A 112,943-nucleotide genomic window follows, 5' to 3' on the forward strand; every position below is an offset into this window, starting at 1 on the left:
ACCCAGTCCATCGACTGGGCCATCGCGGAGAACTCCCGGCAGGGCAGCAAATACTTCAACAAGATCGACACGACGAAGGTCGCGGTCGCGGGCTTCTCCTGCGGCGGGCTGGAGGCGTACGCCGTCTCCAACGACCCGCGCGTCACCACCACCGGGATCTTCAGCAGCGGCCTGCTCAACGACGCCGACGACTACCAGCTCAGGAGACTGACCAAGCCGATCGCCTACATCATCGGCGGGCCCAGCGACATCGCCTACCCGAACGCCATCGACGACTGGGGCAAGCTGCCGTCCACGCTGCCCGCCTTCATGGGCAACCTCAACGTCGGGCACGGCGGCACGTACGACCAGACCAACGGCGGCGAGTTCGGCCGCGTCGCGGTGCTCTACCTCAAGTGGCGGCTCAAGGGCGACACCACCGCCGGCGCGAACTTCGTCGGGCCCAACTGCGGCCTGTGCCGTACCCAGTGGACGGTCCAGCAGAAGAACCTGACGCTGGACGGCGACACGCCGCCGACCACGCCGCCGCCCACAACTCCCCCGCCCACGACTCCGCCGCCGACCACGCCGCCGCCCACGACTCCCCCGCCGACCACGCCGCCGCCGACCACGCCGCCGCCGACGGGCGCCGCCTGCACCGCGACCTACGCCGTGCAGGACCAGTGGAACGGCGGCTTCGTCGCCAACGTCACCGTCACCGCCGGAAGCACCGCCCTCAGCGGCTGGCGGGTCACCCTCAACCTGCCCAGTGGCGCCTCAATCACCTCGCTGTGGAACGGTGTCGCGACCGGTAGCAGCGGGACCGTCACCGTCGCGAACCAGAGCTACAATGGACGACTCGCCGCAGGCCAGAGCACCAGTTTTGGTTTCCAGGGCACCGGAAACGGCAGCGGCACCACCGCCACCTGCACCGGCAGCTGAGATCGGCGCAACCCGGCGGCCGGCGCGTCACGCGCCGGCCGTCGGCGCTTCCCACCGAACCGAGGAGACCACGATCGCCGGCAGCACCCTGGCCGACATCCTGCGAGCGGCAGCGAACGGGCTGTTCCCGCCGGCCGACGGCGGGACCACCGTCGTACCGCAGCCGTGCCACCGCGACGCCGGCGTCATCGCGTTCACCGCGCACTCCGTGGTGTTCACCAACGAAGACCCCGAATGGGTACGCCACACGCTGGCGGCCATCGACTGCGACGGCCTGGCGGCCACGATGAATCCGCGTTTCCTCGTCGCGCTGCTCGACCGCACCGGGCGCCGCACCGACACCATCGACCTGCTGACCGTCGCGAGTCCGCTAACCGGCCCGCCCCCGCTGCGGCTGACCGAAGTCCCGGACGCCGGTCACGCCCGCGCGGGCCGGGCTCGTCGCCGTCGTGACGACGTCCGGGTCTGGGCCGCCGACGGCGGGGTGGTCGTGCTGGGCCGAGGCGTGGCGGGCCGCTGGGAGACGGCGATCGAGGTCGACGAGGACTGCCGCCACCGGGGCCTGGGGCGGGCGCTGGCCACGGCCGCCCGACATCTCGTACCCGATGGGCAACCGCTCTGGGCACAGCAGGCGGCCGGCAACGCCCGCAGCGTGCGCGCCTTCCAGGCGGCCGGGTTCCGCCCGGTCGGCGCGGAGGCGCTGCTGTTGGCGACGGCTGGGGCGTAGCTCAGGCCCAGAATGTGCTGGCGAGTTCAGGACGACCTCCACACCTGAAACGTCTGCTGGAGTCGCCACTCCCCGTCGGGCTGTCGCGCCTCGTTGCGCCAGCGGAACTCGTCGGCACCGATGTCGGAGAAGGTCCACCGCAGGTCACCGCCGTCGAGCACGATCTCGTCGCCGACCCGGGACGCCAGGAAGGTGTGTGTCCGCCGGCGGGCCGGGCCCACCCACGTCGAACGCCACACCCCCGCACCCGCCGACGGGTCGGGGAACCGCACGCTGACGCCGTGTTCGACGCCCGGCAGGATCCAGACGTCGGTGGTCGCCCGCCCGCCGAGCGCGTACCCGAAGTGCCACTCGCCACGACGGACGGTCGACGACCCGTCGGGTTCGTACTCGGTGCAGTCCAGCGTCCAGGAGCCCGCGAACTGCCCGAACAGGCTGAGGTCGACACCATCGGCCGGGCCGTCCGCGAGGAAGGCCGCGCCGACGACGCCGGAGAGATCGATCGCCATGCCGGAGACGATAGCCAAACGTCCGAGCTTCGCGTTCGCTTGGCGGTAGGTGGTGGTCACGCACGTGAGAAGGCATCGTGTTAGCCTCTTGATGCGCCCCAGATGGGCCTACCCCCGGAGGTTCTGGCTACTTCAGCCGCCATGCCGAGATCGACGCGTACGCGTCTCCCGCATGGGTCCGGGGCGTTCTCGCCTCCGGGGTCTGTCAAATCAGTACGGCTGCTGGACGCCGTGTGCTTCCGGTCGGGTCTTCGGATCGACCGAAAGACGGGTACTCGTGACGGTCACGTTCAACCACACCATCATCGCCTCGACGGACAAGCACGCGTCGGCGGCCTTCTACCGGGAACTGTTCGGACTCCCGGAGGCGCCCTCGTGGGGGCCGTTCGTCAATGTACTGCTGGACGAGGGGGTGCTGCTCCAGTTCGCCGAGCCGCCGGTGGACATCCAGATGCAGCACTACGCGTTCCTCGTCGACGACGAGCTCTTCGCGCGTGGCCTGGCGTACATCCAGGAACGAGGCGTCACGTACTGGGCCGACCCGCAGATGAAGCGGCCAGGTGAAACGAACACCGAGCACGGCGGCCGAGGGGTCTACTTCAAGGACCCGGCAGGACACGCGATCGAACTCATCACGCGCCCGTACCTCTAGCAGCCCCCCTGGTCGGACGCTGTGGCTCAGCGTCCGACCAGGGCGGGTGGGCGAGCCGCCCTACCGCGGCCGGACAGCGAGGTGGATGTGCACGACGTCGTCGAGGGCAATGCCCTCCTTGTTGCGCACCGAGTCCCGCAGCGGAAGGACGTAGCCCCCGTCCCTCGGGAACAGCGAGGTGCGCCACCGGCTTCGCCCAAGCCGGACCTCGACCGGGATCATGCCCCAGCCGTAGGTGACGGCGGATGCCACCTGACGCACCATGTCGACGCACTCGGGTGGAATCGTTACGAAGTGGTACGGCGATGGCCCGCGCCACTCCCACACGGCATCCTCGAACTCGTACTCCACCACGGCATCAGATCACGCCGAACCCGTTGCCGTAGGGGCACGGCAAGACGGCGTGCCTTTACTCCTCGCCAACGACGGACCGCCCTGTGCCGTCTTCCTGCTCTGGACCTTCCGCCTGGTCCAGTAGTGCGATCAGCGTCCGCACCGATTGTTCGTCGAGGGCAGCGATGACGGCGCCGCGAAAATCGTGCTCGCCGAGCATCCTGCGGAGCTCACGGAGCCGGGCGAAATTGAAGCCGGCTTGGGGAACGCCGATCCCGAGCCGTATCGCGAGGGCCTGGCAGTGGAAGGTCACCGCCTCGCCAAATTCCCCCATTTCGGTACGCAGAGTCCCGAGCTGGCTGATTGAGGTGGCCATATCGGCCTGGTTGCTCAGCCCTTCGTTGATCGCCCGAGACTGCTGGTAACGGCGTTCGGCCTCACGGTAGTCACCCCGAAGCTGAGCGAGTACGCCCATCTGGTGATAACTGGCAGCCATACCAGACTGATTCCCCAGCTCCTCTTTGATCGCCAGGGACTGCTGGTAACGGTGTTCAGCCTCGCCGTAGTCACCCCGCTCCTGCGCGAGGATGCCCAGATGGTGGTAGTTGATAGCCATGCCGGACTGGTTGCCCAGCCCTTCGTTGATCGCCAGAGACTGCTGGTGACGGCGTTCGGCCTCACCGTAGTCACCCCGAAGCTGGGCGAGGGTTCCGAGCTGACCGTAGCTGGCGGCCATGCCGGCCTGGTTTCCCAGCTCCTCCTCGATGGTCAGGGACTGCTGGTAACGACGCTCCGCCTCGGCATAGTCACCCCGATACTGAGCGAGGATGCCGAGCTGGTGGTAACCGGTAGCCATGCCAGACCGATTCCCCAGCTCCTCCTTGATCGCCAGGGACTGCTGGTAACGACGCTCCGCCTCGCCGTAGTCACCCCGCCCCTGCGCGAGGATACCCAGCTGGTGGTAATTGGCAGCCATGCCGGACCGGTTGCCCAGCCCCTCGCTGATCGCCAGAGACTGCTGGTAACGGCGTTCGGCCTCACCGTAGTCACCCCGAAGCTGGGCGAGGGTTCCGAGCTGACCGTAGCTGGCGGCCACGCCGGACTGGTTTCCCAGCTCCTCCTCGATGGCCAGGGACTGCTGGTAACGACGCTCCGCCTCGGCATAGTCACCCCGATACTGAGCGAGGATGCCCATCTGGTGATAGCTGCTGGCCATGCCGGCCTGGTTCCCCAGCGCCTCCTCAATGGCCAGGGACTGCTGGTAACGACGCTCCGCCTCGGCGTAGTCGCCGCGAAGCTGGGCGAGGATGCCGAGCTGCTGGTACCAGGCCGGCCGACGGGGTGAATTTTCAGGAAGCCAGCGCAGGGTGTCGTGGATGAGGCTGGCCTCTCGGTCCCAGGCCCCCCACTCGTCGAGTTGGCTGCAGATGTGCTCGGTGATGGTGCCGGCGGTTTCCAGATCGCCGGCGGCCAGCAGGTGGTGCCGGCTCTCGCCGAGATCGTGGAGGTCGTCGAGCCGATCTTGCGGCCATCTCCCCACGCGCCACTGCCAGTATGTCGCGGCGGCCCGGTGGGCGGCGGTGACCAGCCCGGGGCGGTGGTGCGGACCTTGGTCGCTGTTCCAGTGGCGATGCAGCTCGGCGGCGGTCCAGCGGTGCATCACGATCCGGCCGTCATCGACGATCGCTATCAGACTGGTAGTGGCGAGTTTCTGGGCCAGCCCGGCCATCCCCGGTGGTGCGGTGAACGGGGGCTGAGGCGGTCGGCGTGCCTGCTCAAGAAGCCGGACGAGACGTTCGGTGTCTACCGGGGTCAGCGGGCTGTCCTGCCCGATTGCCTCCGCCAGCCCGTTGAGATCGAGTGCATAACGCGACAGCAGGTCCGTGATCTCCGCGGCCGCCTCCGCCATGTCGCCGGGCTGCTGTTCGGCATCCGGCTTCGCGACGCCGACCTGGAAGAGCAGCCCGTTGACGTCGACGGGTTCGCGGTAGACGCTGATCCCGGCCAGCAGCCGGACCGCGCCCTCGATGGCGCCGAGGCGGGTCAGGTGCTCGGTCAGCAGGACATCGTCGGCGGCCAGCGTGACCGTGTCAGCCAGCGCTGCGTCCAAAGTGCGCTGTTGGGCCAGCCAGGCGGCCGTGCCGGCAGTACCGAGCCGTGTTTCGACGGCGTGGTGGAGGCGTCGGGTGATGTCGGCGAAGCGGCCCCGTCCGGCCGGGTCGCCGCCATTGCCGGGCAGCAGCGCGTCGAGGTACTCCAAGGCCCGAGGATGCCCACCGACGGTCTGCCAGATGCGCTGCACCGCGTCGATATCGGCGGCGTGCCGGTCCAGTCGGGGCAGCGACCACAGCAGCTTTCGGGTCTCGGCCAGGCTCAACGGCGGCACCTGGTAGTGATGCAGCCGTTCGGCGGCCGGAACGGGTAGCCCGAACCGGTAACGGCTGGTGATCAGCAGCCGGCTCCGGCCGGGGCTGGTCAGCCATGCGGCCAGCAGTCCCGCCAGCCCGGAATCCCCGACTGACCAGCCGCCGTCGATGCCGCTGTCACGGATCAGGTTGTCCTCGAAGTTGTCCAACACCACCAGGATCCTCACCCCGGCCAGAACCTGGTCGCGCAGCAGCGCGAACCGGTCCGACCAGGGCAGGTCGACCCGACCGGCCGTCTGCACCGCGACCATCGGCGGGCCGCTGAACTGTGTCCGCAGCACCAGTTCCCGGCGAGCCGCGTCGGCGAGCGCGGTCAACAGTCCGTCGACGGTGACCGGCCCGGTCACGGTGACCAGACGCCAGTCCGGCGAGGTGTCAAGCAGGCGGCGCACCACCTCGGCGGCCAGGGTGGTCTTCCCGACCCCACCGATGCCGTGCAGCAGCACAGCCGTACCGGTGCCGTCACTGAGGAGGCCGGGCAGAACGCGCTGGGCGGGTCGGCGACCGACGAACTGCCCGACGGGCCGGGCGAGGAGGCCGCCCAGGTCCGGCACGATCTCCGCGCGAGATTCGGCTGGTGCGGTGCCGTCCGCGACGGCCACCGAGGGTGTGGCGGCCAGCACGCTGACCACGCTCCACTCGTCCATGCCCCCGACCGCCTGGGTCAACGGGTCCGGACCGGTGGCCAGGTCTCGTTGCACGCGCCGACGGGCCTGCGCCACCGCCGCGACCACATCCGGCCGCGCCGATGCCGCCAGCTCGGCGTACACGGCGGCGAACAGCCTCGTGGCGTACACGTCGGTGACCGAGGTCTGCGTCGCGATCACCGCGCCCGCGCCCCGCCGGGCCAGCCTGGCGGCGAACGACCCCGCGCCGTCCTCGCCGTCGACATCGGTGTAGCAGGCCGCCAGTGAGATCACCCGCGGCATCCGGCCCTCCGGGATCGCCTCCGCTATCAGGGTTTCCGGGTCCACCGACCGCGGACGCCCCTGCTCGTCCTCCAGGTGCAGGACGCCCGGCGCACCGTGCGCGGACAGATGCAGCACATGCGTGGTGTCCTCGGCGAGGACCGCACGGATGGCCGCCGTCGTGGCGAACGGCACGATCCGCACCACCGCCCGGCTGCGGTGCGCACCGTGCACCGCGTCCAGGACACTGCCCAACTCCCGCTCGTAATCCAGCAGCGGACCACTGCCGGCCTCCGGCGAGGCGATCGCCACCACGATCCGCAACGGCCCCGGCGCCGCAGCCGATCGGGAGCCGGCCGCATCCACCCTCCGATACACCGACACCAGCTCGTGCAGCACCACCGGACGGCCGGTCACCGGCTCCGGCAATGCCTCCCACGGCAGCCACCACCAGTCCGGCGCCTGCACCCCCACCCGCACCGGCACGTGCTCCCGCTGGGCACGGCGGATCACCCGGGCAAGCGCCTGCGCCACCGCGACCGGCAGAAATGATTCCGCCATCAGCTCGCCGGCGCGCCGCAACGACACCACGCCGGCGGCCTGGCCACCGGTCGCAAGGTCACGTACCACCGCACGTAGCCGAGCGCGTTCCCGGCGTACGTCGTGCAAGGCGTTGGCCAGGCCAGCTGAGACACCACGATGCTCCGCGGTCACGTCCTGGCCACACCCCGACAGGCGCACCTCTGACTGCGACACCGTCAGCACCAGGTCCAGCAGACCATTGGCCGGCGTCGTCTCCTCGACGACGACCGACGCCACCCCTTCCAGCAGCGCGGACAGGTCTTCCACCCGCGACACCCACACGGCACCGGCCAGCCAGCCGTCCTGCGAGTTGTAGCGGCCGGAAACCACGCCGACCACCGCCCGGTCGGACGCCCGCAGCACCGGCGCACCACTCATGCCGGGCATCACCGCGTCCGCCTGTAGACGTGACCACAACACGCCGTCCCGCAGCGCCGGCCCGCGCCAGTGGCCTCCCGCGGTCAGCAGCTCGTACTCGTGCCCGTCGTCCTCGACCGTCGGGTAGCCGGCCGTCGTCACCGCCTCGTTGTCCCGCACCCCGTCCGAGACAACGAGGTGCGACGCCGACCCCGGAAGCGGCCGCTCGGCGCGCAGGACCGCCAGGTCGTGCACCTCGTCGAAGCGATCGACCGTCGCGTCCCATCCCGCACCGACGCCGACGGGCCCGACCCGCACCATGGATCCCACCGCCGCCGCACCGATATCCACGAGAACGTGGTGGGCTGTGACCAGCACACCCCCCTCGACCTGGAAACAGGTGCCGGCAGGCGACGCGCCATCAGCAGCAACCCAGCCGAGAAAGTCGTAGCCGGCCACCCGCACCGTCATTACGCGCCGTCCTGCGGCGCCTCAGTTTCGGTGTCCGCGTCGTCCGGGGCCGCTTCGCCCGGCCCGCGATGCACAGGGTCGGCACTCGCGCCATAGGTGATCTTCACCTTCAGCGATGCCTCACCCGCGGCGCCCGCAACGATCACGTCACCCTTGGCCGACACCTTCAGCCCGAACTCGACCTCGACCGACTCCGGGCTACCGACCCGGCGCGTAACCCGGCCGACCGTGCGCGCCGTCGACACGGCGATCTCCTCCACCGCCGACTGCGCCCGCTCGAACGCGCCTGCCGCGTAGTCCACCGCCCGATCGACGCGTCCCGGTGTCGACGTCTGCTGAGAACCAGCCGCAGGCACGACCTCGACCAGCACCTCGACCGCACCCACCCGCACAGGAACCGTCTGCGCCACGGAAGACTCCTTCGCCGAGAAATGGTAGAAACCGTCCGACCATCAAGTGGAGACACCAGACAAGATCGAGCAAGGCCCGGCAGGGGTCAAAATAAAGCACAAACGAAGTGCCACCCGCCAGGGCCACAGCACCGAAATGCCCCAAACGAACGGGCGAAGTCAGGGATCCGACAACAGTTTCGGTACGCAACAAGATGGGCTGACATCAGTTCCGAAGAATTGGACAGATCACGCTCAGGAGAAGGCCTTACGCGCTCTCATCGCAATCCGCAGGAGGCCACAGTGGCATCGTCCGGAACCACGGCGTCGGGGTCGCCGCTCACCCGCGCCTCGAACGCACGGATACGCCGGATGACGCCGGACGGCCCGTCGGCGGCAAGTAGTTCCCGCACCCCCGGCCAGTCGGTCAGACCGTACGGGGTGACGATCCGGCTGGCACCGTTGCTGAGCACCGCGATGCCGTGCAACTCGTCGAGGGCGACGCTCCCGGTCGCCGCCTCCCAGGCCGCCTGCGGATCGTCCTTGGCGATCCAGTAACCGCCCGGCCGGTTCCGACGAGCGCGCAGTGCCAGGGCGCAGGAGGCGCGGATGTGGTCGTACTCCGGGGTTCCGGGTGTGATGCCGGCCAGGGGCGCCGAGCATTCCCGCCGGGCGGCCACCTCGCGCTCGTCGGTGACCACCCGCACGCCGCCGCCGACCTCATCGAGCACGAGGTACGAGTCCGCGAGCAGAAGGTGCTCCAGCCGTCCCCGGTGGACGCGGGCCATCAGAACGGTCGCCTGCGGGCTGCTGGGATCGGTGATGTCGCAGGTGGCGCGATGCGCGGCGGCCGTCTCAGCGATGGCGTCGGCGAGGATGGCCGCGAGGCCCCGCCCGTCGGCCCGCGACAGACCGCCGAGCAGCGTGCCGCCGAGACGATGGGTGTACCAGGCGACCCCGTGCGCGCAGAACGCCTCGGCCCCTGGAATGCCGGCGCCGTCCAGCAGGACGAGAGCGCCGGGCACCGCCCCCACGAAGTCCTCGTTCGGCCGGCCGGCCCTACCGGCGCTCGTCGCGAGACTGACGTGCATGGGCCGCTCCTTGCCACGAGAGATCAGCGTGCCGCGTTCAGATAGCGCAGTACGGCGAGAACTCGCCGGTGGTCGGTTCGCGCCTGGGGTAGGTCGAGTTTGGTGAAGATGGCCGTCACGTGCTTCTCCACGCTGCGCGGGGCGAGGTGGAGCGACTCGCAGATGGCGAGGTTGGACCGGCCCTCGGCCAGCATCCCCAGGACCTCGCGCTCCCGCTCGCTGAGCCGGGCGACGCCCGCGTCCACCGACGGCGCCGCCAACAACTGGCGCACCACCTCCGGATCCAGTGCCGTCCCGCCGGCGGCCACCCGGCGCAGCGCGTCGACGAAGTCCTCGGTGCTGACGATCCGGTCCTTCAGCAGGTAACCGACCCGACCCGGGTGCTCGGCGATCAGTTGCCGCGCGTACCGGGTCTCCACCCACTGCGAGAAGACCAGCACGCCGGTGTCCGGGTGGGCCGCCCGGATGGCCAACGCCACCCGCAGGCCTTCGTCGGTGAAGGTCGGTGGCATCCGTACGTCGACCACCGCCGCGTCCGGTCGGTGTTCGTCGACCGCCGCGCGCAGGTCGTCACCGTTGTCCACCGCCGACACGACGATGATCCCGTGATCGGTCAGCAGCAACGTGATCCCGTCGCGCAGCAACGGGTTGTCCTCGGCGATCACTACGCGCACGGCAGCTCCACGGTGATGGTCGTCGGTCCCCCGGGCGGACTGTCCAGCCAGAGCGCGCCGTCCAGCGATTCAGCTCGTCGGATCAGCCCCGACAGACCCGTACCCCTGCCCCCGGATCGCGCCCCGCCGCGCCCATCGTCGCTGACGGTCAGGCGCAGGACGCCATTCTGCGCGCGAAGGTCCAGCCGGATCCGGCTGGCCCCGGCGTGCTTCGCCACGTTGGTGAGGAGTTCGGCGGCGCTGAAGTACAGCGCCGATTCCAGGTCGGGTGTCGGGCGCTCAGGCAGGTCCACGTGTACCTCGACGGGCACCGCGCTGCGCGCGGCCAGGGTCTCGATCGCGGTGCTCAGGCCGGTGTCGAGCGCGGGCGGGTGGATGCCCCGCACGATGTCCCGCAGCTCGGTCAGGGTCTCCACCACCGCGCCCCGGGCCTGGGCCACCATCGCCTTCAGCTCCGGCTCACCGGCTCGCCCCTCGATACGCGACAGACCCACGCCGAGCGCGACCAGCCGGGCCTGCGTACCGTCGTGCAGATCCCGTTCCACCCGCCGCAGCAGCGCGGCCGCGTCCGCCCGCAGCGCGGCCCGGCTGGCCTCCAGAGCCGCTATCCGGACCCGCTCGGGTCCCGGCTCCAGCAGTGCCCGCACCAGCCACCGGTCCAGCGACACGATGAGTCGGAAGTACCACGGGAACACCAGCAGCGCGGCCAACCCCTGCGCGGCCAGTGCCCAGGAGCCGCCCCACGGCGGGTCTTGCGGAAAGCGGTGCACCCACACGGGGTAGGTGACGCCCACCAGACCTCCGACGACAAGGGCCCCGCCGAGGTACGCCCCCGCGGCCATCAGCGGCAGCCGGGCGAAGCAGTACGCGAGGGCCTTCCAGCCGCTGGCGTCCGTCAACACCGCGCGTGCCCAGCGCACCGGGCCCGTCCCCCGGCGGCCCACGGGCGGCGGGTTCGGCCAGCTCCAGCCGAGGAACAGCCGGGCCGGCCCCCGGAAGTACCGAACGGTCAGCCGCGCGAGCAGCAGCACACCGGTCAGCAGTGGTAGCCCGATCGTCAGCAGCGACAGCGCGGAGAACACCAGCCCCAGCAGCGCTATCGCGAACGTCGGCACGGCCAGCACGGTGCCGGTGACCGTGTATCCGACCTCACGCCAGGTACGGGCGGTCGTCGGAGCACGCAGGACCACGCCGACGACGGACCTCACGGGTCCACCGCCAGCGACTCCACCGCCGGGCGGCGCATCGCGACCAGCGCCGGCACGACGGTGCCCAGCAGCACCAGGCCGAGCACCACGGCCAGGCCGCCGGCCAGTTGCCCGGGTGGCAGGTAGGGCATCCACGTGCCCAGCATGCCGTGCAGCATCGGCACCATGGTGACCATCGCGACCACGGTACTGACCGCCAGGGCGGTCACCGTCACCAGCAGGGCTTCGCAGACGACCACGGCCAGCGCGTGCATCCTGCTCGCGCCGACCAGCCGGGTCACCGCAAGCTCCCGACGTCGGGACAGGAGTACGGTCACCAGCGTGTTCACCGCGGCGACGGCGGCGAAGGCGACGTAGACGGCGGTGCCGGAATACTCCGTCCACACCTGCGCCGCCGGGTCGGGAGCGCCGTGCACGTGCGCGGACGTGGTGTGCGTGACCACCTTCACCGTGGCGAACGCGATCGCCAGGACCAGTGGCACCAGCGCGCCGGACAGCGCCGTGGCGCGCACCGCGAGGTTGTCCGCCGCCAGCGCCCCGGTACCCCCGAACAGTCGCGTCAGCGGAGCGGCCAACCGCAGCAGGACCGGGCCGAGGAAGCCGGCTCCCACGCACATCGCCAGCATGGTGAAGAGACTCGACTCACCGGCCTTGGCCGGGTCACCCTTCGCGATCAGGATCGACAGCACGACGCCGCCGGTCAGGAGGACCACCCCGATCGCGGTACGCAGCAGGCTGATCCGACGCCGCGGGACGGCCGTCTCGGTCAGCGCGGCGGCGGGGCGTACCCGTGCTGGTCGCATCGCGGCGGTCAGCGCGCCAACCACCGACGCCCCGACGGTGATGCCCAGCGCCGCGGGCAGTGCCGCGGGCGACGGGTGGAACGTCACACCGGGCGGGATCGCCTGGTGTCCGGTGAGCCCCGCCAGCCAGGCGTGGGCGAGCAGGGCACCGAGCGGTACGCCGAGCGCGGTCGCCGGCACCGCCACCACGGCGGCCTGGGCCGCCACCGCGCGGCGCACCCGGCCGGGAGTGGCACCCACCGCTCGCGCCAGCGCGATGTCCCGCGCCTGGCGGGCGATCGACGACGTCATGGTCAGTCCGACGATCAACGCGGTCAGGTACACGGACACCACCACGAACAGCGTGGCCATCTCGGGGATCGAGCTCTCGGTCAGCACCTGCCGGGCGGCCGGGTCCAACCGCGCGCCGGACATCGAGGAGCTGGCGCCCAGCGCTCCGGACACCAGCGCGGCGGCCAGGCACTGCGTGACGAACGGACCGGCGAAGGCCCACGGCTGCTTGCGCAGCGCCTGCCGGGTCAGTCCCGCGCTCACCGGGCCACCGCCGGGTCACCCGTGGTGGCACGCAGCCGCTCCCCGATGTGTGCCGCATCGGGTGTCGGGCCGTCCGCCACCACCTCGCCGTCGCGCAGCAGGACGAGTCGGTCGCTCCAGGCCGCCGCCATCGGATCGTGGGTGACCATCACCACCGTCACACCGGCCCGGTCCACCCCGTCACGCAGCAAGCGCAGCATCTGCTCACCGGTCGCCGGATCCAGCGCCCCGGTCGGCTCGTCCGCGAACACGACGGCGGGACGACTGGCCAGCGCGCGGGCGATGGCGACCCGTTGGCGTTGGCCGCCGGACAACTCGCCGACCGGCCGACCGGCCAACCCGGACAGACCCACCTCGGCCAGCACCTCGTCGAGTGGGTGCGGACGCGGTCCACCCAGCCGCCGGGGCAGCAGCACGTTCTGCCGCACCGTCAGCTCCGACAGCAGGTTGTACGACTGGAAGACGAAACCTACCCGATCGCGACGCAACCGGGTCAGCGCGCCTTCGCGCATTCGGGTGACGTCCCGGCCGACCAGGCGGACCCGCCCCGACGTCGGCCGGTCCAACCCCGCCGCGCACTGCAGCAGGGTGCTCTTGCCCGAGCCGGTGGCTCCCATCACCGCCACGAACGTGCCGGCCGGCACCACGAGCGAGATGCCGCGAAGGGCGGCGAGCGGCCGTCTGCGCGAGCCGTAGGTGCGGGTCACGCCGTCGAGTTCCACCACGTTGTCCATGTGTTCCACCCTCGACGCCGACGGCGATCCGGACATCCGGGCGACCCGAACGATCCTGGTGCGGTTATCCGTACCCGCGTCGCGCTGCGGCAGCCCGCCAGGAAACCGCTTACCTCGTGTCTATTGACGCTCATAACTGGCTGTCAGTACCGTGATGCGGGCATCGAGAAAGCGCTTTCCGACCCTCACCGTCCGACAGGGAGCGCCCCCATGCCCAAACACCTGCGCGCGATCTGCCTCGCCCTGCTCACCGTCGCCACCGTCCTGAGCACCACCACCGCCCTGCCCGCCGAGGCCGCCCCGCGCTTCCGGGTGCTGGTCTTCTCGAAGATCACCAACTTCTACCACGACTCGATCCCGGCCGGCGTGGCCGCGATCCAGCAGCTCGGCGCCACCCACAACTTCGAGGTCGTCGCCACCACCGACGCGGGCGCCTTCACCGACGCCAACCTCGCCACCTTCGACGCCCTGGTCTTCAACAACACCAACTCCACCCCCGCCTCGGGCGACCTGCTCAACGGCAGCCAGCGCGCGGCGTTGCAGACGTTCATCCGCAACGGCGGCGGCTGGGCCGGCCTGCACGCCGCGTCGGCCAGCGAACGCGACTGGTCCTGGTACGAGGGTCTGGTCGGCACCATCTTCGACTACCACCCGGACTTCTCGGCCACCGGCGGCACGTACCCCGGGCGGGTGAAGGTCCTCGACCGCGCCCACCCCTCCACCCGCAACCTGCCGGAGCTGTGGGAGCAGAGCGAGGAGTGGTACAACTGGCGGACCAACCCGACCGGCAACGTGCACACCCTCGCGCAGATCAAGGTGCGTGACGGGATCAGCGGCCTGGACGAGGGCGTCGACCACGCGTACTCCTGGTGTCAGCGCTACGACGGCGGCCGGTCCTGGTTCACCGCCGGTGGGCACGCCAGCTCCCAGTTCAGCAGCGCCACGTTCCTGGAGCACCTGCGCTACGGCATCGAGTGGGCCGCGGGCGCGGTCGCCGGCGACTGCTCGGCCAGCAGGACCGGCACGTTCGAACGCGTCGGGCTGGTCACCGAGAACCTGGCCGACCCGTTCGAGCTGGCCGTCGCTCCCGACCGCAGGGTCTACTACATCCAGCGCACCGGCGCGCTCAAGGTGGTCGACTCGGACACGCTCCAGGTCACCACGCTGCTCGACCTCGCGTACACCTCGGCGATGACCGACCAGTCCGACGGCCTGCTCGGGATGACCCTGGACCGCGACTTCGCCAGCAACGGCTGGGTCTACCTGCTCTGGTCGGACAAGACCCTCAAACAGCTCAACCTGTCCCGGTTCACGGTGGCGAACAACAGCGTCGCGCTCTCCTCGGAGAAGCGGCTGCTGACCGTCCCGACGTACCGGGGCGTGGGTCGGGCCAACTCGCACATGGGCGGATCGCTGGCCATGGACGCGGCCGGTCGCCTGTACGCCGCGATCGGCGACAACACCGACCCCTTCGCGTCCAGCGGTTACACCCCGATCGACGAGCAGTCCGGGCGAGCCGCCTGGGACGCCCAGGGCACCGCCGGCAACACCAACGACCTGCGCGGCAAGATCCTGCGGATCACCCCGCAGGCCGACGGTACGTACACCGTGCCCAGCGGCAACCTCTTCCCCGCCGGCACCGCGCGGACCCGACCGGAGATTTACGCGATGGGCATGCGCAACCCGTTCCGGATCACCATCGAGCCGGGAACGAACGCGGTGCTGGTCGGTGACTACGGCCCGGACGCCCGCGCCGCGGACGCGAACCGTGGACCGGAGGGGACCGTCGAGTTCAACCGCATCACCGCCGCCGGCAACTTCGGCTGGCCGTACTGCGTGGGCAACAACATCCCGTTCAACGACTACAACTTCGCCACCAGCACCTCCGGGGCGAAGTTCACCTGCGCCGCGCCGGTGAACAACTCCCCCAACAACACCGGCCTGACCACCCTGCCGGCGGCGAAGCCGGCGCTGGTCTGGTACGCGTACTCCGCCTCCGCCCAGTTCCCCGAGGTGGGCACCGGCGGTGGCGGCCCGATGAGCGGGCCGGTCTACGACTTCGACCCGGCGAACACCCGTACCACCAAGTTCCCGGAGTACTTCGACGGCAAGTGGATGACGTACGAGTTCACCCGCAGGTGGTTCAAGACGCTCTCGATCCACCGGGCGGCGCAGACCTTCAGCAACTCACGTTTCGCCCCCACGGCCGTCGGTGACCTCCAGTCGATCAACGGGATCTTCGAGAACATGAGCTGGATCCAGCCCTTCGAGGCGGAGTTCGGCCCGGACGGCTCGCTCTACGTCATCGACTTCGGCGAGGGCACCGGCAGCGGTCGCGGCGGCAGCAACGCCGGCGCGGGCATCTACCGGATCGACTACGTGGCGAACGGCCGACCACCGACCGCGAAGATCACCGCCAGTCCGGACACCGGGCGTACGCCGCTGACGGTCAGCTTCTCCTCGGCCGGCGCGACGGCCGGCGACGGCACCGCCCTCAGCTACGCCTGGGACTTCACCAACGACGGCACCACCGACTCCACCGCCGCCAACCCGAGCTTCACCTACTCGGCTGCCGGGAAATTCACCGCCCGGCTGACCGTCCGCAACAGCGGCAACGGTCTGACCGCCACCGCCGTCACCGACGTGGTGGTCGGCAACACCCGGCCGACGGTCACCATCACCGTGCCCGACGGCGGCTTCTTCGACTTCGGCGACAAGATCCCGTACACGGTGACGGTCACCGACCCGGAGGACACCACCATCGACTGCGCGAAGGTGACCGTCCAGACGCAGCTCGGGCACGACACGCACGCCCACCCACTGGACGTCTACACCGGCTGCTCCGGGCTGCTGGCCACCGAGGCGGACGCCGGTGACGGGCACGGGCCGGGACAGAACCTCTACACCCTGATCACCGCGCAGTACACCGACGGTGGCGCGGCCGGCGTGCCGGCGCTGACCGGCTCGACCCGGATCCAGTTGCAGCCCAAGAGCAGGGAGGCCGAGCACTTCAGCGCCCAGTCCGGCCTGATCGTCAACGACCGGACCACCGCCCGCGCCGGCAAGCGGCTCGGCGACGTCGACCACAACGACTGGGCGGCGTACGGGCCGGTGGACCTGCGCAACATCGGCTCGGTCACGCTCGGGGTCACCAACGGCGGACTCGGCGGCACCATCGAGCTGCGAACCGGTTCACCCACCGGCACGCTGATCGGTACGGCCACCATCGGCTCCACCGGCGGATGGGACAACCTGGTGTCCCCCACGGTCACGCTCACCAACAAACCGACCGGCACCACCACCCTGTACGCGAAGTTCGTCAACACCGCGCAGGTCGGCGGCACGCCGGACCTGATGTCGCTGGACTGGATGCGGTTCAACGGCGCCGGCGTCAAGCAGGAGCCGGGCGGAAGCCTGACGATCGCGGCCAACCCGACCGGCGGCGCCGCGCCGTTGACCACCACGTTGACCGCCACCGCGACCGCGCCGTCCGGGCAGAGCATCACCGACTACGCGTGGGACTTCGGCGACAACGGCGCGGTGGCGCACGGCGCGACGCTGCGGTCGACAAGTCACAGCTATCCGCGAAAGGGCACCTTCACCGCCCGCGTGACGATCACCTACACCGGCGGGGAGACCCGCTCACTCAACCTGACCGTCACGGTCACCTGATGGGAATCGGTGGCGGGCGGGTCAACCCGCCCGCCACCGGCCACGTCCCGGACCGCCAGAGACCGCACGTCTAGCGGTCCTGCCTGACCTTGGCGATGTCGAGATCCAGCAAGGGGCCGAAGAACCTGGCGAAGTCGTCCAGGGAGTCCGACCGGAAGATCTCCCGCGCACCATCCAGGATGGCGACCGCACCCGAGGGAAGGTCGAAGAGGTAGCCGACAACCTTCTCATCCCTGATGAGAACGAAGACCTGCGGCACTTCCGCCACGACAACCGTCGGGCTTTCCAGCATCGGTGGACTGCTCGCGGGCGACGCTTCTGGATCGCCACAATTTCTCGTCATGGACATCCTCCTCCTGAGGGCTCCCCGCGCGCCGGTCGCGACGGCCGACCCAACCTCGGCCTCATCGAGACCAATTGTCTTGGGACAATCCCTGGGGATAGTCTGGGGACAATCTGACCCAGAGTCAAGGCTTGTCTATGGACAACCGGGAAGGGCGTTGACGTGCCGGTGCACTCGCGCTACCTGAACATCGCGTCCACGATCCGCGAACGGATCGAAGCCGGAGAATGGGCACCGGGTGCCCGGCTTCCGACCCTCAACGATCTCGCGGCCGAGTACGACGCCAACCGCGACACAGTCGGGAGGGCCATCGCCCTGCTGGAGACCGAAGGCTACGTGTGGGCCGTCCAGGGGCGGGGCATCGCCGTTCGATACGGCACGATACGTCCACGTCGACCCCGCGGCGATCTGGTCAAGCGCAACGAGCAGGCAACCGGATACTCATTCCCTTCGGCAAGCAGCCAGGAGGTGTGGGTCAGCCACGGCAAGGCCGTCAACCTGCCGGCCCGACTGGACGACCCCCGCGTCGCCAAGCTTCTGGGAGTGGAGCCCGGCACCGAAGTGCTGCGCCGGTTCCGGGTTACCGGGCCAGCGTCCGAGGCCCCGTTCCAAATCAACATCTCGTGGATTCACCCACGCGTCGCCGACATCGTGGCCAACCTGGACGCGAGCCCGGCGGCGGGCGAGTGGCTGCACCACATCGAAAAGGCCGGCCACTGGCCGATCAGTTGGATGGAGATTCACCGCGCCCGGATGCCCAGCAGAGACGAGGCAGCTCTTCTGGAGATCCCCACCAACCTGCCCGTACTGGAGATCGTGCGGGTCGGCACCTCCGGGGGCGACCAGAAGCCGGTCGAGGTGACCGAGTACGTCGTGGCGAGCGACCGAGTCGAGACGGTCCACGTCCTGCACCGCGACGCGAACGCAAAGGAGCCGTGGCCTGACGGCGAGCCGAGGAGCGGGTCATGACCGTGGCCCTCACTCTCGCGGCGGCCAGCCGGACGCACCAGGGCCTCGTCCGCAGACGAAACGAGGACTCCCACAGCCAAGGACAGTGGCTGTACGTGGTTGCAGACGGCCTCGGCGGCCATGTCGCCGGTGACATCGCGAGTAGCACAGTCGTCGCTGCCGTGAAGGCGTACGACCGCCTGGTGGATCCTGAGGATCTTGCTCACTCCTTGGGACGGGCCATCAACGACGCGAGCGACGAGTTACGAAGGAAGGTCCGCGAGAACCCGAATCTGGCCGGGATGGGCACCACGTTCGTCGCTCTGCTGCATGCCGGCAGTGATGCGGTCGTGGCAAACGTTGGGGACTCTCGTGCCTACCTGATCCGACGCAAGCGCCCCCGCGACAACGCCCTGGTGCAGATCAGCGAGGATCACACCTACGAACACCTCGTCGCCGACGCCGAGGAGGTGCCCAACCTCCCCGGGAGGCTAGCCCGCTTCCTCGACGGACGGGCCGACGGCCGGTCGGCCGACCTGAGGCCTCTCCAGCTTCAGCCCGGCGACCGAGTCCTGTTGTGCTCTGATGGACTGAGTTCGTACGTGCCGTACGAACGGATACGGGCCGCGCTCGACTCCGACGCCGACCCCGGGGACATCGCCGAACAACTCGTGGCCCTGGCGATCGACGAGGGTGGACACGACAACATCACCGTGATCGTCATCGAAGCGATCCGGCCTGACGAACCCGCGCGCTAGTTCGACAGGGACGCTGGCACGGGTAGCTCGAGATGTGCCAGGAGGGCGGCGACCTCGCGGTCGAGCTGCAGGCCGACCTCGTGGATCGCCTCCACGCCGAACGACCCGAACGTGCGACTGGGCTGCTCGATCACGAACCGCACCCCGCCGTCGGGCCCATCGCCGATCATCGTGCGCAACGGCGCGTACAGCATGGCGGTCGGGTCGTGCCGGTACATCTTCTCGGCGATGGTGTGGTTGCCCATCAGGTACTCGACAGCGTTGCCGGCGTCACCCGCGAGGCTCATCATCGGCCGCAGCTCGCCACTGCTCCAGTAGATGAGGAAGTCGTGGGGCGCACGCTCGCGCATCAGGGCGAGCACGTCGTCCCAGGAGGCGTCGCGGGCAACCAGGGCGTCGAACGCCGCGTCGTCGTAGCGCGGGACTGCCTGCTCGTACTGCCGCCGGAACTCCTCGAACGGTCGATCGACACCGACGTCCAGGCGTCGGGCCTGGTAGGTGCGTTCGGTGTAGCCCGGCTTCATCCCGCGTTCCCCGATCCCCGATCCCCGTCGAGCTATTTCACGAGCGTCACCACTTTAGTCCGAAATGCACCCTTAGGATCGGATCATTGTTGGTTCAGCCGTCGGTGAGGTGGTGGGTGTGAACGGCGCGGAAGCACTGCTGCGGACGCTGGCCGACGCCGGGGTGGAGGTGCTCTTCACGAACCCCGGCACCACCGAGCTGCACCTGGTCGGGGCGCTGGAGTCGGTTCCCGAACTGCGCGGAGTGCTCGCACTCTTCGAGGGCGTCGTCACCGGCGCGGCGGACGGCTACGCCCGTATCGCGGGCAAGCCGGCGGCGACCCTGCTGCATCTCGGGCCCGGACTCGCGTACGGGCTCACGAATCTGCACAACAGCCGACGCGCCAACTCGCCGGTGGTCAACATCGTCGGCGACCACGCGACGTTCCACACCGCCTTCGATCCTCCGTTGAACTCGGACATCGCCGCCCTGGGCGGATGGCTGCAAGGGCCGGTTCGCCGACCCGAGGACGCGGCCGGGGCCGGCCCCGACGGCGCGGCCACGCTCGCCGCCGTCCTGGAGCCACCCGGTCAGATCGCCACCGTCATCATGCCGGCGGACGTGTCGTGGTCGGACGGAGGCACGGCCGCACCGCCGATGCCGCCCCGCGCGACGCCGGCCGTCAGCCAGGACGTGCTCACGCGGATCGCGGAGGTCCTTCGCGCCGGGGAGTCCACCGCCCTGATCATCGGCGGGACCGTGCTGCGGGAGTCGGGTCTGTTGGCCGCCGGCCGTATCGCGGCGTCGACGGGCGCGCGGGTGTTCCAAGAGTTGTACTCCAACCGGGTCGAGCGTGGGGCCGGCCTGCCCATGTTTCCCCGGCTCGGCTTCTATCCGGATCAGGTGCTCGACCAACTGCACGGGATACGGCACGTCATCGTCGCGGGCACCAAGGCACCCGTCTCCTTCTTCGCCTACTCCGATCAACCGAGCCTGCTCGTACCCGAGGGAGCGCAGACGCACGTCCTGGCCGAGGTTGGCCAGGACGCCGTCGGCGCGCTCGACCGACTCGCCGACCTGGTGGCCCCGGACGCAACCACCCCGGTGACCGAACCGCGTCGACCGGCGCTGCCGACCGGGAACCTCACCCTGCGGAACTGGACGGACGTCGTCGCGGCGTTGCTGCCGGAACGCGCCATCGTCATCGACGAGAGTGTCAGCTCCGGCACCGCCCTGGCTGCCGCCACCGCTGGCGCTCCCCGCCACGACGTGCTGATGCAGACCGGCGGAGCGATGGGTGACGGCCTGCCCCTCGCCGTCGGCGCCGCGGTCGCGGCACCCGACCGGCCGGTACTGGCGCTGGTGGCGGACGGCTGCGTCATGTACACCGTCACCGCGCTGTGGACGCAGGTACGCGAGGGGTTGAACATCACCAACGTCGTCCTCAACAACCGCGCGTACGCGATTCTGCGCCAGGAGTGGGAGTACTTCAGCAATCGTCCGGGTCACACCAACCCGGACGGAAATCCGCTGTTCGACCTGGCCAACCCACAGATCGACTTCGTGGGTCTGGCGAACGCCTTCGGCATGCCGGCCAGTCGTGTCACCACCGCCGAGCAACTCGCGGAACAGCTTTCCCGAGCGCTGGCCGACGACGGACCGCACCTCATCGAGGCCGTCATCCCGGCCGCCGCGTAGACGCATCCGGTCCCGCGACGCGGCCGCTCGACCCCGGTCGCCACGGCGGCATTGATCGTTTCCGGTCGCCGCTGGCGGGGAACTGCTCAGGTCGAGGTGAGGGGGGAACCATGAGCCGATCCGCACTGCCGCCGACCGTCCGAGCGCCCCGGATGCTCGGGCTGATCCTGCCGTTGGTGGGCACCGTCGCGCTGAGCACCGCCTGCACGGCTGCCGAGGAGGGATCCGACGCGACACCGTCGAGCGCGTCGACGACGTCGGCCCCGGCGAGTCCGACCGACCCGCCGTCCGGGAGCGCCAGCGCGCCGACGACCATCCCGACGTCGGCCTTCGTGGAGCTACCGTCTGAGCTACGGAAGTCACCCCGACGTTCGACGCCGGTCGCCGAGGCGCTGCCCAAGCTGTGCGGCAACGAGTTCGGCACCGGGGGCCGGCAGGTCACCGCGAGCGCGGCCATGACGGTGACGTACAAGAAGGCCGGCGAGCCCGACAGCAACACGCCGCAGGGCATGATCCACCAGACCATCTTCACCTTCGCGGGCGACGGCGCCACGGACTACCTGCGCCGTCTGAGCGATGCGGTGAAGGCCTGCCCATCCTTCGACCAGGGCGACGACCCGGTCACGGTCGAGAGCAGGGCAGTGCCCGGTGTCGGGGACGAGGCGTTGCTCGTGACCCGCGCCTGGGCCGCCACGAACCTGAACGGCGAGCGCACCGGCGGCGAGGGGTCCAGCCAGATCGCCGTGGCCCGGGTCGACGGGGTCGTGACGGTCTTCGACGACCAGGGCTGGGAGGGCAGCAGCGGCAATCCCGCCATCCTGGACCAGACCATGCGCAAGGGCGTGCGCACGATCGACGCCTGGCAGCGCTAGCGAGAACAGTGGGGCGGCGCACGACAGCGCCGCCCCACGATTCCGGTACGGCTACTCCTCCCAGGCGCTCTGCTGGGTGTAGACGAGGTTGCCGGGGACGACCGTGCCGTTGGTGCGGTACTCGGTGTACGCCCAGAAGTCGCCCTCGGGCAGCGGCCGGTTGGGCTTCAACGTGAAGTTGAGGCTCATGCCGCGCTCGGTCGTCGACGGCAACGTCAGCGTGGCCGGCGCGTAGATGGCGTTGCGACCGATGATGGCGTGGCTCAACTGGAAGTCCACGACCGGGCCACCGGGCACCTGCGCGAACACGTAGGCCGTGTAGCGCCCCGGCTCCGGCAGGAACTTGTACGCCTGCTCCGCGCTGGTCCAGTACCTGTCACTGCTGTAGACGAGCTTGTCGCCCTTGTACAGGTACAGGTCGAGGTTCGTGTTCGGATCCTCGGTGTTGGCCTCGACGATGATGCCGGCGGTGTTCGCCGGCACCGTGAAGTCGACCTTCTTCACGCCGGACGCGCTCGGGTCGAACACGCCGCCGTACACACCGGCCGGCATCGAGTACGAGTCCCGGCGCATCGGCGTGTAGCCGGTGCTGCGACCGGTGAGCGGGCCGGTGAAGCCCGGCTGGGCGTAGCCGAACGAGCCGCTGGTCATCCGGCCGAACTCCTCGCCGTCGTCAGCGTACGGCCGGGGGGTGATGCCCCACGGGCGGGCGGCGACGGGGATGCGGGCACTGTGGACCTTGCCGCGCCAGGTGATCGACCCGGTGACGTACCGGTCCCAGGGGGCGCTGCCCCGGCGCAGCGTGATGGACACCGTCGCGGACTTGCCGGGCGCGAGCGTCACCGACGCGGGCGACACCGTTACCGTCATGCCGGGCAGGCCGGACACCGACGACCGGTAGGTCTCCCGCGTCGTACCCACGTTGGTCAGGGTGCGCTTGATGGTCACCGGGTGGGTGCCGTCGTACTCGCGCAGCGAGATGGCCGGCAGGTTGAGTTCCTTGCCGTCGGGCTGGGCCGTCTCGCTGAACTCGACCAGGTCGGCCGCGGTCGGCTCGATGACCAGGCCCGGGTCCTTGGCTCCGGTCAGGTTGATGAAACCGCTGCCCTGGTCCAGCGGGTTGCTGGTGCCCCGGGTGTCGGTGGCGGTGGTCCGCAGGGCCGAGGCGACGGTCCCCGGCGACCAGGTCGGGTGCGTGGCGCGCAGGATCGCCGCCGCGCCGGCCACGTACGGCGAGGCCATCGAGGTTCCGGAGTACGCGTCGTAGTCCCGACCGAAGTTACCCGCCGGTGAGACCGCGGCGATGATGTCCGTCCCCGGCGCGACCAGGTCCGGCTTGAAGACGCCGAGGGTCACCTTGTCCGGGCCGGTGGAGGAGAAGTCCGCCACGCTCGGGATCCCCGGGACGCTGGAGCCGTCGCCACCGTTGCGCAGCGACACCCTGGCGTCGGTGGGGTGGCGCATCAGGTAGTTGAACAGCGTGCCGGCCTGCTTCTCGGTGTTCAGGTAGACCACCGGGAAGTTGTAGACGGAGTTGACCCGGTAGTTGCCTTCCGGGACGAACACGACCATCCCGGCCCCGCCCTTCTCCTTCACCTCCAGCGCGGAGTAGAAGGGGGACGACAGCGCGCAGGCGACCACCTTGCCCTTGATCTTGGCCGCGTCCAGGCTGCCGGGTTCGCAGTACGCCGAACCCTGCTCCAGTGAGCCGGCCTGGTCGCCGAAGACCATCGGCCGCGAGGCGTCGCCGGGCAGGGCGTCCAGTGAGCCGCCGACCAGCTTGGTGCCGTCGCCCAGCTTGACCGTCGCCTCGTTGGCGTTGGTCACCGCCGCGCCCACCGTGGTGACCCAGGGCGCCGCGTTGCTGATGGCCCCGCTCACGATGCCGGTGTTGCCCGCCGACGCCGCCACGAAGACGCCGGACAGCGTGGCGTTGAGGAAGGCGACACCGATGGGGGTGTTGGCCTCCCAGTCGCCGAGGTCGCTGCCGATGGAGAAGTTCAGGACCTGCACACCGTCGGAGACGGCCGCGTCGATGCCGGCGATGATGTCGGCGTCGTAGCCCATCCCGCCCCAGAGCACCTTGTAGACAGCGATCTGGGCGTCCGGCGCGACACCGGAGACGGCACCGAAGGAGCGGCCGTCGATGGTGACGTCCCGCACCGGCAGACCGGCGGCCGTGGACGCGGTGTGGGTGCCGTGCCCGGCCGCGTCGCGGGGCGACAGGAACTCACCCTCGGGTACGGAGCCACCGCCGGCGAGCCAGGTGTCGGCGAAGTACCGGGCACCGACGATCTTGCCGTTGCAGTGCTCGGCCACGAAGGCCACGCCGGTCTGGCAGGTGCCGTGCCAGGTCTTGGGCGCCGGCATCTTCTTGGCGAACGACGCGCTCTCCGGCCAGATGCCGGTGTCCAGGACGCCGACGACCATGCCCGCTCCGGTGGCCGGGCCGGGCTTGACCGGCTTGGCCGGCTTGACCGGCTTCGCGGCGGCGTCCGTCGTGGACGCGGCGGCCGCGGAGGAGGTCGGCGTACCGGCGGCGGGGGCGCTCGGGGCGGCCGCGAGCGGCATCGCCGATCGGGTGCCCAGCGCCCGCGCGGCGGTGACGGCGCGGACGCGCTTGTCGGCCCGCAGCGCGGTCGCCTGCTTGGCGGTCAGCGTCGCCGAGAACCCGTTGAAGGCGGCGGTGTAGGCGGCCTTGACCTGGACGCCGGCCGCGCCCGCGACGGCGGATCGCTGCGCGTCGAGGTGCCGGCGGTACGCCTGCGACGGCGCCGACGTCACGTCCAGTCGGGCGCCCGGCGTGGGGCGGGTCCGCGCGAGCCCGGACGTCCCACCGACGTACGTGGTCAGCGGCGCCTCGGCCAGCTCGACGACGTAGACGCCCGAGCCGTTGGCGTCCACGGCGGTCTTCGGGCTGGTCCCGTCGGCGTCGGCGCGACGATCGGCGCCGTCGGTCAGCGTGGTGCGCCGGTCCGATCCCTTGGTGAAGTAGCCGGCGCCGCCGCTGGCCGACCGGTCGCCCGGCGCTGCCGACGCTGATCCCGCGACGCCGGTTGTGCCGGCGAGCATCGCTGCGACCAGCGTCGGTATCGCCAGTCTTCGCAGATTTTTCCCGCTCGTGCGTGTGGACACGAGACTCCCTTCGATTGCTCCTGTGTGGAGCTTCTTCAGTGACCGCGACCCGCATGGGAGCGCTCCCCCACCTAAGCCCTCGACGGTTAATCGAGGATTCGAGCGGTGTTACGGATCATGATGCAGATAAGATCATGATGTTTCACCCGTGCCTAGATCATGTTTTTTCGGCGCGGCTGAGGGACAATCACCGGCTACGGCCAGAGCCACACCACGGCGGCGACGACGGTGATGACGATCGCGGGAAGCACCACGTAGATCACCAGGAGCACCCAGGGCAGCAACCGGAACGCCCTGCCCAGAGTGCTCTCCGGCGGGGTGTAGCGGACCGGCGACCCCAGACCCGTTCGCTGCCAGACCAGCCCGGCCGCGTCGGTGAAGCGGATCCTCGCCTGCCCCAGGTACGCGGCAGTGCCGGTCAACTCGAAGCGCACCGCCTCGGACTTCTCCACCACGGCGAAGCGTCTGCCCCCGTTCGCGATCACGGTGCCCTGCATCTCTCGGCGACGTCCCGGCCAGCGGAACGACTCCTGCCAGGCGACGTCGACATGGACATCGAAGATGGGCGCGGCGCTGTGGTTGACGAGGGTCACCGTCGCCTCGGTCGGGTCGCGCCGGACCACGACGCCGTCGCTCTCGTCGTCATCGCGGGTCAGTACCGGGATGACCAGGCGCGCCTGCGCCGCCTCGCGGCTCTCCTGCTCCTCCCGACGGACCCGGGTCTCGTGACGGAACAGCAGACCGGTGAAGACGACGGCGAAGGTCGACATGACCAACCCGGCCAGGCTCCCCCACGCCTGCATCCAGTCCGTGATCTTCGGGGCTTCGGCGGCTAGCACCGGATCAGGGTAGGTACGGCCGATGCGTCGCGTCGATCGGGAAGCGGCCCTGACGCCACTGCCAGTGCCGGCCAGCCGACAGGTGGTCGACGATCGCCCGTTGCAGGGCGGTGCGGCGCGGCAACTCGTCCAGCGGTGTGGTCAGCGTCCGGAAGACGAATCGCAGCACCTCGACGTCCGCGTCCAGGCCCTCCGGCTCCTCGTAGGACTCCAGCTCGAACCGTCGCTGGAACCGGATGATGTTCGAGTCGTCGGGCAGGTACTCCCGCAACTGGGGGTCGAGCAGCCACGAGCCGCAGGAGAACGCCGTGTAGTGCTCGTCGGGGAAGTGACGCGGGAAGAAGACCCGGGCCTCGTCGAGCGACGCCGAGACCGCCTCCGGGGTCAGCGGCCCCGCGTCGGGGATGTGCAGGCCGATAGCGCCGTCGCCGCGATGGTGCTGCAACCGGCCCAACTCGTAGACGGCGCCGCGCACGTGCAGCGTCAACCAGCTCTGCATGACCGGCCAGCCCTCGCCGCGCATCCGCCGGTCGACGGCGAGGTTACGACCCAGGTCGGCGAGCGTCGCCCAGGAGACGGCGTCGGGAACGCCGTGGTCGCGGTGGTAGCCCCGCACGATCTCGACCAGCGCGAGGTACGCGTACACGTAGAGATGCCGCCAGGCGGGGCCACGGTCGAGCGGCAGCTCCGGCCCGGGTGGCAGCCAGCCGTACCCGCCGAGATCCGCGCGGACCAGCGCGATCGAACGGTCGAGCAGCCAGCGCAGCTCCGGCGTCCACAGTGGTGAGTCGCGGTCCGGCCACCCCGCCATGATCTCGACGGCGTCGTCCGGCGGCACCGCGAGCCGGTCGAGGATCGCCGGCGCGTCGGCCTTGGCGGGCAGCGGGGCCGAGGGCCGGTCGCCGGCCAGCCGGTGCACCCGCTCGACAGCCTCGACGGGCACCCCGAGCAGGGCTGCGGTCTTCTCCAGATCCACGCCGACGACCCTACCGCCGGTCGGCGTACCCCTGCGCCCCGCGCCGGTCAGACGACGTGGCGCAGATAGCCGGCGATCGCCGCGTCCAGCACCTGCGCGCCCGGCCGCGCCCACACCTCGGCGGAGAAGACCTCCACCTCGATCGGACCCCGGTAGCCGGCCGCGTCCACCGCCTCGCGCAGCCGCCGCAGCTCGATGCACCCGTCGCCGGGCAACGCCCGGCCGAGCAGCGCCCCCTCCGGCAGCGGTGTCACCCAGTCGCAGACCTGGAACGCGGCGATCCGCGCGCCGGCCCGGACGATCTGCGCGTACACGGTGTCGTCCCACCACACGTGGTACGCGTCGATCACCACCCCGACCACCTCCGCATCGAACCGCTCGGCGATGTCGAGCGCCTGACCGAGGGTGGCGATCACGCAGCGGTCGGCGGCGAACATCGGGTGCAGCGGTTCGATCGCCAGCCGGACGCCGGCCGCCGCCGCGTGCGGCGCCAGCTCGCCGATCGCGTCGGCGACCCGGCGGCGGGCACCGTCGACGTCGCGACTGCCCGCCGGCAGTCCGCCGGAGACGAGCACCAGCTCGGGTGCGCCCAGCGCGGCGGCCTCCTCGATGGCCCGCAGGTTCTGCGCACGCCAGTCGTCGGCGGTGAAGAATCCGCCCCGGCACAGCGACGTGACGGTGAGGCCCGCGTCGCGGACCAGCTTCGCCGCGCGGGCCAACCCGTACTCGGCCACCGGCTCCCGCCACAGTCCGATGCCCGGCACACCGGCCGCCACACAGCCGGCGACCACGTCGGGCAGCGCCCAGCGCTGCGCGGTGGCCTGGTTGAACGAGAACCGCGCGAGACTCACTGGACAACCCCCGCGACGGTGAAGAACGCCCGCGCGCGGGCGGCGGCCAGCTCCGCGTCGGGCAGCAGCCCGGCGGCGTCGGCGAGGGTGAGCAGGGTCGCCAGGTGCGCCGGGGACCGGCCGGACTGCGCGCCGCCGACCATCGTGAAGTGGTCCTGGTGCCCGGCCAGCCACGCCAGGAACACGATGCCCGTCTTGTAGTGCCAGGTCGGCGCCGCGAACAGGTGCCGGGCCAGCGGCACGGTCGGAGCGAAGATCTCGTCGTACGACGTCAGGTCGCCCCGGTCGAGAGCATCCAGCGCGGCGGCGGCGGCCGGCGCGATGGCCGCGAACACGCCGAGCAGCGCGTCGGAGTGGCCCACCTCGTCGCCCCGGATCAGCTCCGGGTAGTGGAAGTCGTCGCCGGTGTAGAGGCGTACCCCGGCCGGCAGTCGACGCCGTAACGCCACCTCCCGGTCGGCGTCGAGCAGCGACACCTTGATGCCGTCCACCGTCGACTGGTGGGCCTTGACCAGCTCGACCACCGTGTCGGCGGCCAGGTCCAGGTCGGCGGACCCCCAGTAGCCGGTCAGCGCCGGGTCGAACATCGGGCCCAGCCAGTGCAGCACGACCGGCTCGCCGGCGGCGGTCAGCAGCTCGTCGTACACCCGTAGGTAGTCCTCGGCGTCGCGGGCGGTGGCGGCCAGGTGCCGGCTGCACATCAGCACCGGCCGCGCGCCGGCGGCGCGGACGTCGTCGAGCTGCTCGCGGTACGCGGCGGTGACCCCGGCCAGGCTGGCCGGGCCGGCCGGGAGCTGGTCGGTGCCGACACCGGCGACGATCCGCCCGCCCACGGCACGGGCCTCGGCGGCACTGCGTCGGACCAGCTCCCGGGTCGCCGGATAGTCCAGCCCCATTCCCCGCTGGGCGGTGTCCATCGCCTCGGCGACACCCAGCCCGTACGACCACAGGTGCCGCCGGAACACGAGGGTGGCGTCCCAGTCCACCGTCGCCGGGGCGCCCGGTACGTTCTCCGCGCCCGGATCGGCGACCACGTGCGCGGCGGCGTACGCGATCCGGCTGGTCGCCGGTGCGGCCGGGCGGGTGAATCCGTCGGCCCCGGTGAGCCGGTGTCGCCGCCCGCCCGGCAGCGCCACTTCGACGGCGCTCACGGGTGCAGCTCCGGAACCTCGACGCGGACGCCCTCGCGGGCCGCGCGGAGCCCCAGCTCGGCAAGCTGCACGCCGCGCGCGCCGGCCAGGAAGTCCCACGGGAACGGCTCGCCGGCCACGACGTGCCGCAGGAATGCCTCCCACTGCATCTTGAAGCCGTTGTCGAACTCCTCGTTGTCGGGCACCTCGGTCCACTGCGCGCGGAAGTCCTCGGTGACCGGCAGGTCCGGGTTCCACACCGGTTTCGGGGTGACCGCCCGGTGCTGTGCCCGGCAGCGGCGCAGCCCGGCGACGGCGCTGCCCTCGGTGCCGTCGACCTGGAACTCCACCAGCTCGTCGCGGTACACCCGCACACCCCACGACGAGTTGATCTGCGCGATCACGCCGCCGTCGAGTTCGAAGATGGCGTACGCGGCGTCGTCAGCGGTGGCGGCGTAGGCGCGGCCGTCCTCGTCGAACCGCTCGGGCACGTGGGTGGCGGTCACACAGGTGACCGCGGTGACCCGGCCGAACAGCTCCTGGAGCACGTAGTGCCAGTGCGGGAACATGTCCGAGGTGATGCCGCCGCCGGCCTCGGCGCGGTAGTTCCACGAGGGACGCTGGGCCGGCTGCCAGTCGCCCTCGAAGACCCAGTAGCCGAACTCGCCGCGCACCGAGAGGATCCGACCGAAGAAGCCGCCGTCGACGAGCCGCTTGAGTTTGCGCAGGCCGGGCAGGAACAGCTTGTCCTGCACGACGCCGGTGCGGACACCGGCCGCGTCGGCGGCGCGGGCCAGGTCGAGCGCGGCGGCGGTGTCCTCGGCGAGCGGCTTCTCCGTGTAGATGTGCTTGCCGGCCTCGATCGCCTGGCGGATCGCCTTCTCCCGCTGCTGGGTGACCAGGGCGTCGAAGTAGATCTCGACGTCGTCGCGGGCCAGCGCGGCGGTCAGGTCGGTGGTCCAGTCGGTGAGGCCGTGCCGCCCGGCGAGCTCGCGGAGCTTGGTCTCGTTGCGCCCCACCAGGACCGGTTCTGGCCAGATGGTCGTGCCGTCGGCCAACGTCACGCCGCCGGACTCGCGGATGGCCAGCAGGGACCGGACGAGGTGCTGGCGGTAGCCCATCCGTCCGGTCACGCCGTTGACGATGATGCCGATCGACCTGCGGGTCATGGTGGTCCCCTTCGTCGTGCTGGTCGTTCAGTGGTTGGCGGCCGCGCTGCCGAGCAGTCCGCGCAGTTCGGTGGCGAGCCGGTCGAAGCGGGAGTCCGACATCACCTGCGCGTAGTCGCGGTGCGCGGGCAGCTCGACGTCGAAGGCGCGGATGATCCGGCCGGGCCGGGCGCTCATCACCACGACCCGGGTGCCGAGGAAGACCGCCTCGGCGATGGAGTGGGTGACCAGCACCACCGTGGTGCCGGTCTCCCGCCAGATGCGGTGCAGCTCGGCGTTCATCTGCTCGCGGGTCAGCGCGTCCAGGGCGCCGAACGGCTCGTCCATGAGCAGCACCGGTGGGGCGTGCAGCAGCGCGCGGCAGAGCGCCACCCGCTGCTGCATACCGCCGGACAGCTCGTGCGGCAGCGCCTTCTCGAAGCCGGTCAGCCCGGTCATCTCGATCAGCTCGTCCGCCCGACGGGCCGCCCGCGCCCGGTCCATCCCGCGCATCTCGGCCTGCAGCAGGATGTTGGCCCGCGCGCCACGCCACTGGAGCAGCGCGGCCTTCTGGAAGACGAAGCCGATCTCCTGCTGCGGGCCGCGCACCGGCTGTCGCAGCAGCGAGACCTCGCCGCTGGTGGGCTTCACCAGTCCGGCGACGATCTTCAGCAGGGTGGACTTGCCGCAGCCGGACGGGCCGACGATGGTGACGAACTCGCCCGGCTCGATGTGCAGGGACACGTCGTCGAGGGCGGTGGTCCGCGAACGTCGGGTGGTGAACCGGACGGTCACCCCGGACATCCCGATGGCGGTGCCGGTGGTCGCCGGCGCGGCGCTCACCTCGTCAGCCCTTGGCCGCGTACGACGAGTCCCAGTACGCGTCCGGCGCGCCCGGATCCTTCAGCTCCGCGTAGCGGGCCATCAGGTCGATGGTCTCGGACCACTGGGCTTCGGTGTTCACCCCGGCCGGACCGTCGCCGCCGAGCAGCGGCAGGTTGAGGGTGAGCTGCTTGGTGAGCACCTCGGGGGCCGGCTCGTTCTCGGCGAGCGCGACCATGGCGCTCACCGCGCCGGCCGGGTCGCGCGCCGCGTCGGCCCAGGACTTCTGGGTGGCCCGGACGAACCTGCGGGCCAGCTCCGGGTCCTTCTGCAGGGTCTGGGTGTTGGCGATCAGTCCGGTGCCGAGCAGGTTCATCCCGTAGTCGGCGAAGAGCAGCACGTCGACCTTCTTGCCGGTCTTGCTCTCGATGGTGGGCGCCTGGTCGTGGAAGAAGCCCATGATGGCGTCGACCCTGCCCTCGGCCAGGGCGGCGATCTTGCCGGCGGCGTCCACGTTGACGACCTTGACGTCGTCCTTCTTCAGGCCGTTCTTCTCCAACCAGGCCGGGAAGGTCGCGTAGAGGGCGTCGCCGGGTGTGCCGCCGACGGTCTTGCCCTTGAGATCGGCCGGTGTCCTGATGTTCTTCTCGGTGAAGAACTCCACCGAGGACGGGCCCTTCTCCAGGTATGCGCCGAGGCTGCGCACCGGCATCCCGCTGGCCACCGACTTGAGCAGGACGGGACTGTCGGCCCAGCCGAAGTCGGTCTGTTTCTGGGCGACCTGCTTGACGGTGTTGCCGGAGCCGTTGCCGGGCAGGACCTTCAGGTCGATGCCCTCGGCGGAGTAGTAGCCCTGCTGCAGACCGTAGTAGAAGGGCGCGTGCTCGCCGTACGGCACCCAGTTGAGGGTGAGGGTGACCTGTTTCCTGCCGTCGGCGCCGGTCCTGCCGGCGGAGTCCGAGCCGCCGCAGCCGGCGGCGGCGAGCAACAGGGCGGCGGTGGCCAGGATGGTGGTGGCGGTGCGCTTCATCGGTGCCTCCGTGATGGGGTCGGTCAGGAGGTGGTGAGGGACACGCCGGCGCGACGGCTGGCGTGCCACGGGATGAGCAACGCCTCGGCGATCTCGACCAGAACGAACAGGACGATGCCGATGGCGGACATCAGGATCAGGTCGGCGAACAGCAGCGGGGCGTCGAGGTTGCCGTTGGCCAGCAACAGGACGTAGCCGAGCCCCTCGCTGGCGCCGACGAACTCGCCGACCACGGCGCCGACCACCGCGAGGGTGACCGCCACCTTCAGGCCGGCCATGAGGTGCGGCAACGCGTTCGGGAAGCGGATCTTGCGGAAGGTCCGCCAGGGCCCGGCGCCCATCGTGGCGGAGAGGTCGAGCAGTTCCGGGTCGGTCGAGCGCAGGCCGGCGACGCCGGAGATGACCACCGGGAAGAACGCGATGAGCACCGCCAGGATGATCTTCGGAGTGAGGCCGAGACCGAACCAGACGACCAGCAGCGGCGCGATGGCGATCTTCGGGATGACCTGTGCGAACAGGACGATCGGATAGAGCGCCTTGTCCAGGGTGCGCGAGTAGGCGATGGCGACCGCGGTGGCCAGCCCCAGCGCGGCGGCCAGGACGAAGCCGAGCACGGTCTCGTAGAGGGTGACCAGGGTGTGCCGGGCCAACTCGGACCACTGGTCGGTCATCGTGGTCCAGACCTGACCGGGGGTGGGCACGAGGTAGTTCGGCACGTACTCCCGGGCGGCGACGAACCACCAGGCGAGGACAAAGGCCGCCAGCCCGAGCGCCGGCCGCCAGAGCGAGTCGGCGACCGCCGCCGCGCGACGGCCGAGCGTGCGTCGGGGTGACCGGTCATCATCGTCCGGCGACGGACCGGCCGCTCCGGATCCGAGCCCGCTCCCGACGCGAGCGTCGGCCGATCCGGGCGAGGAGTCCGCCGGGGCGGCTGAATCCGTTTCCCGCCCACCAGTCGCCTGGTCGGCGGCGGCGCGCCGGCCTGCCGTGTCCAAAGAGTTCTCGGTCACGCGAACCTCCTCGGGGCCCGGCGCGGCACCCGGGGGCCGGGTCGGTCGGCGGGTCAGGCAAACGCTTTCCTGGGAGCGTAGGCGGCGTCCAGACCGCAGGCAAGGCCTTTCCTCGATCTATTCGACGCCCGTCGGGCCGCCCGGTGAAGGCGTCGCCCACGGTCGACTCGGCTTGCTGGAAACCGGGCCTTCCCTCCCTCTCGGACACCGCGACTGCCCTGAAACCGAGTGGATCATCGCCCTCGCGGTCCGAACTGGACCGCGCGGCACCGGCGGCGTCAGCCGGCAGCCGGATAGGTGTCGAGCAGGCCGCACATCCCCAACCGGCCACGCTCGACGGGCGCGTCCACCGCGTACACGCCGGCCCCGCCCAGATAACGCCACTCGCCCCGCTCCAGGGCGTCCAACTGGGCGCCGGTACCGGCGGCGGCCGCACCCGCGCCGTCCGCCCACCGCTGCCGCCAGGCCGCCAGCAGCGGCCGGCGCAGCACCGCCGCCGCCGCGTAAAAGGCGGCCAGCGCCGTCGGCCCACCGGACCGCAGCGCCGCGAAGCCGGCCACCGCCAGATCCCGCCGACGGTACGCGCCCCGCACGTCCGCCCCCGGCGCTCCCCCGTCCGGCAGCGCCGCGGCCTCGGCGTACGCCTCGGGGTCGGCCAGCACCTCGGGCGGGAAGGTCAGGACCGCGTCGCCGGCCTCGGGCAGGCCGCTGTTCTGCATGAGCACCACGATGGACAGATTGCCGCCGTTCACCAGGCGGTGCACGGTGCCCGGTTCGAACCACACCACCGTGCCCGCCCGCAGCGGGGTCTCCCGGAAGCCCTCGCCGCCGAGGGTCTGCACCGCGCCCTCGCCGCCGGTCACCACGTACCCCTCGGTGCAGCACAGGTGCACGTGCGGGGTGCCGCCGACCACGCCGTCCGGCGCCGCCGTGTCGTAGACGCGCAGCCGGGACACTCCGACGCCGCCGGGCAGTGCCGCGAAGCGTTCCGACATGGCCGGGCCTCCCTGCGGGAAAGGGCTTTCTCTGCGGTACGGTGACGCTAGCCGGCGCGGCGAAACGCCGTCAACAGACCGAGGGGGCGGGCCATGGCGACCTTGTCCGACGTGGCGCGGCGCGCGGGCGTCTCACCCGCCACGGCCTCGCGCGTCATCAACGGCAGCAGCAAACCGGTCACCGACGAGCTGCGCGAACGGGTGCTCGCGGCCGTCGCCGAGTTGCAGTACGTGCCGAACGCGCACGCCCAACTGCTGGCCCGCTCGCACCGCAGCGCGGTCGGCGTGATCGTGCACGACGTCTCCGACCCGTACTTCGCCGAGATCACCCGCGGCCTGCAACGCGTCGCCACCGACCAGGGCCGGCTGCTGATGATCTGCAACAGCTACCGCGACCCGGACCGCGAGCTGGAGTACGTGGAGCTGCTGCGCGGCCACCAGGTGGCTGCGCTGATCCTGGCCGGGTCCGGCTACCACGACGAGGCCTTCACCCGACAGCTCAACGAGAAGCTCGCCGCGTACGAGGCGACCGGCGGGCGGGTCGCGGTCATCGGCCGCCACGAGCACTCCGGCGACGCCGTCATGCCGGACAACCAGGCCGGCGGTCACCTCGCCGGCCGCGAACTCTGCGCGCTGGGCCACCGGGCGATCGGCGTGGTCGCCGGCCCGCGCATCCTCACCACCACCACCGACCGGCTGGCCGGGCTCCGGCAGGCCCTGGCCGAGCACGGCCTCGACCTGCCCGAGCGGCGCATCCGGTACGCCGAGTTCGACCGGGACGGCGGCGCGGAGGCCACCGCCCGGCTGCTCGACTCCGATCCGGAGCTGACCGCCATCGTGGCGCTCAACGACTCGATGGCCATCGGCGCCCTCGCCACCCTGCGGGCCCGCTCGCTCGCCGTACCGGGACGGATCTCCGTCGTCGGCTTCGACGACATGCCGATCGCCCGCGACGTCACACCCGCGTTGACCACGGTGCGGCTCCCCCTCGTCGACATGGGGGTCCGGGCCATGTCGCTGGTGCTCGGCGCGGCGGCGCCGACCCCCCGGGTCGAGGTGCTGCCCGCCGAACTGGTCCGCCGGGACACCGCCGGGCCGACGCCGGGTCGAGCACGCGCCACGACGATGCCGCGCGCCCGGCGCGCCGACGCCGCCTCCTGACGGGCCCGCAAAACCCGTTGTCCCCGCCGGCGCGTCCTGCGTAGCCTGCGCCCGTGTTGATCCGTACGTTCACCGACCAGGACTGGTCGCAGGTGTGGCCGATCATCGAGGACGTGATCCGGGCACAGGAGACCTTCGCCTACGACCCGGGGATGACCGCGCAGGAGGCGTACGCCCTCTGGGTGGAGGCCGCGCCCGGACGGACCGTCGTCGCGACCGACGGTGATCGGGTGCTGGGCAGCGCGAAGATGGGGGCCAACCGTCCCGGACCGGGCGCGCACGTCAGCACCGCCAGCTTCCTGGTGGCCGCCGACGCCCGGGGCCGGGGCGTCGGCACCGCGCTGTGCCGCGACGCTCTGACCTGGGCCCGCCTCGCGGGGTACGCCGGGATGCAGTTCAACGCCGTGGTGGAGACGAACCGGACGGCGGTCGAGCTGTACCGGCGGGAGGGCTTCGAGGTGGTCGGCACGGTGCCGGGCGCGTTCCGCCACCGAACCCTCGGGCGGGTCGGCCTGCACGTCATGTACCGGGAGTTCTGAGTCCCCCGCCGTGCGGTGCCTCAGCCGCCGGTCGTGCCGACGGCCGGCGCCGGCCCGAGTCCCGGTGCGGTGGACGCCGGTTCGGCGCCCGCGCGGCGGACCGGGGTGAACAGCCCGCCGACCGCCACCAGCAGGCAACCCGCTCCGGCGACGAGCGCCACCGCCGGTACGCCGTACCGGCTGGCCGTCCACGTCAGAATCACCGCGCCGGCCGGGCCGAGGGCGTAGTGCGTGCTCCAGAACGCCGAGGTGACCCGACCGAGCAGATGGTCGGGAGTGATCTCCTGGCGCAGTGACATCGAGCAGATTCCGCCGACGCTGAGACAGCACAGGTACACGGCGGTCAGGGCGGTGACCGTCGGCACGGTCGTCGCGACGCCGACGCCCGCCACCGCGAACCCGCAGATCGCGTGCGCGCCGATCCAGGTGGCGCCGAATCCGCGTCGCCGGCGCAGCGGAGCCACCAGCAGCGCCCCGGCGACCGTGCCCAGGGCCGCCAGGCCGAGTACGGTGCCGACCGTCCCCTCGGTGCCGCCGAGGTCGTGGGTCACGTGGTAGATCAGCACGTCGGTGAAGCCGTAGGTGAGGAAGATGAACACCGACAGCAGGACGGTCAGCGCGCGGAGCACGGGCTGGCGCCACAGGAACCGCGCGCCGGCCAGGAACTCGACCAGCGGGCGTTCCCGGGCCATCGGCGCGGTGTCGGCGGGCTGGGCGGTGCGCAACCGGATCAGCCGCAGGCCAACGGCCGAGAGGGCGAAGCTGGCGGCGTTGACGGCGATGGCGACCGCCGGGCCGAAGCGGGCCGACACCACACCGGCGAGCAGCGGCCCGAGGACGGCGGTCGCCGCGAACGTCGCCTGGAGCCGGCCGTTGGCCTCGGTGATCCGGTCGGCGTCGACGAGGTTGCGGACGGCGGTCACCGCGGCGACCTGGAACAGCATGCCGGCCGCCTCGCAGACCGGCAGCACGACGAAGAGCAGCCAGACGCGCGGGCCAGCGAGCCAGACCAGCGGCACGAGACCGTAGAGGACCAGCCGGACCAGGTCCGCGACGATCATCAGCCGACGCCGGTCGTACCTGTCGACCAGCACCCCGCCGAAGATGCCGGCGGCCACGGACGCCGCGCCCGCGACGGCGGTGAGCAGGCCCATCTGGGCCACCGATCCGGTCGCCTGCAACACCAGCAGCGGTACCGCGAGGTAGGCGAACGCGTCGCCGGCCGCGGAGAGCGACTGCGCGATCCAGTACGTGCCGAAGGCACGGTCCCGCCACAGCGGAGCCCGCGCGGGGCTGGCGGCTCGGCTCATCACGCCGAGGGTAGCGGCCCGCCTCGCGCCGCGCCGACCGTCACACCGGGCCGATGTTCACGAACCCGCCGGGACACCCATGCACCGAGACGGCCGTGGGAGGGACTCCCACGGCCGTCTCGAGGCGTACCGATAAAGGTCAGCCCTGGCGCAGCGGCGCGAGCGCGGTGCTCCAGGCCACGACCTGGTCGAGGGTGGTGGTCAGCGCCGGCAGGTGCTGGTCGCCGGGCTTGAAGGTGCTGAAGTTCTCGAAGTCGGTGTAGAGCGAGAGCGCGACCTGCGAGCGCACGTCGGCCATCTGCAGCTCACCGGCGATCAGGCGCAGGTGCTCCACGGCCCGGGCGCCACCGAGGGAGCCGTAGCTGACGAACCCGACGGCCTTGTTGTTCCACTCGTTGTAGAGGAAGTCGATGGCGTTCTTCAGCGCGCCGGAGGTCGAGTGGTTGTACTCGGGCGTCACCATCACGAAGCCGTCGAACGACGCGATGGTCTCGGCCCAGCGCAGCGTGTGGGGCTGGCTGTACTGGCCCATCGCCGGCGGCATCGCCTCGTCGAGGTGCGGCAGCTTGTAGTCGAGCAGGTCGATCAGCTCGAACTGCGCGTCGGTGCGCTGCTGGGCGATCTCGTGGACCCAGCGGGCGACGGCTTCGCCGTTGCGCCCCGGGCGGGTGCTTCCGAGGATGATCCCGATCCTGGTCATGGCTGCGCCTTTCAGTAGTCCGAACCTGACCGCCGGAACGCTAGCCGCTCCTTGCTTCGTCAAGCAAATGACCGTGGTATGAGCACCCTCACACCCACAGTAAGCAATTGCTCAATCAAGCAACTATGCTTGCGGGATGGCCGATCCCCACCCCGAGGCGCCGCGACCCCTCGAACCCGACGAGGAGGCGCTGGTTCGCGCCCTGGGCCAGGTGATGTACGTGGTGCCACGCGCGATCGACGCCGACATGGTGGGCGACCGGCAGCTACCGCTGACCGAGTACACCGCCCTGATGAACCTCTCCGAGGCGCCGGAGCGGCGAATGCGGATGCACGAACTCGCTACGGCCTGTTACCTCTCGTTGAGCGGCATGACCCGGACGATCATCCGACTGGAGAGCCAGGGACTGGTCAAGCGGGAACGGTGCGAGGAGGACGCCCGCGGCTGGAACGCGGTGCTCACCGACGCGGGCTTCGCCCGCCTCCAGGAGTCCTGGCCCAGCCATCTCGCTGCCGTACGGCAGCGGTTCCTGCGCCACTTCGAAGGGCTCGACCTGGCCGAGCTGGCCCGCGCGTTCCGGCGCGCGGGAACGGCCGACTGAGGTTCAGGTCACCGGGTCACCGGTCGGCGGCGGCCCGGTCTGCTCGACCTGCTGGATGAGTTGCTTGAGGTGGGCGATCTCGTCGCGCAGGGCGGCCTGACCGGCAGCGGTGAGAGTCACCCAGGTACGCGGGCGCTTGCCCTCGTAGCCCTTCTCGATCTGGATCAGCTCGGCCTTCTCCAGGACGGTCAGGTGCTGCCCGAGATTGCCCGCGGTCAGCTGCAGGGTGGTGCGCAGGAAGCCGAACTCGACCTGGCGAGCCTGGTGCGCGATGGCCAGGATGCCCAGTCGGACGCGCTGGTGGACCACGTCGTCAAGGCCGTTGGTGGGATGGTCGGTCATCGCCTCGGAACCTCGGTGCTCGGCCGGAACAGGGCGAAGGCCGCGCTGCCGAGCAGCAGTAGCGCCGCAGCGAGGAGCAGGTGCGGCAGGAAGAACCACGACGAGGTCGAGTGGATGACCTGGCCGCCCTGCACCATCACGATCACCAGGTAGACGAGGCTGTACGCAAGCAGCGCCCAGTTGCGTTCGACCCACGCGAGCACCATCAGCGCCAGCGCGATGACCGCGACGGGACTGGCCAGTCCGTTGACGAGCCACGTCGCCGGCCCGACCTCGATCTTGACCGGGTCGGTGGAGAAGGGGTCGGCGGGGACGGGGAGGAGCGGGTGGAACGTCAGCCAGATCGACACGGCGGCCATCAGCACGGCCAACGCGACGCCGACGACGACGTAGGGGCGGATCGGGGTGCCCACGCCACGGCGTCGGGACTGCCGTACGTAGAAGCCGGCGATCGCCACGTACGCGAGCACCAGCGCGACGGTCCAGTACCCGAGCTCCGCCGGATTGGGCGCCATGCAGACCGTGTGCCCCGGGCGGGATCGGCAGGTGTCGAACACATCGAGGTAGGGGGCGTACCGGTAGACGGGGATCGCGGCCAGGGTGACCACCGCGAGGACCAGCAGCGGAAACCAGGTGCCGCGCTGGGCGACCTGGACCTGGCGGGTCAGGTCGCGCACAGCGGCCAACAGCTCCCGAGGGCCGTCCGCCTGCGGAGCGGATTCGTGTGTCATGAAGTTAGCTTTGCATTACAGACCTATCCGCGCAAGAGAGTTCGGCAAGATCTCGCGGGCCGGGCCGAGACAGCACGAGGGGCGTGTGTCGAAGCCCCCGATTCGGGGTTTCGACACACGCCCCGGCCAGGCCGAGCCTCGACGGTCTAGGCGTTGGCCACCAGCCGCCAGCGGTTGTCCGCGCTGCCGTTGTCCGAATCCTGCACCGCCTGCGCGCCCCGGGCGGTGGAGTTGTTCAGGATGCCGAGCAGCTTGCCGCTGTTGACGTTGCGGATCTTGTAGGTGCCGTCGCCGTTGTCGACGAGCGTCCACCGGTGGTCGGCGGTGCCGTTGTCCGACCACTGCAGGACGCGGGCGTTGTCGGCGGTGGACATGTTCTCCACACCGAGGACCTTGCCGCTGTTGACGTTGCGGAACCGGACGGCGTTGCCATCGGTGATCATGACCCAGTTGTGGTCGGCCGTGCCGCTGTCGTCCCACTGCAGGGCCAGCCCGCCGTCGGCGGTGGACATGTTCTGGATGCCGAGGACCATCCCGCTGCCCACGTTGACCAGCCGGTAACTGCCTCCGCCGCTGCTGCCGCTGGTGTTCCAGTACACCGTGTAGTTGAACCCGTGGGCGTCCTGGAACGGCCCGAGGTTGACGGTGGACCCGTTCGCGGTGGCCGTGAACGCGAGCGAGCTGGTGCTGGTCCGGGCGACCGACGAGACCACGAGCGACGGCAGCGAGTTGAGCGTGGTGTTGCCGTAGTTGCCGCAGAGCACGCTCGGGCCGTACGTGACGGCGGCGACGCTGGGATTGTCGTTGGCCGCCCGCATGACGACCCGCATGGGCAGTCGTACGGTGATGGTGTCGCCGGCGGCCCAGGTGCGGGTGACGGTGGCGTAGCTGCCCGGCGTCGTGGTGACCGACTCAGCCACCCCGTTGACGCTGATGGTCGCGCCGCTCGTCCACGCCGGGATGCGCACCCGGATGCTCCACGAGCCACTCATCGTGCCGGAGAGCGTGAGCGTGCTGGTGTCGCTCACCGGGTACGTGGTGCTCTGGGTGACCGTGATCCCCCGCTGCGACCAGTTCAGCTCGGACGGCACGAAGAGGTTCACCGTGAGCGTCGTGCCGCTGTAGAAGTAGACGGAGTCCATCAACTTCGTGTTGATCTCCAGGCCGGTGCCCTGGCAGCACCAGAACGAGTTGTAGTCGGTGCTCCAGGTGCCGCCACCCCACGCCGGGCCGACGCCCCGCCGCCCACCGGGCTTGAGCGGGGTGAAGTAGGTGATGTGGCCACGGCTGTCGGCCGGGTTCTGCGCGCCGAGCAGGTGGTTGATCATCGCGCGCTCGTAGAAGTCGAAGTAGTCGGTCCGGTTCGGATCGAGCAGCCACAGCTCCCGCGTCAGCTTGAGCATGTTGTAGGTGTTGCACTGCTCGCAGGTGTCGTTGCTCAGGTAACCGGCGATGGCGTTCGGCGCGCGGAAGTGCTCGGCCTGGCTGTTGCCGCCGATGACGTAGGAGTGCGCGCCCACGGTGATGTTCCACGCGTTGCTGGCGATGTCCCGGTAGCGGGTGGTCCCGGTGGCCTTGAACTCGCGGGCCGCGCCGATCCACTTGGGCACCTGCGTGTTGGCGTGCAGACCGTTGAGCTGGTCCTGGTTGCTGGCCAGGGGGTTGAACACCGAGGCGTGGTCGAACCGCTGGGCCGTGGTGAGCCACCGGCTGTCACCGGTCATCTGGTAGATGTCCGTCAGCACGTCGTTCATGCCACCGAACTCGGTGCCGAGCATCGACTGCATCTGGCTGGAGCTGAGCCGGGACGTGCGGGTGTCGACCCAGCCGGCGAGGGCCAGCAGCACCGTACGGGCCTGGGTGTTGCCGGTGTAGCGCCAGACGTCGAGCAGGCCGGCGAGCGTCTTGTGGATGCAGTAGTACGGGACGTTTCCGTTGGACAGGGTCCGCGCCTCGAGCGCGGAGAAGTCCGACTCCGGGAAGCCGGAGAGGTAGCCCGCGCCGAACCCGGCCGCGCCGTTGTTCGCCTGGCACTTGGCCATCTCGGCGACCATGTAGTTCGCCTTGTCCCGGCAGGTGGTGTCGCCCAGCACCGCGTAGGCATAGGACCACGCGGTCAGGAAGTGCCCCTGCATGTGCGTACGGAACGGGAAGTTCGGCGCGTCCCACCCACCGTTGGTGGCGGCGCCGTTGGTGGACAGCCGGTGGTTGGCGCGGAAATTGTAGAGCATCCGGTCAACGTCGACGAAGCGCAGATAGTTCAGGGTGCGGTTCTGGTTGTCCAGCCAACGGCCGCTGGTCAGTCGTACCTGACCGGGGTCGAAGGCGTAGGCCGCGACGCCGATGTCCGCGCGCGCTGGCGGGACCACCGCGGCGGCGGCGGGGCCGGCGCCCAGCGTCGCGGCGCCGGTCGCGGAGACCACGGCGGTGGCGCCGGCGGCCTGCAGAACGCGGCGTCGGCTGAGGGGCAGGGACGACATGGGACCTCCAAATGAGCGCTACCGGCGATGGGACGGCAACCGGGCGGGACGGGCTCGGCGGGATGCAGGGGTCCGAACGTTAGCGTTCACATCCGTGTTCGGCATGTTACGGCCGGACTACGCACAAATTCAAGGTTCTAACTATTACGGCTCCCTGTGCACCACGCCTGAGCTGGCAGATCAGGAGCGGCGACACGGGTGCGGTAGGGGTCTTCACCTCGTGTTATCGATAACACCGGTGGATCTCTGCTCGGTGCGGCCACCGTCGGCGCGCACCGAAACGGGGTGCGCGGCGACCGGTGCCGCTGGTGGAATCTCGGAATGAAGCACGATCTTGTACGTCCACCGAAGGCACGCCCGGGTGACCGGATCGCGGTCCTGTCGCCGTCCTTCGCCGCCGCGGGCGCCTTTCCCGAGATCCACGAGCAGGCCATGCGCCGGCTCGCCGACGTGACCGGCCTCGTCCCGGTCGAGTACCCCACCACCCGCACGGTCGGCGCGAGCGCACAGGCCCGCGCGGCGGACGTCAACGCCGCCTTCGCCGATCCTCGGGTACGCGCGATCCTGGCCGTCGTCGGCGGCGACGACCAGATCACCGTCGTCCCCCACCTGGACGCCGACCTGGCCCGCGCCGACCCGAAGCCGTTCCTGGGCACCAGCGACAACACCAACCTGCACCAGTGGCTCTGGGGGCTCGGCATCGCGAGCTTCTACGGCGGGTCGTCCCAGGTGCACCTCGGCCCCGGTCCCGCCGTGGACGACATCCACGCCCGCTCGCTGCGCGCCGCGCTGCTCACCGGCGAGCAGTTGGAGATCACCGACCCGGGCGAGTCCGAGGATGTCGGGGTTCCCTGGGACGATCCGCGGGCGTTGCAGTCGTTCGGGGAACGCGAGCCGGCCGAGCCGTGGACCTGGCACGGGCCGCGCCGCACCGTCACCGGCCCCACCTGGGGTGGCTGCCTGGAGGTCCTGCAGTGGCTCCTCACGGCGGGGCGTTTCCCGTTCGGACCGGAGGTGCTGCGCGGCGGCGTGCTGATCATCGAGACGTCGGAGGAGCTGCTCCCCGCGCGCGAGGTCGGTTGGATCGTCCGCTCGCTGGGGGAACGCGGTCTCCTGGCCGCCGCCGACGCGGTCCTGGTCGCCCGTCCCCCGGTCTCCGACCTGGACCGCCGGCCCGACGCGCAGGAGCGGGCACGGCTACGCGAGCAGCAGCGCGACACGGTCGTGGACCAGATACACCGCTACAACCCCGAGGCGGTGGTCTGCGTCGGCGTGCCGTTCGGCCACACCAGACCGCAGTGGATCCTCCCGCACGGCGGCCCGGTGACCGTCGACGGTGCGCAACGCCGGATCTACGCCGACTACCGGTAGGCGAAGGGTCAGCCGATCCGGAGACCGTCACGTACGGGTACGACGCGTGGTTGCCGTGCCCGGCGGGGAATGATCACTTGATGCTGACCAGTTCCAGGAGGGGCCGGACAACTGGTCAGCATCAAGTGATCGCGATGAAGACGGAGTGGCGTCAGCGGGCCGGGGCGTGGGCGGCCAGTGGATTGGTGAGGGTGCCGACGAACTGCAGGGCGGCCGACGGATCGGCCAGGTCGATCATCTGCTGGTTGTCGCGCAGCTGAAGGCGGTTGAGGCAGGACAGCGCGAACTCGGGAGCGAACAGGTCGTAGTGGCGGACCCGCTCGGCCAGGTGCGGCACCCGCGCGAAGTAGTCGGCGGCGCAGGCCGCGACCGTGCCCCAGAAGGCGTCCTCGGTGAGCACCCCGGCCTCGACGAGGACGGCGTTGAGGTGACGCAGGAAGCAGTCGACCACGTCGGTGAAGATGGTCAGCAACTTGGTGTCGTCGGGCACCTCGACCCGGATGCGCTCCACCTCGGCCGGCAGCTCGACGTCGGCGCTCAACACCGCGATCTCCTCGGCGATGTCCTTGAAGATCACCCGCTGGACGGTGTGCCGCTCGTCGAGGACCAGGATCACGTTCTCGCCGTGCGGCATGAAGGCCAGGTCGTGGGCGTAGAAGCTGTGCAGCAGCGGGGTCAGGTAGGCGTCCAGGTAGCGGCGTAGCCACACCTCGGGCGCGAGGCCGGACCGGTCGATCAGCGCCGCCGCCAGCGAGCCGCCGCCGTCGTCGACGTGCAGCAGCGCGGCCATCGTGGACAGTCGCTCCCCCGGGGCCAGACCCGGCACCGGGCTCTCCCGCCACAGGGCGGCGAGCATCTTGCGGTACGGGGAGGTCCGTTCGGTGGCCGCCTCGTACTGCCGGTGGCGGTAGCCGACCGCCGCCCGCTCCCGGATGACCGTCAGGCCCGTGCCGGCCAACACCTCGTCGGCGGCGATCAGATCGGCCAGCCAGTCGTTGATGGCCGGCGTGGCGGCCATGTACGCGGCCGACAGCCCGCGCATGAAGCCCATGTTCAGCACCGACAGCGCCGTCTTGACGTAGTGCCGGCCCGGATCGGTGACGTTGAAGAAGGTACGGATGGACTGCTGCGCGAGGTACGAGTCGGGGCCGGGGCCGAGGTGCACGAGCCGGCGTTCGGCCAACTCCCCCGCGAACGTCACCGCCAGCTTGTTCCACCACTGCCAGGGGTGCGCCGGGATGAGGTGGTAGTCGGCGAGGTCGAGCCCGAGGTCAGCCATCGTGGCGGCGAACCGCGCCCGGGTCGCAGCGTCCAACTCGCCGGAGATGAGCGCGTCGTAGTCGAGGTCGGCGGCGCTGCTGAACGTCGAGTGGTCCCGGTGCGCGGCCAGCCACTCCAGGCTTACCGGCGTGCTGGCTTCCGGGGCGTAGCGGTGGTACTCGTCGACGCCGAAGCCGAGCCGGCCGTTGTTGGCCACGAAGCAGGGGTGACCCTCGGTCATGGACGTCTCGATGGTCTGGAAGTCCGCGCCGGCCAGCTCGGCGGCGCTCGGCGCACCCTGGGCCAGCTTGTACGCCGTACCGGCCAGGGTGGAGGTGATCTCTTCCAGGTAGACGGGCAGCACCCGAGCGGAGAGCCCGAGAGTGCCGCGCAGCTCGACGATCAGGTCCACCGCGTCGGGTGGCAGCGACGTGCCGTCGCGGTGCCGGGTGATGCTGTCCGCGTCGATCTGCCAGTGGGCCAGGGCGAGCACCCGGGCGGCGAACCGGTAGGTGATGAGGTCGTCGTCGCTGCGGACCTCGTACCACTGCCGGTCGTCGGGGCCCGGCACGGGCGTCGGGGTGAGCAGCCGCTCGTGGGTGAACTCGGCGAGCGCCTTGCGGACCAGCATCCGGTTGGCCCGCGCCCAGCGCTGCGGGGTGAGGTGCGCGACCGGGTCGCCCGGGGTGGCCGAGCCGGTGACGGTCGGCGAGGTGGGGACGGCGGTGGTGGTCACGCCGGGGCTCCTTCTGCTGGGGTGGCGGTAGCCCGCTCGGTGGCGGCCTGGAACTGGGCGCGGGTGCAGACGCTGAGCAGCGCCTCTTTCTCCGGCTTGGTGATCGGGCCGACGACCTCGAACCCGACGGCGGCGTTCAGCGCGTGCACGGCCGTGTTGCGCACGTCCGGCTCGACCACCACGCGCACGGTCGTCGGGTCGGCGAAGAGCCAGGCCAGGACGGTACGGATCACCGCGCGGGTGAAGCCGTGCACCGGCGTGCCGGCGGGTGCGCACAGGAAGTGCATGCCCACGTCGCCGGGTTGGTGGTCGTACCGGCCGACCAGCTCCACGTGCGCCGGGTCGTAGCGTTCGGCCAGGAACGCCGGGCTCCCCCGCCACAGGCCCAGGTACGCGTCGTGGTGCGGGTGGGCGGCGATGCGCCGGTACTCCTCGACGACCTGGGCCTCGTCGGTGTCCTGCATCAACCAGAACGCCGACTTCGGGTGGGTCACCCAGCCGTGCAGGACCCCGGCGTCGCCCTCTGGGTCGAGGCGACGCAGGGCGAAGTTCCCGAGCCGCTCGTCGGCGCGGCTGAAGACCACGCTCACGACACCACCCCGAACTCCTGGAAGGTGATGCTCTTCTCGATCGGGTAGTGCTCGCGGCCGAGCAGCTCGCGGATGATCCAGGAGTTGCGGTACGCGCCCATGCCCAGGTCGGGTGAGGTGATGCTGTGCGTGTGGGTGCCCGCGTTCTGCAGGAAGATGCCCCGCCCGTCGTGGTCGATGCTGTAGTTGCGGGCCACGTCGAAGCGGCCGTGCGCGTCCCAGCGGATGCGCTCGCGCACCGGTTCGAGGAACGTCGGCACCCGGTAGTGGTAGCCGGTGGCCAGGACCAGACCCTCGGTCCGCAGGGTGAAGTCCCGCTCCTGCTCCACGTGCCGCAATCCGAGCGTGTACTCCCCGTCGTGGTGGGTGGCGTCGACCAGCTCGGTGTTGGTGATCAGCCGGGTGTTCACCGGACCGGCGACGCTGTGCGCGTAGAGCAGGTCGAAGATGTCGTTGATCAGGTCGGCGTTGATTCCCTTGAACAGCCCCTTCTGCGCCGATTCCAGCCGGTAGCGGGTCTCCTCGGGCAGCGCGTGGAAGTAGTCCACGTAGTCCGGTGAGGTCATCTCCAACGTCAGCTTGGTGTATTCGAGGGGGAAGAACCGCGGCGAGCGGGTGACCCAGTTGAGCTGGTAGCCGTACCGGCCGATGTCGCCGAGGAGGTCGTGGTAGATCTCGGCGGCGCTCTGCCCGCTGCCCACCACGGTGATGCTGCGCCTGGTCCGCAGCGCGTCCCGATGCTCCAGGTAGCGCGAGTTGTGCGCGGCGTCCCCGGGCAGCCCGGCGACGGCGGCCGGCAGGTGCGGCGGCGTGCCGGTGCCGAGCACCAGGTGCCGCGCCCGGTACTCGACGCTCTCGGACCCGCCGGTGGTGGCCCGCACCACGTACCGCCCGTCGGCGCTGTCGTACTCCACGGTGGTCACCGTCTGACCGAAGCGCAGGTTCGGCAGTTTCGCCGCCGCCCACCGGCAGTACGCGTCGTACTCGCTGCGCAGCGGGTAGAAGCTCTCCCGGATGTAGAACGGGTAGAGCCGGCCGATCTCCTTGAGGTAGTTGAGGAACGAGTACGGGGAGGTCGGATCGGCGAGGCTGACCAGGTCGGCGATGAACGGGGTCTGCAACCGGGCCGACTCCAGCAGCATGCCGGGGTGCCAGGCGAGGCTGGGTCGAGCCTCCAGGAACACCCCGTCCAGCTCGTCGATCGGCGCGGTGAGACAGGCCAGGCCCAGGTTGTACGGGCCCAGCCCGATGGCGACGAAGTCGTGGGTGGACATCTTCTTCTCCAGGCGGGGTTCGGGGTCAGCCGACGGGGCAGGTCAGGTCGGCGGCGACGGTGTCGCGCACGTACCGCCCGGCGTGGCCGGCGATCAGTTCGAGCACGTGGCCGACGTCGTCGACGGTCGTGGCCGGGTTCAGCAGCGTGAACTTGAGAAAGTGCCGGCCGTCCACCCGGGTGCCGGCGACCACGGCGAGGCCGGAGGCGGCCAGCGCCTCCCGGGCGTACAGGTTGGCGGCGTCGGCCAGCTCCCGGCCCGGACCGGTGGGCAGGTAACGGAAGACCACGGTGCTCAACTGCGAGCGGGTCACCACCTCGAAGCGGGGGTCCTCGCTGACGAGCTGCCAGGCGTCGGCCGCCGCGTCGACCACCTCGTCGAAGAGTTCGCCGAGCGCGTCCGGGCCCATCACCCGCAGGGTCAGCCACAGCTTCAGCGCGTCGAAGCGGCGGGTGGTCTGCAGGCTCTTGTCGACCTGGTTCGGAATCCGCTGCTCCACCATGCGCGCCGGGTTGAGGTAGTCGGCGTGGTAGGTGGCGTGCCCCAGCGCCCGCCGGTCCCGGACCAGCAGCGCGCTGGAGCTGACCGGCTGGAAGAACGACTTGTGGTAGTCGACGGTCACCGAGTCGGCGCGTTCGATGCCGTCGAGCAGGTGCCGGCGCGTCGGCGAGACGAGCAGACCGCAGCCGTACGCGGCGTCGACGTGCAGCCAGACGCCGGTCTCCGCGCAGACCTCCGCCAGGTCCGCGAGCGGGTCGATGGAGCCGAAGTCGGTGGTGCCGGCGGTCCCGACGACGGCCATCGGGACCAGTCCGGCCGCCCGACACCGGGCGATCTCCTCGCGGACGGCGGCGGGCCGGACGCGTCGCCGCGCGTCGGTGGGCACCGCGATCACCGCGTCCGGGGCGAGGCCGAGGAGCTTGGCGGACTTCTGGACGCTGAAGTGCCCGGCGACCGAGGTGAGCACGCGCAGGCGGGGCAGCAGGTCCAGGCGTGCCGCCGGGGTGGTCGCGGCGAGGCACGCCTCCTCCCGGGCCAGCAGCAGCGCCTGGAGGTTCGACTGGCTGCCTCCGCTGGTGAACACTCCGTCGGCGTCCGGACCGAGACCGATCCGGGCGGCGGTCCAGTCGATCAACCGTCGCTCGATGAGCGTCGCGCCGGCGCTCTGGTCCCAGGTGTCCAGGGAGGAGTTGACGGCGCTGAGCACCGCCTCGCCGAGCAGCGCCGGGATGACCACCGGGCAGTTGAGGTGGGCCAGGTAGCGCGGGTGGTGGAACCAGACGGCGTCGCGCAGGTAGACGTCCTCCAGCTCGTCCAGCGCCGCGCCGGCGTCGCCCAGGGGCCGGTCCAGGTCGACGCTGTCGACGAGGGGCGCCAGCTCGCCCGGAGCGATTCCGGTGGTGGGCCGGTCCACCGTGGCGACCCGCCGGGCGACCCGGTCGACGCCGTCGGCGATCGCGCGCCGGTACTGCTCGACCGACCCGTCGTGCAACAGGTGGGCGCGGGCCCCGGCGGGCGCTGTGGCCGGTGGTAGAGCGGCCGGTGCGCTGCGCGGGTCGGTCTCGCCGGGGTACGTCGGCACGGTCACGGGATGTCCTTCCACGTTCTGACGATGGGCAGCCGGAACCCTCCCCCGGCGCGTGCGCGCGCCGGGGGCCGTGCTGCGTTCTGGTGGGATCGCCGGTCAGGCGGTGGCGCCGGCCAGCGCCTCGGCGCGCAGGTCCTCCTCGGAGAGGCCGCGCCGCCAGTAGCCGGCGAAGGTCACCCGTCGACGGTCGAAACCGCGCTCGCCGACCAGGTGCCGCCGCAGCGCCCGTACCACGCCGGACTCGCCGGCGATCCAGGCGTACGGCGCGACGGCCGGAAGTCGGGTGACGCGCAGCGCGCTGACCAGCAGATCGCTGCCGGGTGCGGTGCTGCCGCGCACGATCCAGCGGATCTCGGCGTCGGCGTCGGTGGGCAGCTCGGTGATGTCCGCCGCGTCCGGGACCTCGATCCAGGCGCGGACCCGGGTGCCGGCGGGCAGCCACGCCAGGATCCCGGCGGTGGCCGGCAGCGCGGTCTCGTCGGCGGCCAGCACCACGAGGTCGGTGTCGTCCGGTGGCCGGAAGCAGACGCTGCGGTTGTCGTACACCGCGGGGCCGAGCAGCAGCACCCGGTCACCGGCCACCGCCAGGCTGGCCCACCGCGAGGCGGGACCGGTGCCGCCGTGACCGACGAAGTCGATGTCCACCTCGCCGACCGCCGGGCGGTGCTCCCGGATGGTGTACGAACGCATGACCGCGCGGACGTCCGGCGGGAGGGCCCGCCAGGCGCCGAACCAGTCCTCGCCGCGCTCGACCGGGACGACCGGGGCGTCCTGACCCGGGTGCGGCAGGAACAGCGAGACGCTCTGGTCCCGGCCGCCGCCGGCGAAGTCGACCAGCTCCGCGCCGCCGAAGGTGACCCGGATCAGCGAGGCCCCCACCTGACGGGCCCGCACGACGTGCGCGGCGAAGAAGCGGTACTGCAGGGCGACGGGTGCGACGGTGCTCGTACTCATGGCGTCAGCCGACCTTCTTCGCGTTCCGGATGGCGGTGGCGAGGTTCTCCAGCAGCGGCGCTGCGCCGGCGTACGAGAAGCGGGGAACCGCGTCCCACGGCGTCACCTGGTTGGCCCGCACGGCGGGCAGCTGTGTCCAGGTCGGCTTGGCGGCGAGGTCCTTGGGCTGCAACGCGGTGCTGCGGTTGTCGAGCAGAATCAGGTCGGCGGGGAACTTGCCGGCGTTCTCCCAGCTCAGCGCCTCGAAGTAGTCGCCGGCTTCGAGCTTGGTCGGCACCACGATGTCGACGCCCAGCTCGGCGAAGTACATGAGGTCGGTGCTGACCTTGGGGTTGGAGACGTAGAACAGGTCGGGGCTGCCCGAGCAGGCCATTACCCGGATGCCCGGGTTGGCCTTGACCGCCTGGCGGACGGCGTCGGCGGCGGCGTCGAAGCGGGCCTTCGCGTCGGTGACCTTCTTGGCGGACAGGTCGGCGCCGAGCGACTCTGCCAACGCGGCATACCGCTCGATCGGCTTGGTCATCGGCACCCGCGCGGTGGTGATCGCCACGCTCGGCGCGAGCGGGAGGATCTTGTCCTTGCTCTCGTCCGGCACGTACCAGAGGGCGTCGGGGTCGTACATGTGCGTGACCAGCAGCTCGGGGCGCAGGGCCGCGTACTTCTCCAGGCTGAACTCGCCCCAGGTGTTGCCCAGGATCTCCACGGCCTCGACGTTCAGGTCACCGGCCTGGGGGTCCTTCGTGCCGTCGGCGCGCTTGGTCTCGCCGAACACGCCGACGACCTGCTTGTCGAGACCGAAATCGACCAGGGCCGCCGCCACTCCGGTGAAGGCCACCACGCGCGCCGGACGGGCCGCCGCCTCGACCTTCTTGGTGCGGTCGTCGGTGAACGACCAAGGGCCGGCGGTGTTGTCGCTGCCCGCAGGCTTGGCGGAATCGTCCTTGCCGCAGCCGGCGAGCAGCGCGGCCAGCGTGGCGGCGCCGCCAGCGGCCAGCAGGCCACGACGGGAGAGGCGACGGGCGGACAGTGCATCGGGCATGGTGTCGTCTTTCGATCAAAGGATGGCCGGGGTCGACCGGGACAGCGGGGTTAGGTTAGCCTAACCTCGCTTGTTGTCAACAGCGGTTCGCCGTGTCGCCACACCCCGGAGCCCACACTGGACGCCACACCCACCATCACCAGCCCGACACCATCAGTGCCGGACGTGTCGACGGCCCCCGCACCGAAGCGACGCCGGGCGACCCGCGCCGCCGGCCTGCTCGCCGCCGTGGCACTGCTCGGCGTGATCCTGGTGCTCAGCATCGCGGTCGGCGCGAAGTCGCTGCCGCTCGCCGACGTCTGGTCCGGGCTGCTGCACCGCGACGCCACCGAGTACGCCGTGGTGCACCGGATGCGCCTGCCCCGCACCCTGCTCGGGCTGCTCGCCGGCACGGCGCTCGGCGTGGCCGGCGCCGTGATGCAGGCGCTCACCCGCAACCCCCTCGCCGACCCAGGGCTGCTCGGCATCAACGCCGGAGCGTCCGCCGCCGTGGCCACCGCCGCCGCTTTCCTGGGCGTCACGGCGATCGGCGGGTACGTCTGGTTCGCGCTGCTCGGCGCGGCCCTGGTCACCGCGCTGGTCTACGCCGTCGGCGGCGGACGGGGCGCCACCCCGGCCCGGCTCGCGCTGGCCGGCGCGGCGCTCAACGCCACCCTCTACTCGTTCGTGAGCGCGGTCATGCTGCTGGACACCGCCTCGCTGGACCGGCTGCGGTTCTGGACGGTCGGCTCGCTGGCCAGCGCCGATGCCGCGACGGTGGCCCGGGTGACGCCGTTCATCCTGGTCGGCCTGCTGGTCGCCCTCGGGGCTGCCCGTCCGCTGAACGCCCTCGCGCTCGGCGACGACGCGGCCCGGGCGCTGGGCGCCCGACCGGCCGTGATCCGGGCCGCCGTGATCGTCGCGGTCACCCTGCTCTGCGGCGCGGCGACCGCCGCCTGCGGTCCCATCGTCTTCGTCGGCCTGCTCGTGCCGCACCTGGTACGCGCGCTGACCGGGCCCGACCTGCGCTGGCTGCTGCCGTACTGCGCGGTGCTCGCGCCGGTCCTGCTGCTCGGCGCCGACGTGCTGGGCCGGGTGCTCGGCCGCCCCGGTGAACTCCAGGTCGGCATGGTCACCGCCGTGCTGGGCGGCCCGCTGTTCCTCTGGCTGGTCAGCCGCTCACGGTTGGTGGCCCCGTGAGCGCGGTCATTCGTACCCCCGGTGGGTTGTCGGTGCGGTTCCGCCCCCGCGCCCTGGCGGTCGGTCTCGGCGCGACGCTGCTCGCCGCCGGGCTCTCGCTGGTCGCGATGGGCAGCGGCGACTACCCGATGGGCCCGACCGACGTGCTGCGCGCCCTGACCGGCGGCGGCAGCGTGGCGGAGCAGTTCATCGTGACCGAGCTGCGCCTGCCCCGGCTGGTCACGGCCCTGCTGGTCGGCGCCGCGCTGGCGCTGGGCGGCACGCTGTTCCAGTCGCTGGTCCGCAACCCGCTGGGCAGCCCGGACATCCTGGGCTTCACCCAGGGCGCGTCGACCGGCGCGCTGGTGGTGGTCGTCCTGGGCGGCGGCAGCCTGGCCCTGGCCGGGGCGGCGGTCGGCGGCGGGCTCGCCACCGGCCTGCTGATCTACGCGCTCGCGTGGCGGCGGGGCGTGCACGGCTACCGCCTCGTCCTGGTCGGCATCGGCGTCGCGGCGATCCTCACCGGCGTCAACGGGTACCTGCTGACCCGCGCTCCGCTGATGGACGCCGCCCGCGCGGTGCTGTGGCTCACCGGCAGCCTGGACGGGCGGGGTTGGGCCAACGCCGGGCCGCTGTTGGCCGTCACCGCCGTGCTCACGCCGCTGGTGCTCGTCGGCTGCGCGCCGGCGCTGCGGATGATGGAACTCGGCGACGACACGGCCAGCGCGCTCGGCGTGCCGGTACGGCGGACGCGCCTGATGCTGCTCACCGCGGCGGTGCTGCTCGTCTCGTTCGCGGCGGCGGCGGCCGGCCCGGTGTCGTTCGTAGCGCTCGTCGCGCCGCACGTCGCCAAGCGGCTGACCCGCGCGCCCGGGCCGAACCTGGTGCCCTCGATGGCGGTCGGCGCGGCCCTGCTGGTCGGCGCCGATCTGGTGGCCCAGCGGGCGTTCGCCGGGCATCAGCTTCCGGTCGGCGTGGTGACCGGTGTGCTCGGCGGCGGCTACCTGGTCTGGCTGCTGGCCGTCGAACGCCGGGCGGGCCGGCTGTAACCAACTGTGAACAAGGAGCACCCATGACCTCCCGCCTTGGCGGCAGCGCGCTGACCCTCGCCTACGACCGGCGCACCATCTCCGAGAACCTCACCGTGGCGGTGCCCGACGGGTCGTTCACGGTGATCATCGGGCCGAACGCGTGCGGCAAGTCGACGCTGCTGCGCGCGCTGTCGCGGATGCTGCGCCCGAGCGCGGGCACGGTGCTGCTGGACGGTCGGAACATCCACGACCAGCCCGCCCGCAAGGTCGCCCGGACCCTCGGCCTGCTGCCACAGACGTCGATCGCGCCGGACGGGATCGGCGTCGCCGAACTGGTCGCCCGGGGGCGCTACCCGCACCAGGGGCTGCTGCGGCAGTGGTCGCGTGAGGACGAGCGGATCGTTGACGAGTCGATGGCCGCGACCGGGGTCGCCGACCTCGCCGACCGGCCGGTGGACGAGCTGTCCGGCGGCCAACGGCAGCGCGTCTGGATCGCGATGGCGCTGGCGCAGCAGACGCCGCTGCTGCTGCTCGACGAGCCGACGACCTACCTCGACATCGCCCACCAGATCGACATCCTGGACCTGTGCGCCCGGCTGCATGAGGAGCAGGGCCGTACGCTGGTCGCGGTGCTACACGACCTCAACCACGCCGCCCGGTACGCCACCCACCTCATCGCCATGCGCGACGGTCGGGTGGTGGCCGCCGGAGACCCGCGCGAGGTGGTGACCGCCGACCTGGTGGCCGAGGTGTTCGGGCTGCCCTGCCGGGTGATCGACGACCCGGAGACCGGCACCCCGCTGGTCGTACCGGCCGCCCGCCGACGCACGGCCGAACCGGCATGACGGCACGACGGTTCCGCGACCCGTGGGGCGTGCCGCACGTCCGCGCCGACGACCCGCTCGCTCTCGCGGCGGCGCAGGGTCGGGTGACCGCGTACGACCGGGCGTGGCAGATCGAGGTCGAGCGGCACCGGTCGCAGGGCACCAGCGCCGCCTTCCTCGGCGTCGACGCGCTCGGTTGGGACCGGTTCGCCCGGCAGGTCCGGCTGGACGACACCGCCCGCCGCTGTCACGCCAACCTGGACGCGGCGACCGCCGAGTGGGTGGGCGCGTACGTGGCCGGGGTGAACGTCGGCCTCGCCGCCGGGGCGGCCCGCGCGCCGGAGTTCGCCGCCGTCGGGCTCGCCCCGGGCCGGTGGGAGCCGTGGACGCCGCTCGCGGTGTGGCTGGGGCATCACATCCTGTTCGCGGGGTTCCCGGGCAAGCTCTGGCGCGAGCACGTCGCGCGGTGTCTCGGCCCGGCGGCGGCCGAGGCGTTCAACACCGACGGGCCGGCGATCGCGGGCAGCAACGGGTGGTTGCTCGCCGGTTCCCGCACGGCCAGCGGCGCGGCGCTGCTGGCCGGCGACCCGCACCGGATCCTCGAGGACCCGGGCGTCTACCAGCAGATCCGGCTGGCCTGCCCGGAGTACGACGTGGTCGGCCTGGCCGTGCCCGGCGTGCCGGGCATCGCACACTTCGGCCACGCCGGCCCGGTGGCCTGGGCCATCACCAACGCGATGGCCGACTACCAGGACGTCTACGTCGAACGGCTGCGCCGGCACGACACTGGTGTACGGGCGCTCGGCCCGGACGGCTGGCGGGAGGCGTCCGTCCACGTCGAGACGATCGAGGTGGCCGGAGCGGACCCGGTCGACGTGGAGGTGGTGGAGACCGACCGGGGCCCGGTGATCGCCGGCGGACCGGACGACGACACGGCGCTGAGCCTGCGCTATCCGCCCCGGGTCAGCGGCGAGCTGGGCTTCGCGGCGATACCGGAGCTGCTGCGGGCCCGTAGCGTGTCCGACGTGGACACCGCCCTGCGGCACTGGGTGGAGCCGGTCAACGTGGTGCAGGCGGCCGACACCGCCGGTGGCCTGCTGCACCGGGTCGCCGGTGCGGTGCCCGTGCGGCACCCGGACAACGGCCGCCGGCCGGTCCCGGCGTGGGAGGCGGCGTACGCCTGGCAGGGCTGGTACACGCCGATGCCCCGGGCCGAGGTGGCCGACCGGGCGGTGATGGCCAACGAACGCGGGCTGTCCGCGCCGCTCGGCGTCGAGTTCGCCGCACCGCACCGCGCGCGCCGGATCGCCGACCTGCTCGACGCCGGCCGAGACGTCACCGCCGCAGACATGACGGCGATCCACACCGACACGTACCTCGGTTCCGCCGGGGCGCTGCTGGGGGTGCTCGACGCTCTGACCGGGCTCGGTCCGGCCGCCGCCGCCCTGCGCGATCGGCTGCTGCGCTGGGACCGGCGGATGCACGCCGACAGCGTCGACGCGGCCGACTTCGCTCTCCTGCGCGCCGCCGTCGTACGCCGGATCGCCGACCACCCGGCGCTGGCCGCGCTGGCCGAGCCGCCCGCGTACCCCGAGGTGTTCGCGCCCTGGTTGACGCTGAGGGCGCGGGTCGGTTACGCGCTGGAGCATTTGCTCGACGCGGCCCCGCTGCCCGGCGTGGACGTCGCGGCGGTGGTGCGCGCGGCGGCTGAGGAGGTCGCGGCCGCGACGGACGGCACGGTGCGCTGGGGTGACCTGCACCGGCTGACGGCCTGGCGGGCGCTGCCCGACCCGGACGCCGCGCCCGGCCCCCGCCTCGACGGCGACCACGACTGCGTGCTGGCCACGTCGAGCGTGCCCGGGGTCACCCACGGATGCTTCCGGGGGCCGGCCGCGCGGTACGTCTGGGACCTGGCCCGGCGCCAGGACAGCCGGTGGGTGGTCCCGTCCGGCGTCAGCGGAGTGCCGGGCGACGAGCACCACCACGACCAGCGGTCCGCGTGGCTGGCCGGTGAGCTGCTGCCGGTGACGACCGACTGGGACCGCCTCACCGAGGAGCCGGATGAGCACTGACCGACAGCACCACCGACGCGACGTCCCCGGATTCGGTGTGGTCACCATCCGGCCGGTACGCCCCGACGACGACGCCGACCTGCTGCACGGTTGGGTCACGATGGACCGGGCCCGGTTCTGGGGGATGCGCGACGCCAGCCGCGAGCGGGTGCGGGAGATCTACGCGTACCTGGATTCGCTGACCACCCACCACGCGTACCTGGTGCACCGCGACGGCGTGCCGGCGGCGCTGGCGCAGACGTACGAGCCCGGGGCCGACCCGGTCGGCGACTGCTACGAGGTACGTCCCGGCGACGTGGGCGTCCACCTGCTCATCGGGCCCCCGGTGCGCGCCGAGCCCGGTTTCACCGGCGCGCTGTTCGGGACGATCCTGAACTTCGTCTTCGCCGACCCGGGGCGGCTGCGGGTCGTCATGGAGCCGGACGTGCGCAACGACCGGATGCTCCGGCGGCTGCGGCGCAGCGGGTTCCGCGCCGGCCCGGTGATCGAGCTGCCGGAGAAGCAGGCGCGGCTGCACTTCCTCGACCGGCCCGAGCGCGTCGGCCTCGCTGACGGCCGAGCCCACGACGACGCCGGCTGAGCCCACCACGGCGACGGCCGCCGGTCGGGATGCGCGCGCACCCCGACCGGCGGCCGGTCCGGCACTACCGCAGGCCGAACGCCCTCGTGATGCTCTGGCTCACGGTGTTGCCGGCCGTGTCCCGTGCGGTCGTCCGCAGGCTCACGAAAGTGGCCTTCGCCGGCGCGTCCAGCGCGGCGCTCCAGCCGTCACCGTGCCGGGTGAGGCGCGGCTTCTGCCACGTCCTGCCGTCGTCGTAGGACACCTCGACGGTGACCGGACCCACCGTCGCCGAGACGCCGGCCAGGTGGGAAGCGACCACGGTGAGCGGCGCCCGCCGGGACGCCGTGCCGTCGCGGTCGATGGCCACCTGGTAGTCGAGCTGGATCATCGGCAACACCTCGGCCGACTCCGCGCCGGTGGCCGCCGAGCTGAAGCCCCACTCGGTGCGGGTCTGCCGGGAGTACGGGTTGGTCCAGGCCGCCCGGTCGTTCTCCACCACCAGGCGGTACGGCAGCCGCTGCGCGGACAGGCCGCCCACCTGGAGGTACTCGGCGTTACCCCAGTTCAGCTCCTTGTCCCCCTGGTAGAGGGTGGTCCGGTTGACCATGTCGAAGTTGGCGTACGCCTCACCGACGTGCCCGCCGCCGTCGCCCCACCCGGGCGCGGGCAGGTAGACGGTGTCCAGGTAGCGCACGGGAACGTAGCTCCCACCCATGCGGGGGCGCTGGATGGGCCCGAACCAGGTGACCGTGCTCGGCTTGTTCGCCGCGTAGGTGGCCACCGCCATCGGGTGCTGCCCGGTCTCCCCGGGGATGAACGCGTCGTCGAGCCAGCGCTGGTCGGCGCTCACCCAGTCGGTGCGTCGGCCCTGCGCCGGTGCGATCTCCTGGTTGCCGGACGCGAAGCCCTTCCAGATGTCGTTGCGGAACTCCAGCGCCCGGCCCTGCCGGTAGTTGCGGAACTCCACGTCCACCCGGGCCAGTTGCCGCTTCGTGAACCGGTAGGTCGGGTCGACCGGCACCGCGCCGCTCCAGTGGTGGACCACGTCGTACAGGTAGGTCGTCTCCGGGTGCGACTCGACGGTCAGCCGCACCGGGCCGCGCTCCAACGCCGCGACGAGTTGGTCACCCTCGTCGGCGGTGAGGGTCGCCACGGTCAGCGGGGCCGGGATCTCCGGGCTCCACAACGACTCGTCCCACGGCTGGAGCCGGCCGACGCCGTCGTTGACCACCAGCAGCAACTTCGCCCCGGCCGCCGCGGCGGCCTGCGCCTGGGTGGCGACGTCCACGGTGTCACTGCGCCGGACCACCACCGCCCGGTCCCGGACCGGCCGCTTCGCCAGCCCGGCCGCCGACGCGTCGGCGACGTAGACCGCGTCGAGCTGGCGCCGACCCGCCGGCAACGCCGGGGTCGAGCGCTTCACCAGCAGATCGTCGTACGACCGGCCGCCGGCCGCCACGGTCAGCGCCGGCTGTTCCAGCCGCCACCGCGCGCCGAACTCGAACTCGCCGTCGGTGACCGCCCGGCCCGTCGGCAACGCCCACATGCTGTCGTACGAGTCGTCGGGCAGCACCTGACTCTCGGTGAGGCTGTTGCCGGTGGACCGGTGGATGTCCATCCGCAGCGAGGTGGCGGTGGCCTCCTGCGGCACCTCGGCCCGCACCTGCCGGGCCTTGCGCGCGTCGAGGACGACGGTGCGGTCGGCGCTCAGGTCGACGTCGACGAAGCTGAGCATCGCCATGCCCTTGGAGCGCGGCCCGTGCACACCGCGCACGTCGGCGGTGATCCAACCGGACCAGCTCGCCACCGGCAGCCGCAGCGTCGCGGTGCCGCTCTCGGGCAGGTCGACGGCGGTGAACAGGCCATCGGTGGTGAGCAGGACCTTGCCGGCGAGCGGCTTGCCGTCCCGGCCCTTCGCGACCAGCGTCAGGTTCTGCCGCTGACCCTCCCGGCTCGCCCCGATCAGGGTGCGACCGCGGACCGTACCGGCGGCGTCGGTGGCGATGATCATGCCGCTGACCTGCTTCTCGACCGGAAGCTTGTCGTACGCGGCGGTGAGGGTGACGGTGGCGGTGCCGTTCGCGGGCACGGTCACCGTGTCGGCGGCGAGGGCGAAGAGACCGGCCGGGGCGCTCGGCGCGTCGAGGGCGAGCTTCAGGGTGACCGGCGCGGCGCCGACGTTGGTGTAGGTGACCGTCCGGTCGACCGTCGCACCCGGCTGCTGCGGCCAGGCCTGGAAGCCGGAGTAGGCGCTCGGGGTGGCGAAGACGGTGGCGTGTACGGCGGCGACCGCGTCCACCCGCCCGGCACCGGCCTGGTACGGGGTGTAGTCCGGGGTGGCCTTGACGGTGCTGACCAGCGCCTCCTTGATGCGCTGCCCGGTCCAGTCGGGGTGCGCGGCGGCGACCAGCGCGGCCGTGCCGGCCACGTGCGGAGTCGCCATCGAGGTGCCGCTCATCAGCGTGTAGTCCCCGGAGCCGCCGCGCACCAGGTGCGAGCGCGCGGCCAGGATGTCCACGCCGGGTGCGGTGATCTCGGGTTTGAGGCCACCGTCGCCGGCGCGCGGGCCCTGGCTGGAGAAGTCGGCGAGGTGGTCGGTCGAGTCGACGGCGCCCACGGTGAGCGCGGAGTTCGCCGCGCCGGGGCTGCCGATGCTCGCCGGGCCGCTGTTGCCGGCGGCGACCACGAAGAGCGCGCCGGTCTCGGCGCTGAGCCGGTCGACGGCCTGGCTCAGCGGGTCGCTGCCGTCGGTGGACTCACCACCCAGGCTCATGCTGATGATCCGGGCCTTCTGCTCCCGGGCCGCCCACTCCATGCCGGCGATGATCCACGAGTCCTGCCCGCCGCCCTCGCTGTTGAGCACCTTGCCGACGTGCAGCCGCGCGCCGGGGGCGACACCCCGCTCGACGCCCCCGGACGCGGCGCCGGTGCCGGCGATCGTCGAGGCGGTGTGCGTGCCGTGTCCCTGGTAGTCGAGGATGTCGGGCTCGTCCGGCACGAAACTGCTGGACGCGGCGATCTGGCCGGCGAGGTCCGGGTGCTCGGCGTCCGCCCCCGTGTCGAGGACGGCGACGTCCACACCGGCGGCGGTGTTGCCCTCGGCCCACAGCTTCGGCGCGCCGATCTGCGCGGTCGACTCGGCGAGGTCTCCCCGGACCCGGCCGTCCAGCCAGACCTTGGCGATGCCGCTCGCGAGCGTCGGGGTTCCGCCGGTCCGGCGGGCCGGGTCGGCGGTCAGCGCGCCCCAGAACTTCTCGGCGCTCTCGCGCGGGCGGGTCAGCGCCGCGCCCCGCACGCTGTCCAGGGGCCGCACCAGCTCGGAGCCGTCCACAGTGGGGCGGGTACGGGCGCGGGCCGCGGCGTCGGTCAGGGTGACGATCAGCGGCAGCGCGTTCGTGTGCGCGTCGTCGTACCCGTCGGCGATCAGATCCGTGACGTTGAACAGCCGCTTGTCGACCAGGCCGCTCGTGACGTACGGCAGCGCGGCGTCCGGGTAGACGTAGGTGTCGCCGTCCAGCACGGTGCGGTGGAAGGTCGGCGTGCTGCCGTCGGGCCGGCGAACGGCCGTGACGGTGCTGCCGTCGGCCGCCGTGGTGACCGTGACGAGGTCCCCGGTGATCAGGGTGACGGTGGACGCCCGACCCGGGGCCGCGGGCGGTTGGCCGGTCGGGCGGGTGGGATTGCCGGGCGGGGCGGCGGACGCCCCCGTGCCGGGTGGGGTGAACCCGGCGGTCAGAGCGAGGGCGGTACCGAGGGCGATCAGCCCGGATCGGCGACGCCTGGGAGACAGAGCCACGATGACCTCTTTGTGTCGAGGAGCGGTACGCAGCACAGCATCAAGGCAACGCCCCGCTGTCCCACCCCGCCGACCCCCGGCGCGTTCACGCCATGGCACAAACCCGCCACCCCCCCACCCCACCCGCCCCCCGCCCCCGCTCCCGCCCCGCTCCCGCCCCGCTCCCGCCCCCGCTCCCGTCGATCAAGGAGTTGTGGTGCCCGATGTCGAGTGAAAGGCGGCTTTCGCGCCCCCACCACAAGTCCATGATCGACGGCGCAGACCGGCGGGCGGGGCGGGGGCGGGGCGGGTCAGGCTTGGGTGGTTAGTTTGGCTAGGTGGTCTAGCTGGGTGGGGTCGGTTAGGGCTGAGCCGACTGCTACCACGCGTACGCCGGCGTCCAGGAACGCGGCGGCGTTTGTGGCGTCCAGGCCGCCTGTCGCGACGAAGCGGAGCTGCGGGAAGGGGCCGGCGATGGCCTTGAACCAGGCTGGGCCGAGGGAGATGGCGGGGAACGCCTTGAGCCAGGTGAGGCCGTGCCGCAGCGCCGCCTGCGCCTCGGTGGGGGTGGCCACGCCGGGCAGGTGCGGCAGACCGCGCGCGGCGGCGGCGTCGGCCACCGCGAGGTCCAGGCCGGGCGCGACGGTGAACGCGGCGCCCGCGTCGGCGGCGGCCGCGACCGTCTCGTCGTCGAGCACCGTGCCGGCCCCGACGATCCGGCCCCGCGCCGCGCCCGCCTTGATGGCGGCGCGCAGGGCGGGCACCGCGTCGGCGGTGGCGACCGGCACCTCCACCACCTCGATGCCGAGGTCCCAGGCGCGCTCGGCGAGCCGGACCGTCTCGGCGACCGGCAGGCCGCGCAGGATCGCCATCACCCGGGCGCCGCCGAAGAGGTGCGCGAAGTCCGTTGTGGTCATGGTCCACTCCATCCGAGGTCGCGGGAGATCTGCTGGGTGGTGGCCAGCAGTCGGGGTAGTAGGGCGCGCAGGTCGGCGAGGGTGGCCACCACCGTCGGCGCGGTCACCGACACCGCGGCCGTGACCGCGCCGTCGGCCTGTCGGACCGGTGCCGCCACACAGTTGATCAGCGGCTCGAACTCGCCGTCGTCGGCGGCCCAGCCCTGCGCGGCGACGGCCGCCAGCTCCGTGCGCAGCTCCGCCGGGTCGCAGATGGTGCCCGGGGTGTACGCCGGCAGCGTGCCGCCGTCGACCAGCTGGGACACCCGGGACGTCGGACCGTACGCGAGCACCACCTTGCCCACCCCGCTGGCGTGCAGCGGCGCGGTGCGGCCGATCCGGGAGTACATGCGGACCTGACCCCGGGCCTCGATCTTGTCGACGTAGACGAGGTCGTCGTCGACCACCTGCGCGAGGTGGATGGTGTGCCCGCAGTCGCGGCCCAGCGCCGCCAGGTGGGGGCGGGCCACCGCGCGGACGTCCAGCGAGTCCAGGGCCTGCTGGGCGAGGTCGATCAGCCGCAGACCCACCGTCCAGCCGCCGTCGGCGCGGCGCGCGAAGCCACCCGCCTCGAGCGACTGCAGCAGGCGCAGCGCGGTGGACTTGTGCACGCCCAGGTGGGTGGCCACGCCGCCGAGCTGCGCCGGCTCGCGGGCCAGGAGTTCGAGCGCGCGCATCGCCCGGTCGACGCCCTCGGACACCCCTCAGCCCTCTGCTCGGGCGGCGGTCAGGTCGGGTGGCGACCAGGGACCGTCGATCAGCCGTTCGAACCACGACCAGGGCGGCAGCGGCGCGTCGTCACCGGTGCTGCCCAGCGCCTGCGCGGCGACGAGGTGACCGAGGCGCAGCCGTCGCGTCGGGTCGAGGTCGCGCAGCAGTCCGGCCAGGTAGCCGGCGGCGAAGGCGTCACCCGCGCCCACCGGTTCCACCACCGACACGCGGGGGGCCGGGACGACGACCGGCTCGGCGTCGCGGAACAGGACGGTGGCACAGACCGCACCGTCCTTGACGACCACCGCCTGGGGGCCGGGCAGCAGTCGGCGTACGGCGGCCGGATCGCTCGTGCCCCAGAGGGCGTACGCCTCGTCCTGCCCGACGAAGACCAGGTCGCTGCGGTCGGCGAGGTCGCGCAGCACGGGCGCGGCCCGTTCGGCGGGCCAGAGCCGGGCCCGGTGGTTGACGTCGAAGCTGACCAGCGCGCCCGGTAGTGGCCGGTCGGTCACCGCGCGCTCGACCAGCGCCCGGCAGGAGGCCGAGAGCGCCGGGGTGATCCCGGACAGGTGCAGCACCCGTGCGCCGGCCAGCCGTGGGTCGGCCAGCGCGTCGCCGTCCATTCGGGACGCGGCCGAGCCGGCCCGGTAGTAGTGCACGGCGGTGGCCGTGGGGCCGGGGTCCTTGGCGTAGAGGCCGGTGGGTGCGGCCGGGTCCACCGCCACCAGGTCGACGTCGACACCGGTGTCGGCGACGTGCCGCACGACGAGCCGGCCGAAGGGGTCGTCGCCGACCCGGCCCACCCAGGTCGCCCGGTGGCCGAGCCGGGCCAGGTAGCCGGCCACGTTGGACTCCGCGCCGCCGACCGAGACGGTGACGCGTTCGGCGCGCTCCAGCGGCTCGCCCGCGGGCGGGCACAGCATCACCATGGTCTCGCCCACCGTGACCACCTCGGCCGGCGGCGGGCCGGTCGAGGTGGCCGTGCGGTCGGGTCGGGGCTCGCTCGGCATCGCGGCGCACGTCCTCGGGGAGGGGTCCGGGGTCCCGCCGAGCCTAGGCGCATTGTGCCACGTGAGCAACCCGTTGCGCTGAGCGCAACAGCGATCAGGGCAGGGTCAGTCCGTACGCCGCCAGCACCTCCGCGATGGGCTGGTAGTAGGTCGTTCCACCGGACGTGCAGTTGCCGCTGCCCCCGGACAGGATGCCGATGATGGTGCCGGTGGACGCCACGTACAGCGGCCCGCCGCTGTCCCCCGGCTCGGCGCAGATGTTGGTGCGGATCAGGCCGTAGACCACGCCGGTGGCGTAGTTGACGGTCTGGTTGAGCCCGGTGACCGTGCCGCAGCGCACGCCGGTGGTAACGCCGCTGCGGCACACCGCCTGACCCACGTACGCGGTGCCGGGTCCGTTGATGGTCAGCAGCCCGGGATAGGTGTAGACGGCGCTCGGATGCGCGATCCGGCCCGTGTAGCGGATCAGCCCGTAGTCGTTGCCCGGGTAGCTGGTGCCGGTGCGGGTGCCCAGGACGGTGGTCTGCGCGCTGTCGGCGTACCAGGTGCTGACGGTCCCGGTGCAGTGCCCGGCGGTAACCACGTAGTAGGTACTGCCACTGCGCACGTTCGCGCCCAGCGAGCAACGACTACCGCCACCGTAGATGCCCTGGCCGGCGGCGATCAGGGTGCGCAGCGTGCCGGGCTCCCGGCGCAGCAGCGCGCCGGCGCGATCGGCCACCGCCCGCAGCCTCGCCAGGTCGGCGGGCGTCACCGTGTCGTCGACGGTGACGGTCATCCGGCCGGTGGCCGGGTCGGCGCCCCAGGCGACGCCCGGCGTGCGTACCCCGGACAGGGCGCCGGCCGCGTCGGGCGCGGCATGAGCGGGGAGGGCGGCCTGTGCCGCGCCCGGCGCGACGAGCAGCAGGGCGGTCAGGACGAGGGCGACGAGCGGCGAACGACGCATCCGAACCTCCGACGGAGATCGAGATCTATGGATGCCGACAAGCGTCACCCGGGGGGCCCGCCGTGGCAACCTCCGGTCGCCCTCTTCCCCGCTCAGCGGGAATCGCCGAACCGGGGACGCGCCGCGCCCCCGCCGCCGATAATCCTCGAAGACACGGCGGGAGGCCGGGCATGACCACCGGAGGCACCGCGGCGCTGGTACGCCGGCCGGACGGGTCGACCCGGGCGACGCTGCTCGAACTGCTCTTCGACGTGGTCTTCGTGGCCGCGCTCGCGCAGACCTCGACGCTGCTCGCCGACGAGCATTCCTGGCGCCGCAGCACGGCGGTGGCGCTGATGCTGACCGCGATCTGGTGGACGTGGTCGGTCACCACGACCACCACCGAGTTCTACGATCCGCAGCAGCGCCCGATCCAGCTCATCCTCATGGTGGCCATGGTCGGGTCGGTCGGGATGGCGGCGGCGCTGCCGATGATCACCAGAGGGCAGGCCACGGTATTCGCGCTCGCCTACGTCGGCACCCACGTGGTGCGCGGCATTGTCCTGGTCAGCACGTTGTACCGGCAGCGGCACCGAGCGGCCATGGCGCGAGCCACCCGGTTCCTGTTCTGGTTCCTGGTCTCCGGTGTCCTCTGGATCATCGGCGTGCTGGTCGACTCGGGGCGGTTGTGGATCTGGACCACCGCGATCGCGATCGACGTGCTCGCCGCGGCGGCGCGCTACCCCACCCCGTGGCTCGGCCGGGTGCCTCTCGACCAGTACGACCGGACCACCGCGCACCTGGGCGAGCGGTACCAGCAGTTCGTCATCCTGGCCCTCGGCGACATCATCCTGATACCCACCCTGGAGCTCAGCCGCAGCGAATTCGACCGCCTCCGGATCGCTGCCCTGCTCTGCGCGTTCGCCATCATGCTGCTGCTCTGGCAGATCTACGTGTTTCGCGCCGGCGAGTTGCTCGAGACCGCGGCGGCCTCCGCGCCCGGCCGGTCCACCCGGATCGCCCCGTACACCCACCTGGTGCTGCTGGGCGGCGTGACCATCACGGCGGCCTCCGTCGACCTGGTCGTCAACCGTCCGAGCGGCACGACCCCGGCCTGGTGGCTGATGCTGATCATCGGCGGGCCGCTGGTGTTCGTGCTCGGCCGGGCGCTGTTCACCTACCTGCTGTCCACCCGCGTGCCGTGGCGGCGGGTGGCGACGCAACTGCTCCCGTTACTGGTGCTGCCCTGGGCCGGCGGTTGGCCACCGGTGCTGGTCACCGCGATCGTGGCGCTCGCACTGGCCGGGCACGTCCTGATCCCCGGCTCCGGCGACCGGGAGACCACGCGCGGACTCCGACCGCGCGGGCCCGCCGGGTGACCCAGCGCGGTCAGCCGAGGTGGCGCCCGACCCACTCGGCGAGATCGCGGGCGCAGGCGTCCACCGACTCCCGCCAGGTCCGGGCCGCGCCCTCCCCCGCCTCGTCACTGACCTGCTTGACCAGCCGACACGGCACCCCGGCCTGCGCGGCGGCCCAGGCCACCGCGTACCCCTCCATGTCCACCAGGTCGGCGCGCTGCGCCAGCCGGTCCCGCGCGTCGTCGTCGGCCACGAAGGTGTCACCGGTGGCCAGCACCGCGCCCTCGGCGGCCAGCGCGAGCGGCGCGCCGTAGGTCTGACCGGTGAGGGTACGCAGCAGAGCCGTGTCCAGGTCGTGCTGGAGCACGGTGGCGACCTCGTGGATACCCGTCCACCCGGGGCGCAGCGCGCCGGCCGTACCCAGGTTGAGCAGCAGGCTGGGACGCGGGCCGGCCGCCAGCACCGCCGCGACCGCGCTGGCGGCGTTGACCTTGCCCATGCCGGTGAGCAGCACCGGCAGCTCGGCCGGCAGGTAGCGGGCCTCCTCCCCCACGGCGAGCACCACCAGCGGACGATCGGCGCGGACCGTACCCCGAAGATTCACCGGAGCATCCTACGGGCCGCCCGCCACGGATCCGTCGCGCACTCCACCGGCATCTGTCCGGCCGGCGGTCAGTCTTCGGCGAACCGGTACAGCACGAAGTCCTTGTCTGCGCCGCACGCGATCGCCCGCGTGTTCCACGAGCAGGACGCGCTGCGCACGTCGACGAGCTGGCCCAACTCGTCGACGTCGCCCGACTCGGCCCACACGCCGGCCACGCTCCGGTTGTCCGCCACCGTGCTGGTCGGCTCGGCGAAGACGAGCAGGTTGCCGGCGTCCAGTCGGGCCGCCACGCCGGGGCGGTCGGCCAGCAACGCCTTGCCGGCCGTGTCGAAGAGGGTGACCGTCGCCTTCGGGTACTCCCGTTGGGTGAGCACCTGCTCGCCGACCGGCACCAGGCCGGTCGCGCCCGGCGCCGACCAGGAGATCGCCGACTTCCCCTCGGTCGCCGCCACCACCTCGGTGTGCTCGACGTCGCTGTTGCGTACCTGCACCAGACAGGCCCGCCGCTCGCCGCAGGCCACCAGCGCCTTCGGCCGGTACTCCGCGTTCTCGGCCCGGTAGACGACCACCGGCGCCGCGTCGGAACCCAGGTCGTACGCCAGCACCTGGTACCCGCCGTCGGTGGGGGCCACGAAGAGGCGGTCCTCGTGCGCCACCACCAGGTCGTCGAGGTCGGCCACGTTGCCCCACTCGCGCAGCACCGAGCCGGAGGACATGTCGACTAGCCGCGCCGAGCGGTCCGCCCCGATCTGCACGAGTCGTCGCCCCTTGCCGGTCCACGGGTCGCGGGCAGCGCCGCCGAGGAAGGCCGGCCCGCCCGCCGCCGCGTCGGTGCCCACCGGCTCGACGACGGTACGCGCCCCGCCGTACTGGTCACGCGGGTTGGGCCTGCTCCACTTGTCGGTGCCGTCGCCCAGCTTCAGGCCGACCAGCCGCCCGGCGGCCCGGTCCACCAGCACGGCGGTGTCGTCGGAGAAGTAGACGTCGTCGTCGCCGCGGACCGCCCGGTGCCAGCGCTGGGCGCCGGACCGGGCGTCCAGGACGGCCAGTTCGCGCGGAGTGCTGTCGCCCGGCGCGTCCGCGAGGACGGCAACCGCCCCCGGCACGGCGACGAGGCCGGTCCAGTCGTCGGCGGTGACGCCGGTCTGCCTGCGCCACAGCTCGTCGCCGGTGCCGGTGTCGACGGCGACCACCTCCAGCCGGTCGTCCGGCAGCGGGTACCCGAGATAGGCCCGGTCGCCGAGCACCGCGGTCCACATGCCGCTGGGCCGCTCGGCGCCGGCCGATGGCCTCGACAGCTCGCGCAGCGGCCCGAACTCCAGGTCCGGATAGCGGTCCCGCAGCAGGTAGAGCGTCGCCGCGGTGGCCACCCCGGCCAGGGCGAGCACGGCCCCGAGCACCACCCACCGGGCCCGCCGCCAAGTCGTACCGCCGCTCGGGATGGGCGGGGTGGGCGTCGGGGTGGCTCCCGCCCCGCCGACCAGGGTGCCCGCGACGCCCGGCGGCGCCGGCTGCCAACCCGAGCCGCCCGCCCCGGCTGATCCGCTCGGCCTGGCCGACGCCGGCCCGGGTTGCGACGGCACGGTCGGCGCGTTCTCCGCCGCAGCCGGCACGCCCGGCGGACCGGCCGGGGCCGGCACGGTCGACGCCGCAGCCGGCGCGGGCGGCCCGGCCGGCGAAGCCTGCGGGACGGCCTGCGGTCCCGCGTGCGCCGGCAGGGCTCGGCGCAGCGGAAGGTCCGTCAGCGCGCCCTCGGCCACCGGCAGCTCCGGCTGGTCCAGCACCGTCGGGGCCACGCCCAGCTCGGCGTGCAGCATTCGTGCCACCAGCGGAATCCGCGAGGAGCCGCCCACCAGGAACAGCCCGGCGAGCTGGTCGGGGCGCAGGCCGGCCGCGGCGATCACCTCCCGGGCGCGCTCCACGGCACGACGCAACAGCGGCGCCGCCACCCGCTCGACGTCGTCGCGCGTCAACCGCACCGCCTCGGCCACCCCGGGCACCGCGACCGGCGCCACAGCGGAACGGGACAGCGTCTCCTTCGCGCCGCGTACCTCGTCCCACAGTCGGACCTGGTCGCGGCGCTGCGCCGGGTCTGACGGGCGGACCAGGCGCGCCCACCGTCGGGCGTGCCGCTCGCCCAGCAGCTCGCCGACCCGCTGCACCAGCGCCGCGTCCAGGTCGAGGCCGCCCAGGTCGGGCAGACCGCCGTCGGCGACCACCAGGAACCCGGAGTCACCCCACGGGTCGGCGCCCTCGTTGCGCAACACCGCGACGTCGAGCGTCCCGCCACCGAAGTCGAACACCGCGATCGCGCCACCGACCGGCACCGGCCGGTGCAGGACCTGGGTGTAGTAGCGGGCAGCGGCCACCGGCTCACGCAGCAGACGTGTGCCCGGTGGCGTCGGCCCGGCGAGCGTGTGCTCGGCGGCCTGCGGCCATCCGGCCCGCAACAGCGCGTCGGCGAGCACCTGCCGCCGTGACTCGTCCCAGGCCGCCGGGCAGGTGAGCACGGCCGGAGGCAGGAAGCCGACCGCACCCACCGCGGCCCGCGCGACCGCCGCCAGCACCGCGGCGAGCAACTCCGCCGGCGGGTACGACCGGTCACCGAGCAGCACGGTCGGCTCGTCCACCCGACGCTTCGGGTTCGCCTCGAACCGGGCCGGATCGGCCTGCGCCAGCCGCCGGGCGTCCCAGCCGACGTGCAACGTGCCGTCCGGGTCGGCGTACACGGCCGACGGGCTGACCGGCTGACCGTCCATCAGCACCGGCCGGGTCCGACCGTCCGGCCAGCGCAGCACGGCCACCGTGTTGGACGTACCGAGGTCGACGCCGAGGGCGAAACCCTCGTGCTGGCCTGCCATCTGCCCGATACCTCCGCCGCGACGAGGGAACTCAGCCCCGCATCGTACGCAGCCCACTGCGCACCCCAGGCCTCGCCGTCACCAGGCGGACCGGCCAGTCGGTGCGTCGGGACGATTGGGGTACGGAACGTAAGGAGACCACAAGGTCTGCGAAATCGCCGGCCGCATCGGTGCTGGCTAGGCTGGCCGCGGGGAGGTGACCGGTGGCGCAGCGGGTGCTCGTGGTCGACGACGACCGGACGGTCAGCGACGTGGTCTGCCGCTACCTGGAACACGCCGGGTACGAGGTGAGTCACGTCGCGGACGGGCTGGCCGCCCTGGAGGCCGTCCAGGACCGGCCGCCGCACCTGGTCGTGCTGGACCTGATGCTTCCCGGGCTGGACGGGTTGCAGGTGTGCCGGCGCCTACGGGAGCGGCCGGACGGCGTACCCATCATCATGCTGACGGCGCGCGGCGACGAGGCGGACCGGGTGCTCGGGCTGCAACTCGGCGCCGACGACTACCTGAGTAAGCCCTTCTCGCCGCGGGAGCTGGTGCTGCGGGTCGGTTCGGTGCTGCGCCGGGCCGGTGAGCCGGCCGCGCCGGCGGCCGAACTGCTGGCCGACGCGGGGCTGGAGGTGGCCACTGGGCCACGGATCGCCCGCCTGCACGGCCGCGAGCTGGCCCTGACGCTGCGCGAGTTCGATCTGCTGGCGCACCTGATGCGACACCCGACACGGGCGTTCAAGCGCACCGAGCTGCTGGAACGCGTGTGGGGGTGGAACTTCGGCGACCAGTCCACGGTGACGGTGCACGTCCGCCGGTTGCGGGAGAAGATCGAGGACGACCCGGCCGAGCCACGACGCATCGTCACGGTCTGGGGCGTCGGCTACCGCTACGAGCCGGCCGATGCGTGACCTGGCGCTGATCTTCGGGGCGGCGCTCGCGGCCGCGCTCGGCGTGGGTCTGCTGGGCGCGCTGACCCTGCGACTGCTGCGGCACCGGTCGATCACCGTGCACGTGTGCGTCCTGCTCACCATCGCCGTGGTCGCCGTGGTGGCCGGCGTGGTGGTGGTCGCCCAGGCGATGTTCCTGTCCCCGCACGACCTCCAGGTCGTCCTGCTCACGGTCGCCGCGGCGGCGGTGGTGAGCCTCGGCGTGGGCTGGTACTTCGGGCGTCGACTGGCCGTGGCGGCGGTCTGGGCGGCCCAGGCCCGGGAGCGGGAACGGCGGGTCGAGAAGGGCCGCCGGGACCTGGTCGCCTGGGTGTCGCACGACCTGCGGACGCCGCTGGCCGGCCTGCGGGCGATGGCCGAGGCGCTGGAGGACCGGGTGGTCGACGACCCGGCGACGGTCGCCGAGTATCACCGGCGGATCCGTGTGCAGACCGATCGGATGACCCGACTCGTCGACGACCTGTTCGAGCTGTCCCGGATCAACGCCGGCGCGCTGCGACTGACCCTGTCGGCGGTGCCGCTGGGTGAGGTCGTCTCCGACGCCCTCGCCGGCACCGCGCCCCTGGCGAAGGCCCGGCGCATCCGACTGGAGGCCGCCGAGTCGGGCTGGCCCACCGTGCTGGCCAGTGAACCCGAGCTGGCCCGGGTGGTGGGCAACCTGCTGCTCAACGCGGTGCACTACACGCCGAGCGACGGCACGGTGCGGGTGGACGCCGGATCTGAACGCGACGCCGCCTGGCTGGCGATCGCCGACACCTGCGGCGGCATCCCCGAGGACGACCTGCCCCGACTGTTCGACGTCGCGTTCCGGGGCGAGCCGGCCCGTACGCCCCGCCCCGGTGGCGAGGGTTCCGGCGGGCTGGGGCTGGCGATCGTACGCGGACTGGTCGAGGCGCACGGCGGTCGGGTGGACGTGCAGAACGTCGGCGGTGGGTGCCGGTTCGTGGTGCGCCTGCCGGCGGCCTGACGCCCGCCCTCTCAGCGGTTCGCCCGCAGCTCACCGAACCAGCGCCGCCCCTGCCGGAACACGTCCTGGACCGCCAGGCCGGCGGCGTCGGCGACCGCGGGCACCGCACGCGCGTCAACCCGGGCCCAGCGGAACACCGGGCCCAGCAGCACCCGTCCGGTCCGCTGCTCGGCGGCCACCCGGGCCTGGCCCTGCCACGACCCCGCGCCGGGCCGCTCCAGCTCGACCAGGACCGTGCCACCCGGCGCGAGCAGGTCCCGGCAACGGCGCAGCAGCGCCACCGGCTCGCCGCCGATGCCGATGTTCCCGTCGATCAGCACCGCGTGCGCCCACCGACCCTCGGCGGGTAGCGGCCCGAACAGGTCGCCGTGCACCGCGACCGCGCCACGGGCGCGGGTGAGCCGCACCGCCGTCGGCGAGACGTCCACGCCGACCGCGGTCCGGCCGGCCCGGGTCAGCGCCACGGTGAGCCGGCCCGGCCCGCACCCGAGGTCGAGCGTCGGGCCACCACAGCGGGCGACGAGGCCGGTGACCGCCGACTCGGCCGTGCCGTGCCAGCGGTCCACCGGGAGCCGGCTACGGACCCCGTCGCCGTGCACCAGCCACCGCCGCAGGGCCACCCGGTCGGCGGCGAGCGCGGCGGCGAAGGGGTCGCCGGATCCGTCGTACCCCCGGCGCGGCGTCGGCCCGGACGGCGACCGTACCGGCGGCGCGGCCTCGACCGGGGCGGTGTCGACGGGGTTCACCGCCGGCCCTCCGGCAGCAGGGTGAGGCGGACCGCCGCGACCTGGCGGGCGAAGCGTCCGCCGGGAACCTCGACGGCCACCGCGAGGGCGTCGGACCACTTGTCGACGTCCCGCAGGACCGGCAGCGGCGCGGTCCGCAGGCCACGCCCGGTCAGGGCCGCCCACGTGTCGCGACCGGTGTCGGGCGTCGACATGGGAACGTCCCGCAACACCCGGGCGTGCCGGGGGTCGCGCAGCCCCAACGACCACCAGCCGCCGTCGTGCGCCCGACCGAGCACCGCGTCGGAGGCGCGCAGCCCCGCCACCGCCGCGGCCAGCCGGCCCGGCGTCACCTGCGGCGTGTCCATCCCGATCTGCACCACCGGCCGCCCGGGGTACGCGGCAGCGACCTCGGCGTACGCGTTGGCGAGCCGCTCGCCGAGCCCGGTGCCGCGCTGCTCCAGCACCGACCAGCCGTCCAGCGCGGCGGTCAACGCGTCGGCGTCCTCCGCCTCGGCCAGCCGACCCGACCAGGCCAGCACGGGCGTGACACCGGGGGTGGCGCGGACGGCGTCGAGGGTGTCGCGCAGCGCGGCGGCGGCGATCCGGGCCGCCTGGGCCGGCGTGACCGGTGGGCAGAGCCGCGTCTTCACCGCCCCGGCGACCGGCGCCTTGGCGACCACCAGCAGGACGGTCACCGAGGGCCGTCCACGGTCCGCAGCACACCGGCGAAGTCGCGGGTGGCACGCAGGGTGCCCCGCACCGAACCGGAAACCTTGGACCGCGTGCCGGCGGCCCGCGGCGCGTAGGTGACGTCCGTCTCGTGGATGCGCCAGCCGGCGGCGGCGGCCCGGATCAGCAGTTCGAGGGGGTAGCCGAAGGCCCGGTCGGTGACACCGAGGTCGAGCAGCGCCTGGCGGCGGGCCACCCGGATCGGGCTGAGGTCCCGCAGCGGTACGCCCCGACGGCGCAGCAACGCGGCGACCAGCGCCGTGCCGGCACGGGCGTGCCACGGCCACACTCCCGCCCCGACCGGCCGACGCCGACCCACGCTGAGGTCGGCCGTACCGGCGGACACGGGTGCCACCAGGGCCGGCAGCTCGGCGGGGTCGAACGACCCGTCGGCGTCGAGGACGCACACCAGCTCGGCGTCGGCGGCCTCCAGGCCGGCGTGCACCGCCGCGCCGTACCCGCGTCGGGGTTCGTGCACCACCCGGGCGCCGTGCCGGACGGCCACCTCGGGCGAGCCGTCCCGGGAGCCGTTGTCCACCACGATGGCCCGGTAGCCGGGCGGCAGCGCGGTGAGCACACCCGGCAGGGCGGCTGCCTCGTCCAGGCAGGGCAGCACCACGTCGATCTCAGTCGCCATACCGCCGACGCTAGGGCGACGCGCGCGCGGCGGAGGCCGAAATGTGCTTACCGAACCCTTACCGCCCGGGCATTTCTTACCGTCCGGTGACGGGCCGCCGATTGGCGAGCGCGAGGGTGGGCTGTCGCCGTACCGTCCGGTGGTCATGGCCTCGACCACCGCTTACGCCACCGCCCCCGGGCGGACCCCGCCTCGCCGCCCCGGCGGAGACCTCCTCGTGCTGGGGCTGGAAGCGGCGCTGCTCGGCGTCGCCGTGCTGGTCGGGGCCCTGCTCAACGCGCGCGGCGGCGGCCTGCACGCGGACGCCGCTCCGCTGTACGCGACGTGGCGGCCACACGTCGGCTGGGGCAGCCCGGCCGCGCTGGTGGTGGCGGTCGCGGTGGTGGGCTGGGGCGCCCGGTGGGCCCGCACCGCCCGGTGGGGCCGCCTGTTGGCTGCCGCGTGGCTGACGGCGGTGGCCTGGACCATGTCGTTGGCCCTGGTCGACGGCGCGTCGGCGGGGCTGACCCGACGGCTCACCCCGCAGGCCGAGTACCTGCACGAGGTTCCCGGCGTGACCGACATCCCGACGATGCTGGCCGGATTCACCAGCCGGATCGTTGACTTCCAACCCGACTCCTGGTCCACCCACACCGCCGGCCATCCGCCGGGCGCGCTGCTCATCTTCGTCTGGCTGGACCGCGTCGGCCTCGGCGGAGGCACCGCAGCCGCGCTGGCCTGCGTCCTGCTCGGCGCCACGATCGCGGTGTCGGTGCCGGTGACGCTGCGCGCGCTCGGCGCGCCCGACGCGGCCCGCGCGGTCGTGCCCTTCCTGGTGCTGCTGCCCGGGGCCGTCTGGGTGGGCGCCTCGGCCGACGGCATCTTCGCCGCCGTGGTCGCGGCCGGTCTGGCGCTGCTGGCGGTCCGGGGCCGCGTGGCCGCCCTGGCCGGTGGGGCGGTGCTCGGCTTCGCGCTGCACCTGTCGTACGGGTTCCTGCTGGTGGGTGTGCTCGCGCTGGCCGTGGTCGCGCTGCGCCGTACCCACCGACTGGGCGCGCTGCTCGCCGCCGCCGTCGGCGTCGCCGCCGTGACGGCGGTGTTCGTCGCGGCGGGGTTTCACTGGTGGGACGGCTACCACCTCGTCGTCCAGCGGTACTACCAGGGCTGGGCCGCCGACCGCCCGTACGCCTACTGGGTGTGGGCCAACCTGGCCGCGCTGCTGCTCAGCGCCGGTCCGGTCCTGGGGCCGGCCCTGCGCCGCGCGCTGGCGGCCGCGCCCGGCTGGCGGGCCGCCGGGCGGTTGGCCCTGCCTACGGCAGCAGGAGTACGCGCAGCCGGCCCCACGGTGCTGCTACCGCTGGCGGCCCTGGTGGCGGTCCTCGGCGCGGACCTGTCCGGGCTGAGCAAGGCCGAGGTAGAGCGGATCTGGCTGCCGTTCGTCGGCTGGCTGCTGGTCGCCACCGCCCATCTCCCGGCGACCTCGCGACGCTGGTGGCTGGCCGCGCAGGCGCTCACCGCGCTGGCCGTCAACCACCTGCTCTGGACGGTCTCCTGACCACCCCCGCCGCACGCCACACCGGGCCCGCGGCTTGCCCGGCGCATGCGCACGCCAGCCGTAGGCGGGCGGTCATCCGGCGCGCCGGGCCACGGCCAACGCGGGACCGGCCACTCCGGTGGGCGTGATGACTGTGAGGCATCAAGATGCCCCACAGTCATCACGCCCATAGGAGTGACAACGCGCTCCCCGCCCCCTTGACGCGTCGATCTTGCGGTTTCGGTTGTCGATATGGACTATGTGCCCACATCTGTCGCAGCAGAAAGTGCAAGATCGGCGCACGCCGGGCGGGGCGGGGGTGGGGGTTAGGGGCGGGGTCAGCCTGCTATGGCGGCTGGTTCGCGGAGCGGGTCGGTGGCGAAGCCGGCCACGCCGTCGGCGAAGCCGACCCGGGCGGTGTAGCCGAGCAGTTCCGCGGCACGGCGCGGGTCGGCGACCACGTGCCGCACGTCGGCCGCGCGTGCCCCGCCCACGACCTGCGGGGCCGGTCCGCCCATCGCCTCGGCCAGGGCGACCGCCAGCTCCCCAACGGTGTGCGGCTCGCCCGAGCACACGTTCACCGGTACGAGGGTGGCCGGTGGCAGGTCGCGGGTGAGCGCCAGCAGGTTGGCCCGCGCCACGTCGGTGACGTGCACGAAGTCCCGCCGTTGCCGGCCGTCCTCCAGCACGCGCGGGGCCATGCCGGCCGCCAGCGCCGACCGGAAGATGGACGCTACTCCGGCGTACGGGGTGTCGCGGGGCATCCGAGGGCCGTAGACGTTGTGGTAGCGCAGCGCCCACACCGTCCCACCGGTCTGTCGGGCCCAGGCGGCGGCCAGGTGTTCCTGCGCGAGCTTGCTGGCGGCGTACGTGCTGCGCGGCTCCAGCGGCGCGTCCTCGGGCACGAGCACCGGGTCGAGGCCCCGACCACAGCGGGGGCAGGTCGGGTCGTACCGGCCGGCCGCCACGTCCTCGGGTCGCCGTGGCGCGGGGCGCACCGTGGCGTGCTCGGGGCAGGCGTAGCGCCCCTCGCCGTACACCACCATCGAGCTGGCCAGCACCAGCCGGCCGATTCCCGCCCGGTGCAGGGCGGCCAGCAGCACGGCCGTGCCGTAGTCGTTGTGCGTGACGTAGTCGGGGCCGTCCGACGGGTCCAGGCCGTGGCCGACCATCGCCGCCTGGTGACAGACCACGTCCACACCGGGCAGCAGGCGATCCAGCAGGGCGCCATCCCGGACGTCGCCGCGCACCACCTGGTGCTCACGTGACCAGGCAGGCAGCTCCCCGCCGTGCGCCTGGGGCAGCAGCGCGTCCAGCGCCACCACCTCGTGGCCCTGCTCGACGAGCAGGTCGACGACCTGCGACCCGATGAACCCGGCCGCGCCGGTGACCAGTACGCGCATGTCGGACACGGTAGGGCCGGTCGGGCGTCCGACGGGCCGGTTCGGCGCAGCCGTAAGGAGTTCGCAACAGCTCGGCCGGCCACGATGGCCCGGTAAGCGTTCGGTAATGCGGTAAACCCCGCTGCGTCGTACCCCTGCGGTCTAACCTGCCGGCAGTGCCCGCCACCGGCGCTCGCGCCCGGCGGGCCGACGACGGCGGGATGTGAGGACCAGGAGGGAACAGCGAGTGCCAGGAGCAAGGCCCGGCCCGGGCGACAGCGGGGCCCCGGTGTCGGACGCGGACGGCTACGGCGCGCCGCGCGGGCTCTGGCGGGGACTGGCCCGGCATCGTCCGCCGGGTGTGGACGCGGCCGAACGCGCCTGGCGCAGTCCGTTGCGCGGTCCCTGGCTCACCGCCGTCTACGGTTCGGCGCTGCTGGTGGCGCTACCACTGGTGATCATCACGGGGCTGCTCGACTACGCCGCCTACGGCCCCCGCTTCGACCAGGCGTTCCCGCAGGACGTCGGCTGGCTGCGGCTGCCGGTCTTCGACTGGCCCACGCGGCCGTCCTGGCTGTTCCGGGTCACCCAGGGCCTGCACGTGACGCTCGGGATCGTGCTCGTCCCGGTGGTGCTGGGCAAGCTGTGGTCGGTGCTGCCGAAGCTGTTCGCCTGGCCGCCGGCCCGCTCGGTGGCGCAGGTGCTGGAACGGCTCACCCTGCTGCTGCTGGTCGGCGGGATCCTGTTCCAGATCGCCACCGGCCTGCTCAACATCCAGTACTCGTACGTGTTCGGCTTCGACTTCTACACCGCCCACTACTTCGGCGCGTGGATCTTCACGGCGGCCTTCGTGGCGCACGTGATCATCAAGTTCCCCCGGTTGGTGACCGCGCTGCGATCCCGCCCGCCGGGCACCGAGCTGCGGACCACGCGCGCCGACACGCGACCCGAACCACCCGACCCGGACGGCCTGGTCGCGACCGAACCGGGCCCGGCCACGGTCAGCCGACGTGGGGCGGTGGCCCTGGTGGGCGGCGGCGCGCTGCTGCTGGCCGTACTGACCATCGGGGAGAGCCTGGACGGTCCACTGCGGCGTACCGCGCTGCTGCTGCCTCGCGGGCGACAACCCGGCACCGGGCCGAACGGCTTCCCGGTCAACCGCACCGTCGCCGCCGCCGGCGTACGTCCCGAGCAGACCGACGCGAGCTGGCGACTGACGCTGCGCGGCGGTGGGCGAACGGTGACCCTGGACCGGCCCGGCCTGCTGGCCCTGACCCAGCACACGGCCGCGCTGCCCATCGCCTGCGTGGAGGGCTGGTCGACCCGGCAGAGGTGGACCGGCGTACGTCTTCGTGACCTGGCCGCGCTCGCCGGCGTTCCCGACCCGGTCTCGGCGCGGGTGTCGTCGCTGGAGCAGGCCGGGCTGTTCCGCACGGCGGTACTCGCGGCCAACCAGGTCCTCGATCCCGACTCGCTGCTGGCGTTGCGGGTCAACGACGTCGACCTCTCCCCCGACCACGGCTATCCGGCCCGGGTCATCGTGCCCGCCCTGCCCGGCGTGCACTGCACCAAGTGGGTCGCCGAGATCGACTTCCGGGAGCGGACCGATGACTGAGCGCACCGCTCGGCCGCGGGCGGCCTACGGCGCGGCGCCCTGGCATCTCGCCCTGGTGACGGCGGTGATCGTGCTCGCCGGCTGGGTGGCGCTACGCCTCGCCGACGAGGCGACGTTCGGCCGGATGCTGCTCTGGTTCGTCGGCGCGGTCGTCGCGCACGACCTGGTGCTGTTCCCGGTGTACGCGAGCGTCGACCGCGTGCTGCGCGCGGCGGCACGCGGTCGCGTCGTGCTGCTCAACCACCTGCGGGTGCCGGCGCTCGGCACGGCGCTGCTGTTCCTGGTCTACGCACCCGGCATCCTGCGCTGGGGCGAGACGACCCACGAGGCGGCCACCGGCCAGACGCAGCGGCCGTACCTGCTGCGCTGGCTGGCGCTCAGCGGGGCGCTCTTCCTGCTCAGCGCGCTCGCGTACGCGCTGCGGCGTCGCCGTCAGTCGTCGGGGCAGCGCTCGGAGAGCGCGTAGCGCAGCAACACCACGTCGCCGATCTGGCGCGTCTCGGCCAGTCGGGCCCGGCGGCCCGGATGCCAGGGGAAGCGGCCCTCGTCGACGAAGCGTGGCGCCCGACGGTCGCCGACGAAGAACGGGGCGACGACCAGGTGCAGCTCGTCGGCGAGGCCGGCGGTGAGGAACTGGGCGTGGACCGTCCCGCCACCCTCGACCATCAGGCGGCGCACCCCCCGCGCCGCCAGGTCGGCCAGGACCCAGCCGAGGTCGACCGGCTCTCCCCCGTCGATGACGGTGGCCAGCTCGCCGACCCGCTCCCGGGTCTTGTCCAGGGCGCCGCTGGCGCAGTAGACCAGCCGGGTGGAGTCGCCCGCGGTGAAGAACCGCGCGGTCGGGTCGAGGTCCCCGCGCGCCGTCAGCGTCACCTTGACCGGCGAGGCGGGCTGGCCGCACGCCACCCGTTCGGTCCGCCGCGCCGCCGATCGCACCAGCAGGCGGGGGTCGTCACGGCGGACGGTGGCGGCACCGACCAGGATCGCGTCACAGCCGGCCCGGACCGCGTCGACGCGGTCGAGGTCGTCCTCGTTGGACAGCAACAGACGCTGGTCGGAGGTGTCGTCGATGTATCCGTCGATGGAGGTGGCGCAGCTCAGCAGCACGTAGGGCCGTGGCGACGCCGGCCGGCAGCTCACCGGGAGACGGGCCGGTCAGGGGTGCGGCCCGCCCGCTCCTCGGCCGCTGCGGCCTCGGCCGCTGCCTCGGCCGCCTCTGCCTCGGCCGCCTTGGCGGCCTTCGCCGCCAGGTAGTCGGCGTTGGCCGGGGAGAGGAAGACGCTGGTGGGGACGCGTTCCACGACGTCGACACCCAGCCGGGTCAACTGTTCGGCCTTGTCGGGGTTGCTGCTGAGCAGGCGTACGCGCGGCACGTCGAGCGTGGCCAGCATCTGCGCGGCGGCGGTGTAGTCGCGCTCGTCCTCGCCTCGGCCCAGCGCCACGTTGGCCTGGTAGGTGTCCAGGCCGGCATCCTGAAGGGCGTACGCGTCGAGCTTCGCGTACAGGCCGATGCCCCGGCCCTCCTGACGCAGGTAGAGCAGGAACCCGCCGGTCTCGGCGATCCGCTGCACCGCCTCCCGCAGTTGCGGCCCGCAGTCGCAGCGCTGGCTGCCGAACACGTCCCCGGTCAGGCACTCGCTGTGCGGGCGGACCAGCGGCGGCTCCCCACCGGCGGTGAGCCGGTCCAGCGCGCCGGCCCAGTCGCCCAGGCCGAGGGCGAGGTGTTCGCGACCGTCGACCAGACCTTTGAACGTGAACACCCGGACGGTGGTGGTGTAGCCGTCGGGGAACGCCAACGGCACCGTGACCTGCGTACGGACCGTGGCGACGGGCAGTGCTTCGGGCATGGGACTCCTTCGTCCGGCGCCGCGGGACGGCGGCGACGCGTACCGTTTCACCACTGAATCAACAGCCGCCGGGCGAGGCGGCTTCCCGAGCGGCGGTGGGTTCACGGGCCCGTCGGGCGAGCAGCACGGCCGCGCCGGGCAGGCTGGCCACCAGCACGAGCGCGCCGTAGACGGTGGCGGTGGCGACACCCTCGGAGGCGCTGAGACCGGCCGCGCCGAACACCCAGGCGGCCACCCCCTCGCGGGGGCCGAAGCCCGCGACGTTCAGGGGCAGGCCCATGGCCAGCAGGGCGAGCAGGGTCAGGGGCAGCAACCTCGTCAGCGGCGCGTCGGATCCGGCGGTCCGGGCCGCCACCAGGAAGGTGGCCAGGTGACCGGCGACCATCACGGCGGAGGCGACCAGCACGCCGAGCCAGGTCCGCCGGCCCAGCAGTCCGGTCCGCACGTCGGCGACGGCGGTTCGCACGCCACGCGCCCACCGGGACCGGCCGGTACCGGGCAACAACCGAGCCAGGAGTACGGCGGCCAGTCCGACCGCCACGAGCAGCGCGGCGGTGGCCGGCAGGTACGGACGCACCGGGGACGGGAACGCCGCGAGCACGACCAGGGCGACGCCCACCAGCACCACCTGACCGGCGGCACGTTCCCAGACCACCGCGCGGATACCCCGGCTGACGTCGCCGGCGTCGCGGCCGTGGCGCACCGCCCGGTGCACGTCCCCGAGCATCCCGCCGGGCAGGGTGGCGTTGAGGAACACGGCCCGGTAGCAGTGCGCCACCGCGGTCGCCAGCGGCAGCCGCACGCCCAGGCCACCGGCGACGAGACTCCACCGCCACGCGGCGCAGACCGTGGTGAGCGCGCCGATGAGCAGGGCCGCGGCCAGCGCCGGGGCGTCGATCAGCCGTACGCCGGCGAGGAACGCGCCGCCGCCCACCTGCCACAGCAGGACGGCGAGCAGGCCCACCCCGCCGACCACTCGTGCCCAGGCCCACACCATCGACGCCGGTCCTCCCTGAAGATCGTCCACTCTCTTAGTGCACGTACCCAGGGTGTGGATGGTTCATCCACCGGCCAGCAGGTCCCGGTGCTCGACCACCACGCCCAGCCGGCCGGCCGCCGCCTCGGCCAGCCGACGTCGGGCGTACGCGTCGGCCGGGCCGGCCAGGTCGGGCCGCTGCTCGCAGGCCGCGCCCAGCCAGCCCCGGAACCACTCGGCGGCCAGGTCGGCCTGCTGGGGGCCGAGTCGCCACGGGCTGGGCCGCTCGACCACGGGCACGCCCCGCCGGGCGAATGCGGCGGCGGTGACGGCGGCGGCGTCCGGGCCGAGCAACCGACGGCCGTCGACGGTACGCCGCTGGTGCGCGTTGAACGCCTCCTCGACCGCGGCGTCGAGCGGGTCCTCGGGAGTGAGCCGGACCCGTCCGGTCACCGAGACCGCGAACAGGGCGGGGCGGCCGGCGTCCACACAGGCCGTGACCACCCGCTCGACCTCCTCGGCGGTCAACATGTCCAGCAGCGCGGACGCGGTGACCAGCGCGCCGTCGGACAGGTCGGCGGCGGTGAGCCGGGTCAGGTCGCCGCAGCGGGTGTGGACGGTGACCGGCGCTCCGTCGGCGGCGGTCACCCCGGCCATGCTGTCGGCGGCGCGGGCCAGCAGGTCGGCGTCCCGGTCGTGCAGCACCCACCGCTGCGGTCCGCTGAGCCGGGCGGCGAGCCAGCGGCTCATCGAACCGGTGCCGCTGCCCAGGTCGTGGATCACGACCGGGTCGTGGCCGGCCAGTCGGGGTCGGACGGCGTCCAGCAGGTCGTCGGCGCGGGCCGCCGCGTCGGCCGGCTCCCGCAGACGCAGCCAGTCGGCGAACGGCAGGGTCTCCTCGACGGTCACCCCGTCACCTCCTCCAGCACGGTGGCCAGGCGCGCGGTCGTCACCGGCCAGTCGGACAGGGTGTCGCGGCGGGCGAGCGCGGCGCGCCGCAGCCGGGACCGCAGTTCGTCGTCGCCCAGCCACCGGCTCAGCGCGCCGGCCAGGGCGGCCGGATCGTCCGGCGGGACCAGCAGACCGGGCACGACGCCGTCGGGGGCGCGACCCAGCGCCTCGGGCAGGCCCCCCACGTCGGTGCCCAGCACCGGTACGCCACGCGCGAGGGCCTCGGTGACGACCATCCCGTACGTCTCGCCCCGCGAGGGCAGGACCAGCAGGTCGGCGGCGGCGTACGCGGCGTCGAGCGCCGGGCCGGTCAGCGGGCCGGCCAGTCGGACCCGTTCCGCCAGGCCGGCGCCGGCGAGCCGGTCGCGCAGCTGGCACACCAGCTCGGGTTCCCGGGTCAGGGTGCCGGCGCAGACCAGCGTCCACGGCGTCTCGGCCAGCACGCACAGGGCGTCGACCAGCAGGTCGTGACCCTTGTGACGGGTGACCGCGGCGACGCAGAGCAACCGGTCACCGGTTGCGCTGCCGGGATTCGTCACCGGAGCGGGCGTCACCCCGGGCGGCGCGACGTGGACGCGCTCGGCGGGCAACGCATGGCGGGCCAGCAGCCGGCGGCGGGTCCACCCGCTGGTGGTGACGACGGCGCTGGCGGTGGCCAGCGCACGACCCTCGGCCTCGTCGTCGAGCGGCATGTGCACCAGCGGGACGAGGCGCAGCCGGGTCGCGTGCGGGGCGAGCAGCTCCGGCACCGTCGAGGCGATCAGGCCGTCGACGAGCACCACGGCGTCGTCCGCCGTGGTGGCGAGCAGCCGGGCCAGCGCTGCCCGGTCGGCCGGGTCGGGGTGCGGCCACGCGCCGGGTACCGGGTGCTCGTGCACCGTCCACCCACGCTCGGCGAGCCCGGCGCAGACCCGCCGGTCGTACGTGTTGCCACCGCTGGGCGTGCCCGGGTCGTCGATGTCCCCCGGCAGGACGACGTGCACCGCACGTCGTCGCGCGGCGGCGGGGGCGGGGGCCGGCGGCGGCCGGCCCGCGTCGGTCACAGCGACCGCTCGTAGCTGGCCCAGGCGACGTGTGACTCGTGCAGGGTGACGGTGATACCGGCCAGCTCCCGGGCACCGGCCCCCAGGTCGCCGGCGTGTACCCGCTCGGCCAGTCGGTCGGCGACGGTACGGGCGAGCACCTCCGTGGTGGTGTTCGTGCCGGCGAACGCGGGCTCGTCGTCGAGGTTGCGGTAGGACAGCTCCCCCACCACGGCCCGGAGCTGCTCGGTGGCGAGGCCGATGTCCACGACGATGCCGTCGGCGTCCAGGTCGGGCCGGCGGAACGTCGCGTCCACCACGAACGTCGCCCCGTGCAGGCGCTGGGCCGGGCCGAACACCTCGCCCCGGAAACTGTGGGCGATCATCATGTGATCCCGAACGGTCACGCTGAACATGGTCACTCCCCGTCGTCGTAGGTGATGAGGTGGCAGAGCGCGGGCAGGTCACCCGAACTCAGTCGGGCGAGTACGTCGGGTAGCTCCGTGAACCGGGACGCGCCGGTGATCAGCGCGTCGAACGCCGGGTCGTCGAGCAGGTCCAGGGCCAGCGCCAACCGGTCGGTGTAACTGCGACGACCGCGCCGCGCGGGCGCGACCATGCCGACCTGGCTGCTGCGCACGGTGAGCCGTCCGGAGTGGAACGCCCCACCGAGGGACACCTGCACCTGGCGGTCGCCGTACCAGCTCAGCTCGACCACCGTGCCCTCGGGCGCGAGCAGGTCCAGCGCCTGTTGCAGGCCGGCGGACGTGGCGCTGGCGTGCACCACCAGGTCCCGGTCGCCGGTCGCGTCGGCGGGTCGGGCGAACCGGACGCCGAGCGCCCCGGCCACCCCGGCCCGGCGGGCGTCGGTGTCGACCAGCTCGACGTCCACACCGGGGAACCGCGCCACCAGCGCCGCGACGCAGCAGCCCACCATGCCCGCGCCGATCACGCTGACCCGGTCGCCGAGCAGGGGCGCGGCGTCCCACAGGGCGTTCACGGCGGTCTCCACCGTGCCGGCGAGCACGGCGCGGGCGGGCGGCACGTCGTCGGGCACCGGCACCACGGCGGTCGCCGGCACGACGTACGCGCTCTGGTGCGGGTGCAGGCAGAACACCGTACGCCCGAGCAGTTCCGGCGGGCCCTGTTCGACCACGCCGACGCTGAGGTAGCCGTACTTGACCGGGCCGGGGAAGTCGCCCTCCTGGAACGGGGCGCGCATCGCCGCGTACTGGTCGGCGGGCACCCGACCGGCGAACACCAGCGTCTCGGTGCCCCGGCTGACCCCGGAGTAGCGCGCGCGGACCAGCACGTCGTCGGGGCCCGGGGCGGGCAGTGGCACCGGCCGGATCTCCGCCGCGCCGGGCTCGCGCACCCAGCAGGCGTACGCCTCGCGGTTCACCCTCGTACACCTCACCTTTTGTCCCGGTCGAACCGAACGGCCCTGATTTCCGTGTTCCCTGTCGGGGTCGTCGATCATAAACACGGAGGTACGGTGCCCACAGTTCGAAGCGGCCCGGTGATCGGGCTCACCGCACAACTGGTCGTGCTGGCGACGCTGGCCGCCACCGTGGGTCTGGACAAGGCGGGTTGGCTGGCCGGCGTCGGCTACGCGGCGGTCACCTGTCTCGCGTTGAGCCGGGGCCTGCACCTGTCCGGCGCGTCCCGCCTCGGCCCCGCCGACCGGGTGACGTTGGCCCGGGGCGTCCTGGTCGGCGCGGTCACCGCGCTGGTCGTGGACTCGTTCGACCGCCCGACGCCGGTGGGGCTGCTGGTCGCGTTGAGCGCGGTGGCCCTGCTGCTGGACGCCGTGGACGGCCAGGTCGCCCGGCGCACCGGCACCGCCAGCGCCCTGGGGGCGCGCTTCGACATGGAGGTCGACGCGTTCCTCATCCTGGTCCTCAGCGTCTACGTCGCCCCGGCGGCCGGAAGTTGGGTGCTGGCCATCGGCGCGATGCGGTACGCCTTCGTCGCGGCGAGCGCGGTCCTGCCCTGGCTGCGGGGCACGTTGCCGCCACGCTTCTGGCGCAAGGTGGTGGCCGCCGCCCAGGGAGTGCTGTTGACGGTGGCCGCCGCGCGGGCGCTGCCGGAGCAGTGGACCACGCTGGTCCTGGTGGCGGCGTTGGCGCTGCTGGTCGAGTCGTTCGGCCGGGACGTGGCCTGGCTGTGGCGTCGCCGCCCGGCGCCCCGGCCGGCTCGCCCGCTGCTGCCGGTGCCCACGCCGACGCTCCCGGTGCCCCGGCCCGCGCTGGCGGCGCGCTCCGGCGGTACGGTCCACTCCGACTGGAGGCCCCGATGACCCTCGCACCTCGGCGACGCCGGCTCGCCGACCGGTTGCGCGGGCGCTCCGCGTCGACCGGCGACGCCGCTGGTCGTACTCCCGTGGTGTCGCCCGCGTCGCGCGGCCCGGCGCGGCGGGCGCTGCGGGGGGCGGGCACGGTGCTGGCGGTCCTGCTGGTGTACGTGGTCCTGGTCGGACCGGACCGCCTCGGTGAGCTGACCCCCGGCGCGCTCGTGCGGATCCCGTTGGAGGGTCTGCTGGTGGCCGCGCTGCTGCTGGCGCTGCCGGCGCGACCACGACGGATGGTGGTGGCCGTGCTCGGGCCGCTGCTCGGCCTGCTGGCCATCGTGAAACTCGCCGACCTGGGGTTCCGCACGGCCCTCGACCGCCCGTTCGACCTGGTGCTGGACTGGCTGTTGCTGGACGACGCGTTCGGCTTCGTCCGGGACTCGGCGGGGCGGGTCGGCGCGCTCGGCGCGCTGGTCGGCGTCGTGCTGCTGATCGGAGCGCTGCTGGTCGTGGTGACCGTGGCACTGCGGCGGCTGGCGTCGCTGCTGGTGGACCACGAGCGGACGGCGACGCGGGCGGTGGCCGCGCTGACGGTCGTCTGGGTGGTCTGCGCCGTCGCCGGGGCGCGGATCGTCCCGGGTGTGCCGGTGGCCGACGCCGGGACCACCGCGCTGGTGGGCGCGCACGCCGAGCAGGTGGACGCGCGGCTGCACGACGGGAGCCGGTTCACCGCCCAGATCGACGCCGACCCGTTCCAGGACGCCCCGGGCGAGCAGTTGCTGACCGGGTTGCGCGGCAAGGACGTCGTCCTGGCCTTCGTGGAGAGCTATGGGCGCGACGCCGTCGAGGACCCGGAGTTGGCGCCGCAGGTCAACGAGGTGCTGGACGCCGGGACCGCGAGCCTGCGCGCTGCCGGGTACGGCTCACGCAGCGGCTTTCTCACCTCCCCCACGTTCGGCGGCGGTAGTTGGTTGGCGCACGACACCCTGCTGTCGGGTCTGTGGACGGACAACGAGCAGCGGCACCGCAGTCTGCTGGCCAGCGACCGGCTCACCCTCAACGGCGCGTTCCGCCGGGCCGGCTGGCAGACCGTCGGGGTGCTGCCGGCGGCGACCCAACCCTGGCCGGAGAAGGACTTCTTCTCGTACGACCGCTACTACGACACCGAGGCGCTCGGCTACCGGGGCCCGAAGTTCGCCTACGCGCCGATGCCCGACCAGTACACGCTGTCCTTCTTCCAGCGGCACGTGCGCGCCGACGCGGACCGTCCGATCATGGCGGAGATCCCGCTGATCTCCAGCCACTCGCCGTGGACGGCGGTGCCCCGCATGATCGGCTGGGACGCGGTCGGCGACGGCTCGGTCTACCACGGCGACGCCGGGGCGAAGGACGGCGGTAAGGACGACCGGGACACCGGCCGGGTACGGGCCGGCTACCGGCAGGCGATCGCCTACTCGCTCCAGTCGCTGATCTCCTACGTGCAGACCTACGGCGACGACGATCTGGTGCTGGTCTTCCTGGGCGACCACCAGCCCGCTCCGGTGGTGACCGGCGAGGGCGCGAGCCGGGACGTGCCGATCACGATCGTCGCCCGGGACCCGAAGGTCCTCGAACAGATCACCGGGTGGGGCTGGCAGGACGGCCTGCGGCCGGGTCCACAGGCGCCGGTGTGGCCGATGGACTCCTTCCGCGACCGGTTCCTGACCGCCTTCGGGTCGTCGACGCCGCCGTTGGCCGCACCTCGCTGAGCTGTTCGGACCTACGCATGATCGACCCGAGGTCGCCGATGTCGGGGTGTTCAGCTGGCAGGGAAACCGCGACATCGCCGATGTCGTGATGATCATCGTTCGTCGGACGCGGCGGGGCGGGCGCGGACGTGCAGCCGCTCCCCCTGCGGCCCGAAGAGGCTGAGCGCCTCGGCGGTGCCCGGCCCGGGGTTCATGATCAGGTGCGGGATGCGGGTGTCGAACTCGGCGACCTCCCCGTGCGTCAGGATCAGGTCGCGGTCACCGAGCACCAGGCGCAGTCGACCCGAGAGCACGTACAGCCACTCGTACCCCTCGTGAACCTGCGGGGTTCGTCCCCCGGCGGTCGGATCCGGCGGGAAGATCTGCTTGAACGCCTGCAGGCCGCCGGGGCGGCGGGTCAGCGGCAGATGCGTCACGCCGTGGATCACGATCGGCTTGGGGCGTACGCGGGGGTCGCCGGTGGCCGGGGCATCCACCAGCTCGTCCAGGGCCACCTGGTAGGCGCGGGCCAGCGGAAGCAGCAGCTCCAGGGTGGGCCGGCGGCTGCCGGACTCGAGCCGGGACAGGGTGCTCACCGAGATGCCGGTCAGGTCGGCGAGCTGGGTCAGCGTGGTGCCGCGCTGGTGGCGCAGAGCCCGCAACCGGGGGCCGACGGCGGCCAGCGCGGCGTTGTCGTCGTTTGCCATAACGGCAACGATACTTGCCATCCTGGTGGCGGCGACGGATGGTGGGCTCAACCGACGAAGAGGGAGACATTCCGGTGGACGAGACGTACGACGTGGTGGTGGTGGGCGGTGGCGCGGCCGGGCTCAGCGGCGCTCTGGCGCTGAGCCGCGCGCGGCGGTCGGTGCTGGTGATCGACTCGGGCGAGCCGCGCAACGCGCCCGCCGACCGCGTGCACAACTACCTGGGCCGGGAGGGGACGCCGCCGGCCGAGCTGATCGCCGCCGGACGCGACGAGGTGGCCGGGTACGGCGGGCAGTTCCGCAACGGCCGGGTCCGTACCGTGACAAGGGAGGACGACAGCTTCCGGATCGCCCTCGACGACGGCGACGCGGTGCGGGCCCGCCGGCTCCTGGTGGCCACCGGGCTCACCGACGAGCTGCCCGACGTGCCCGGGGTGGCCGAGCGGTGGGGTCGCGACGTGCTGCACTGCCCGTACTGCCACGGCTGGGAGGTTCGGGACCGGCGGATCGGCATCCTGGCGACCGGGCCGATGGCCGTGCACCAGGCCGAGATGTGGCGGCAGTGGTCCTCCGACGTGCTGCTCCTGCTGCACGACGCGCCAACCCCGGACGAGGAGACGGCCGAACGGCTCGCCGCCCGGAGCATCCCGGTGGTACCCGGTCCGATCGCCGCGCTCGAGGTGACCGGGGACGCGCTCAGTGGTGTCCGGCTCGCCGACGGCCGCGTCGTGGCGCTCGACGCCGTCGTGGTCGCCACCCGCACGTCGCCCCGCGCCGACCTGCTCGTGGGGCTGGGTCTCGCCCCGGAGGAGGTGACGATGGGCGGGCACGTGGTGGGCACCCAGATCCCCGCCGACGCCACCGGCGCGACGACCGTTCCGGGCGTCTGGGTCGCCGGCAACGTGGCCGACCTGCGTGGTCAGGTCATCACGTCCGCCGCCGCCGGGCTCATGGCCGGGGCGGCGATCAACGCCGACCTCATCGCCGAGGAGACCCGGGACGCGGTGACCGCGTACCGGCAGTTGGTCGCCACGACCTTCGAGGAGCCGGCCTGGGAGGAGCGGTACCTGTCGAAGCCGGCGGTGTGGAGTGGCCGCCCGAACCCGCAAGTGGTCGCCGAGACCGCCGATCTCAGCCCCGGGCGGGCGCTGGACGTGGGCAGCGGTGAGGGCGCCGACGCGGTGTGGCTGGCCGAGCGGGGTTGGCAGGTGACGGCCGTGGACATCTCGACCACCGCCCTGGGTCGGGCCGCCGAGCACGCCGAGGCCGCCGGAGTCGGTGACCGGATCGAGTTCCTCCACGCCGACCTGCGCGACAAGCCGCCCGCTGAGGAGGCCTACGACCTGGTGACCGCGCAGTACATGCACCTGCCGCCGACGCAGCGGCGGGAGTTGTTCGCCCACCTGGCCGCCGCGGTGGCCCCGGGCGGCGCGCTGCTGATCGTGGGCCACCACCCGATGGACCTGTGGACGTCGAGCCACCGGATGCACATGCCGGACATGATGTACACCGCCGAGGACGTCGCCGCCGACCTGGACCCAACCCACTGGCAAGTCCAAACCACCGCAACCCGCTCCCGCCCCGGCCCGCACGACATGGTCCACCACGACGCGGTCCTGCTGGCCCGCCGCCGCTGACCCACCCCCCAACCCGTCACCGTCGATCATGGAGTCGTGGTGAATGACAAGAGCCGCCAATCAGGGCCTTCCGGGCACCACGACTCCATGATCGGCGAATGAGGGGTGCGTGCCTTCGCACGGGGGTGGGCTCGGCGGTAGCGTTGCGCCACACTCACGGCCCGCAGGGCGGTTGACCTTGCGCCCGACCGTACGGAGGATGGTGCATGTCCATCGGCGCTGAGCCGCTCGCAACACGCGACGATGCGGCCTCGCGGCCGAGCTTCGAGCTCGCCCTGCGCGGCTACGACAAACGCCAGGTGGACCGGCACCTGGAGCAGCTCGACGGGCAGATCGCCATGCTCAGCGGCGAGCACGGGCGGTCGGCGGTACGGGTGCGTGAGCTGACCGCCGAGGTGCAGCGGCTGCGGGCCGAGCTGGCCGAGATGCACGAGCAGCCGGTTCAGGTGGACCGCGCCTCGTTCCAGGATCTGGGCCCGATGGTGGGCGAGATACTGACCCTCGCCGAGAAGCAGGCCGCCCTCATCACCGAGTCGGCCGCCGACCGCGCCAACGAGCTGCGCACCGAGGCGGAGCGAATCCTCGCCGACACCCGTGAGCGGGCCGCGCAGGCACGACAGGATCTGTCCGAGGAGGTGGCCGCGCGGCGCAGCGAGCAGGAGCAGGCGTACGAGGAGCGCCGCGCCGTGGCCGAGGCCGAGTTGACGGCGATCCGGGAACGCGCCGAGCAGTTACGCGCCGACGGTGAGGCCGCGCACGAACGCGCCCAGCACGAGGCGAAGCGCATCACCGAGCAGAGCGCGCAGCAGCTCAACCAGACCCGGGTGGCTGCCGACGCGCTGATGAAGTCGGCGCGTACGCAGATCCAGCAGGAGGTCCAGGCGGCCCGCGCCAAGAACCAGCAGGAGATGGCGCAGTGGCAGGCCGGCGTGGAGCGCGAGGTCGCCGAGTGGCGCAGCGCCGCCGAGCAGGAGATCGCCGAGTTGCAGGCGGCCTCGCAGGAGGAGCTGGCCGAGCAGCGCAGCTCCACCGAGCAGCAGATCGCCGCGCTGCTCGCCGAGGCGCAGCAGCACGTGACCGAGCTGCGGAACCGGGCCGATGAGCAGGCCGCCAGCCACCAGGAGCAGTTGACCGCGCTCCAGCAGGAGATCGAGGAGCGCCGGGAGGAGTCGGCCCAACTGCACGCCGAGTTGGAGACCGCCCAGCAGCAGCTCGCCGAGGTCCGCCAGGAGGGTGAGACCCTGGAGAACGAGCTGTCCCGGATGCAGCAACGGCTGAGCGAGGTGCGTCGCGACCTGACCGCCGAGGCGACCCGGCTCGACGAGGCCCGGCGGGCCGGCGACTCCGCCGAGCGGCACGCCAAGGAGGTCCGTGCCCGGGTGCAGCGGGAGGCGAAGCGGGTGGCCGACCTGGCCGCCGCCGCCGTGATGGCCGCCGCTGCCGGTGGTACGGAGACGGCCGAGTATCCGATGGTCGGTCCACGGTCGAGTCGCGCCGCCGCCGACCCGATCCCGGTCGACCGGGGCGCGGGCGACGGCGCCGAGACCGGGCGGGCCGACGTCGAGGGCGCCGGTGACGACGAGGCCGAGGCCGAGCAGGCGCGCGTCGAGGCGGACCGGGCCGGTACCGACGAGACCGGCGACGAGGCGGTCCACGCCGATGCCGCGCACGCCGACGACGACCGGGCCGACGACGACCGCGCCGATGGCGAGCGTCCGGCAGGCACGCCGCTGCGATACCCGGTGGGGCCGGCCGACCGCACGCCCACCCACGAGCCCATCTTCACCCGGCCCGACGCTCCGACGCCCGTACCGTTCCTGGCCTTCGGGCAGCCGGTCAGCGACAACGGCACCGCCCGGCACTGACCGGTCGTCCGGGCCCGGGGCGCGTACGTTCTCCGGGCCCGGTACGACCAGGGTTCGACGATCTTCACCGAACCCACACACCGGCTGCGCCGCACGCCCACGAGTCGATGGTGGGATGGGCGGATGAGCCAGCTCACGAGTGCGGACCGGATCGCGTACCTGGACACGGCCGCGGCCACCCCGATCGGTCGCGACTACAAGAGGCGTGCCGTCGACGCTCTCGACCTGCGGCCGGGGCACTGCGTGGTGGACGTCGGCTGCGGGCCAGGCACCGACCTGGGGCGGTTGGCCGATGCGGTCCGGGCCGACGGCCTGGTGGTCGGCGTCGACCGTGACCCGAGGATGCTCGCGGAGGCGGGTCGGCGGCTGGCCGACCGGCCGCGGATCGACCTGCGCGTGGGCGACGCCCACGCGCTTCCGTTGGACGACATCAGCATGGACAGGGCCCGGATCGATCGCGTCCTGATGCACGTGGAGGATCCCGCGGCGGCGTTGGCCGAGGTCCGCCGGGTGCTGCGCCCGGCGGGTGTGCTCGTGGTGACCGAGCCGGACTGGGACACCCTGGCCGTCGCCGACGAGGACGTGGCCACGAGCCGCCGCTTCGCCCGGTTCGTGGCGGGGCGGGTGCGGAATCCGACCGTCGGTCGGGAGCTGGTCCGGTTGTCGGCGCGAGTTGGCCTGCGGGTGCGATCGGTCGAGGCGATCGCCGTCGTCTTCGAGGACTTCGGCACGGCCGATCAGATCCTGGGGCTGCGGCGCAACTCCGCCCGTGCGGTGGCGGCTGGCGAGATGGTCGACCGGGAGGTCCGGCCGTGGCTTCGCCGTCTTGCCGCCGGTCCGCTGCTGGCGAGCTTCACCCTCTACCTGGTCACGGCCGAGGCCTGACGACCAACGGCCACCCCTCGCCGCCCTGGTACGCCACCTGCATTCGCCGGGAACCGCCCCGGACGTCCCGTCGGAGCTGGCAGGCTGGGCTGGCCGACACGCACCGACGACCGCCGGCCCGGGTGGCGACGACGAGCACCCCGTGGCCGCGAAGGAGCGCCCGTGACCGACCAACCGGAGGACTTCGACCTGCTCGTCGTGGGCGGCGGCAAGGCCGGCAAGACGCTGAGCATGGACGTGGCCCGCTCCGGACGCCGGGTGGCGATGGTGGAGCGCGGCATGATCGGCGGGAGCTGCATCAACGTCGCGTGCATCCCCACCAAGGCGCTGGTGACGAGCGCGCGGGCGGCCCACCAGCTACGGCACGCCGCCGCGCTCGGCCTCGCCGTCGAGGGTGGGCGGGTCAACATCGACCTGCTGCGGGCGCACAAGCAGGACGTCGTCGAGGGGATGGTCGCCGCCAACCGGCAGCAGTTCCTCGACTCGGGTCTGCACCTGGTGATCGGTGCGGCCCGGTTCGTCGCCGATCGGACCGTTCGGGTGCAGCTGGCCGACGGGGGTGAACGACTGCTGCGGGGCGCCGACGTGGTCATCAACACGGGCACCCGCCCGCATCTGCCGTCCGTGCCCGGGATGGCCGAGGCCGGAGTGCTGACCAGCAACGACCTTCTCCGGCTGGATCGGCTGCCGGCACGGCTGGTGGTGCTCGGCGGCGGGACCGTCGGGGTCGAGTTCGCGCAGATGTTCGCCTCGTTCGGCAGCGCGGTGACGGTGATCGAGGGCGGCCCGCAACTACTCAGCCGCGAGGACCCCGATGTCGCCGACGCGCTGATGCGGGTCTTCCTCGCGGACGACATCGACGTCCGCGTCGGCGTGGCCGTCGCCCGGGTCGACCGCGACCCCGACGGGACGCTCCGGGTCACCCTCGACGACGGCAGCGTGGTGACCGGTGACGAGGTGCTGGTGGCGGCCGGCCGGGCGCCGGTCACCGACGGGCTGGGGCTGGACGCGGCCGGTGTCCGGCTCGATGAGCGTGGCTTCGTGCTGGTCGACGAGTATCTGCGCACCAGCGCCGAGCGGACGTGGGCGGCCGGGGACGTCGCGGGCAGCCCGCAGTTCACGCACGTGTCGCTCGACGACTACCGGATCATCCGGGCGAACCTGGCCGGCGAGCGGCGCAGTACGTCCGGGCGGCTCGTTCCGTACACCGTCTTCACCACCCCGGAGCTGGCGCGGGTCGGTCTCAGCGAGAGCGACGCGCGCCTTGCCGGATACGACGTCGAGGTGGCCCACCTGCCGGTCGCCGCGATCCCCCGCGCCCGCACTCTGCGCGAGACCCGGGGCATGTGGAAGGCGGTGATCGACACCCGCACCGACCTGATCCTGGGCGCGGCGCTGCTCGGCCCGGAGTCGGGTGAGGTGATCACCTCGGTGCAGTTGGCCATGCTCGCGCGGATGCCATGGGCCGCGCTGCGGGACGCGATCATCACGCATCCGACCATGGCCGAGGGCCTCAACCTGCTCTTCGCGTCATTGCAGAGCCGACCGGTGCGCTGAGCACAGGTCAGCCGGCGATCTCGGCGCGTACCCGTTGCTGGAAGGCGCGGGCCTCGGCGCCGGTGGGCGGTGGACCGCCGTGCCGGGCGGCGATCGCCCGACGGATGACCTCCGCGGGATAGCCGGTGTCGACGAGCCGCCGACCGGCGTCCACCTTGGACAGCCACACGCCGTCGCGGTGCCGCACCAGCGAGCGGCAGGCGCCGAGCACGGCGTCCTCGGTGCCGGGCGCGGGCCGGTCGTCCGGCGGCGTTGGCAGGGCCAGCCACCAGGTCAGCGCCTCGATCAACAGGCGACGCAGGTCGGCCGGGGCGAGGTCGGCGAAGACCTCGGCCGCCGGCGGACCGAGCAACGCCAGTCCGCTCTGGCGCAGGATGCTGCGGTCCAGCCCGTACCAGAAGCGGCCGTCGGCGCTCGGCCGATCGGCCGGGTCGAGGGTGCGGCGGAACGGCATGGCGCGTCCAGTGTTCAGCTCGACCTCGAAGCCGGGTTCGGGGCTGCCGGCCGCCGCCACCGCCCGCCGGTAAACGACCAGTTCCAGCCCGCGCGCCGGACAGGGCAGGGACTCGTGACGAAGCCGCGCCACCAGCGTCCGCTTGACGGTGTCGGTGAGCGGGCCGGCGCAGACCAGCGCCACGTCCACGTCGCTGCGGCCGGGCTCGTACGCGCCGAGCCCCACCGAACCGGCCGCGTACGCGCCGACGAGATCGTCGCCGAGGACCTCCCGGGCGGTGGCCACGAGATCGTCGAGGTAGCGCGTCAGAGCGGAGTCCACGCGCCCATCCTCGTCTGCGGGCGCGGACGCGCCCAGGCCGGGTGGTCAAGGTCCTCCGTCGAGCCGAGGCGGAGTCCAGGCGGTGGGCCGGCGGTGGGCCGCGCCCCTGCGGGTCGACGGCGGACGGCGCCGACGGCGCGGCCGACGGCCGACGGCGGACACCACATTGAGCGTGATGCCTGTGAGTCATCAAGATGACTCACCGGCATCACGCTCATTGGAGCGGGTGGCTCCGATCCGGCCGGACCACGGGCCCGCGAGCGACGCGCCACCAGCGGCCGAAGCGGCCGGTCGCCGTCCGGACCCTCGGCAGGCCGGCCAGGGGCTTTGACCCTCGGCCTAACCGGCGTAGAGCAGCAGCAGGCCGGCGACGGTGTAGGCGACCATCAGCGCGAGCAGCGGAAGCTGACCGGCGACCGCCCGCGCCCGGGGGAACAGGTACAGGGCGCGGTCGTGGGCGAGCAGCGTGCCGAGCAGGTGCCCGACGACGATGACGGTGATCTGAAGATTGGCCACCCCGGACGGGGTCACCAACGCAGTGTGCGGTTCCCAGCCGGCGGTGCCGAAGACGTCCGCGCCGGTGTGGCGGGGGTCGGAGAGCAGGGCGAGGGTGCGCTGACCCTCCAGGATCAACAGCGAGTAGTAGTGCGCCACCACGTAACCCACCGCGATGGGGACGATCGAGTGCGCGATCTCGCCCGGTACGCGCCGCGCCCCGACCGCGCCGGCGTCCGCCGGCTCGGTGCGGCCGACGCGGGCCGCGACGCCCGTGGCGGCGAGGTACGCCACGGCGACCGCCCCGATCACCAGGACCAGTCCCGCGCTGCCGGTGACCACCGGAGGCAGCCCGTTCTCCTGGGCGAAGCGCAGCCAGACCGGCGCGTTGGAGAGGCTGTCGAACATCGTCGAGCCGAGCAGCACGATCACCACGGCGACCAGCCCGGGGCGGGGCCGCAGCCCGGCGATCCCGTCGAGCGGGTTGCGCCACACCAGCACACCGTCGGCGGCCCGGCCGATCGGAGCGAGCTGGCCGACGAGCGCGCTGTAGACCTCGAACGGGTCGGCCCGGTCGAACCACGCCGCGCCGAACACCACGGCGCCGGCCAGCATCACCACGGCGTACCCGGCCAGCCACGCGGTGATGACCGGCAGCGTGGCCCGGTCCGGCGCGACCAGTTCGAGCCAGACGAACCCGAAGAGGGTGAGCGCGGCGGGCCAGAGGCCCAGACCGGCCGGCAGTTCACGGACGCCGCGCGCCGGGTCGCGCCGGGCCGCCAGCGCGCCGAGCAGATGCACGGTACGCAGCGGGTTAACCGCCCGCCACACCGGACCGAACAGCAGCGAGACGGGCACCAGACCGACCCAGAGGAGCACGTAGAGCACTCCGGCCGTCGGGTTCTCCGGGGTGTCCGGCCCGGCGAGCAGGCCGACACCGAACCAGCCGGCGCCGAGCAGGCCCAGTACGCGCAGCGCCCACCGGAACGTGGGGGCGTCGACGAGGCGGGCCAGCCGGTCCGGCACCGGCCGACCACCTGAGGCATCACGGTCCAGGCGTGGCTCCCGCCAGAGCACGCCCAGCGCGACGAACGTGACGACCAGGGTCAGAGCGGCGGCAACGACGAGCTCGGGCAGCGTGATCGGGAGGTCCTGACGGCCGCCGACGCCGTGCGCCAGCAGCGTGGGTGCGGCGGACATCGGAGATCAGCGGACGACGAGCTGGAACAGCACCAGCTCGGTCTCGTGCGTCTCGACCTCGAACAACCCGGTCTTGTCGGCCCGGAACTCCACCGAGCCCGGTGTGCCGGCCGGGAGGCGGGCGCCCAGGTCGTAGCCGTGCACGTGCAGCTCGTCGGCGACGTCCGAGGTGACCGTGATCCGGACCGACTGGCCCTTGTTCACGGTCACCCGGCCCGTCGGCGGGGTGATCCGTCGCTTGGCGATGGTCACGGTGATCTCCCGGTCGACGGCGGCGGGGGTACTGGCCGCGGGGGTGGGAGTGGGGCTGCCCGCCATGGTCGGCGCGACGGAGGGGGTCGGCGCGACGGCGGTTGTCGGGGCCGTCGAGGGGGCGGCCACGGACGGGTCGCCGTTCTGGCCACAGCCCGCGGCGAGCACGGCGGTGAGCAGACCGGTGACCAGCAGGGCGGCGGGGCGGGCGGTGAGGCGGGCGGTGGGGCGCGAACCGGGGACGGACACGGGTGAACTCCGAACGACGCGAGGGGGACGGGGTGTCGAGGTGATCGTCGGAGGGTGAACTCTACGTCTTGTTCGGCGGCGGGGAAATGACCATGATGAACGAATGCGATCGAGGCTGGTCACTGTCGGTAATGTCGTACGTCGCGCCGTGGCGGTGCTGGCCGTGCTCGTGGTCGCGTCGCTGGCGCTGCCCGCCGCCCCGGCGTCCGCGCACGGCCAGTTGGCGACCTCCACTCCGCTGACCGGCACCGTGGTGCGCCAGCCCCTCGAGAGGGTGGAGCTGTACTTCACGGAGAAGCCGGCCGCCAACGCGCACTTCACCCTCACCGGCCCGAACGGGTCACGGGTGGACAGCGGCTGGTCGTACGGCGAGCCGAAGCGGTTGGACAAGCCGGTCCAGGAGTACTTCATGGTCAACGGCACCTTCGAGCCCCGGCTGTACCACACCGGCTTTCCCGCGATGGTGACCGTCGCGCACTGGCCGGCGAAGGGCCGCTACACCGCCAGTTACCTCACGGTCGCGTCCGACGGTGAGGCCGTGAAGGGCACCGTCACCTTCGACTACCAGGGGCCGAGCACGGCGGCCCCGGCCGGTTGGGCGGCGCCGACGAACGGCCCCGATCCCGCCCTGTTGGCCCAGGCCGAGGGCACCGCGTCGGCGTCCGCCGTGCCGGCCGCGACCCTCGACCCGGCCGTGACGCCCGCCGCCGCGCCGCCGTCGTCCTCGAAGGAGCGCGGGCTCCCGTCCTGGGTGATCCCCGTCGTCATCGTCGCCGTGGTGGGCACGCTCATCGTCGTGGCGGCCCGCCGTCGCCCGGCGGCACGGCCGACCGGCGGAGCGGCCCGCCCGCGCGGCGGCGCCGCACGTCCACACGGCGGCGGCGCCCCGCGGCAACGCGGCGGAGCCAACCGCCGGCCGGCTCGTCGCGGCCGCCGCTGACGCCCGGGTAGTCAGGCCACGCCCACACGTCCACAGCGCGAAGATCTCCGCTCAGCGGAACAGCACCGGCCGGTTCCCCCGGGCGCCGACGAGCTGGCCCCGGATGTTGATGTCCTCGATCCAGTCGGTCTCCCCCACGCCCCGGGTGGTCAGGTCGGTCATCAACCCGTTGCGCCAGAGGAACGGGTGCCACGCGGCGGTGGTGGTGGCGCTCTGGCCCACCACCTCACCGCGGTCGTTTATCGCGGTGGCGCGGCTCCAGTCGCCGCCGAGCGTGCCGAGGTCGGTGAGTGTCCCGTTCTGCCAGCGGAACGCCCGCCCGTTCGCCGCCCCCACCACCTGACCCCGGTTGTTGACCCCGAGCGCCTCGCTGCCGATCTGGGTGAAGACGCCGTCGCGCAGCCGGCCACCGACGCAGGTGCACGGGTAGTCCTGCGGCGGCACGTTGAACCCGCCCACCACGTCGCCCGCGTTGTTGAAGTCGGCGGTGAACTCGTAGAAGTACTCCCGACCCAGGTCGGTGAAGACGCCGTCGCGCCACAGGAAACGGTGCGGCATGTCGCCGGCCGGTTCGCTGGTGCCGAGCACCTGCCGCCGGTCGTTGACGCCGATCGCCACGCTGTTCTCCCCGCCCAGGGTGCCCAGGTCACGGAGGTGGCCGTCGCGCCAGAGCACCGCGCGGGTCAGGTAGTCCGAGCCGAACGAGGTGATCGCCACGTCACCGAACTCGTTGACGTCCACGGCGCTGGAATCGGTGTCACCGGGCAGCACGCCCAGGTCGGTGATGACGCCGTGTCGCCACAGCACGGCGTGCCGGGCGCCGCCGGCGACGGTGCTCCAGCCGACGATGTCGCCGCGATCGTTCATCGCCGTCGCAGCGCCGTCACCCCCGCTCAGGGTGCCGAGGTCGACGACCCGATAGCTGTGCGGGGACGCCACGGCGGGAGCGGGAGCGAGGGTGATCAGCGCGACGACTGTCGTCACTGCGGTCAGCAGGGGACGCGGGGACACCATGGACGCCAAGGGGACGCTCCTCGGATCGGAGCGGCGACGACCCGGCGGACGGGCGCGGGGACAACCGCCACTGCGCGTTCGATCGGTTACGCACAGTAGATCCGGTGTCGTGGCGACACGCCAGGGACCGAACGGTCACCGACGCATCAGGCGCGCGTCGGTCAGGGGCCGTGCGGCAGCGGCTGCGCCAGTGCCCGCAGTTCCGCCGGGAGCTGGGACAGGGCATCGGAGAACTCCCGGTGCCCGACCACCCGGTGCATCGTCTCGAAGACCGCCCGTACGCCCCGCTCGGCCCCGGCCCGGTCCGTGCCGGCGCGATCGGCGACGCGGCGCAGGAACTCGTCGTACCCGAATGTCTCGGGCGGTTCGGCGGCCTTGACCAGCAGCGGACTCAGCTCGTCGGCCACGTGCGGGGCGAGCGCGGTGGCCTCGCCCCCGCTGAGACGCTCGGTGAGCGTGCGCAGCACGGCCTCGGTCAGCGGGCGTGCCTCGGCCGGCGGAATACCCGCCCGTGCCGCCACCTTGTCGACGAACGCCAGTTCGGCCATGGACCCGCCCCTTCCGTCGCCGGAACGCGTGGCTACCCGGGCCGGACGGCGACAAACCCCGGGAGGCGCTGGCCCGGCGGTTCTGCCGGTTGCGCCGCGCCCCACCCGCCGTGTCTCGTACCGTGAGGTCGGACCGGGACCACGGCGGCCGCCCCGACGGGCGGCCCGGGCCGCAGGAGGAGCAGATGGCGGTCGACCTGCCCGACGTGATCGACAGGTACTTCCGGGCCGTCGGCGACGGGGACGTGGACGCCTTCGTCGCCTGCTTCGCGGACACGGCGAGCGTGGCCGACGAGGACCGGCTGTACGACGGCCGTCCGTCCATCCGCTCCTGGCGGGAGCGCTCGATGGCGCAGTACTCGTACACCGCCGAACCGGTGCGGGTCACGCCCCAGGCGGGCGACTCCTACCTGGTTCTCACACGGCTGTCGGGCGACTTCCCGGGCAGCCCGGTCGAGCTGCGGTACCGGTTCACCCTGCGCGACGACCTGATCGGCGCACTGGACATCCGCCCGTAGCGGGACGCGCGGTGACGCGAGCTGAGCGGGTCCGTCGCGGACGACTCGGGGTCCTGACCCGTCCGCCGTCGCACAGTGGCCGCACCTTCTTGATCAACCGCCGAACGGAGGACACGGCCGACCGGCCATCGGATGACATGATGTCCCGACAACGGCCGACGCGACGAGAAAGGGTGCTGCTGTCCGATGGCGCACTTCGAGGCCCGCACGTCCACGGCAGCCGGGCGAATCGTGGTCACGCTGACCGGTGAGTGCGACCTGGCGGCCCAGCCCGAGCTGACGACCGTGCTGTCCGCGGCGGTACGCGCCGCCGCGGTGGTGGTGGTCGACGTCGGCGGGCTGCGGTTCCTCGACTCCACCGGCCTGCACGGCCTGGTGACCGCCCACCAGGCGGCGCGCGCCGACGGCCGGCACCTGTACGCGGTCAACGCCTCCGGTCCGGTCGCGGCGGTCCTCGACATCACCGGCGTGGGCAACCTGCTGCGTCCGCCCGCCGACGACCCGCGGCTGGCGGGCTGATGGCGGCCGACCGACCCAACGCGCACGCGGTGGCCGAGGAGCCGCCGTCGGCCCCGCGCACCGACACGATGGCGTACGAGGTGGCGGCCGACCTGCGGGCGCTGCGCACGTTCGTCTGCCAGGGCGCCACGGCGCGGGGCCTGTCGGCCGAGCGGGTGGAGTTGCTGGCGCTCGCGGTCAGCGAGCTGGCGACCAACACGTTGCAGCACACCACCGGTGGCGGCCGGGTCCGGCTCTGGGCCGAGGGCGACCAGGTGTTCTGCGACGTCGTCGACCAGGGCCCGGCGCGGACGCTCGGCCGGGAGATGCCCGCCGCCAACGCGGTACGCGGTCGCGGGCTGGCCATCGTCGAGCGGATCTGCGACGAGGTACGGGTGTTCACCGCCGGTGCGGGCACCGTGGTCCGGATCCGGCTGTCGCGGTGAGCCGGGCGCGGATCAGGGCAGCACGCGGACGGCCAGGGTGCACGTGTCGTCGTCCGGGCTGGGGTGGTGCAGCAGATTCCGCAGCCGGGCGAGGGTCTGCTCCCCCGGCGTCGCGCTGAGCGCGGACAGGGTGGCGCTCACCTGCCGCAACCGGTCCTGCCCGGGCTCCCGGCGCTCGACCAGGCCGTCGGTGTAGAACAGCACGAGGTCGTCGGGGCGCAGTCGCGCGGTGAGCACCGGGTACGTCGAGTCGACCATGGCGCCCAGCAGCAGACCCGGCGGGCTTTCGAGCGGGTCGGTCCGACCGGCTCGGGACAGCAGCGGCGCCAGGTGCCCGGCCCGGCCCCAGCAGAGCGCCCGGGTGGCCGGGTCGTACACGGCGACCACCGCGGTGGCGGTGATCGAGAGCTGACCGCAGAGCCGGTTGAGGTGCCCGAGCAGCACCGACGGGTCCCCGATGCCGATCGACAGCCAGGAAACCAGGGCGAAGCGCAGGTGCGCCATTCCGCTCGCCGCGTCCAGGCCGTGACCGGCGACGTCGCCGACGGCGAGCACGACCGTGCCGTCCGGCTGGGCCTGCGCGTGGTACCAGTCACCGCCGACCTGCGCGGTGCTCTCGGCCGGCAGGTAGTTGACCACCGCCTCGATGCCGGGCAGGGCGAACGTCTCGCGGGGCACCGGCTGGATGAGGTTCTGCAACTGCCCGGCGAGCCGGTGCTCGGCCAGCGCGGTCAGCTCCCGCGTCCGCAACTGGTCGTTGAGCCGTTCGATGGCGGTACGCGAGTTCACCCGGGCGGTCACGTCCTGCACCACGGCGTGGATCTTCAGCGGTACGCCGTCCGCGTCCCGGGACACGTCGGAGAGGATCCGCAGGTGCCGCACCCCGCCGGTCGTCTGGAACCGGACCGTCACGTCGGAGGACTCCCCGCCGTCCAACGTCTGCCACGCCGCCTCGCGCAGCAGGTAGTCGTCGGGTAACAGGGCGGCTGCCTGCTCGGCGCGCGACAGCGGCCCGAGCGCGGGATCCCGGTCGAAGACGCGGTACATGCCGGGTGACCATTGACTGATCCCGCTGGCCAGGTCGTACTCGGCCCAGCCGAGGCTGCCCAGCAGCTCGGTGCGGTCCAGGCGACGACGGTCCTCGTCGAGCCGCTGCCAGGACACCAGCAGGCCGCCGAGGACCCGGTGCACCTCGACGTCGAACAGCGAGTCGGCGACGACCCCGGTACGACTCTGGACGTACCGGAAGTCGGCCAGGCGGCCCGACGGCCCGGTGCTGAACACCCGTTCGTAGAGCTGCCAGAGCGGCCCGCCGACCATGGTGGGGTACAACTCGCTGAGGCAGGCGCCGACGCGGTCGACGCCCCGACCGTAGATATCCTGGCTCTGCCCACTGGTGGCCGCGATCCGCCAGTCGGCGACGGCTCGGTGGGCGTCGGGCACCGGCACCAGCCAGGTGCACCCGGCCGGGACCACCGCGAGGATCTCCCGGACGACCATCTCGACCGGTCGCGTCGCTCCGGTGGCGTGCGCGCCCGGACGGTCCTGGTCCGCCATGGCACGAAGCCTAGTACGCACCGCCGTCCGAGCTAGCCCATGGTGGCGCGGGCGGCGGTGTCGATGAAGTCGGCGACCGGGCCTGGTTGCGAGACCGCCACGGCGTGCGACCCGTCGACCTCGACCACGGTGGACCCGGCCCGCTGGGCCAGGAAGCGTTGCAGGTCCGGCGGGATGCCCTGGTCCTGCGTGCTGATCAGGGTCCACGACGGGATGGTCTTCCAGGCCGCCTTTTTCACGGACCCGGTCTGGGCCATCGCGGAGGCCGGCCGCTGGGTGACCGCCATCAGCTCGGCGAGCTCGGGGTCGACGTCGGCGGCGAACACCTCCGGGAACACGTCCTGCTTGATGTACTGGTCCATGGCCGTCCCACCGTCGGGCAGGGGGTAGGGCACCATCTCGATGGACGTGACGAGCTGACTGCCGGGGTACTTCATGACCAGGTCGACCACGCTCTCGCCGACGTCCGGGCTGATGCTGGCGACGTACACCAGGGCTTTCACGTTGGCCGCGCCGTCGGCGGCCTCGGTGATCACCAGTCCGCCGTACGAGTGCGCGACCATCACGACCGGACCGTCGACGTTGTCCACGACGGAGCGGGCGTACGCCGCGTCCCCCTGCACATCGCGCAGCGGGTTGGCGACGGCGATGGCCGGATAGCCCCGGCGCTTGAGGTTGGCGATCACCCCGTTCCAGCTCGACGAGTCGGCGAAGGCCCCGTGCACGAGCACGATGGTGGGCAGCCCCGCCTGCTGGCCGGACGTGTCAGAGGCACTCATGCGGCATCACCTTCCGTGGCATAAAGCCAGTATTCGGGATGAATCAGGCTGCTGTCGGCGATTCCCCGACACGGGCGGGCGCGCCGCCGCGCCGATGCCCCACGTCCCGACGGGTCGGCCTGCCACAATGCGGTCAGTCCGGACGGTGACGCCGGGAGTGGGAGACCGGGAGGACGGCGCCATGCCGGACAGCGCACGCGAGGCGGAGCTACTCGACGCTGAACGCACCCTGCAGGCCGCGCAGCGGGCCGGTGACGCCGCCGCCCTCGACCAGTTGCTGGTCGACCAACTGATCGCGATCGGCCCCGACGGCCGAAAGCACACCAAGGCGGAAGATCTCGCCGCGTACCGGGACCGGACCTCGGTCGTCGAGGAGCTGACCGAGGAGGAGTTGGACCTGCTCGTCGTCGGGTCGACCGGGGTGACGTTCTGCCTGGCCCGGGTCGCCGGGATGTTCGACGGCGCGCCGTTCAGCGCGCGCCTGCGCTACACCCGCACCTGGGTGCACGACGACCCGCACGGGTGGCGGGTGCTCGCCGCGCACATCAGCCAGGTCTGAGCGCCGGTCAGCTCACGGTGGCGGTGACCGGGCCGATCCGCAGCACGCCGTCGTGCAGGGGGGTGCAGCGGACGCCGCCCGTGGTGCGCAGCGCCTTCCAGGCCCCCGGGCCGACCGTGACGTCCATCCAGGCGCAGGGGCGCGCGGCCCGGTTCACCCGCAGGCCGACCGGGCCGTCGCCGGAGTCGAGCACCAGCACCCGGCCGATCAGCTCGTCCACGGCGAGGCCGGCGGTGAGGATGTTGCGGCGGACCTGCGCCAGCCCGATGCCGGCCGGCAGCGACTCCTGGGCGATCACCGTGACGCTGGCGTCGCGGTGTGCCGCTTTGCCGAAGTAGCGGTCGCCGACGATGCCGAGGCCGGCCCGGATCTGGACGGCGTCGACCAGCTCGCCGGGGGGCGCGGGTGCCGGACCGTCGCTGGGCCGGCCCAGGAAGCGGTGCACGGGCGAGGCCAGTAACTCGACGATCTGCGCCATGGCAGGGATTCTACGAACCGGAGGGTGCCGCCGGGGCACGCTCCGGCCCGAGCCGGCTCAGACCGCCAGGGCCGCGCGTACCTCCCGCTCCGCCGTGACTCCCCCATCGCCGTGCGAGGTGACCCGGCCGGATTCGAGGACGTGGTAGCGGTTCGCCACCCGCAGCGCGAAGCCGAGGTGCTGCTCGACGAGCAGCACACTGAAGCCGGTCTGCCGGGTCAGCTCGACGATCCGCTCCTGGATCTCGGCGACCACCGACGGCTGGATGCCCTCGGTCGGCTCGTCGAGCATGAGCAGCCGCGGCCGGGTGATCAACGCGCGGGCGATGGCGAGCTGCTGACGCTGTCCGCCGGAGAGCAGCCCCGCCCGCCGCCGCAGCAACGGGCGCAGCGCCGGGAAGAGGTCCAGCACCTCCGCCGTGGCCACCGCGCCGTCGCGCCGGCCGTCGGCGACCAGGCGCAGGTTCTCCGCCGCCGTGAGGTGCGGGAAGCACTGCTGGCCCTGCGGCACGTACGCCATCCCGCGCGCCACCCGCTCGTGCGGCGCGAGCCGGGTGACGTCCTCGCCGTCCAGCTCGACCACCCCGGCGGTCGGGCGCAGCAGGCCCGCCGCGACCCGCAGCAGGGTGCTCTTGCCGGCGCCGTTGTGCCCGAGCACCGCGGCCACCCCGTCCGGCGGGACGGCGAGGTCCACCCCGTGCAGCACCCGGGAACGTCCGTAACCGGCGTGCACCCCACGCAGGGTCAGCATCATGCCTCCGAAGGACTGGGGACCGACCCGGCGTCGACCGAGTGGCCAAGGTAGACCTCCTGCACGCGCGGGTCCGCCTGGACCTGCGCCACCGTGCCCTCACTGAGCACCTTGCCCGCGTGCAGCACGGTCACGCTACGCGCGAAGCGCCGCAGGAAGTCCATGTCGTGCTCGATCACCACGACCGTGCGGTCGCGGCTCACCGTCTCCAACAGGGCGCCGGTGGCGTCGCGCTCCTCGTGGCTCATCCCGGCGACCGGCTCGTCGAGCAGCAGCAGCCGGGCGTCCTGCACCAGCAGCATGCCGATCTCCAACCACTGCTTCTGGCCGTGCGCGAGCGTGCCGGCGAGCTGGTCGGCCCGGCCGGTCAGCCCGATGGTGTCCAGCGCGGCGGCCACCTCGTCGGGGATGCCCCGCCGTCGCCGGGCCAGGGTGGCCCAGCTCCGGCGCGCGCCGGCCGCGATGTCGAGGTTCTGCACGACCGACAGCTCCTCGAAGATCGTCGACGTCTGGAACGTCCGTCCGACACCGAGGCGGCTGATCCGGTGCACGGGCCGACCCAGCAGCTCCTGATCCCCGAAGCACACCGATCCGGTGGCCCGCACCAGGCCGGTGATCGCGTCCACGAGGGTGGTCTTGCCCGCGCCGTTCGGCCCGATCAGGAACCGGATGTCCCCGGCGGGCACCTCCAGCGAGACGCCGTCGACCGCGGTGAAACCGTCGAAGCTGACCCGCACGTCACGGACGGACAACCCGTCCAGTCGGTCGTCGCTCATGCCACTTCCACCTCCGCCCGGTCGGCGCGTCGCCGGGCCAGCGGGAACCACCCGCGCCGGCTCGACGCGGGGTCCGCGTCGCGGCGACGGGCCAGCGCCCACAGCGACGCCAGGCCGCCGGGAAGGAACGCCACCACCACCACGAAGAGCAGACCCTGGAGGTACGTCCAGGTGCCCGGGAACCGTTCGGAGAGGGCGGTACGCGCCCAGGCCACCGCGACCGCGCCGAGCACCGGCCCGAGCAGCGTGGCGCGACCGCCCACCGCGACCCCGATGACGAACTCGATCGACGGGACGATGCCGATCAGGGCGGGCGAGATGATGCCCACCGCCGGCACGAACAGCGCGCCGGCGAGGCCTGCCATGCCGGCCGCCACCACGTAGGCGACGAGTTTGACCGACGCCGGGTCGTAGCCGAGGAAGCGGACCCGCTCCTCGCCGTCGCGCACCGCCACCAGCAGTTCGCCGTAGCGGCTGTGCATGAGCTGGCGGGCCAGGGCGAGCAGCGCCAACAGAATGCCGGCGATGATGAAGTAGACCATCCGCTGGTTGACCGGGTCGTCGAGGTCGTAACCGAAGAAGCCCTGGATGTCGGTGAGCCCGTTGGTGCCGCCCGTGGTCCCCTGCTGACCGATCAGCAGGATCACCATGGCGGCGGCGAGGGCCTGGCTGAGGATGGCGAAGTACGCGCCCCGCACGCGGCGACGGAACACCAGCGAGCCGAGCCCGAAGGCGACGGCCATCGGCAGCAGCACCGTGGCGGGCAACGCGAACCACGGGCTGGCGAACGGCCGCCACCACACGGGCAGTTCGTCGAGCTGCCCGTACAGCTGCATGAAGTCGGGCATCCCACCGGGACCCGCGTCGGCGAGCTTGAGGTGCATGGCCATCGCGTAGCCGCCGAGGCCGAAGAAGACGCCCTGGCCGAGGGTGAGCATGCCGCCCCGACCCCAGGCGATGCCGATGCCGACGGCCACCATGGCGACGCAGAGGTACTTGGCGAGCAGGGCCAGCCGGAAGTCCGACAGCGCCAGCGGCGCGACGGCGAACAGCAGCGCCGCGCCGAACGCGAACCCGGCCAGCGTGCGCAGCCGCGAGCGGCCACCGGGCCGTCTCGGTGGCACGGCGTCGGCCGGGGCCGGTGTGCCGACGGTGCTCGGCGGCGCGGGTGTCACGGCGGTCATGCGAGGCTCCTGGTCCGCAGGGTGAACAGGCCCTGTGGCCGCCACTGGAGGAACGCGACGATCGCCACGAAGACGATCACCTTGGCGACGCTGAGGGTGGTGAGGTACTCCCCGGTGGCCTGGAGCACGCCGAGGGCGAAGGCGACGATCACGCTGCCCTTGAGCTGGCCGATCCCGCCGACCACGACGACCAGGAAGGCGTCGATGATCAGGTTGGTGCCCATGGTCGGGCCGATCGGGCCGAGGAGGGTGAGCGCCACCCCGGCGAGCCCGGCCAGGCCGGAGCCGACGAAGAACGTCGTCCGGTCGACCCGGGCGGTGGGGATACCGGACACCGCGGCGAGGTCGCGGTTCTGCACCACCGCGCGGATCCGACGCCCCAACGGGGTGAGCCGCAGCGCCAGGGTGAGCGCGGCGACGGCGGCCAGCGCCAGGGCCAGGATGAACAGCCGGTTGTTGGCGACGGTCAGCCCGCCGGGCAACGCCACGTTGCCGGTGAGCAGGTCCGGCGCGCGGGTCTGCACGTTCGGGCTGCCGAAGACGTCCCGCGCGAGTTGCTGCAGCATCAGGGACACGCCCCAGGTGACCAGCAGGGTGTCCAGCGGGCGGGCGTAGAGCCGACGGATCAGCAGGATCTCCAGCAGCACACCCATCGTGCCGGCGACCACGAACGCCACCGGCAACGCCACCAGCAGGGAGACACCGGCCCCGCTGATGCTCTGTTGCAACACGTACGTGGTGTAGGCGCCGGCCATGATGAACTCGCCGTGGGCCATGTTGATCACGTTCATCTGGCCGAAGGTCAGCGCCAGCCCGAGCGCGATGAGCAGCAGCACCGCGCCGATGCTGATGCCGGTGAAGAGTTGACCGAAGAGGACTGTCACGGTGGGTACTCCGTACTGCTGGTCGGGGGGCCCGGGCGGGGGCGCGTCGTCGCGCCACCCGCCCGGGCCGGCGTCGTCAGCTCAGGCCGCTCGCCCACGGGTAGGTCTTGAGGTACGGGTCCGGCGCGACCGGCTTGCCGGAGTTCCACACCTCGGTGATCAGGCCGTCCGCGCCGATCTTGCCGATGCGGGCGGTCTTGGCGATGTGCTGGGTCTTGCCGTCGACGGTGACCAGGCCCTCCGGCGCGTCGAAGGTGATCCCGTCGGACGCGCCGCGGACCTTCTCGACGTCGAACGCGCCGGCCTTCTCGACCATCGCCTTCCACAGGTAGACGCTGACGTAGGCGGCTTCCATCGGGTCGCTCGTCGGCTTGTCCGCGCCGTACTTCGCCTTGTACGCGGCCACGAACTTGCTGTTCGCCGCGCCGGGCGTGGTCTGGTAGTAGTTCCAGGCGGTCAGCTGACCCTCCAGGTACTGGGTGCCGATGCCCTTGACCTCCTCCTCGGCGATGGACACCGACACCACCGGCATGGCGGCGGCGGTCAGCCCGGCCGACTTGTACTCCTTGAAGAAGGCCACGTTGCTGTCACCGTTGAGGGTGTTGAAGACCGCCTTCGCGCCGGACGACTTGACCTTGTTGACGATCGTGCCGAATTCGGTGGACCCGAGCGGCGCGTAATCCTCGCCGACCACGGTCATCCCGTTCGCCGCCGCGTACGCCTTGATGATTTTGTTGGCCGTTCGCGGGAACACGTAGTCGCTGCCGACCAGGTAGACCGACTTCGTTCCCTGGGACTTGAGGTAGTCGAGCCCGGGGACGATCTGCTGGTTGGTCGTCGCGCCCGTGTAGAAGATGTAGGGCGACTGTTCCAGGCCCTCGTACTGCACCGGATAGAACAGCAGCGCCTTGTTCTTCTCGAACACCGGCTTGACCGCCTTGCGGCTGGCCGACGTCCAGCAGCCGAAGACGGCAGCGACCCGGTCCTCGGAGATGAGCTTCTCGGCCTTCTCGGCGAAGGTGGGCCAGTCCGACGCGCCGTCCTCGCCGACCGGCTGGATCTTCTTGCCGAGGACCCCACCGGCCGCGTTGATCTCCTCGACGGCGAGCATGATCGAGTCGCGGACGGTGACCTCGCTGATCGCCATGGTGCCGGAGAGCGAGTTGAGCAGGCCCACCTTGACGGTGTCGCCGGAGACGTCGGCGGTGACGCCGGCCGTGCCGCCCTCGTCATTGGTCTTGCTGCCGCACGCGGTCATGGCGGCCGCGGCGACGAGGGTCATGGCACCCGCCAGGATGCGGCGGCCCCAAAGAAGTGACATCTAATCTCCCTGCGGTGCACTCAAGTAGCGAAAGGACGGTCGGTGCGGTCCGGTGGAGCTGAACTTGGCGATGCCGAGGTCGACGGGTGGACGTCGCCGGTGGTCATCGCATCGGGTACGGGCACGCAAAGCGTCGACCGGCATGATTGCGTGAGTGTTTCCCAGTCCTTAATTGACTGTTTCCCCGGCACCTGGAGAGGGCGCACGCCACAATGGCCGACATCGCCTTCACAGACGATGCCGGCACTGATTAATTCGGCTGAGGAAAGGGCCACCACAATGGTCGGCGGACAGATTTCCGCCGACGGTGGACACAATCGCGGTATCCGGCCCCGAGCCAGATCCTTCACGCAGGAAGTATCTTAGGGTCGGGCCGGGTGGACCTGTCAAGGGTCCGGACGGTCGGTCAGAGCTGGGCGAGCACGGTGAAGTCGAGACCGTCGGCCTCGGCGAGGTAGATCCGCTGGCGCACGTGCCGCCGACGCAGCCGCAGCCGACCGCGCGGCCCGTGGTACGCCACCGAGTCGGCAGCCGTCTCGATCGCCCGTACGTCGAGGGTGCGGGCCTGCGCGATCAGGGCGGCGAGCAGCATCACACCCTCGTAGCAGGACTCCCCCAGACTGCCCAGCGGCGGTGCCTCCACCCCGAACCGGCGGGCGAACTCGCCATGGAAGTCCAGGTTCTCCTGCGTCACCAGACCGGCGAAGAAGCCCGCCGTGCTGTAGAGCCGCCGCGTCGCGCCCACGCCACTGGCCAGCAGCATGTTCTCGTCCATCAACGTGCTCAGGCGCAGGCAACGCTGGTCCATCCCGGCCCGCCCGAACGCCCGGTTGAACCGCACCGCGTCCGCGCCGACGAGCAGCATCACCACCGCGTCGGCCTCGCTGCGCTCGATCTGGCGCAGCACCTCGTCGAAGTCGTGCGTCTCCAACGGCAGGAACGCCTGCCCCACCACCCGACCGCCGCCGCGCAACGCGTACCGCTGGGCCGCCCGCGCGGTACGCCGCGGCCACACGTAGTCGTTGCCGACCACGAACCAACGGCGCACGCCCTGCTCGCCCGCGAGCAGCCGCATGGCGGGCCACAACTGGGCGTCCGGCGTCTCGCTGGTCAGATAGACCCCCTCGGTACGCTCACCGCCCTCGTACAGCGCGGTGTAGACGTACGGCACGCGGTGGGCGACCCGGGGCGCGAGCGCCTGCCGTACCGAGGAGATGTGCCAACCGGTCACGCCCTGCACGGCCCCCACCGACACCAGCGCCTCGACCTCGGCGGCCACCTCGGCGGGCGGGGCGCCACCGTCGACCGGCACCAGCCGTACCTCCCGGCCCAGCACCCCGCCGCAGGCGTTGATCTCCTCGACCGCGAGCTGGGCGCAGAGTTCGCAGGTCGGGCCGAACATTCCCGCCGGCCCGCGCATCGGGTACACCAGCGCGATGCTGACCACGGCCCGATCGACGGTGAGCCACGGCGGTGCCGGCGCGGACATGAGCACATGATTGCCCGGCCCAGGTCGGAAGACCAGAGTTCACCACGGACCGGGACGACTCGCTACCATGACAGGGCCCACCGGCCCAGGGAGTTCCATGTCAGACGTGCCCGGGGCGCCAGCCGACCTGCTGCGCTCGCTCACCCGCGCCGAACGGCTGCTCTCCCGCCGGTTGGCCGCCGTCCTGGCCGACGACGAGCTGACCACCGAGGCGTGGCGGGTGCTCTGCCTGCTCGCCGACGGTCAGGGCCACCCGATGAGCGAGGTGTCCGCCGAAGCCTCGCTGCCGCCGGGCACGCTCACCAAGCTGGTCGACCAACTCGTCGACCGTAACCTCGTGTTCCGGCGGATCGACGTGCTGGACCGCCGACGGATCCGGGCCTACCTGACTGCCCGCGGCCGCCGCGAGCACGCCCGCCTCGACGAGCGGGTCCGGGCCAGCCTCGCCGAGGTGGGCGTACCGGCCGACAGCGCCCTGCTCGACGACCTCGCCGAGCTGATCGCCCGCCTCGACCCGGCCGGTCGCCGCGACCACGCCGAGGCGGCCGGGCCGCGCCGCTGACGTCGGGCTCACTCCACCTTGGTGAGCAGCGGCTTGCCCTTCTCGACGACGTACGTGGCCAACTCGACGGCCACCCCGTCGCCGACGTTGCGGGCCTGGTGGTGGACCCCGTACGGCACGGTCAGGGCGTCACCGACGTTGCACACCACCGGCGGCTGACCGTCGAGGGTGTACTCCAGCGACCCCTGGAGCACACAGATGATCTCCTCGCCGGGGTGGAAGTGCTTGAACGGCGGCGAGTCCGGCGTGAACTCCACCCGGCTCTGCACGACCTCCCGGCCCTCGATGCTGAGATCGTGCCGCTGAAGGTCGACGCGCCACAGCCCGGGAGCGCCCTCCACGGCTGTCGGACTGATGCCCTCGGGTCGAGCATTTCCACTCATCACGGCCTCCTGTGAGCCCTCCGGCGACCGACGATCGCACCTTCGGAGACTAGGAGCATTCCGATCCGGCGGGGCCGAGATGCCGCATAACGGCGTCGGGGTTCAGGCCATGACCAGAGGGTTCAAGGAAGGGCCCCCTCCTAACGCCTGGTGTATAAGAAGGGGCCCTTCCTAACGGGATCAGCCCTGGACGCTCGCGCCCACCCCCGCGTCGAGGTGGGCGCGCAGGGTGTGTGCGTCGGGCGCGGTGGCGCTCCACAGCGTCGCCGGACCACCGGCCAGGGGCAGCCGCGCGAGCGTGCCCTCGACCATCGCGGGCTCGGCGGGGCGCGACGGGTCCACCACCAGCAGCGACCCGGTGGCCGACGCGCCGCCGAGCACCGCCGGGCCGGCCCAGCCGGGCGCACCCGGCCCCACCGCCAGGGACTGGCGCAGCAGCGGCCGGCCGTCGTAGTCGACCCGGGTGTGCACGACGGCGGCGCCCGGCGTTTCGCCGTACCGGCCGCAGATCACCTCGTCCCGCCAGGTCAGCCGCGCGTCTGCGGCCAGCTCGATGCGGGACTCGGCGAGGTGCGCGCAGCCGGCCGCCGCGACCAGTTGCTCGGGCAGCCAGTGCAGTGCGCCGTCGTCGTGCACCACGGCGCGTACCGCCATCCGCGACACGGCGCCGGGCCGGCCGGGCAGGGCCACCGAGGCGGCGACGCTGTGCACCCGCACCGCCGCGCCCGGCCCCACGTCGATCTCCAGCCGCAGGTCGTCGCCGGCGAGCGGGCCGGCCGCCCCGCCCACCACGTACACGGTCACGACGCGACCGTCCCCGGGTGTCTGCCGCAGCAGCAGCGGCGTCTCGCCGCGCAGCTCCGTCAGGGTCGTGCCGCCCCGGCCGTCGGCGCGGGCCACCACCCGGGCGAACGCGCGCATCAGACCGGGCCGGCCTGCGCGGCGATCGGGTGCAGGGCCGCGTGGTGGGCCAGCTCGTGGCGGATCCAGTCGGCGACCCGACCGGCCGTCGGGTCCCCCACGATTGACAGGAACACGGTCGGCAGGTCGCCGCGCCGGGCCCGCGCGTCCCGGTCCATGACGGCCAGGTCCGCGCCGACCATGGGCGCCAGGTCGGTCTTGTTGATCACGAGCAGGTCGGCGGAGGTGACCCCGGGGCCGCCCTTGCGGGGCACCTTGTCCCCGCCGGCCACGTCGACCACGAAGATCTGCCGGTCCACCAGGCCCCGGCTGAACGTGGCGGTCAGGTTGTCCCCGCCGCTCTCGACCAGCACCAGGTCCAACGGGCCAACCGCCTCGGCCAGCTCGTCCACGGCGTCGAGGTTGGCCCCGATGTCGTCGCGGATGGCGGTGTGCGGGCAGCACCCGGTCTCCACCGCGCGGATCCTGCTCGGGTCCAGCACGCCGGCCCGCTTGAGGAAGTCCGCGTCCTCGGTCGTGTAGATGTCGTTGGTGACCACACCGAGGCGCAGCTCGTCGGCGAACGCCCGGCACAGCGCCGCCACCAGGGCGGTCTTGCCGGACCCGACCGGCCCGCCGATGCCGACGCGCAGCGCCCGGCCGGCCCGCGCGAGCGGCGGATGCGGGTCCACCCCCGGCTCGGGGTGGGTGTGCGGAACAGTCTCGTCGTGCGGGTCGGCAGTGGGCGCAGCGATCGGCGAAACGGTGTCAGGACGCAAAGAGACGCACCTCCCAGGTGGCATGAGCTTCGGCGTAGATGTCGGCAAGGGGCGCGGCGGCCGCGGGCAGCCGTTCGGGTGGATCGTCGGCGGCCCGCGCCGCGTCGGCGGCGGTGCCGTCGCAGAGGTCGGTGAGACCGACCAGCAGGGCCTGCACCTGGTACGGGTCGAGACCGAGCAGGCGTACGCCGGCACTGGCCGCGCCGGTCACCGTCCCGTAGGCGGCGACCGTCGCGGTCTCGGCGCGGTTCAGGCCGGCGGCGGCGCAGAGCAGCCCGAGCACCAACGGCTGGTGCGCTCCCTGCGGTGTCGCGGGCAGATCGTCGAACGGGCCAGCCGACCAGATGGCCCGTCCGGCACGCAGCAGGGCCCGGCCCTGGCGGCGGGACACCCCCGCAGCGCCGGTGACGCGGTACGGGCGTCCAACTCCGCGTCGAGCCGCGCCAGCGCGTTCCGGCACGGGCTGGCGTCGGCCGGCGCCTCCCCGCGTACGGCCGAATCAGCCGCCACCGCCGGGCGTACGCCGGGATCGGTCGGCGTGGTCGCCCGCCGCGCGGGATGGCCGAGGCCGACCGGGCGCGCGCCGGGGCCGACGCTGGCCGGCGTGACCGCCGCCCGGTGCGCCGCCGCCGCGAACGCCGCGCCGACCAGACCGGCGGTGGCCAGCCGGCCGACGAGGAACGCCTCCAACGAGGCCAGGTCGGTGACCCGGCCGGCGGCGACGGCGGCCTCCAGACCACCGGAGTGCGCGTGCGCGCCGGCCGGGAAGCGACCGTCGGCGAGCAACAGGAGCAGGCTCGACGTCGGCATCAGAACAGGAAGTACCGCTGGGTCATCGGCAGGCGGGGCACCGGGTCCGGTTCCACCACCTCCCCGTCGATCCGCACGGTGAAGGTGTCCGGGTCCACCTCGATCCGGGGCATCGCGTTGTTCTCCGGCAGGTCGGCCTTGCCCCGCGAGCGCACATCGGCGACCGGCACCACCCGTCGCCGCACGTCCAGGCGCAGCCCGGCGTCGAGGGCGGCCGGCGCGACGAACGCCAGGCTGGTGGCCGCCGCCGCGAC

Annotated in this window: 106 protein-coding genes and 1 pseudogene (2 of these 107 only partly in view); 36 read left to right on the forward strand and 71 right to left on the reverse strand. The window is 72.6% G+C overall.

Annotated elements, in window-relative coordinates; all coding sequences use genetic code 11:
* Positions 1-921: the 3' portion of a cellulose binding domain-containing protein gene (locus tag ACQP03_RS18450; protein ID WP_357117986.1), read on the forward strand. The gene continues 342 nt to the left of window position 1, outside the view; 921 of the gene's 1,263 nt are visible here — the last part of the coding sequence; its start codon lies off the left edge, out of view; its stop codon occupies positions 919-921.
* A gap of 73 nt (positions 922-994) precedes the next feature.
* Positions 995-1,648 (forward strand): GNAT family N-acetyltransferase, encoded by a 654-nt coding sequence (locus ACQP03_RS18455; RefSeq protein WP_433461184.1) that lies wholly within the window; start codon positions 995-997, stop codon positions 1,646-1,648.
* Positions 1,649-1,674: 26 nt separating this feature from the next.
* Here the strand turns inward: ACQP03_RS18455 and ACQP03_RS18460 are convergent, their stop codons facing one another.
* Positions 1,675-2,157 (reverse strand): hypothetical protein, encoded by a 483-nt coding sequence (locus ACQP03_RS18460; RefSeq protein WP_357117983.1) that lies wholly within the window; start codon positions 2,155-2,157, stop codon positions 1,675-1,677.
* 277 nt (positions 2,158-2,434) lie between these two features.
* Between ACQP03_RS18460 and ACQP03_RS18465 the strand changes: the two genes are divergently transcribed.
* Positions 2,435-2,809, forward strand: coding sequence for a VOC family protein (locus ACQP03_RS18465; protein WP_357394608.1), 375 nt, complete (start codon positions 2,435-2,437; stop codon positions 2,807-2,809).
* A gap of 60 nt (positions 2,810-2,869) precedes the next feature.
* Here the strand turns inward: ACQP03_RS18465 and ACQP03_RS18470 are convergent, their stop codons facing one another.
* The 8 genes from ACQP03_RS18470 to ACQP03_RS18505 all read right to left on the reverse strand — a co-directional run bounded on the left by ACQP03_RS18470 (position 2,870) and on the right by ACQP03_RS18505 (position 13,319).
* The gene (locus ACQP03_RS18470) at positions 2,870-3,160 is read right to left on the reverse strand and encodes a DUF1905 domain-containing protein (protein WP_357117977.1); all 291 of its coding nucleotides are present in this window, start codon (positions 3,158-3,160) and stop codon (positions 2,870-2,872) included.
* Positions 3,161-3,218: 58 nt separating this feature from the next.
* On the reverse strand, positions 3,219-7,886 hold the full coding sequence (locus tag ACQP03_RS18475; protein WP_433457667.1) for a tetratricopeptide repeat protein: 4,668 nt from the start codon (positions 7,884-7,886) through the stop codon (positions 3,219-3,221).
* Positions 7,886-8,296, reverse strand: a complete 411-nt coding sequence (locus tag ACQP03_RS18480) for a CU044_2847 family protein (RefSeq protein WP_357117971.1) — start codon at positions 8,294-8,296, stop codon at positions 7,886-7,888. The genes ACQP03_RS18475 and ACQP03_RS18480 overlap by 1 nt, the downstream gene beginning before the upstream one ends.
* A gap of 257 nt (positions 8,297-8,553) precedes the next feature.
* Positions 8,554-9,366, reverse strand: coding sequence for a hypothetical protein (locus ACQP03_RS18485; protein WP_433457669.1), 813 nt, complete (start codon positions 9,364-9,366; stop codon positions 8,554-8,556).
* Positions 9,367-9,389: 23 nt separating this feature from the next.
* Positions 9,390-10,040, reverse strand: coding sequence for a response regulator transcription factor (locus ACQP03_RS18490; RefSeq protein ID WP_433457671.1), 651 nt, complete (start codon positions 10,038-10,040; stop codon positions 9,390-9,392).
* A complete protein-coding gene (locus tag ACQP03_RS18495) occupies positions 10,031-11,248 on the reverse strand; it encodes a sensor histidine kinase (protein WP_433457673.1) in 1,218 nt (405 codons plus the stop codon). Before ACQP03_RS18495 ends, ACQP03_RS18490 begins: the two co-directional genes overlap by 10 nt.
* The gene (locus ACQP03_RS18500; protein WP_433457675.1) at positions 11,245-12,585 is read right to left on the reverse strand and encodes an FtsX-like permease family protein; all 1,341 of its coding nucleotides are present in this window, start codon (positions 12,583-12,585) and stop codon (positions 11,245-11,247) included. The genes ACQP03_RS18495 and ACQP03_RS18500 overlap by 4 nt, the downstream gene beginning before the upstream one ends.
* On the reverse strand, positions 12,582-13,319 hold the full coding sequence (locus tag ACQP03_RS18505) for an ABC transporter ATP-binding protein (RefSeq protein WP_433457677.1): 738 nt from the start codon (positions 13,317-13,319) through the stop codon (positions 12,582-12,584). The genes ACQP03_RS18500 and ACQP03_RS18505 overlap by 4 nt, the downstream gene beginning before the upstream one ends.
* A gap of 210 nt (positions 13,320-13,529) precedes the next feature.
* On the opposite strand from ACQP03_RS18505, the gene ACQP03_RS18510 reads away from it, so the two are divergent.
* A complete protein-coding gene (locus ACQP03_RS18510) occupies positions 13,530-16,991 on the forward strand; it encodes a ThuA domain-containing protein (protein ID WP_433457679.1) in 3,462 nt (1,153 codons plus the stop codon).
* 70 nt (positions 16,992-17,061) lie between these two features.
* Here ACQP03_RS18510 and ACQP03_RS18515 read toward each other — a convergent pair whose 3' ends face one another.
* Complete coding sequence (locus ACQP03_RS18515) at positions 17,062-17,283, reverse strand: hypothetical protein (RefSeq protein ID WP_357117949.1); 222 nt, start codon at positions 17,281-17,283, stop codon at positions 17,062-17,064.
* 219 nt (positions 17,284-17,502) lie between these two features.
* Between ACQP03_RS18515 and ACQP03_RS18520 the strand changes: the two are divergent.
* The 3 genes and pseudogenes from ACQP03_RS18520 to ACQP03_RS18530 form a co-directional block, all read left to right on the forward strand.
* Positions 17,503-17,643, forward strand: a pseudogene (locus tag ACQP03_RS18520) (GntR family transcriptional regulator); the annotation flags it as partial.
* A 51-nt stretch (positions 17,644-17,694) separates the two neighbouring features.
* Positions 17,695-18,303 (forward strand): UTRA domain-containing protein, encoded by a 609-nt coding sequence (locus ACQP03_RS18525; RefSeq protein ID WP_433461186.1) that lies wholly within the window; start codon positions 17,695-17,697, stop codon positions 18,301-18,303.
* Entirely contained in the window at positions 18,300-19,040 is a 741-nt protein-coding gene (locus ACQP03_RS18530; RefSeq protein WP_357169692.1) for a PP2C family protein-serine/threonine phosphatase, read from the forward strand. The genes ACQP03_RS18525 and ACQP03_RS18530 overlap by 4 nt, the downstream gene beginning before the upstream one ends.
* Here ACQP03_RS18530 and ACQP03_RS18535 read toward each other — a convergent pair.
* The gene (locus tag ACQP03_RS18535) at positions 19,037-19,564 is read right to left on the reverse strand and encodes a hypothetical protein (RefSeq protein ID WP_433457682.1); all 528 of its coding nucleotides are present in this window, start codon (positions 19,562-19,564) and stop codon (positions 19,037-19,039) included. The genes ACQP03_RS18530 and ACQP03_RS18535 overlap by 4 nt on opposite strands.
* Before the next feature lie 118 nt (positions 19,565-19,682).
* Between ACQP03_RS18535 and ACQP03_RS18540 the strand changes: the two genes are divergently transcribed.
* Positions 19,683-21,242, forward strand: coding sequence for an acetolactate synthase large subunit (locus ACQP03_RS18540; protein WP_357169686.1), 1,560 nt, complete (start codon positions 19,683-19,685; stop codon positions 21,240-21,242).
* Between the two features lie 110 nt (positions 21,243-21,352).
* A complete protein-coding gene (locus ACQP03_RS18545; protein ID WP_357117934.1) occupies positions 21,353-22,114 on the forward strand; it encodes a hypothetical protein in 762 nt (253 codons plus the stop codon).
* 51 nt (positions 22,115-22,165) lie between these two features.
* On the opposite strand, the gene ACQP03_RS18550 is transcribed toward ACQP03_RS18545, so the two are convergent.
* The 10 genes from ACQP03_RS18550 to ACQP03_RS18595 all read right to left on the reverse strand — a co-directional run bounded on the left by ACQP03_RS18550 (position 22,166) and on the right by ACQP03_RS18595 (position 34,050).
* Entirely contained in the window at positions 22,166-25,186 is a 3,021-nt protein-coding gene (locus ACQP03_RS18550; RefSeq protein ID WP_396832986.1) for a S8 family serine peptidase, read from the reverse strand.
* Between the two features lie 257 nt (positions 25,187-25,443).
* Positions 25,444-26,088, reverse strand: coding sequence for a hypothetical protein (locus tag ACQP03_RS18555; protein WP_357394583.1), 645 nt, complete (start codon positions 26,086-26,088; stop codon positions 25,444-25,446).
* A 4-nt stretch (positions 26,089-26,092) separates the two neighbouring features.
* Entirely contained in the window at positions 26,093-27,064 is a 972-nt protein-coding gene (locus tag ACQP03_RS18560; RefSeq protein ID WP_357394581.1) for an acyltransferase domain-containing protein, read from the reverse strand.
* Positions 27,065-27,111: 47 nt separating this feature from the next.
* The gene (locus tag ACQP03_RS18565; protein ID WP_433457685.1) at positions 27,112-27,915 is read right to left on the reverse strand and encodes a sugar phosphate isomerase/epimerase family protein; all 804 of its coding nucleotides are present in this window, start codon (positions 27,913-27,915) and stop codon (positions 27,112-27,114) included.
* Complete coding sequence (locus tag ACQP03_RS18570) at positions 27,912-29,066, reverse strand: dihydrodipicolinate synthase family protein (protein ID WP_357117919.1); 1,155 nt, start codon at positions 29,064-29,066, stop codon at positions 27,912-27,914. The genes ACQP03_RS18565 and ACQP03_RS18570 overlap by 4 nt, the downstream gene beginning before the upstream one ends.
* A complete protein-coding gene (locus ACQP03_RS18575; RefSeq protein ID WP_357117916.1) occupies positions 29,063-30,214 on the reverse strand; it encodes a Gfo/Idh/MocA family protein in 1,152 nt (383 codons plus the stop codon). Before ACQP03_RS18575 ends, ACQP03_RS18570 begins: the two co-directional genes overlap by 4 nt.
* Positions 30,215-30,241: 27 nt before the next feature.
* On the reverse strand, positions 30,242-30,997 hold the full coding sequence (locus ACQP03_RS18580; RefSeq protein ID WP_396833030.1) for an ABC transporter ATP-binding protein: 756 nt from the start codon (positions 30,995-30,997) through the stop codon (positions 30,242-30,244).
* Positions 30,998-31,040: 43 nt separating this feature from the next.
* Complete coding sequence (locus ACQP03_RS18585) at positions 31,041-32,045, reverse strand: ABC transporter substrate-binding protein (protein ID WP_357169667.1); 1,005 nt, start codon at positions 32,043-32,045, stop codon at positions 31,041-31,043.
* A gap of 23 nt (positions 32,046-32,068) precedes the next feature.
* Positions 32,069-33,055, reverse strand: coding sequence for an ABC transporter permease (locus ACQP03_RS18590; protein ID WP_357394566.1), 987 nt, complete (start codon positions 33,053-33,055; stop codon positions 32,069-32,071).
* A gap of 278 nt (positions 33,056-33,333) precedes the next feature.
* Positions 33,334-34,050, reverse strand: a complete 717-nt coding sequence (locus tag ACQP03_RS18595; RefSeq protein WP_357394562.1) for a cupin domain-containing protein — start codon at positions 34,048-34,050, stop codon at positions 33,334-33,336.
* 93 nt (positions 34,051-34,143) lie between these two features.
* On the opposite strand from ACQP03_RS18595, the gene ACQP03_RS18600 reads away from it, so the two are divergent.
* A complete protein-coding gene (locus ACQP03_RS18600; RefSeq protein ID WP_357169657.1) occupies positions 34,144-35,211 on the forward strand; it encodes a LacI family DNA-binding transcriptional regulator in 1,068 nt (355 codons plus the stop codon).
* Between the two features lie 53 nt (positions 35,212-35,264).
* Complete coding sequence (locus tag ACQP03_RS18605; RefSeq protein WP_357394557.1) at positions 35,265-35,750, forward strand: GNAT family N-acetyltransferase; 486 nt, start codon at positions 35,265-35,267, stop codon at positions 35,748-35,750.
* Positions 35,751-35,770: 20 nt separating this feature from the next.
* On the opposite strand, the gene ACQP03_RS18610 is transcribed toward ACQP03_RS18605, so the two are convergent.
* Together ACQP03_RS18610 and ACQP03_RS18615 are read right to left on the reverse strand one after the other, a co-directional pair.
* Positions 35,771-37,060 (reverse strand): MFS transporter, encoded by a 1,290-nt coding sequence (locus tag ACQP03_RS18610; protein WP_357117892.1) that lies wholly within the window; start codon positions 37,058-37,060, stop codon positions 35,771-35,773.
* Positions 37,061-37,199: 139 nt separating this feature from the next.
* Complete coding sequence (locus ACQP03_RS18615; protein WP_357117888.1) at positions 37,200-37,760, reverse strand: NADPH-dependent FMN reductase; 561 nt, start codon at positions 37,758-37,760, stop codon at positions 37,200-37,202.
* A gap of 136 nt (positions 37,761-37,896) precedes the next feature.
* Here ACQP03_RS18615 and ACQP03_RS18620 point away from each other — a divergent pair, with 136 nt between their 5' ends.
* On the forward strand, positions 37,897-38,361 hold the full coding sequence (locus ACQP03_RS18620) for a MarR family winged helix-turn-helix transcriptional regulator (protein WP_357117885.1): 465 nt from the start codon (positions 37,897-37,899) through the stop codon (positions 38,359-38,361).
* 3 nt (positions 38,362-38,364) lie between these two features.
* Here the strand turns inward: ACQP03_RS18620 and ACQP03_RS18625 are convergent, their stop codons facing one another.
* The 3 genes from ACQP03_RS18625 to ACQP03_RS18635 form a co-directional block, all read right to left on the reverse strand.
* Positions 38,365-38,703: a winged helix-turn-helix domain-containing protein gene (locus ACQP03_RS18625; RefSeq protein ID WP_357117882.1), complete on the reverse strand. Its 339-nt coding sequence runs from the start codon at positions 38,701-38,703 to the stop codon at positions 38,365-38,367.
* Positions 38,700-39,434, reverse strand: a complete 735-nt coding sequence (locus ACQP03_RS18630; RefSeq protein ID WP_357117879.1) for a hypothetical protein — start codon at positions 39,432-39,434, stop codon at positions 38,700-38,702. Before ACQP03_RS18630 ends, ACQP03_RS18625 begins: the two co-directional genes overlap by 4 nt.
* Before the next feature lie 146 nt (positions 39,435-39,580).
* Positions 39,581-41,914 carry a beta-L-arabinofuranosidase domain-containing protein gene (locus ACQP03_RS18635; RefSeq protein ID WP_357169648.1) on the reverse strand — a complete coding sequence of 778 codons (2,334 nt, stop codon included), beginning with the start codon at positions 41,912-41,914 and terminating at the stop codon, positions 39,581-39,583.
* A 321-nt stretch (positions 41,915-42,235) separates the two neighbouring features.
* Between ACQP03_RS18635 and ACQP03_RS18640 the strand changes: the two genes are divergently transcribed.
* Positions 42,236-43,285 (forward strand): LD-carboxypeptidase, encoded by a 1,050-nt coding sequence (locus ACQP03_RS18640; protein WP_433457691.1) that lies wholly within the window; start codon positions 42,236-42,238, stop codon positions 43,283-43,285.
* Positions 43,286-43,436: 151 nt separating this feature from the next.
* Here ACQP03_RS18640 and ACQP03_RS18645 read toward each other — a convergent pair whose 3' ends face one another.
* The 6 genes from ACQP03_RS18645 to ACQP03_RS18670 form a co-directional block, all read right to left on the reverse strand.
* The gene (locus tag ACQP03_RS18645; protein WP_433461188.1) at positions 43,437-45,176 is read right to left on the reverse strand and encodes an IucA/IucC family protein; all 1,740 of its coding nucleotides are present in this window, start codon (positions 45,174-45,176) and stop codon (positions 43,437-43,439) included.
* A 101-nt stretch (positions 45,177-45,277) separates the two neighbouring features.
* Positions 45,278-45,871, reverse strand: a complete 594-nt coding sequence (locus tag ACQP03_RS18650) for a GNAT family N-acetyltransferase (protein ID WP_433457693.1) — start codon at positions 45,869-45,871, stop codon at positions 45,278-45,280.
* On the reverse strand, positions 45,868-47,145 hold the full coding sequence (locus ACQP03_RS18655; protein ID WP_357169641.1) for a lysine N(6)-hydroxylase/L-ornithine N(5)-oxygenase family protein: 1,278 nt from the start codon (positions 47,143-47,145) through the stop codon (positions 45,868-45,870). Before ACQP03_RS18655 ends, ACQP03_RS18650 begins: the two co-directional genes overlap by 4 nt.
* A 25-nt stretch (positions 47,146-47,170) precedes the next feature.
* Positions 47,171-48,733: a pyridoxal phosphate-dependent decarboxylase family protein gene (locus tag ACQP03_RS18660; protein ID WP_433457695.1), complete on the reverse strand. Its 1,563-nt coding sequence runs from the start codon at positions 48,731-48,733 to the stop codon at positions 47,171-47,173.
* Positions 48,734-48,829: 96 nt separating this feature from the next.
* Entirely contained in the window at positions 48,830-49,687 is an 858-nt protein-coding gene (locus ACQP03_RS18665) for a siderophore-interacting protein (protein ID WP_357117865.1), read from the reverse strand.
* Between the two features lie 4 nt (positions 49,688-49,691).
* Complete coding sequence (locus tag ACQP03_RS18670) at positions 49,692-50,726, reverse strand: ABC transporter substrate-binding protein (protein WP_433457698.1); 1,035 nt, start codon at positions 50,724-50,726, stop codon at positions 49,692-49,694.
* Between the two features lie 117 nt (positions 50,727-50,843).
* Here ACQP03_RS18670 and ACQP03_RS18675 point away from each other — a divergent pair, with 117 nt between their 5' ends.
* The 5 genes from ACQP03_RS18675 to ACQP03_RS18695 are packed head-to-tail and all read left to right on the forward strand — an operon-like array spanning position 50,844 to position 56,391.
* Positions 50,844-51,905 carry a FecCD family ABC transporter permease gene (locus tag ACQP03_RS18675; RefSeq protein ID WP_433461189.1) on the forward strand — a complete coding sequence of 354 codons (1,062 nt, stop codon included), beginning with the start codon at positions 50,844-50,846 and terminating at the stop codon, positions 51,903-51,905.
* On the forward strand, positions 51,902-52,933 hold the full coding sequence (locus tag ACQP03_RS18680) for a FecCD family ABC transporter permease (RefSeq protein ID WP_357398745.1): 1,032 nt from the start codon (positions 51,902-51,904) through the stop codon (positions 52,931-52,933). Before ACQP03_RS18675 ends, ACQP03_RS18680 begins: the two co-directional genes overlap by 4 nt.
* 23 nt (positions 52,934-52,956) lie before the next feature.
* Complete coding sequence (locus tag ACQP03_RS18685) at positions 52,957-53,760, forward strand: ABC transporter ATP-binding protein (RefSeq protein ID WP_357398743.1); 804 nt, start codon at positions 52,957-52,959, stop codon at positions 53,758-53,760.
* Positions 53,757-55,811 carry a penicillin acylase family protein gene (locus ACQP03_RS18690; protein ID WP_433457701.1) on the forward strand — a complete coding sequence of 685 codons (2,055 nt, stop codon included), beginning with the start codon at positions 53,757-53,759 and terminating at the stop codon, positions 55,809-55,811. Before ACQP03_RS18685 ends, ACQP03_RS18690 begins: the two co-directional genes overlap by 4 nt.
* Positions 55,801-56,391, forward strand: a complete 591-nt coding sequence (locus tag ACQP03_RS18695) for a GNAT family N-acetyltransferase (protein ID WP_433457703.1) — start codon at positions 55,801-55,803, stop codon at positions 56,389-56,391. The genes ACQP03_RS18690 and ACQP03_RS18695 overlap by 11 nt, the downstream gene beginning before the upstream one ends.
* A gap of 64 nt (positions 56,392-56,455) precedes the next feature.
* Here the strand turns inward: ACQP03_RS18695 and ACQP03_RS18700 are convergent, their stop codons facing one another.
* From ACQP03_RS18700 to ACQP03_RS18720, 5 genes are all read right to left on the reverse strand, one after another.
* On the reverse strand, positions 56,456-60,169 hold the full coding sequence (locus ACQP03_RS18700) for a S8 family serine peptidase (RefSeq protein WP_433457705.1): 3,714 nt from the start codon (positions 60,167-60,169) through the stop codon (positions 56,456-56,458).
* Between the two features lie 290 nt (positions 60,170-60,459).
* A complete protein-coding gene (locus ACQP03_RS18705; RefSeq protein ID WP_357117841.1) occupies positions 60,460-61,065 on the reverse strand; it encodes a bifunctional 4-hydroxy-2-oxoglutarate aldolase/2-dehydro-3-deoxy-phosphogluconate aldolase in 606 nt (201 codons plus the stop codon).
* A complete protein-coding gene (locus tag ACQP03_RS18710) occupies positions 61,062-61,805 on the reverse strand; it encodes an IclR family transcriptional regulator (RefSeq protein ID WP_357117838.1) in 744 nt (247 codons plus the stop codon). Before ACQP03_RS18710 ends, ACQP03_RS18705 begins: the two co-directional genes overlap by 4 nt.
* 3 nt (positions 61,806-61,808) lie before the next feature.
* On the reverse strand, positions 61,809-62,825 hold the full coding sequence (locus ACQP03_RS18715) for a sugar kinase (RefSeq protein WP_357169619.1): 1,017 nt from the start codon (positions 62,823-62,825) through the stop codon (positions 61,809-61,811).
* Between the two features lie 94 nt (positions 62,826-62,919).
* Positions 62,920-63,771 carry a S1 family peptidase gene (locus ACQP03_RS18720; RefSeq protein ID WP_357169616.1) on the reverse strand — a complete coding sequence of 284 codons (852 nt, stop codon included), beginning with the start codon at positions 63,769-63,771 and terminating at the stop codon, positions 62,920-62,922.
* Positions 63,772-63,941: 170 nt separating this feature from the next.
* Here ACQP03_RS18720 and ACQP03_RS18725 point away from each other — a divergent pair, with 170 nt between their 5' ends.
* Positions 63,942-65,129 (forward strand): low temperature requirement protein A, encoded by a 1,188-nt coding sequence (locus ACQP03_RS18725; RefSeq protein WP_357117828.1) that lies wholly within the window; start codon positions 63,942-63,944, stop codon positions 65,127-65,129.
* A gap of 10 nt (positions 65,130-65,139) precedes the next feature.
* Here the strand turns inward: ACQP03_RS18725 and ACQP03_RS18730 are convergent, their stop codons facing one another.
* Entirely contained in the window at positions 65,140-65,712 is a 573-nt protein-coding gene (locus ACQP03_RS18730; protein ID WP_357117825.1) for a nucleosidase, read from the reverse strand.
* Positions 65,713-65,780: 68 nt separating this feature from the next.
* Positions 65,781-68,573, reverse strand: a complete 2,793-nt coding sequence (locus ACQP03_RS18735; RefSeq protein ID WP_357169613.1) for an Hsp70 family protein — start codon at positions 68,571-68,573, stop codon at positions 65,781-65,783.
* Between the two features lie 203 nt (positions 68,574-68,776).
* On the opposite strand from ACQP03_RS18735, the gene ACQP03_RS18740 reads away from it, so the two are divergent.
* Complete coding sequence (locus ACQP03_RS18740) at positions 68,777-69,469, forward strand: response regulator transcription factor (RefSeq protein WP_357117819.1); 693 nt, start codon at positions 68,777-68,779, stop codon at positions 69,467-69,469.
* Positions 69,462-70,475, forward strand: coding sequence for a sensor histidine kinase (locus tag ACQP03_RS18745; RefSeq protein WP_357117816.1), 1,014 nt, complete (start codon positions 69,462-69,464; stop codon positions 70,473-70,475). Before ACQP03_RS18740 ends, ACQP03_RS18745 begins: the two co-directional genes overlap by 8 nt.
* Positions 70,476-70,486: 11 nt before the next feature.
* Here the strand turns inward: ACQP03_RS18745 and ACQP03_RS18750 are convergent, their stop codons facing one another.
* Genes ACQP03_RS18750 through ACQP03_RS18760 form a run of 3 tightly spaced genes read right to left on the reverse strand, consistent with a single transcriptional unit; the run spans position 70,487 to position 72,569 of the window.
* Positions 70,487-71,221, reverse strand: a complete 735-nt coding sequence (locus tag ACQP03_RS18750; protein ID WP_396832975.1) for a class I SAM-dependent methyltransferase — start codon at positions 71,219-71,221, stop codon at positions 70,487-70,489.
* On the reverse strand, positions 71,218-71,898 hold the full coding sequence (locus ACQP03_RS18755; protein WP_357169610.1) for a TIGR04282 family arsenosugar biosynthesis glycosyltransferase: 681 nt from the start codon (positions 71,896-71,898) through the stop codon (positions 71,218-71,220). The genes ACQP03_RS18750 and ACQP03_RS18755 overlap by 4 nt, the downstream gene beginning before the upstream one ends.
* Positions 71,895-72,569: a glycosyltransferase family 2 protein gene (locus ACQP03_RS18760; protein WP_357117810.1), complete on the reverse strand. Its 675-nt coding sequence runs from the start codon at positions 72,567-72,569 to the stop codon at positions 71,895-71,897. Before ACQP03_RS18760 ends, ACQP03_RS18755 begins: the two co-directional genes overlap by 4 nt.
* 145 nt (positions 72,570-72,714) lie before the next feature.
* Here ACQP03_RS18760 and ACQP03_RS18765 point away from each other — a divergent pair, with 145 nt between their 5' ends.
* Positions 72,715-74,103, forward strand: coding sequence for a hypothetical protein (locus ACQP03_RS18765; RefSeq protein WP_433457711.1), 1,389 nt, complete (start codon positions 72,715-72,717; stop codon positions 74,101-74,103).
* 317 nt (positions 74,104-74,420) lie between these two features.
* On the opposite strand, the gene ACQP03_RS18770 is transcribed toward ACQP03_RS18765, so the two are convergent.
* The gene (locus ACQP03_RS18770) at positions 74,421-75,485 is read right to left on the reverse strand and encodes an NAD-dependent epimerase/dehydratase family protein (RefSeq protein WP_357117807.1); all 1,065 of its coding nucleotides are present in this window, start codon (positions 75,483-75,485) and stop codon (positions 74,421-74,423) included.
* Positions 75,486-75,711: 226 nt separating this feature from the next.
* On the opposite strand from ACQP03_RS18770, the gene ACQP03_RS18775 reads away from it, so the two are divergent.
* Entirely contained in the window at positions 75,712-77,079 is a 1,368-nt protein-coding gene (locus ACQP03_RS18775) for a molybdopterin-dependent oxidoreductase (protein WP_396832972.1), read from the forward strand.
* Entirely contained in the window at positions 77,072-77,545 is a 474-nt protein-coding gene (locus ACQP03_RS18780; RefSeq protein WP_357169604.1) for a hypothetical protein, read from the forward strand. Before ACQP03_RS18775 ends, ACQP03_RS18780 begins: the two co-directional genes overlap by 8 nt.
* On the opposite strand, the gene ACQP03_RS18785 is transcribed toward ACQP03_RS18780, so the two are convergent.
* The 7 genes from ACQP03_RS18785 to ACQP03_RS18815 all read right to left on the reverse strand — a co-directional run bounded on the left by ACQP03_RS18785 (position 77,512) and on the right by ACQP03_RS18815 (position 83,277).
* Complete coding sequence (locus ACQP03_RS18785) at positions 77,512-78,219, reverse strand: RibD family protein (protein ID WP_357169601.1); 708 nt, start codon at positions 78,217-78,219, stop codon at positions 77,512-77,514. The two genes, ACQP03_RS18780 and ACQP03_RS18785, sit on opposite strands and share 34 nt — an antisense overlap.
* A complete protein-coding gene (locus ACQP03_RS18790) occupies positions 78,216-78,926 on the reverse strand; it encodes a GTP cyclohydrolase II (RefSeq protein WP_357117794.1) in 711 nt (236 codons plus the stop codon). The genes ACQP03_RS18785 and ACQP03_RS18790 overlap by 4 nt, the downstream gene beginning before the upstream one ends.
* Before the next feature lie 58 nt (positions 78,927-78,984).
* Positions 78,985-79,923, reverse strand: coding sequence for a lysylphosphatidylglycerol synthase transmembrane domain-containing protein (locus ACQP03_RS18795; protein WP_357119382.1), 939 nt, complete (start codon positions 79,921-79,923; stop codon positions 78,985-78,987).
* A gap of 63 nt (positions 79,924-79,986) precedes the next feature.
* Complete coding sequence (locus tag ACQP03_RS18800) at positions 79,987-80,811, reverse strand: class I SAM-dependent methyltransferase (RefSeq protein ID WP_357169598.1); 825 nt, start codon at positions 80,809-80,811, stop codon at positions 79,987-79,989.
* A complete protein-coding gene (locus ACQP03_RS18805) occupies positions 80,808-81,896 on the reverse strand; it encodes a glycosyltransferase family 4 protein (protein ID WP_357397587.1) in 1,089 nt (362 codons plus the stop codon). Before ACQP03_RS18805 ends, ACQP03_RS18800 begins: the two co-directional genes overlap by 4 nt.
* Positions 81,893-82,291, reverse strand: coding sequence for a 6-pyruvoyl trahydropterin synthase family protein (locus tag ACQP03_RS18810; RefSeq protein ID WP_357117784.1), 399 nt, complete (start codon positions 82,289-82,291; stop codon positions 81,893-81,895). Before ACQP03_RS18810 ends, ACQP03_RS18805 begins: the two co-directional genes overlap by 4 nt.
* 2 nt (positions 82,292-82,293) lie before the next feature.
* Positions 82,294-83,277: a zinc-dependent alcohol dehydrogenase gene (locus ACQP03_RS18815; RefSeq protein ID WP_357169589.1), complete on the reverse strand. Its 984-nt coding sequence runs from the start codon at positions 83,275-83,277 to the stop codon at positions 82,294-82,296.
* Between the two features lie 93 nt (positions 83,278-83,370).
* On the opposite strand from ACQP03_RS18815, the gene ACQP03_RS18820 reads away from it, so the two are divergent.
* Both ACQP03_RS18820 and ACQP03_RS18825 read left to right on the forward strand, forming a co-directional pair.
* Positions 83,371-84,174 (forward strand): CDP-alcohol phosphatidyltransferase family protein, encoded by an 804-nt coding sequence (locus ACQP03_RS18820; RefSeq protein WP_433457716.1) that lies wholly within the window; start codon positions 83,371-83,373, stop codon positions 84,172-84,174.
* Complete coding sequence (locus ACQP03_RS18825; protein WP_357169587.1) at positions 84,171-85,913, forward strand: sulfatase-like hydrolase/transferase; 1,743 nt, start codon at positions 84,171-84,173, stop codon at positions 85,911-85,913. The genes ACQP03_RS18820 and ACQP03_RS18825 overlap by 4 nt, the downstream gene beginning before the upstream one ends.
* Before the next feature lie 92 nt (positions 85,914-86,005).
* Here ACQP03_RS18825 and ACQP03_RS18830 read toward each other — a convergent pair whose 3' ends face one another.
* The gene (locus ACQP03_RS18830) at positions 86,006-86,599 is read right to left on the reverse strand and encodes a helix-turn-helix domain-containing protein (protein ID WP_357117773.1); all 594 of its coding nucleotides are present in this window, start codon (positions 86,597-86,599) and stop codon (positions 86,006-86,008) included.
* 74 nt (positions 86,600-86,673) lie between these two features.
* On the opposite strand from ACQP03_RS18830, the gene ACQP03_RS18835 reads away from it, so the two are divergent.
* The 4 genes from ACQP03_RS18835 to ACQP03_RS18850 all read left to right on the forward strand — a co-directional run bounded on the left by ACQP03_RS18835 (position 86,674) and on the right by ACQP03_RS18850 (position 92,543).
* Positions 86,674-88,236 (forward strand): bifunctional NAD(P)/FAD-dependent oxidoreductase/class I SAM-dependent methyltransferase, encoded by a 1,563-nt coding sequence (locus tag ACQP03_RS18835; protein ID WP_357169584.1) that lies wholly within the window; start codon positions 86,674-86,676, stop codon positions 88,234-88,236.
* Between the two features lie 206 nt (positions 88,237-88,442).
* On the forward strand, positions 88,443-90,101 hold the full coding sequence (locus tag ACQP03_RS18840) for a hypothetical protein (protein WP_357169581.1): 1,659 nt from the start codon (positions 88,443-88,445) through the stop codon (positions 90,099-90,101).
* 123 nt (positions 90,102-90,224) lie between these two features.
* Positions 90,225-90,986 carry a methyltransferase domain-containing protein gene (locus tag ACQP03_RS18845; RefSeq protein WP_357117764.1) on the forward strand — a complete coding sequence of 254 codons (762 nt, stop codon included), beginning with the start codon at positions 90,225-90,227 and terminating at the stop codon, positions 90,984-90,986.
* A 162-nt stretch (positions 90,987-91,148) separates the two neighbouring features.
* On the forward strand, positions 91,149-92,543 hold the full coding sequence (locus tag ACQP03_RS18850) for a dihydrolipoyl dehydrogenase family protein (protein WP_357169578.1): 1,395 nt from the start codon (positions 91,149-91,151) through the stop codon (positions 92,541-92,543).
* Between the two features lie 7 nt (positions 92,544-92,550).
* Here the strand turns inward: ACQP03_RS18850 and ACQP03_RS18855 are convergent, their stop codons facing one another.
* The 3 genes from ACQP03_RS18855 to ACQP03_RS18865 all read right to left on the reverse strand — a co-directional run bounded on the left by ACQP03_RS18855 (position 92,551) and on the right by ACQP03_RS18865 (position 95,514).
* A complete protein-coding gene (locus ACQP03_RS18855; protein WP_357117756.1) occupies positions 92,551-93,318 on the reverse strand; it encodes a nucleotidyltransferase domain-containing protein in 768 nt (255 codons plus the stop codon).
* Positions 93,319-93,657: 339 nt separating this feature from the next.
* Positions 93,658-95,013, reverse strand: coding sequence for a hypothetical protein (locus ACQP03_RS18860; RefSeq protein WP_357117753.1), 1,356 nt, complete (start codon positions 95,011-95,013; stop codon positions 93,658-93,660).
* A gap of 6 nt (positions 95,014-95,019) precedes the next feature.
* Positions 95,020-95,514, reverse strand: a complete 495-nt coding sequence (locus ACQP03_RS18865) for a hypothetical protein (protein WP_357117750.1) — start codon at positions 95,512-95,514, stop codon at positions 95,020-95,022.
* Between the two features lie 103 nt (positions 95,515-95,617).
* On the opposite strand from ACQP03_RS18865, the gene ACQP03_RS18870 reads away from it, so the two are divergent.
* Positions 95,618-96,454 (forward strand): copper resistance CopC family protein, encoded by an 837-nt coding sequence (locus ACQP03_RS18870; RefSeq protein ID WP_357169575.1) that lies wholly within the window; start codon positions 95,618-95,620, stop codon positions 96,452-96,454.
* 51 nt (positions 96,455-96,505) lie between these two features.
* Here the strand turns inward: ACQP03_RS18870 and ACQP03_RS18875 are convergent, their stop codons facing one another.
* Positions 96,506-97,468, reverse strand: coding sequence for a hypothetical protein (locus ACQP03_RS18875; RefSeq protein ID WP_357119380.1), 963 nt, complete (start codon positions 97,466-97,468; stop codon positions 96,506-96,508).
* A 161-nt stretch (positions 97,469-97,629) separates the two neighbouring features.
* Positions 97,630-98,016 (reverse strand): DUF2267 domain-containing protein, encoded by a 387-nt coding sequence (locus tag ACQP03_RS18880; RefSeq protein ID WP_357117743.1) that lies wholly within the window; start codon positions 98,014-98,016, stop codon positions 97,630-97,632.
* Between the two features lie 185 nt (positions 98,017-98,201).
* Here ACQP03_RS18880 and ACQP03_RS18885 point away from each other — a divergent pair, with 185 nt between their 5' ends.
* From ACQP03_RS18885 to ACQP03_RS18895, 3 genes are all read left to right on the forward strand, one after another.
* Positions 98,202-98,534: a nuclear transport factor 2 family protein gene (locus ACQP03_RS18885; RefSeq protein WP_357117740.1), complete on the forward strand. Its 333-nt coding sequence runs from the start codon at positions 98,202-98,204 to the stop codon at positions 98,532-98,534.
* 186 nt (positions 98,535-98,720) lie between these two features.
* Entirely contained in the window at positions 98,721-99,053 is a 333-nt protein-coding gene (locus ACQP03_RS18890; RefSeq protein WP_357117736.1) for an STAS domain-containing protein, read from the forward strand.
* The gene (locus ACQP03_RS18895) at positions 99,053-99,478 is read left to right on the forward strand and encodes an ATP-binding protein (protein ID WP_357117733.1); all 426 of its coding nucleotides are present in this window, start codon (positions 99,053-99,055) and stop codon (positions 99,476-99,478) included. Before ACQP03_RS18890 ends, ACQP03_RS18895 begins: the two co-directional genes overlap by 1 nt.
* A gap of 12 nt (positions 99,479-99,490) precedes the next feature.
* Here the strand turns inward: ACQP03_RS18895 and ACQP03_RS18900 are convergent, their stop codons facing one another.
* Both ACQP03_RS18900 and ACQP03_RS18905 read right to left on the reverse strand, forming a co-directional pair.
* Positions 99,491-101,035, reverse strand: coding sequence for a PP2C family protein-serine/threonine phosphatase (locus tag ACQP03_RS18900; protein ID WP_433457722.1), 1,545 nt, complete (start codon positions 101,033-101,035; stop codon positions 99,491-99,493).
* Between the two features lie 32 nt (positions 101,036-101,067).
* A complete protein-coding gene (locus ACQP03_RS18905; RefSeq protein WP_357117727.1) occupies positions 101,068-101,814 on the reverse strand; it encodes an alpha/beta hydrolase in 747 nt (248 codons plus the stop codon).
* Between the two features lie 181 nt (positions 101,815-101,995).
* On the opposite strand from ACQP03_RS18905, the gene ACQP03_RS18910 reads away from it, so the two are divergent.
* A complete protein-coding gene (locus ACQP03_RS18910; protein WP_357117724.1) occupies positions 101,996-102,373 on the forward strand; it encodes a nuclear transport factor 2 family protein in 378 nt (125 codons plus the stop codon).
* 7 nt (positions 102,374-102,380) lie between these two features.
* On the opposite strand, the gene ACQP03_RS18915 is transcribed toward ACQP03_RS18910, so the two are convergent.
* The 7 genes from ACQP03_RS18915 to ACQP03_RS18945 all read right to left on the reverse strand — a co-directional run bounded on the left by ACQP03_RS18915 (position 102,381) and on the right by ACQP03_RS18945 (position 109,255).
* Positions 102,381-102,851 (reverse strand): molybdenum cofactor biosysynthesis protein, encoded by a 471-nt coding sequence (locus ACQP03_RS18915; RefSeq protein ID WP_357117721.1) that lies wholly within the window; start codon positions 102,849-102,851, stop codon positions 102,381-102,383.
* A gap of 57 nt (positions 102,852-102,908) precedes the next feature.
* Positions 102,909-103,604 carry an urea ABC transporter ATP-binding subunit UrtE gene (gene urtE / locus ACQP03_RS18920; protein ID WP_433457726.1) on the reverse strand — a complete coding sequence of 232 codons (696 nt, stop codon included), beginning with the start codon at positions 103,602-103,604 and terminating at the stop codon, positions 102,909-102,911.
* Positions 103,601-104,377 carry an urea ABC transporter ATP-binding protein UrtD gene (urtD, locus tag ACQP03_RS18925; protein WP_357117715.1) on the reverse strand — a complete coding sequence of 259 codons (777 nt, stop codon included), beginning with the start codon at positions 104,375-104,377 and terminating at the stop codon, positions 103,601-103,603. Before urtD ends, urtE begins: the two co-directional genes overlap by 4 nt.
* Positions 104,374-105,561 carry an urea ABC transporter permease subunit UrtC gene (gene urtC, locus ACQP03_RS18930; protein ID WP_357117712.1) on the reverse strand — a complete coding sequence of 396 codons (1,188 nt, stop codon included), beginning with the start codon at positions 105,559-105,561 and terminating at the stop codon, positions 104,374-104,376. Before urtC ends, urtD begins: the two co-directional genes overlap by 4 nt.
* Positions 105,558-106,445 (reverse strand): urea ABC transporter permease subunit UrtB, encoded by an 888-nt coding sequence (gene urtB / locus ACQP03_RS18935; protein WP_357117709.1) that lies wholly within the window; start codon positions 106,443-106,445, stop codon positions 105,558-105,560. Before urtB ends, urtC begins: the two co-directional genes overlap by 4 nt.
* A 76-nt stretch (positions 106,446-106,521) precedes the next feature.
* Positions 106,522-107,766, reverse strand: a complete 1,245-nt coding sequence (urtA, locus tag ACQP03_RS18940) for an urea ABC transporter substrate-binding protein (protein ID WP_357117706.1) — start codon at positions 107,764-107,766, stop codon at positions 106,522-106,524.
* A 406-nt stretch (positions 107,767-108,172) separates the two neighbouring features.
* Positions 108,173-109,255, reverse strand: a complete 1,083-nt coding sequence (locus ACQP03_RS18945; protein ID WP_355049787.1) for a substrate-binding domain-containing protein — start codon at positions 109,253-109,255, stop codon at positions 108,173-108,175.
* Between the two features lie 97 nt (positions 109,256-109,352).
* Between ACQP03_RS18945 and ACQP03_RS18950 the strand changes: the two genes are divergently transcribed.
* The gene (locus ACQP03_RS18950) at positions 109,353-109,817 is read left to right on the forward strand and encodes a MarR family winged helix-turn-helix transcriptional regulator (protein ID WP_357117702.1); all 465 of its coding nucleotides are present in this window, start codon (positions 109,353-109,355) and stop codon (positions 109,815-109,817) included.
* An 8-nt stretch (positions 109,818-109,825) separates the two neighbouring features.
* Here ACQP03_RS18950 and ACQP03_RS18955 read toward each other — a convergent pair whose 3' ends face one another.
* The 6 genes from ACQP03_RS18955 to ACQP03_RS18980 all read right to left on the reverse strand — a co-directional run.
* Entirely contained in the window at positions 109,826-110,200 is a 375-nt protein-coding gene (locus ACQP03_RS18955) for a cupin domain-containing protein (RefSeq protein ID WP_357117699.1), read from the reverse strand.
* A gap of 180 nt (positions 110,201-110,380) precedes the next feature.
* The gene (locus ACQP03_RS18960) at positions 110,381-111,121 is read right to left on the reverse strand and encodes an urease accessory protein UreD (RefSeq protein WP_433457731.1); all 741 of its coding nucleotides are present in this window, start codon (positions 111,119-111,121) and stop codon (positions 110,381-110,383) included.
* Positions 111,121-111,879, reverse strand: a complete 759-nt coding sequence (gene ureG / locus ACQP03_RS18965) for an urease accessory protein UreG (RefSeq protein ID WP_357117692.1) — start codon at positions 111,877-111,879, stop codon at positions 111,121-111,123. The genes ACQP03_RS18960 and ureG overlap by 1 nt, the downstream gene beginning before the upstream one ends.
* Positions 111,869-112,246 carry an urease accessory UreF family protein gene (locus tag ACQP03_RS18970; protein WP_433461190.1) on the reverse strand — a complete coding sequence of 126 codons (378 nt, stop codon included), beginning with the start codon at positions 112,244-112,246 and terminating at the stop codon, positions 111,869-111,871. Before ACQP03_RS18970 ends, ureG begins: the two co-directional genes overlap by 11 nt.
* Positions 112,129-112,689 (reverse strand): hypothetical protein, encoded by a 561-nt coding sequence (locus tag ACQP03_RS18975; RefSeq protein ID WP_433457733.1) that lies wholly within the window; start codon positions 112,687-112,689, stop codon positions 112,129-112,131. The genes ACQP03_RS18970 and ACQP03_RS18975 overlap by 118 nt, the downstream gene beginning before the upstream one ends.
* Positions 112,689-112,943, reverse strand: partial view of an urease subunit alpha gene (locus ACQP03_RS18980; RefSeq protein ID WP_357117686.1) — the 3' portion only. 1,449 nt of this gene lie beyond the right edge of the window; the window shows 255 of its 1,704 coding nt (coding positions 1,450-1,704); the start codon falls outside the window, past its right edge; its stop codon occupies positions 112,689-112,691. Before ACQP03_RS18980 ends, ACQP03_RS18975 begins: the two co-directional genes overlap by 1 nt.

The sequence above is a fragment of the Micromonospora sp. CA-248212 genome (assembly GCF_050948405.1).
GTDB lineage: Bacteria > Actinomycetota > Actinomycetes > Mycobacteriales > Micromonosporaceae > Micromonospora.

What these genes read in the sequence shown, in the direction of transcription:
- ACQP03_RS18460 (WP_357117983.1), bottom strand. Translation starts at nt 2,157, where the DNA reads ATGGCGATCGATCTCTCCGGCGTCGTCGGCGCGGCCTTCCTCGCGGAC.
- ACQP03_RS18475 (WP_433457667.1), bottom strand. Translation starts at nt 7,886, where the DNA reads ATGACGGTGCGGGTGGCCGGCTACGACTTTCTCGGCTGGGTTGCTGCT.
- ACQP03_RS18485 (WP_433457669.1), bottom strand. Translation starts at nt 9,366, where the DNA reads ATGCACGTCAGTCTCGCGACGAGCGCCGGTAGGGCCGGCCGGCCGAAC.
- ACQP03_RS18505 (WP_433457677.1), bottom strand. Translation starts at nt 13,319, where the DNA reads ATGGACAACGTGGTGGAACTCGACGGCGTGACCCGCACCTACGGCTCG.
- ACQP03_RS18510 (WP_433457679.1), top strand. Translation starts at nt 13,530, where the DNA reads ATGCCCAAACACCTGCGCGCGATCTGCCTCGCCCTGCTCACCGTCGCC.
- ACQP03_RS18515 (WP_357117949.1), bottom strand. Translation starts at nt 17,283, where the DNA reads ATGCTGGAAAGCCCGACGGTTGTCGTGGCGGAAGTGCCGCAGGTCTTC.
- ACQP03_RS18530 (WP_357169692.1), top strand. Translation starts at nt 18,300, where the DNA reads ATGACCGTGGCCCTCACTCTCGCGGCGGCCAGCCGGACGCACCAGGGC.
- ACQP03_RS18535 (WP_433457682.1), bottom strand. Translation starts at nt 19,564, where the DNA reads ATGAAGCCGGGCTACACCGAACGCACCTACCAGGCCCGACGCCTGGAC.
- ACQP03_RS18545 (WP_357117934.1), top strand. Translation starts at nt 21,353, where the DNA reads ATGAGCCGATCCGCACTGCCGCCGACCGTCCGAGCGCCCCGGATGCTC.
- ACQP03_RS18550 (WP_396832986.1), bottom strand. Translation starts at nt 25,186, where the DNA reads ATGCTCGCCGGCACAACCGGCGTCGCGGGATCAGCGTCGGCAGCGCCG.
- ACQP03_RS18575 (WP_357117916.1), bottom strand. Translation starts at nt 30,214, where the DNA reads ATGACCCGCAGGTCGATCGGCATCATCGTCAACGGCGTGACCGGACGG.
- ACQP03_RS18580 (WP_396833030.1), bottom strand. Translation starts at nt 30,997, where the DNA reads ATGTCCGGGGTGACCGTCCGGTTCACCACCCGACGTTCGCGGACCACC.
- ACQP03_RS18585 (WP_357169667.1), bottom strand. Translation starts at nt 32,045, where the DNA reads ATGAAGCGCACCGCCACCACCATCCTGGCCACCGCCGCCCTGTTGCTC.
- ACQP03_RS18595 (WP_357394562.1), bottom strand. Translation starts at nt 34,050, where the DNA reads ATGTCGGAACGCTTCGCGGCACTGCCCGGCGGCGTCGGAGTGTCCCGG.
- ACQP03_RS18600 (WP_357169657.1), top strand. Translation starts at nt 34,144, where the DNA reads ATGGCGACCTTGTCCGACGTGGCGCGGCGCGCGGGCGTCTCACCCGCC.
- ACQP03_RS18610 (WP_357117892.1), bottom strand. Translation starts at nt 37,060, where the DNA reads ATGAGCCGAGCCGCCAGCCCCGCGCGGGCTCCGCTGTGGCGGGACCGT.
- ACQP03_RS18615 (WP_357117888.1), bottom strand. Translation starts at nt 37,760, where the DNA reads ATGACCAGGATCGGGATCATCCTCGGAAGCACCCGCCCGGGGCGCAAC.
- ACQP03_RS18620 (WP_357117885.1), top strand. Translation starts at nt 37,897, where the DNA reads ATGGCCGATCCCCACCCCGAGGCGCCGCGACCCCTCGAACCCGACGAG.
- ACQP03_RS18625 (WP_357117882.1), bottom strand. Translation starts at nt 38,703, where the DNA reads ATGACCGACCATCCCACCAACGGCCTTGACGACGTGGTCCACCAGCGC.
- ACQP03_RS18630 (WP_357117879.1), bottom strand. Translation starts at nt 39,434, where the DNA reads ATGACACACGAATCCGCTCCGCAGGCGGACGGCCCTCGGGAGCTGTTG.
- ACQP03_RS18635 (WP_357169648.1), bottom strand. Translation starts at nt 41,914, where the DNA reads ATGTCGTCCCTGCCCCTCAGCCGACGCCGCGTTCTGCAGGCCGCCGGC.
- ACQP03_RS18640 (WP_433457691.1), top strand. Translation starts at nt 42,236, where the DNA reads ATGAAGCACGATCTTGTACGTCCACCGAAGGCACGCCCGGGTGACCGG.
- ACQP03_RS18645 (WP_433461188.1), bottom strand. Translation starts at nt 45,176, where the DNA reads ATGCTGGTCCGCAAGGCGCTCGCCGAGTTCACCCACGAGCGGCTGCTC.
- ACQP03_RS18655 (WP_357169641.1), bottom strand. Translation starts at nt 47,145, where the DNA reads ATGTCCACCCACGACTTCGTCGCCATCGGGCTGGGCCCGTACAACCTG.
- ACQP03_RS18665 (WP_357117865.1), bottom strand. Translation starts at nt 49,687, where the DNA reads ATGAGTACGAGCACCGTCGCACCCGTCGCCCTGCAGTACCGCTTCTTC.
- ACQP03_RS18670 (WP_433457698.1), bottom strand. Translation starts at nt 50,726, where the DNA reads ATGCCCGATGCACTGTCCGCCCGTCGCCTCTCCCGTCGTGGCCTGCTG.
- ACQP03_RS18685 (WP_357398743.1), top strand. Translation starts at nt 52,957, where the DNA reads ATGACCTCCCGCCTTGGCGGCAGCGCGCTGACCCTCGCCTACGACCGG.
- ACQP03_RS18690 (WP_433457701.1), top strand. Translation starts at nt 53,757, where the DNA reads ATGACGGCACGACGGTTCCGCGACCCGTGGGGCGTGCCGCACGTCCGC.
- ACQP03_RS18695 (WP_433457703.1), top strand. Translation starts at nt 55,801, where the DNA reads ATGAGCACTGACCGACAGCACCACCGACGCGACGTCCCCGGATTCGGT.
- ACQP03_RS18705 (WP_357117841.1), bottom strand. Translation starts at nt 61,065, where the DNA reads ATGACCACAACGGACTTCGCGCACCTCTTCGGCGGCGCCCGGGTGATG.
- ACQP03_RS18715 (WP_357169619.1), bottom strand. Translation starts at nt 62,825, where the DNA reads ATGCCGAGCGAGCCCCGACCCGACCGCACGGCCACCTCGACCGGCCCG.
- ACQP03_RS18720 (WP_357169616.1), bottom strand. Translation starts at nt 63,771, where the DNA reads ATGCGTCGTTCGCCGCTCGTCGCCCTCGTCCTGACCGCCCTGCTGCTC.
- ACQP03_RS18725 (WP_357117828.1), top strand. Translation starts at nt 63,942, where the DNA reads ATGACCACCGGAGGCACCGCGGCGCTGGTACGCCGGCCGGACGGGTCG.
- ACQP03_RS18735 (WP_357169613.1), bottom strand. Translation starts at nt 68,573, where the DNA reads ATGGCAGGCCAGCACGAGGGTTTCGCCCTCGGCGTCGACCTCGGTACG.
- ACQP03_RS18745 (WP_357117816.1), top strand. Translation starts at nt 69,462, where the DNA reads ATGCGTGACCTGGCGCTGATCTTCGGGGCGGCGCTCGCGGCCGCGCTC.
- ACQP03_RS18760 (WP_357117810.1), bottom strand. Translation starts at nt 72,569, where the DNA reads ATGGCGACTGAGATCGACGTGGTGCTGCCCTGCCTGGACGAGGCAGCC.
- ACQP03_RS18765 (WP_433457711.1), top strand. Translation starts at nt 72,715, where the DNA reads ATGGCCTCGACCACCGCTTACGCCACCGCCCCCGGGCGGACCCCGCCT.
- ACQP03_RS18770 (WP_357117807.1), bottom strand. Translation starts at nt 75,485, where the DNA reads ATGCGCGTACTGGTCACCGGCGCGGCCGGGTTCATCGGGTCGCAGGTC.
- ACQP03_RS18780 (WP_357169604.1), top strand. Translation starts at nt 77,072, where the DNA reads ATGACTGAGCGCACCGCTCGGCCGCGGGCGGCCTACGGCGCGGCGCCC.
- ACQP03_RS18790 (WP_357117794.1), bottom strand. Translation starts at nt 78,926, where the DNA reads ATGCCCGAAGCACTGCCCGTCGCCACGGTCCGTACGCAGGTCACGGTG.
- ACQP03_RS18795 (WP_357119382.1), bottom strand. Translation starts at nt 79,923, where the DNA reads ATGGTGTGGGCCTGGGCACGAGTGGTCGGCGGGGTGGGCCTGCTCGCC.
- ACQP03_RS18810 (WP_357117784.1), bottom strand. Translation starts at nt 82,291, where the DNA reads ATGTTCAGCGTGACCGTTCGGGATCACATGATGATCGCCCACAGTTTC.
- ACQP03_RS18825 (WP_357169587.1), top strand. Translation starts at nt 84,171, where the DNA reads ATGACCCTCGCACCTCGGCGACGCCGGCTCGCCGACCGGTTGCGCGGG.
- ACQP03_RS18830 (WP_357117773.1), bottom strand. Translation starts at nt 86,599, where the DNA reads ATGGCAAACGACGACAACGCCGCGCTGGCCGCCGTCGGCCCCCGGTTG.
- ACQP03_RS18840 (WP_357169581.1), top strand. Translation starts at nt 88,443, where the DNA reads ATGTCCATCGGCGCTGAGCCGCTCGCAACACGCGACGATGCGGCCTCG.
- ACQP03_RS18845 (WP_357117764.1), top strand. Translation starts at nt 90,225, where the DNA reads ATGAGCCAGCTCACGAGTGCGGACCGGATCGCGTACCTGGACACGGCC.
- ACQP03_RS18860 (WP_357117753.1), bottom strand. Translation starts at nt 95,013, where the DNA reads ATGTCCGCCGCACCCACGCTGCTGGCGCACGGCGTCGGCGGCCGTCAG.
- ACQP03_RS18870 (WP_357169575.1), top strand. Translation starts at nt 95,618, where the DNA reads ATGCGATCGAGGCTGGTCACTGTCGGTAATGTCGTACGTCGCGCCGTG.
- ACQP03_RS18875 (WP_357119380.1), bottom strand. Translation starts at nt 97,468, where the DNA reads ATGGTGTCCCCGCGTCCCCTGCTGACCGCAGTGACGACAGTCGTCGCG.
- ACQP03_RS18880 (WP_357117743.1), bottom strand. Translation starts at nt 98,016, where the DNA reads ATGGCCGAACTGGCGTTCGTCGACAAGGTGGCGGCACGGGCGGGTATT.
- ACQP03_RS18885 (WP_357117740.1), top strand. Translation starts at nt 98,202, where the DNA reads ATGGCGGTCGACCTGCCCGACGTGATCGACAGGTACTTCCGGGCCGTC.
- ACQP03_RS18890 (WP_357117736.1), top strand. Translation starts at nt 98,721, where the DNA reads ATGGCGCACTTCGAGGCCCGCACGTCCACGGCAGCCGGGCGAATCGTG.
- ACQP03_RS18895 (WP_357117733.1), top strand. Translation starts at nt 99,053, where the DNA reads ATGGCGGCCGACCGACCCAACGCGCACGCGGTGGCCGAGGAGCCGCCG.
- ACQP03_RS18900 (WP_433457722.1), bottom strand. Translation starts at nt 101,035, where the DNA reads ATGGCGGACCAGGACCGTCCGGGCGCGCACGCCACCGGAGCGACGCGA.
- ACQP03_RS18905 (WP_357117727.1), bottom strand. Translation starts at nt 101,814, where the DNA reads ATGAGTGCCTCTGACACGTCCGGCCAGCAGGCGGGGCTGCCCACCATC.
- ACQP03_RS18910 (WP_357117724.1), top strand. Translation starts at nt 101,996, where the DNA reads ATGCCGGACAGCGCACGCGAGGCGGAGCTACTCGACGCTGAACGCACC.
- ACQP03_RS18915 (WP_357117721.1), bottom strand. Translation starts at nt 102,851, where the DNA reads ATGGCGCAGATCGTCGAGTTACTGGCCTCGCCCGTGCACCGCTTCCTG.
- urtE (WP_433457726.1), bottom strand. Translation starts at nt 103,604, where the DNA reads ATGATGCTGACCCTGCGTGGGGTGCACGCCGGTTACGGACGTTCCCGG.
- urtD (WP_357117715.1), bottom strand. Translation starts at nt 104,377, where the DNA reads ATGAGCGACGACCGACTGGACGGGTTGTCCGTCCGTGACGTGCGGGTC.
- urtC (WP_357117712.1), bottom strand. Translation starts at nt 105,561, where the DNA reads ATGACCGCCGTGACACCCGCGCCGCCGAGCACCGTCGGCACACCGGCC.
- urtA (WP_357117706.1), bottom strand. Translation starts at nt 107,766, where the DNA reads ATGTCACTTCTTTGGGGCCGCCGCATCCTGGCGGGTGCCATGACCCTC.
- ACQP03_RS18945 (WP_355049787.1), bottom strand. Translation starts at nt 109,255, where the DNA reads ATGTCCGCGCCGGCACCGCCGTGGCTCACCGTCGATCGGGCCGTGGTC.
- ACQP03_RS18950 (WP_357117702.1), top strand. Translation starts at nt 109,353, where the DNA reads ATGTCAGACGTGCCCGGGGCGCCAGCCGACCTGCTGCGCTCGCTCACC.
- ACQP03_RS18955 (WP_357117699.1), bottom strand. Translation starts at nt 110,200, where the DNA reads ATGAGTGGAAATGCTCGACCCGAGGGCATCAGTCCGACAGCCGTGGAG.
- ACQP03_RS18960 (WP_433457731.1), bottom strand. Translation starts at nt 111,121, where the DNA reads ATGCGCGCGTTCGCCCGGGTGGTGGCCCGCGCCGACGGCCGGGGCGGC.
- ACQP03_RS18975 (WP_433457733.1), bottom strand. Translation starts at nt 112,689, where the DNA reads ATGCCGACGTCGAGCCTGCTCCTGTTGCTCGCCGACGGTCGCTTCCCG.